A 111,535-nucleotide genomic window follows, 5' to 3' on the forward strand; every position below is an offset into this window, starting at 1 on the left:
GGCGTGGCAGGCGCTGAAGCCGGGCGGCCGCTCCGCGTTCCAGGTCCGGCAGTTGCCGCACGACAGCCGCGTCAGGCTCTTCGCGATGGGTTTCGTCACGAACCTCGCGAATCCGAAGATAGCGGTGATGTATCTGTCGCTGCTGCCGCAGTTCATTTCACCGGGGCACGGCAGCGTGCTCGCGCAATCGCTGGCGCTCGGCTGCGTGCAGATCGCGGTGAGTGTCAGCGTCAACGCGTTGATTGCCTGCATGGCCGGCTCCATCGCGGGTTTTCTGGCGGGACGGCCGGTATGGGCGTCGGTCCAGCGCTGGTTGATGGGCTCCGTGCTGGCCGGGTTGGCGGTGCGTATCGCGCTGGAATCGCGAAGCTAGAGCGGGCGGCGTGCGGTTCGCGGAGCCGCAGGCAGCAACCCCGCCGCCCGTCGGAAGCATCCCGCATCGTCACCCGGGGCAATTGCCCTCGGCATCCTTCCCGATCTGCACGGGCGCTGCCTTTTCGCTGCGTCGGCTGCGTGTCGCGAGCCAGCACAGGATCGACCCGCCGCATACCATCACCGCGCCTTGCCAGAATTCGACTGACAGAGGCGCATGCAGCAGCGTCGCGGCAAGCGCGGCGGCGAGCACCGGCGTCAGGTACGACGCGCCGACGATGATCGTCACGTTGCCGTGCATGATGCCGGTGTTCCATGCCGCATAGCCGAACCCCAGCGCCGACGCCGCCAGCACGAGATAGATGACCGCGTGAAGGCTGAACGTCATGCCGCCGCCGCCTTCGATTGCGAATTTGATCCAGAGCGCCGCTGCGACCAGCATGAAGAACGGCGTGACGCCGTTCTTGCCGTCGGCAATGCGTGCCGTCACCGTGCAATAGCCGGCCCAGATCAGCGCGCCGAAGAAGGCGAGGCCATAGCTCAGCGGATTGTCCGCGACGTTGCGCAGCATGCCCGCCGGATCGAGGCCCTGGTCGCCGCCGAGCACCCAGCAGATACCGAGCATCGACAGCAGGACGCCGGGCACGACCAGCAGGTTGGCGCGCTGCTTGTTGAACACGATGGCCGCGATCAGCGTCAGGCTCGGCCACAGGTAGTTGACCATCGCGACTTCGATCGCCTGCCGGCCGTTGCTCGCATACCCGATCGACAGCGCCAGGCACAGCTCGTACGAGACGAACAGCAGCCCGCCCCACAGCAGGTAGTTTTTCGGGAACTTGCTCAGGTCGGGGAAGCCGATCGAAAACAGCAGAAGCACGGACGCCACCGTGTAGATCATCGCGGCGCCCCCGGTCGCACCGAGGCTTTCGCTGACTCCGCGGACGAGGGCGACCACCGAGGCCCACAACAGCACCGCGCCGAGCCCGACGAGCGTTGCCTTGTTCTTGTTCTTGCGCTTCATGCTACCTGCCTGTTTCAACATTCAAATTCGATTTCGGATGATTCGGTTGCGCTTGCGTGTACCGTCGTCGCGAACGGAAAAATCCGGTTGCGGCCGCAACCGACGATGCAATACGGCTATTGCGCCGAACACGCGTAGTTTAAATGGGCCGAGCCTGGGAGACCGAGCGGCGGACGTTGGCGGGGGAGCGGCCGGGTGCGTGCGGCCGATTCAGGCGCGGGTGCGGAACGCGGTAGCCGGTCGTGCGTCGTCGATGTGCCATGCCGCACCGATTGCCGACAATGTGCGTCCGATCGAGTCGAGCATGGCGTCACGCGTTGGCCCGAGTGTCGTGACGAGGAAGAACCCGCGCTCGTCGGTCGACAGGCCGATCAGCGGCCAGTTGCCGGTGTCATCGCGAATTTCAAGCCGTCGTCGGTCTGGATCGACGTCGATGTCGCCATGCGCTTTCCGCAGTGCATCCGCGATCGCATCGAACGCGTCGGCCGACGGGGGCGTGTGGATGCGGTATTCGAAACTCATCTTCATGGGCCGGGGTGCGAAGCGGGCAGTCTAACCCGTGTCATGGCACGCCCAGTCGTCGATGGCGATGCAACCGGCGCCCGCCGCAGCGGGCGCCGGCCCGATCACCGCCCGCGCCGTTTCTTGCTCAGCTCGATCGTCTCGAACAGCTCGTACTGCGCGGTCGGGTGCTGATCGGCGCCCGGCGCATGGTAGTAGCGCATCGTGATCGTCGTGTGGCCGCCCGGCTTGCCCGGGTCGTGGTCGAACACCGCGATCCCGTAACCGGTGCCCGTATCGCGGCGCGCGGACCAGATCGCATCCTCGAGCGCATCGGCCGGCTGGCGCACGAACGTGTTCGGTGCGGTGCCCGGCACCGGCCGGTTCGGCTTCGTGAACACCTTCGCGCGCGCAAAGCCGGTCGACGGGTTCTCGCCGTATACGTCGAGCGGCGCGCTGGTGCCGCCGCCGCCGAGGATCAGGTGGATCGTGCCGTGGCTCGTGTCGAACTTCGTGCGGTCCGGGTCGTTCGAGCCGACCGGGCGCGGCTGCAGCGTCTCGACCACTTCGCCGGTCGCCGCGTCGACGCCCGCGCGGTGATTGCAGCCGCGCACCGGGTAGCTGCGCTCGTAGTCGTGATCGTGGCCGCACAGCACGAGGTCGACGCCGTAACGATCGAACAGCGGCAGCCATGCCTCGCGAATGCCCTTATCGGAACCGTTGCCCGTCTTCGACGAACTGAGCGCGTCCTGGTGCATCTGCACGACGATCCAGTCGATGTCGTCGTCGTGCGCCGCATGGCGCAGCGTGTGTTCGAGCCAGCGCGTCTGCTCGCCGTTGCTGTAGCCGCGCACGTAGAACGACGTACCGGGCTCGATCGGCGGGTGGCCCGTGCTCGCGGCCGGCACGAGCGGCGCGGGGCCGCCGACGAACGCGGCGGCGTCCTGGTACACGACGTCGTCGGCGTCGAGCGACACGAACAGCACCGAGCTCACGCGGAAGCTGTACCAACGGCCGGGGAAGCGCGTGCCGTTTTCCGGCAGCGTATAGCGCGCGAGATACGAGTCGAGCCCTTGCGGACCGTTGTTGAACTCGATCTCGTGATTGCCGGGGCACGGCATCCACGGGCGATTCGCGGCCGACGTCTGGTTGTTGTTGCCGAAGTCGCGCCACACCTCGGGCTGGTGCGCGGGGTTCAGGTTCGCGTAGCAGAGGTCGCCGTTCAGCAGGTGGAACAGCGGCTGGAACTGCTCGACGGCCTGCACCGCGAAGCGGCTTTGCGGCGACGACAGCACCCACGCGCCGTTCGGCGTCGCGAGATCGCCGTAGCTCGTGAAGCGGAACGGCGCGCGGCCGCGCGGCGCGGTCGAAAAATTCGCGGCGAACGGCTGCGCGGCGTTGCTGTCGTTGTCGGCCGTGATCTCGTAGCGGTAGCGCGTATCGGGCTTCAGCCCATGCACGCGCGCGTGGTACGCGAACACGGTTTCGCCGTTCAGGCCGTCGGTGTACAGGCGCTGGACGCCGTGCACCGTGCGCGGCGGCTCGCCGTCGGCGACGATGCGCGCGCGCGGATTGACGGCCGGTGCGAGCGACGCCCACGAGATCACGACTTCGGACGTCGGGTCGTTGCCCCACGTCAGGTGGACCTGTTCGGGCGTGCCGGCCGGATTCGACGCGGCGGCCCGGGCGGCCGCGAGCCCGCCGGCAGCAGTCGCAAGGCCGGATACGCCGGCGAGTTTCAGGAAGCCGCGACGCGACACCGACGCGGCCGGCTCGTTCGGCTGATCAGGGAGATTGTCCTGGTTCGACATGGTCGTAGTTTTCGTTGATGGGGACGCGAAAGGTGGAACCGCGCGGCCATGCGCGAGCGCGGCCGGGGCGTGGGCCGGAAACGAGCGGGATCCCGGTGACATGCATTGTCGAGGGGCAGTTTTGCCGGGTTGTGACAGCACGGCAACCCTGCGTGTGCGGCGGCCGATACGCAGACTCGCGCATCGCGCGACAGCCGGCCCGCTCCAAAGCGCGTTCGGTTCGCCGGAAATTTATTCGCCGATACCGCGACGGATTTCTGTCGCCCGCTCCGTTTAACGCATGAACGGCCGCTTCCGGTCGATGCCCGTTACGTCGGAGTCTTTCATGAAACTTTCTGGATCATTGCGGTTTGCCGCCGGATGCGTGGCCGCGCTGGCGGCGTCCGCTTCATTCGCGCAGGCCGTGATCGTCGCGCCTTACGCACCGCCGGCGCCGCGCGTCGAAGTGATGCCGGCGCCGCGTGCGGGCTACGTGTGGGACCAGGGCCACTGGCACTGGCGGCAGGGCCGCTACGTCTGGATTCCGGGCCACTGGCAAGTGGTGCGCGTCGGTTACCACTGGGTGCCCGGGCACTGGGCCGCGCGCGGCCCTGCCTGGCGCTGGGTGCCGGGCCACTGGGCCTGATGCGCGCGCCGCCGCGCAGGGAATCGTGCCGGCGCGGCAGTTCCTTCACGCACAGTCATGAGTCGAAGCCATGCCTTTTCGAACCATCGTGATACTGGCGGCCGTGGCCATTGTGCTGGTCGGCTGCGTCGTGGCGCCGGCGCGTCCGGTGTATTACCGGCCCGCGCCGGTCGTCGTATATTGAGTGCGCCGGCCGACGGTCGCGCGACCGGCCGACAGGATCGATATGCCGCGCGACACGGATGTCGATGAAACGGACATGGCCGACGCCGTGTGCGACGCCGCGCGCGATGCGCACGGCGCCGCCGAACCGTCGGCGTGGCGCCGCGCGGCGATGGCCCGACGCATGCAAGGAGAGCACGATGATGAGCTTCAGCCGGGCGGCGGGGCGGCGCATGCGCGCTGCGCGACGGAGCAGGCGGCGTTGAACGATCGCGGCGACCGCGATCCGGACGCGGAACTCGTCGCGCGCGTCGGCGCGCGCGATGCGTCGGCGGTGCGCGTGCTCGTCGCGCGCAAGCTGCCGCGGCTGCTCGCATTGGCGACGCGCATGCTCGGCGACCGGAACGAAGCCGAGGACGTCGCACAGGAGACGTTCTTGCGAATCTGGAACCAGGCGCCGCGCTGGCGCGAAGGCGAGGCGCGCTTCGACACGTGGCTGCATCGCGTCGTGTTGAACCTGTGCTACGACCGGTTGCGCGGCCGGCGCGAGGAGCCCGTCGATACGTTGCCCGACGTGCCGGACCCGCAGCCGGAGCCGGCCGCGCATGCGGAACTGCGCTCGCGCGATGCGCGCGTGCGGCAGGCGCTTGCCGCGCTGCCGCCGCGGCAGCGGGAAGCGCTCGTGCTCCAGTACTATCAGGAAATGTCGAATGTGGAAGCGGCCAACCTGATGGGCATCACCGTCGATGCGCTGGAAAGCCTGCTCGCCCGCGCGAGGCGCAACCTGCGCGCGCAACTGGCCGGCGACCCACCTAGCGAGGACAAGCGATGACACCCGAACGATTTCGTACCATCGTCGCCGCGTACGGCTCGGACGCGCGGCGCTGGCCGGACGGCGAACGCGCGGCCGCCGAGGCATGGGCGCGCGCGAACCCGCGCGAAGCGTTGCTGGCACTGGACGATGCCGCCGACCTCGATGCATGGCTCTCGTACGACACGGTCGCGCCGCCCGCGCCGGCGCTGGTCGAGCGCATCGTCGCGACGGCACCCGCGCTGCAACGCGCACGGCGGCGTGGCACCGTGTGGTGGTCGGGGGCGGCGTTCGCGGGCGTCGGCCTGGCCGGCGCGCTGGCGGGCGCGGTGGCCGTGTCGATGCTGATGCTCGGCAGCGTGCCGACGTCGCTGCACGAGCCGGACTATCTGACGACCACGTTCGGCGGCCCGAGCGTAGATTGGGGTGGTGAATGAGCGAACGCGGCTGGAAATTCATCCTCGTCGGCTCGGTCGTGCTGAACGTGTTCATGCTCGGCGCGATCGGCGGCGGCGTGTATCAGTGGTTCTCGACGCATCGCGATCTGCATGCGGCGGGCGAGCCCGCGCAGCGCACCGCGTTGCGATTCGCGGCGGACGAATTGCCCGATGCGCGGCAGCGCGAGTTTGCCGCCGCGCTGAAGGCTGCGCGCAAGAACGGCCGAGATTTCGCGCGGGAAGGGCGCGATGGCCGGATCACCGTGCTGGATCTGCTCGCCGCGCCTCAACTCGATCGCGCGGCGATCGACGCCGCACTCGACCGCACGCGCGCGGCCGATACCGCGATGCGTGCACAGGTCGAGCGCAGTGTCGTCGATTTCGCGGCGACGCTGACACCCGAAGAGCGCGTGAAGTTCGTCGACGGGTTGCAGCGCAGCGGCAACTGGCGTCTGCCGCCGAGACTGCAGAAGAAGCCGGACGCGCCGGCGAGCCAGTAAGCATCAGGCAGCGCGACAGGCGATACGCGTGTCGCTTGTCGCGTTCGGTCATGCGCAATGCGTGCACGAGATGAATCGCATCTCTGTTGCGTGTCGATGACTTGCGCCGTTGCCGTGCGTCACCTCCGCCGATTCTCCCGTTCCTCGTTTCTCCGATCCAGAAAATATTTGCGATCTCCGCGACGGATTTCCCTGCATGCCCGCGTTAAACGTGGGTACGCACCGCAAGAGAGCCCGTCATGGACCACCCGAACGACATCACGCCGGCCGCGATCGCGCTGAACCGCTTCGGTCTCGGCGCGCGGGCCGACGAAGCGCCGCCTGCCGACCCGAAGACGGCGCTCGTCGCGCAATTCGACCGTTACGACGCACGGCCCGCCGCGTGGGCCGGCGAACCGGACGCGGTCGCGCTCGCGACGCGCTTCGCGACCGCGCGCAACGCGATGACGGGCGACGACGCGGCTGCGAAACGCGCGACCGCGCAATCGATCCGGCGCGACGGCTACGACGCGTATCGCAGCGCCGTCGCTGCCCGCTTGAACAGCGCGCTGAACACGCCTGCGCCGTTCGTCGAGCGTCTCGTGCATTTCTGGGCGAACCATTTCGCGGTGTCGGTCGACAAGGGGCAGGTGGCCGCGTACGCGGGCGCGTTCGAACGCGACGCGATCCGGCCGCACGTGCTCGGCCGCTTCGAGGACATGCTCGTCGCCGTCGAACAGCATCCCGCAATGCAGGTCTTTCTCGACCAGGCGAGCTCGGTCGGCCCGGACAGCCCGGCCGCATTGCGCGCGGAAGCACGCAATCCGTCGGCGAAGCGCGGGCTCAACGAGAACCTCGCACGCGAAATCATGGAACTGCACACGCTCGGCGTGCGAACCGGCTACACGCAAGCCGACGTGACGGAGTTCGCGCGTGCGCTGACCGGCTGGAGCATCGCGGGCGGACGCGGGCGGCAGCCGGGCGATGCCGCGCCCGGCGCGTTCGTGTTTCGCCCGAATCTGCACGAGCCGGGCACGCGCACGGTGATGGGGCGCACCTACGACCAGCCGGGCGAAGCGCAGGCGCGCGCGATCCTGCACGACCTCGCGCGATCGGACGCGACGGGCCGGCACATCGCATTCCAGCTTGCCCGTCATTTCGTCGCCGACAATCCGCCGCACGCGCTGACCGACCGGCTGGCCCGTGCGTTCGACGCGAGCGGCGGCGATCTGCCGACCGTCTATCGCGCGCTCGTCGACGCGCCCGATGCATGGTCGCCGATCAACCGGAAGTTCAAGACGCCGTGGGAGTGGGCCGTGTCGTCGCTGCGCGGGCTCGGCTGGCGCGACACGGGCGACCTGAAGGCCGCGCCGCTGCTCGCGCAGCTCGGCCAGCCGGTGTGGCGGCCGGGCTCGCCGGCAGGCTTCGACGATGTCGCCGCCAGTTGGGCCGCGCCCGATGCGCTCGTGCGCCGCGTCGAGATCGCGCAGCGCCTGGCTGCGCGCGCCGGCGACCGGCTCGACCCGCGCACGCTCGGCAATACGCTGCTCGCCGGTTCGATGAGCGCGCCGACGGCGACCGCGCTGTCGCGTGCGGAAAGCGCGACCACGTCGCTCGCGCTGCTGCTCGTATCGCCCGATTTCCAACGGAGGTGAACATGGCCCTGTCCCGCCGACAATTCCTGAGCGTTGCCGCCGCCGGTGCAGGCGCGATCCTCGTCGCACCGCGGATCGTGTTCGCGAACGTCGAGACCGACCGGCGCTTCGTGTTCGTGATCCAGCGCGGCGCGGCCGACGGCCTGAACATCGTCGTCCCGTATGCCGAACCCGCATATGCATCGCTGCGCGGCGCGCTCGCGATCGATACGACGGCCGCGACGCGGCTCGACGGCACGTTCGCGCTGCATCCGTCGCTCGCGCAGACCGCGCAGTTGTACCGCGACGGACAGGCGCTGTTCGTCCACGCGATCGCGTCGCCGTATCGCGACCGCTCGCATTTCGACGGGCAGAACGTGCTCGAAACGGGCGGCCGCGCGCCCTATCAGATAAAGGATGGCTGGCTGAACCGGCTCGCCGCGCTGCTGCCGGCGACGCGCGAAAGCGCAATCGCATTCGCGCCGACCGTGCCGCTCGCGTTGCGCGGCACCGTGCAGGCCGCGTCGTATGCACCGTCCGGTTTGCCGGCCGCGCCGGACGACCTGCTCGCGCGCGTGTCGGCGCTTTACGAGGCCGACGCGCAGCTCGGTCCGTTGTGGCAGTCGGCGATGCAGGCGCGCGGCCTCGCCGGCGACGCGCATGCGCGGCAGGATCCCGCGGGCGTCGGCAAGCTTGCCGCGACGTTCCTCGCGCGCGACGACGGCCCACGAATCGCGATGATCGAAACGGGCGGCTGGGACACGCACAGCGCGCAGAACGCGCGACTCGCGAATCAGCTGAAAGCGCTCGACACGATGCTCGCCGCGCTGCGCGACGGCCTCGGGCCCGCATGGCGGCAGACCACGGTGCTGGTCGCGACCGAGTTCGGCCGCACGGCCGCGGCGAACGGCACGGGCGGCACCGATCACGGGCAGGCGTCGGTCGCGATGCTGGCGGGTGGCGCGGTCGCGGGCGGCCGCGTGATCGCCGACTGGCCGGGGCTGCGGCCGGGCGACCTGTACGAAGGCCGCGACCTGAAGCCGACCGCGTCGCTCGACGCGCTGATCTCGGGCGCGGCCGCCGAAAGCCTGCGGCTCGATCCCCGTCGCACGGCGTCCGCGCTGTTCGCGGAAAGCGGCGCGACGCGGCCGATGACCGGCCTGATTCGCGGGGCCGCGTGACGCGGCGTGTTTACGCGCTCGACCCCGCCAACCGATTACACAAAAAGGAGAATCGACGATGAAGATCCGATCCGTTTCGCTTGCCGTGCTGGTGTGCGCGAGTGCCGTGCTGATGTCCGCCTGCGTGGTGGAACCCGTGCGCCCGCCGCAGCCGGCGCCGCTTGTCGAAGTGGCGCCGCCGCCACCGGCACCCGGCTATCGCTGGGCGAAGGGGCATTACCGATGGGCCGGCAATCACTGGGCATGGGTGCCCGGGCATTGGGTGGCCGTGTACTGATCGGGTGAGACGTGCCGCTCGGTTTGCGGCACGGGTGCCGGGGAAGCGGCCCCGCGTATTGAACCGCGATGCGCATTGGCCTAAGCTTCCGGATCCCGACGGCGGGCATTCCCGCTCGTCCGTCACGGCGCGCCGATGCGCGGCCGCCGTTTTTTCCGTACGGCATCCATATGAAGGCATGGCTCGTTGCACTGGCCGTCGCGGCAGGCATGACCGGCGCGCAGGCCGCGTCGTTCGACTGCGCGAAGGCGTCCACGTTCGTGGAGCGCGAAATTTGCGGTAATCCGGCATTGTCGCGGCTCGACGATGCACTCAATGCGGATTACCAGGACGTCGTGTACGACTTCAGTAACTGGCCGGTCGAGGATCCACCTGAGTATCGCCAGTTCATCGCGAGCCAGAAGACATGGCTGAAAGCACGCAACCGCTGCACGACGACACAGTGTCTGATCGACAGCTACCGGAAACGTATCGACGTGCTGTGCGGCACGATCGACGCGCCGGAACGCGATCGCGCGAAGTGCCGCAGCAACGGCGGGCTGGGCGGCCTCGAACTGCAGCACTGAGCGCCGCTGGAAAGCACGACGCCCGGCCAATGGTTTGGCGAGAATCGCCTACCACCCGATCCGGTGCTTCTCCTCCGTCTCGCGATGCCGCCAGTCGTCATCCGCATGCAGGTACTGGCTCGTCGTCGTGAGCGACACGTGGCCGAGGTTGTCGCGCACGAGCCGCAGGTCGACGCGGCCGTCGGCCATGTGCGAGCCCGCGCTGTGGCGCAGCCAGTGCGCGGACGCCTGTTCGAGCACGCGCGCCTGTTCGTCGCCGGCTGCGCCGTTCGCGCGCAGCCGGTCGGCCGCGTGCCGGAACACCTGCTTCACGATCCGGTGCAGCGCCGCGCGCGTGAGCGGCTTGCGCGCCTGGCCGAGCGGCAGCACGAGCGGCGTGGGCTCGCCGTCAGACGGCAGCGCGGGCAGCCCGTGCGCTCGCCGGTAGCGCGACAGCTCGGCCATCATCTCGTCGGTGGCCGGCACGAGCCGCTGCCGGTCGCCTTTGCCCGTGACGTCGAGCCACCAGCGGTCGTGCCCGTTCGCGTCGCGCCGGCAGAAGAACCGGCCCATCGTCGTATCGGCCGCTTCGGTGATGCGCAGCCCGCCGAGATACAGCAGCGTGAACAGCCAGCGTGCGCGATCCGCATGGAAGCACGCGCGCGCATCGTCGCGCGGCATCGCGACGATCGCGTCCTTGACCGACTGCCACAACGGCTGCCCGAGATGGCGCGTGACGCGCGGCGCGGGACGACGCTGCCGCTGCCGCGACAACGCAAGCGGATTGCCGGCGAGGTAGCCGGCCTGCACGAGCCACGAGAACATCACGTTCAGGATCACCAGCGCCTGCCGCTGGCTGGCCGCCGACAGCGGCCCGTAGAACGGCCGCCAGCGCGGGTCGTCGCGCGGATGCTTGCGGCCGCCGTTCGCGCACCACACATCGGCCGGCGCGGGCGCGAGCAGGAACTGCCGGTAGATGACGAGATCCTCGTGCGTGAGCGACGACAGCGGCTTGCCGCACGCGATCACGGCCCACAGCAGCAGGCGCTCGGCTTCCTTGCGGTAGTTCTGGAACGTGGTCGGCGTATCGACGAAGCGCGCGAGCCATGCGCGCACGGCGTCGAGATCGTTGGTCGCGGCGATCTGCGGATGCGCGCTGCCCGAGCGGTTGGTGCCCGCGCGTCCGTCGAGCGCGGCCGGCACGGTCAGCGTATCGATCGGCAGCGGGCGCAGCGCGGCGCCGGACGGAACGGGTGAGGTCATGCGAAGCGGGGGGCGCTGTGTGGGCCGCGCGACAAAGCGTATCGGGAAGCGCCGATGGTACACGATCGTCATGCGGAGAACCGGAACACGGTAACGTGTCGCCGCGCGCAATATCGCACGAGCGAGGGTGGCGAATCGCCGTCTGTAAGCTGTCTGGAAACTTTCCCGCCGCGCTGTCCGTCTAACCGCCCCTCCAACGCTTCCAGAGGAACATCAGATGCTTCGCCACTCCAGAGCGCTGCTCGGCGCGGCCGTCATTGCCGGCAGCACGCTCCTCGCCGGATGCCAGACCGACACGGCCGTCACGGCCCCGAGCGCGGCCCGCCCGGCCGATGGCCGGCCGGTGACCAGGACCGTCCATGTCGCGCCGCAATCCGCGCGCTGCACGGGCGTCGCACCGATGGAATGCCTGCAGGTGCGCAGCAGCCCGAGTGAGCCGTGGAGCCTGTGGTACGCGGGCATCGAGGGCTTCGCGTACCAGCCCGGTTACCTGTACACGCTCGAAGTCGACGAATACCGCGTCGCGCAGCCGCCGGCCGACGGTTCATCGATTCGCTGGGTGCTCAAGCGCGTCGTCGAGCGCCGCCAGGCGAACTGACGGCCGCGCTCACGCGGACGATCGCGCTGCCGAACCGGCTGGCGGCGTTGCCGTATCGATCCGCCGGAACACGACGGACGACAGCAGCGTAACGGCGCCCATGCACGCGAACGACAGCATGAACCCGCGCCCCGTCGAGCCCCACCAGGCGGCGAACAGGTTCACGAGCCCGCCGCCGATCGATACGCCGAGCCCCATCGCCAGCATCTGCATCATCGTGAACAGGCTGTTGCCGCTGCCGGCGTCGGCATGCGACAGCCCCTTCAGCGTCACGCCGTTCATCGCCGCGAACTGCATCGAGTTCGCGGCGCCGAACACGATCAGCAGCACGATCTCCAGCACCGGCGCAGGCCGCACCGACACCAGCGCGAACCCCGCGATCGCACAGCCGACGATCCCCGTATTCACGACCAGAAACGTCGCGTAACCGAAGCGCTTCACGAGCGGCGCGATCCAGCGTTTCGCGATGACGCCCGCGATCGCGGCCGGCAGCATCATCAGCCCCGACTGCAGCGGCGTATAGCCGAGCCGCACCTGCATCAGCAGCGGCAGCATGAACGGCACCGCGCTCGTGCCGATCCGGCACAGCAGGTTGCCGAGCAGCCCCGAACCGAAGTTCGGCTCGCGGAACAGTCCGAGCCGGAACAGCGGCTGCGCGCGCCGCCGCGCATGCGGCACGTATGCGAGCGCGCTCGCCAGGCCGAGCACAGCGAGCCAGGCCGACCAGGCGGCGCGATGCGCGGGCATCGGCGGGTCGATTGCGAGCGACAGCGCGATCATCGCGACCGACAGCAGCGCACAGCCGATGAAGTCGAACGGCGGCGGCTGTTTCGCCTGGTCGTGCGGCAGGTAGCGCTGCACCGCGATGAAGCCGACCACGCCGACCGGTACGTTGACGATGAACACCCAGTGCCATGAAATCGCCTGCGTGAGCCAGCCGCCGAGCGTCGGCCCGACGATCGGGCCGAGCTGGCCGGCGATCGATACGAACGCGATCGCCGCGACGTACTGTTCGCCCGGCACGCGGCGCAGCACGGCGAGCCGCCCGATCGGCAGCAGCATCGAGCCGCCGATGCCCTGCACGGCGCGCGCGACGACGAGCTGGCCGAGCGTATGCGATGCCGCGCAGCCGATCGACGCGAGCACGAACACGAGAATGGCGACCGAGAACACGCGGCGCGTGCCGAACCGGTCGGCGAGCCAGCCGGACGCCGGCGTGAGCATCGCCATCATCAGCGTGTAGGCGACCACGACGGGCTGCATCGCGAGCGGCGACGCGTGCAGGCTTTGCGCGATCGATGGCAGCGCGGTGTTGACGATCGTCGTGTCGAGCGACTGCATGAAGAACGCAGCGGCGACGATCCAGAGCAGCGCGGAGTGTGTGGGTTCCCGGGACATGGCGAAATGGCGGTGCGAAGGCCGGGCGCGGGCGGCGCCGTTGCACGGTCGCGCGGCGCCAGCCGGTCTTCAAGCGCTCGATGGTACCGATTCCTGTGGCCATCGGGAAGCTGCCTGAAGACATTGAGCGTCATCGACGAAGCCGATGACGGTGCGCGATGCTCGATCCCGTCCGGCGCAGCGCACCTTGGCGCACCTGCCACGCGTGATGCGCCCGCATCCTGCACGCGCGCCGCGCATCGTCATGCTGCCCGTTTCTGCGAAATCACGAGCAGCGCGCCGTTCTTGTCCTCCAGCACCGCGCGGTATTCGTGCGGCCCGGCCTGCACGGGTACGCGCACTGACGCGCCGGCCTTCACGACCCGCGCCATTGCCGCATACAGGTCGTCGTCCTCGTCGACGCGCAGCGTGAGCGCCGCGCGCTCGACGATCTGCTCGTCGCCGGCGACCAGCGCGATCGTCAGCGGGCCGCCGTCGAGCGCGCAATAGCGGTCGCCGTCGCGGAACTTCACGGTCAGGCCCAGCCCGTCGACGAACAGCGGCAATGCCGTGTCGATGTCGTCGACCGGATACAGCAGCATCGATACCTTCATCCCGGTTCTCCCTTGTCTTGGGGGGGCGGCGTGCAACGCGCCGCCGGTCGATGCTAGCGCGCCGGTCGCGTGCTCACGCAGTCCGATCGGATGACCGTAAAACCCCTCTGTCCCCGCAGGCATGCCGTTACTCCAAACAGACGATGTCCGCGCCCGTCCGCGCGCCGACACTCCCATTCGTGGACCGTCGCTATTCGTCCGTATCGTGCGGGCAGGCCGCACGACCCCGACTCGTCCAACATACATGGAGACGCACGCAATGAAGTTTTCCCTCATCTACGAAGCCCAGACCACCGACGCGTCGCGCGAGGGCGACCACCGGGTGTTCAAGGAGACGGTCGAACAGGCGTTGCTCGCCGAGCAGGTCGGCTTCGACACGATCTGGTGCGTGGAGCACACGTCGCTGACCAACTATGCGCACATGAGCGCGCCGGAAACCTTCCTTGCATACCTGGCCGGCCGCACCACGCGAATCGGCCTGGGCCACGGCGTCGTGTGCCTGCCGCCGGCGATGAATCACCCGATCAAGGTCGCCGAGCGCGTCGCGCTGCTCGACATCCTGTCGGGCGGCCGCGTGCATTTCGGCGTCGGCAAGGGCGGCAGCCAGCAGGAAGCCGGCGCGTTCGGCTACGACCTCAACGAACTGCAGCCGATGATCGACGAATCGATGTACCTCGTGCCGAAGATGTTCGTGCAGGACGAGATCGAGCACGACGGCAAGTACATCAAGATCCCGAAGCGCCCGATTCACCCGAAGCCGTTCCAGGACCCGCACCCGCCGATGTACCTCGCGTGCACGAACACCGACGCGCTGCTGCGCGCCGGCCAGCGCGGGATGGGCGCGCTGGTGCTCGGTTTCGGCGGCCCGGACGAAGTCGCGAAGAAGAACGCGATCTACCGCGAAGCATGGGCGAACCGCAAGCCGGAAGACCAGGTCGGCTTCCGCCCGACCCAGCACCTCGCCGCGCTGTGCCCGACGGTCGTGATGGCCGACGGCCAGGCCGCCCGCAAGATCGGCATCCGCGGCCAGCGCTACTTCATGGAATCGCTCGCGTACTGGTACACGGGCGGCGAGCGTCCGGACCCGGCGAAGTGGGGCGACGACCTCGTGCAGGCCGACACCGGCGAGATGGTGATCCGCTCGCGCTTCGCGTCGGAGGAAGTCGTCGTGAACTTCGCCGACCCGGCGCTCGCGATGATGAACCCGAACCACGCGTACGGCACGGTGAACGACTGCATCGGCTATGTCGGCCGCCTGCAGGAAGCCGGCGTCGACGAAGTGCTGTTCCTGTGCCAGATGGGCACGGTGCCGCACGAAGCGCAGATGGAGACGATCCGCAACATCGGCGAGCATGTGATCCCGTTCTTCAACAACGAGAAGGAACGCGCCCGCGCGTAAGGCGGGCCGCGCCCGTCGTCCCTTCGGACGATGCGGCGCGGCCGCGCGACGCCGACCATCGACGGCGGCGAGCATCGCCCGCGGCCAGGCCGCGCCGGACAACCATGAACGAGAGCGGGGCAGGCGCCGCGGCGCACGCCCCGTTTCACAGGAGACATTCGTGCATCGCGACAACGATTCGAACGCACTGGCCGCCTCGCTGATCGCCCGGGCCGAGGCACTGGCGCCGACGCTGGCCGGCCGCGCCGCGCAGGCGGAAGCGCAGGGCCGCATCCCGGCCGACACGATTGCCGACATGCAGGCCGCCGGCTTCTTCAAGGTGCTGCAGCCGAAGCGCTACGGCGGCTACGAGCTCGATCCGCAGACCTTCTTCGACATCCAGATGGCGCTCGCGCGCGGTTGCATGTCGACCGCGTGGGTGTACGGCGTCGTCGGCGTGCACAACTGGCAGCTCGCGCTGTTCGACGAGCGCGCGCAGCAGGACGTGTGGGGCAACGACCCGGCGACGCTGATCGCGTCGACCTACATGCCGGTCGGCCGCGTGACGCCGGTCGACGGCGGCTTCCGCCTGTCGGGCCACTGGAAGTTCTCGAGCGGCAGTGAGCTGTGCGAATGGGTATTCCTCGGCGCGCTGGTGCCGGCAGCCGTTGCCGGCCAGCCGCCCGAATACCGGACCTTCCTGCTGCCGAAATCCGACTACCGGATCGAGCAGGACTGGGACGTGCTCGGCCTGCGCGCGACGGGCAGCCACGACATCGTCGTCGACGACGTGTTCGTGCCCGCGTACCGCACGCACAAGGCCATCGACGGGATGATGGGCACGAGCCCCGGCCTCGCCGTGAACGATGCGTCGCTGTTCAGGCTGCCGTTCGCGCAGATCTTCGTGCGCGCGGTGTGCACGTCGTGCATCGGCGCGCTGCAGGGCGCGCTCGACGATTTCACCGGCTATGCGGCGTCGCGGGTGTCCGCGAACAGCGGCGCGAAGACGGCCGACGATCCGGGCGCGCAGAACGCATGCGCGAATGCGGCCGTCGCGATCGACGAGATGAAGGTGCTGCTCGGGCGCAATTTCGCGGAACTGATGGCGTCGGTGACCGGCGGCCCGGCCGTGTCGATCGAGCGCCGCGTGCATTTCCGCTACCAGTCCGCGCAGGTCGCCGAGCGCTGCGCGCAGGCCGCGAACGCGCTGCTGCGCTACGCGGGCGGCAACGGCATCTATCACCGCAATCCGCTGGTGCGCCGCTTCCTCGACCTGCACGCGGCCCGCGCGCACTACGCGAACAACGTGGACCGCTTCGGCCAGAATCTCGGCGCCGTGATGCTCGGCCGCGAGAACACCGACTTCTTCATCTGACGGGGCCGCGATGAACGACACGCAAGCACAGCGATACGTGTTCGACGTGGTGGTCGTCGGTTCGGGCGCGGGCGCACTGCTCGCCGCATGCCGCGCGGCCGACCGCGGCCTGTCCGTCGTCGTGATCGAGAAGACGGCGCTATACGGCGGCACGTCGGCCGTGTCGGGCGGCGGTATCTGGGTGCCGTGCAACCACCATATCGCCGAACTCGGCGCGACCGATTCGCGCGAGGCCGCGCGCCGTTATCTGGACACGTGCACGGCCGGCTTGTCGACGCCCGACAAGCTCGACGCGTATCTCGACCAGGCGCCGGAGATGCTGCGCTACCTGGAATCGAAGACGCCCGTGCGTTACCAGTCGCTGCCCAAGTACGCGGACTATTTCCAGAAGCTGCCGGGCGCGATGCCGGGCTATCGCGCGCTCGATCCGCTGCCGTTCGACGGCGGGCTGCTCGGCGATGAATTAGACCGGCTGCGGCCGCCGTCGCCCGGCACGCTGATCGGCGGGCGCGTGGCGGTGACGTCGAAGGAGGCGCATACACTGTTCTCGCGCGGGCCCGGCTTCATGAAGCTTGCGATCGCGCAGTTCGGCCGCTACTGGCTCGATCTCGGCATGCGCCGCCGCACGCGGCGCGACCGGCGCCTGACGCTCGGCAACGCGCTGATCGGCGGGCTGCGCCGCGCGCTGCTCGAGCGCAACGTGCCCGTGTGGCTCGATACGCCGATGCTCGACCTGCTCGATGTGGACGGCCGCGTGACGGGCGTGCGCGCGCAGCGTTTCGGGCAGCCCGTGACGATCGCCGCGCGGCGCGGCGTGATCCTCGGCGCGGGCGGCTTCGAGCGCAACCAGCCGATGCGCGAACGCTACCTGCCGCAGCCGACGCAGGCGCTGTGGAGCGCGACGCCGCCGTCCAACACCGGCGATGCGATCGCCGAAGGCCACCGGCTCGGCGGCGCGCTGGCGCTGATGGAGCACGTGTGGGGCGCGCCGACGGTCGGCGTCGCGGGGGAGGAAAAGCAGCGCGCGCTGTTCGTCGAACGCAACCTGCCGGGCTGCGTGATCGTCAACCGTCTCGGCAAGCGCTTCGTCAACGAGGCCGCGCCGTATTCCGAATTCGTGCCGGCGATGTATCGCGACCATGCGCGCACCGGCGCGAGCGTGCCCGCGTGGATGGTGTTCGACGCGCGCTTTCGCCGCAAGTATCCGTGCGGGCCGATCATGCCGGCGTCGATGATGCCCGATGCGCGGATTCCGAAAGCGTTCCGCGACGTGCTCGCGAAGGCCGACACGATCGATGCGCTCGCCGCGCGGATCGGCGTCGACGCGGCCGGGCTGCGCGACACGCTGCGCGACATGGCGCGCTACGCGGTCACCGGCATCGACGAAGCGTTCGGCAAGGGCGACAACGCGTTCGACACTTACTACGGCGATCCGCAAAACACGCCGAACCCGTGCGTTGGGCCGGTCGACCAGGCGCCGTTCTACGCGGTGCGGATCGACGCGGGCGACATCGGCACGAAGGGCGGGCTCGTCACCGATGTGCTGGCCCGCGTGCTGCGCGCCGACGGCGAGCCGATCGCCGGCCTCTATGCCATCGGCAACACCAGCGCATCGATGATGGGCGCGAGCTACCCCGGCGCGGGCTCGACGCTCGGCCCGGCGATGACTTTCGGTTTCATCGCCGCCGACCACCTGGCCGCGCAGGCGGTCGACGACGGCGGCCGGCCGGTCCGGCCATCCACGAATGAACTTGACGGAGCACGACCATGAGCGATCTCACCACCCATCCGCTGCGCACCGACATGCTGCTCGCGATGCGCCGACTCGCGCGCTCCGTCACGGTCATCAGCAGCGCGTACGACGGCCGGCGCTACTCGATGTCCGCGACGGCGGTCGATTCGCTGTCGACCGATCCGCCTTCGCTGCTGATCTGCATCAACCGCAGCGCGTCGCTGTATCCGCCGCTCGATGCGGGCGCGCCGTTCTGCGTGAACGTGCTGTCGGCGCGCCACGAGGGTATCGCGATCGACTGCAGCGGCCGCCTGAAGGGCGAAGCGCGCTTCACGACCGGCGACTGGCACACGTCGCCGCACGGCGTGCCGTATCTGCGCGACTCGCAGGCGAGCCTCGTGTGCGAACAGGACGGCCGCTTCGAATACGGCACGCATACGGTGTTCATCGGGCGTATCCGCGAGGTGCTGATGAGCGGCGACGTCGATCCGCTCGTCTATCTCGACGGTGCCTATACGATGCCCGGCGCGCCCGTGAGCCGCGTGGCCGCGTGACGGCCGCACGGGTTTTCCAGCATCCGCAAGAGACGATCCATGACACGCAGACTGAACGGCAAGACCGCGAACGTTGACGAGGCCCGGCGCGATGCCGGCGCATCGGTCGCACACGAGATCGTGCGCGCGCTCGGCGGCGCGGCATCGCATGTGCTGAACACGTTCGCGTGCGTCGCGCGGGCGCTGGCGGAGAACGGAGCGCAGGCCGTCGCCGGGCGCGACGAACGCGCGCCGCATGAAGCCGGCACAGCATGAGGAGCCGGCGATGAGCGATTCACGCTTCCACCGGCTGACCGTTGCCGAAGTGATTTCCGAAAGCGACGACGCGTGCTCGTTCGTATTCGATGTACCGGCCGCGTTGCGCGACGCATTCGCGTACCGGCCCGGGCAGTTCCTGACGCTGAACGTGCCGTGCGCCGATGCGGCCGTCGCGCGCTGCTATTCGCTGTCGAGCGCGTCCGGCATCGACGCCGCGCCGAAGATCACCGTCAAGCGCGTGCGCGACGGCCGCGCGTCGAACTGGCTGTGCGACCACGTGCATGCGGGCGACACGCTCGACGTGCTGCCGCCGGCCGGCGTGTTCACGCCGCGCAGGCTCGACGGCGACCTGCTGCTGTTCGCGGGCGGCAGCGGCATTACGCCCGTGCTGTCGATCCTGAAATCGGCGCTCGTGCACGGGCGCGGAATGCTGACGCTGATCTATGCGAATCGCGATGAACGCTCGGTGATTTTCCGCGACGAGCTGCAGCAGCTCGCGCAGCGGCATCCGGGCCGCGTGCGCGTGATCCACTGGCTCGACAGCGTGCAGGGCATCCCGCAGCAGCGCCATCTCGAGGAGCTCGCGCGGCCGTTCAGCCGGCAGGAGACGTTCATCTGCGGGCCGGCAATGTTCATGGAGAACGCGCTGGCCGCGATGCTCGGCCTCGGGCTGCCGCGTGCACGCGTGCATGTCGAGCGGTTCGCGTCGCTGCCCGATGCGCCGGCGCAGGCCGATACCGCGGCGTCGGCAGCGGCTGCGGCCGTGCCCGGCGACGGCGCGGCGATCGAGACGGTGCTCGACGGCGACGCGTTCGCGTTCGACAGCGCGCCCGGCGAAACGCTGCTCGACGCGATGCTGCGCGCGGGCGTGCCGGCGCCGAATTCCTGCCGGATGGGGCAATGCGGCGCGTGCATGTGCCGGATCGAGCGCGGCGAGGTCGCGCTCGACAGCAACCACGTGCTCGACGACGACGAGATCGCAGCCGGCTGGACGCTCGCCTGTTGCGCGCGACCCGCGAGCGATGCGCTGCGCGTGGTGTTTCCCGACTGAGCCGTGCGGCGCGCACGGCAACCCTGATGCCTATGACGATGGACAATGAAATCCTGACCACGCCCGCGCTGATCGCGCGGGCTGCCGCGCGCCACGGCGCGCATCCGGCGATCGAGTCGGAGCATGGCCGGCTGACCTACGCGGAACTCGACGCGGCCCGCGTCGACGCGGCCCGCGCGCTGCTGGCAAGCGGCATCGACGCCGGCGACCGCATCGCGGTCTGGGCGCCGAACCTGCCGCTATGGATCGTCGCGGCGCTCGCGATCCACACTGTCGGCGCGATCCTCGTGCCGGTCAATACGCGGATGAAGGGGATGGAGGTCGGCGGCATCCTGCACGACGGCGGCGCGCGGCTGCTGTTCTGCTGCGACACCTTCCTCGGCGAATCCTATCCGGCGATGCTCGCGCCGCACCGGCCCGCGACGCTCGAGCGCGTCGTCGTGTTCGACGGCGAGCCGGCGTCCGGTGCGCGCGACGAGACCTGGAACGCCTTCCTCGCGCGCGGCGCAACGGTGCCGCTGGCAGCGGTGCGCGAGCGCGAGGCACAGGTCACGCCCGACACCGTGATGGACCTGATGTTCACGTCCGGCACGACGGGTCGCCCGAAAGGCGTGATGACTGCGCACGGCCAGAACCTGCGCGCCGCTCGGGCGTGGGCGGCGATCGCGGGTGTAAGCCACGACGACCGCTACCTGATCGTCAATCCGTTCTTCCACACGTTCGGCTACAAGGCCGGCTGGCTCGCCGCGCTGTCGAGCGGCGCGACCGTGCTGCCGCATCTCGTGTTCCAGCCGGCCGACGTGCTGCGGCGCGTCGCCGACGATCGCGTGTCGGTGCTGCCCGGCCCGCCGACGCTGTACTACGCGTTGCTCGACGCGCCCGATCGCGCGACGCGCGACCTGTCGTCGCTGCGGATCGCGGTGACGGGCGCGGCGGCGATCGCGCCGAGCCTGATCGAGCGGATGCGTGCCGAGCTCGGCTTCGAGACGGTACTGACCGGCTATGGGCTTACCGAATCGTGCGGCTTCGCGACGCTGTGCAGGCACGGCGACGATGCGGAGACCGTCGCCTGCACGTCGGGACGGCCGATGCCGGACGTCGAGCTGCGCATCGCGGGGCCGGGCGGCGAGCCGCTCGGGCCGGACGAAACCGGCGAGATCTGGGTGCGCGGCTACAACGTGATGCGCGGCTACTTCAACCAGCCGGACGCGACGCGCGAGATCGTCGATGCGGACGGTTGGCTGCATACGGGCGACCTCGGCTGCGTCGATGCGAACGGCAACCTGAAGATTACCGATCGCATCAAGGACATGTTCATCGTCGGCGGCTTCAATTGTTATCCGGCGGAGATCGAGCGGCTGCTCGCCGCGCATCCGGCGATCGCGCAGGTCGCGCTGGTCGGCGTGCCCGATACGCGGCTCGGCGAGGTCGGGCACGCGTATGTCGTGCTGCGGCCGGGCGCGCACGCCGACGCCGACGAGCTGAACGACTGGGCACGCCGCAATATGGCGAACTACAAGGTGCCGCGGTATTTCACGTTCGTCGAGCAACTGCCGACGAGCGCGGCGGGCAAGGTGCTGAAGTACCGGCTGCGCGCGGGGACCGAAGCGGCGGCATGAGCGCTGCCGCGACACATGAACGGGATGAGCACATGAACGACAACGGATTTCCGCCGGGCGCGGTGCTGGTGTTCGGCGGCAGCGGCGGAATCGGGCAGGGCGTTGCGCTCGAGTTTGCGCGCGCCGGCGTGCCGGTTGCGGTGGGCTACCCGTCGGACGAGGCCGCGCTCAAGCTGATCTGGCTGGCACTGCGCAACGTCGCTGCCAAGTGGACCGGCTCCCGGCACGATTGGAAAAGCGCGATGACGCAGTTTGCGCTGCTTTATCCAGATCGATTCAACATCGGAATCTGAGTCCTAACTCGCCTCACACACGAAATTCCGGATACCTCCCGTTCGGGCGATCGCGCTAGCGCTTGTTTGGCGGTTGCCCCGGACGCTGACATTCCCCACCTTGCTCCCTTCTTCGGAGCATCGACAACGCGGGCCGATATGCCGGTCGGCTCGCGTATCGCTTCCGTGCGGACACGAACAAAATGCATGCGCACGCATCGGTATTCACCCTGCCTCGTCACGCACGATTGCGCATCGGCATCGCTCGCGCCCGGCGCGAGGTCACACTTCTGCAACGTTTCTTCAATGTATTTCGCGTTACTCGATTGACCGTAACGGCGTCTTGCATGCGCTGACGGCCGTTCAGCCTCGTTCGGCATGCGTTTCGATCTCGATGCGAGATACGGCAAATCGCGTGTTCCGGCCTTGCCCGCCGAATACGGATACGTTCCTGAAACATTTCCCCACGATTACGACCCGCGTGACCACCCGGGCCTGGCGGTGACGCTTTTCGCGCTTCGGTTTGCACCGCATGGCATGCGCTTTGCGGTTGACCCGGTGCCGCTGGCGCAAACGAATTTCGCGAGAACGATGAGCGCGTCGGCGGCATGCAACGACATCGAAACAAACGGGGAATCGGATCGGGTCGCGGGCGCCGCGCATGTCGTATCGGTCATGCGCACGGGGCAACGCGTTCCCGGTCCGTCGAACAGCAAGCTTGCTTGCAAGGTGTCGTGCCGGGGTTCGTACCGCGCATTGCGACTCAGGCCGCATGCGTCGGGGCGGCGCGCCCGGCACATGTCGGGGGAGGCGCCCGTGAAAACGACGGTGAATCAATGGGCAGCGGTCGCGGTGATGTTTGCCGCGAGTGCGCACGCGCAGGAGATCTACCTGCAGGGCGGCACGCAGGGCGTCGGCATCGGTGCGGCCGTGAGCTTCAATTCGATGCTGGGCGCACATGCGGATTTCAATGCGATCGATCTTTCGCACGACTTCACGGTCGGCGGCAACCGCTATCAGGACGACCTGAAGCTGCGCCAGGGAGGTTTGTACGCGGATATCTTTCCGTGGCGGGGCAGCGGCTTCCGAGCGACGATCGGGCTGCGTTTCAACGACGACGAGCTGCGCGGCGTATCGGTGCCGACCAACGGTACTTACGTGTTCGGCGGCAAGCGCTTTCCGGCGTTGCCGGGGATGTATGCGGTCGCGGAAGCGCGCTATCCGACCGTGATGCCGTATGTCGGGATCGGCTACGGGCACCGGCCGGCGTCAAAAGGGCTGGGATTCGTCGCCGACGTCGGCGTCGCCTACGGGATCCCGAGATGTTCGTACACGCTGTCGCCGGAGTTGGCTGCTGCGGCCGGGCCGGCGAAGAGCCAGATCCTTGTCGCGAACGGGCTGGACGAACTGCGGCGGGTGATGTCGCGCTATCGGTGGTATCCGGTCTTGCAGATCGGGATTTCGTATCGGTTCTGAGCGGTCGAGTTGTCGTTGTACGTGCGGACCGAGGTATTGCCGATATTTGCCGACAAGAGTGTGGCAACAATTGCCTGCGATCCGGAACTCCCGGCCGGACGAGTGGGGGCTGCTGCGTTGCGCGATCGATCCGAAGGCGGCGAACGAAGCCGCTCCGTGCGGGCCTGCGCGTGCCTGCGCAGGCCGACCACCGGCGAATAGCCATTCGGCCGTCTTTGCCGTCGTTCCGATCTGCCTTACCTTGCGGACAGCAGTTCGACGTGTCGGGCGAGCGGCGGGAGCCAGCTGGATTCATGCCGGCCGTTGCTGTTCGCCGACGCCAACCACCGTCTTCCGTCCGGTCATGACGATGATAGCAATGCTTGCAATTCACCGTCACGGCGCTATCATTGATAGCAACCTGGATGGAGGGACCTATGGCAAATCTTCTGGTGCGTAACGTGGATGACAGTATCGTTCAGAGCCTGCGCGAGCAGGCTGCGGCAAATGGCAGGAGTGCCGAGGCCGAACATCGGGCCATTCTGGCCGATGCGCTCGGCCGGCCGAAGCGAAGGACATTTGCGCAAGTGCTGATGAGCATGCCCGACGTTGGCGAAGACGCGGATTTCCAACGTGTTCAGGATTCCGGCGAGGTCAGGCGTGTTTTTGATTGATACGAACGTCATCAGCGAAATCAGGAAGGGCAAGCGAACCAACCGCGGCGTGCGGGCGTTCTTCAGGCAGGCCGAGGCCGACGCGAGCCCGCTTTACCTGTCCGTCGTGACGGTGGCGGAACTTCGGCGCGGCGTCGACCTGATCCGTCATCGCGGCGATCACCCTCAGGCGTCGGCGCTCGAAGCATGGATGGCGACGGTCCTGTCCGGCTATGCGCCGAACATCCTGCCGGTCGATATCGAGATCAGCCAGATGTGGGGGCATTTGCGCGTGCCCGATCCGACGCACGAACTCGACAAACTGATCGCGGCCACCGCGCTGATCAACGATCTCACGGTCGTCACGCGTAATGTCGACGATTTCGCTCGCACCGGCGTCCGGCTGCTGAACCCGTTCGACTAGCGTCGCCGCGGCGGTCACCCGTCGCGCGAAAATGATTCGGCCGGCGGCCGGCTCATGCCCCGTGGCAGCTCCCGTGGGCGTGTTCAGCACGATGAGAACCGGGACGTGGAACCCCACCGAGCCACGCGACGCGCAACGGAAGCGATACGGCGTCGCCTCGTCTGAACGGTCGTCGTTACGCAGGACCGGCGGGTGTCGCGAACATGCCGTTGTTCCGGCCTGCGTCTGAACGATCCGGCACATTCCGCATTTCCTCACCGAATCTCCCTCCGGCACGCACCCCGCGCCGCACCCCCCGCCTTTTCCCGCCCGTCCTCTCGTCCCAACAGACGATGTAACGCCACCCCCGACCGGCCAGAATCCTTTCACGAACAACGGATTCTGAACCAGGAGGAGGCCGACATGATCGATGTCCGTGCGCTTGGCTATGTCGTCGTCGAGGCGACGCACGTCGATGCGTGGCGCCGCTACGCGGAAGACGTGCTGGGCATGCAGGCGCTCGACGCACCCGACGGCGCGCTGTACCTGAAGATGGACGAGCGCGATTTCCGCTACGTGATCGTTCCCGGCTCGACCGACCGCTATTTCGCGTCCGGCTGGGAACTGCCCGACGGCGCCGCGTTCGACGCCGCGCTTGCGGCGCTGCAGCGTGCAGGCGTCGAGCCGGTGCGCGCTACCCGCGACGAAGCCGCGCTGCGCCGCGTGCAGGCGATGGCGTGGTGCATGGACCCGTCCGGCAACCGCCACGAGCTGTACTGGGGTGCGCGCTGCGACTTCCGCCGCTTCGCGTCGCCGCTGGGCGTTGCGCGTTTCGTCACCGGCGACATGGGGCTCGGCCACGCGGTGCTGCCCGCGCCGCAGTTCGACGCGACCGACGCATTCGTGCGCGGCGTGCTCGGCTTCGAACTGTCCGACATCTATCGCGTGAAATTCACGCCCGATCCTGCCGAACCCGAAAAGCGCATCCATTTCATGCACTGCCGCAACGCGCGCCATCACAGCGTCGCGCTGTTCGAGATGGCCGTGCCGTCGGGCTGCGTGCACGTGATGGCCGAAGTCGACTCGATGGACGAAGTCGGTCGCGCGCTCGATCGCGTCGCCGCGCACGACGTGAAGATGTCCGCGACGCTCGGCCGGCATTGCAACGACCAGATGATCTCTTTCTACATGAAGACCCCCGGCGGCTTCGATCTCGAATACGGCTTCGGCGGCCTTACGGTCGACTGGTCGAAGCACGCGGTGTTCGAGGCCACCAAGGTGAGCCAGTGGGGCCACGATTTCAGCATCGGATACCGGTAAGCCAGCACGATGACGATGAAACCTCTCGACAAGACGATGTCCGCGCGCGACGTGGTCGCGCAACTCGCCGACGGCATGACGATCGGCATCGGCGGATGGGGGCCGCGGCGCAAGCCGATGGCGCTGGTGCGCGAACTCGCGCGCTCGAACCTGAAGGACCTGACGATCGTCGCGTACGGCGGCGCCGATGTCGGCCTGCTGTGTGCGGCGGGCAAGGTGCGCAAGGTGGTGTTCGGCTTCGTGTCGCTCGACGTGATTCCGCTCGAACCGCATTTTCGCCGTGCGCGTGAACAGGGCCGCATCGACGTGCTCGAGCTCGACGAAGGAATGCTGCAGCTCGGCCTGCGCGCGGCCGCCGCGCGCCTGCCGTTCCTGCCGACGCGTGCGGGCCTCGGCACCGCGCTGCTCGATCACGCACCCGAACTGCGCACGGTGAGCTCGCCGTACGACGACGGCGAGACGCTGCTGGCGATGCCGGCGATCGCGCTCGACGCCGCGCTGCTGCACGTGAACGCGGCCGACCGGATGGGCAACACGCGCATCGACGGCCCCGATCCGTTCTTCGACGGATGGATGGCGCGTGCCGCGCAGCGCTGCTACGTGTCGGCGGAAACAGTCGAAGCGGTCGGCGCGTCGATCGCGACAGAAGACCTCGACGCCGCGAAACGCAACCCGTTCGAGCGCTCGCTCGTTACGGGCGTCGTGCACGCGCCGGGCGGCGCGCACCCGACGTCGTGCGGGCCGGCCTACGGCTGGGACCTGCCGCACCTGCGCGCGTACTGCGCGAGCGCGGAAGACGACGCGAAAACGGCGGCGTACCTGCGCGACGTGGTCGGCCGGGACGAACGCCAGTACCTCGAAGGCGTCGGCGGCCTGCCGCATGTGACGACGCTGCCGTTGCCGATTCTGTAAAGGAGCGCCTGTGAGCGAATCTCTCGACCATTCCCTCGCGGAACTGATGATCGTCGCGTCCGCGCGACTCTGGCGCGACGACGGCGAAGTGCTGGCGACCGGCATCGGCACAGGTCCGCGGCTCGCGGCCGGCCTCGCGCGGCTCGCATACAACAACGGACTGATGCTGACCGACGGCGAAGCGTATCTCGTCGAGGAGCCGGTGTCGCTCGGCCCGCGCCCCGACGGCTATCGCGTGAAGGCGAGCGGCTGGATGACGTACGAACGCGTGTTCGACTGCCTGTGGCACGGCCGCCGCCATGCGCTCGTGATGCCGACGCAGATCGACCGCTTCGGCCAGGCCAACATCTCGTGGCTCGGCGACGACTACACGCATCCGAAGACCCAGCTGCTCGGCGCACGCGGCTTCCCCGGCAATTCGACGAACCACGCGAACTCGTTTTTCGTCAGCGGCCACGGCAAGCGCACGTTCGTCGCGGGCGAAGTCGACATGGTGTGCACGGTCGGCTACAACCCGGCGCGCCGGCTGCCCGGGATGAAGACCTTCGTCGACCTGCGCAGCATCGTCACCGACCTGTGCGTGATGGATTTTGGCGGCCCCGACCACGCGATCCGCGTGCGCTCGCTGCATCCGGGCGTGAGCTTCGACGAGGTGCAGGACGCAACCGGCTTCCCGCTGATCGCGCATCCGGAACTCGGCACGACGGCCGCGCCGAATGCGGACGACCTGCGCATCGTGCGCGCGCTCGATCCGCACAACCTGCGCGCGGCGATCGTGCGCAACAATCCGGCGCCGCGCCGGGAATGAGGTCCGATATGGAAGCGACCCACGCGACGTTCGGCGACGGTGTCGTCGGCTACGCGGTCGACGGCGGCATCGCGACGATCACGATGAACCGCCCCGAATATCACAACGCGCAGAACTCGAAGATGACGTATGCGCTCGACGCGGCGTTCCGGCGCGCGGCGCACGACGACGCGGTGAAGGCGATCGTGCTCGCGGGCGCCGGCAAGCATTTCTCGGCGGGCCACGACATCGGCACGCCGGGCCGCGACATCCACGAGTCGTTCGAGCGCGCGTCGCTGTGGTACGACCACGTCGACAAGGAAGGCGGCGAATTCCTCTATGCGCGCGAGCAGGAGGTGTACCTCGGGATGTGCCGGCGCTGGCGCGACCTGCCGAAGCCGACGATCGCGATGGTGCACGGCGCATGCATCGCGGGCGGGCTGATGCTCGCGTGGGTGTGCGACCTGATCGTCGCGTCGGAGGATGCGTTTTTCGCCGATCCGGTCGTGCGGATGGGGATTCCGGGCGTCGAGTATTTCGCGCATGCGTACGAGCTGAACCCGCGCATCGCGAAGGAGTTCCTGTTCCTCGGCGAGCGGATGCCGGCCGAGCGCGCTTACCAGATGGGGATGGTCAACCGCGTGGTGCCGCGCGAGCGGCTGCGCGACGCGACCTACGCGATCGCCGCGAAGATCGCGACGATGCCGCGCCTCGGGCTCACGCTGACCAAGCAGGCGCTGAACCACGTCGAGGAGCTGCAGGGCAAGCGCGCGGCGATGGATGCGGCGTTCGCATGGCATCACTTCGCGCATGCGCACAACGAGCTCGTCAGCGGCGATCGCCTCGGCGGCTACGACGCGCGCAGCATGGCCAGCTCGCAGCGCCAGCCGCACGGCGCAGATCGCGGCGACGCGCCGGCACCGGTCGCCGTCGACGGAGCCGCAGCATGAGCACGACGCTTCACAGCCAGCTTCATGGCCCGCTGCATACGCCGCTCTGCGATCTGCTCGGCTGCCGCTATCCGATCGTGCAGACCGCGATGGGCTGGGTGGCCGACGCGCGGCTCGTCGCGGCCACCTCCAATGCGGGCGGCTTCGGCTTCCTGGCCGGCGCGACGCTCGAGCCCGAGCAGGTCGAGGCCGAGATCCTGAAGGTGAAGTCGCTGACGGACCAGCCGTTCGGCATCAACTTCCACATGTTCCAGAAGAACGCCGCGCAGGTGGTCGATCTCGCGATCGAGCACCGGCTGCGCGCGGTCAGCTATGGCCGCGGGCCCGACGCGAAGACGATCCGCCGCTTCAAGGATGCCGGCATCGTCTGCATGCCGACCGTCGGCGCGCCGAAGCATGCGGCGAAGGCCGTCGAGCTCGGCGCGGACATCGTGACGGTGCAGGGCGCGGAAGGCGGCGGCCACACGGGCTCGGTGCCGACCACGCTGCTGCTGCCGAAGGTGCTCGATGCGGTGCGGGTGCCGGTCGTCGCGGCCGGCGGGTTCTTCGACGGGCGCGGGCTGGCCGCCGCGCTCGCGTACGGTGCGGCCGGCATCGCGATGGGCACGCGCTTCCTGATGAGCGCCGAATCGCCGGTGCCGCGCGAGACGCTCGAACGTTATGTCGCGGTCGGCGACCCGGCGCGCATCCGCGTGTCGGATGCGCTCGACGGGCTGCCGCAACGGATGATCGACAACCCGTATCTGCTGAAGCTCGAACGCTTCGGCCCGCTGCGCCGCACGCTGTTCGCGCTGAAGACGGCCGAAGCGTGGCGGCGCCAGAACGGGCTGCGCACGGGCGACATGCTCGGCCTCGCGATCAAGGCACTGCGCTCGAACGACTACACGGCCAGCCAGACGCTGATGGCCGCGAACGCGCCGTTCCTGATCCAGCGGGCGATCGTCGACGGCCGCCCGGACGAAGGCGTGCTGCCGAGCGGCCAGGCGGCGGCGATGATCGGCGCGATCGAATCGTGCGACGTGCTGATCGGGCGGATCGTCGCGGAAGCCGGCGAGCGGCTCGACGCACTGGCCGCGCTGCGCGGCGCGGCAGCGGCGCAGGCCGCGTGAAAAACATCACAGGGAGGCAACGGAGATGACAACATCCAATCAACCGGCCGGCGCGATGCCGTTCCGGATCGACCGCGCAGACGGCATCGCCGAACTGGTGATCGCCCATCCGCCCGTGAACGCGCTCGACGCGCAGGGCTGGCACGCGCTCTCCCGCGCGCTCGACGCGCTCGGCGAGGACGACGACGTGCGCGTGATCGTCGTGCGCGGCGAAGGCCGCGGCTTCTGCGCGGGCGTCGACATCAAGGAACTGGCCGCGCATCCGGAGCGGATCGTGTCGGTCAACGCAGGCAACTACGAGACATTCCGCGCAGTGCACCGCAACCCGAAACCGGTGATCGCGGCCGTGCACGGATTCGTGCTCGGCGGCGGGATCGGCATCTGCGGCGCGGCGGACATCGTCGTCGCGGCCGATTGCGCGCGCTTCGGCGTGCCCGAGATCGACCGCGGCGCGATGGGCGGCGGCGCGCACCTGCAGCGGCTGTTCGGCGTGCAGAAGGTGCGCACGATGTACTTCACCGGCGAGATGATCGACGCGGCCGAAGCGTACCGGCTCGGCGCGGTCGAGCAGATCGTCGCGCGCGACGCGCTGCGCGACGCGGCGCTCGCGATCGCCCGCAGGATCGCGGGCAAGAGCACGGCGATGGTACGGCTCGCGAAGGAGGCGCTGAACGGCGTCGAGGACGGCGATCTCGAGGACAAGTACCGCTGGGAGCAGGGCTTCACGCTGCAGGCGTACATGACGAACGATTCGACGGAAGCGCGCGCCGCATTCGTCGAGAAGCGCGGTGCGCGTTTCGACGCACACGCCGAGGAGGCACGCGCATGAAGCTGACCTATACGTCGCAACAGCAGGCGTTCCGCGCGGAAATCCGCGGATGGCTCGCCGCGCACGTGCCGCGCGAACGGCTGCCGAGCTTCGACACCGAGGAAGGTTTCGCCGCCCACCGAGAATGGGAGCGCACGCTGCACTCGGGCCGCTGGAGCATGGTCACGTGGCCGCGCGAGCTGGGCGGGCGCGGCTGCGACCTGATCGAGTGGCTGATCTTCGAGGAAGAGTACTGGCGCGCGGACGCGCCGATGCGCGTGAACCAGAACGGCATCTTCCTGCTCGGCCCGACGCTGATGGATTTCGGCACCGATGCGCAGAAGGCGCGCTTCCTGCCCGCGATGGCGGCCGGAGAGCACGTGTGGGCGCAGGGCTGGTCGGAGCCGAACGCGGGCTCGGACATGGCCGCGATCCGCACGACCGCGGCCCGCATCGGCGACGAATACGTGCTGAACGGCCAGAAGATCTGGTCGACCCGCGCGGTGTGGGCCGACTGGCTGTTCGGGCTGTTCCGCAGCGATCCGGAATCGTCGCGCCACCACGGGCTCACGTTCCTGATGGTGCCGCTGTCCGCGCCGGGCATCACGGTGCGGCCGATCCGGCAGCTCAATGGGCAGACGGGGTTCGCGGAAATCTTCTTCGACGACGTGCGCGTGCCGGTCGAGAACCGGCTCGCGGCCGAAGGCGCGGGCTGGCAGGTCGCGATGGCGACGGCCGGTTTCGAGCGCGGGCTGATGCTGCGTTCGCCCGCGCGTTTCCAGCGCACCGCGCAGGCATTGCGCGACCTGTATCTCGCGCATCGCGACAGCGCGGATCGCGACCCGACGCTGCGCGAGCGCGTGGTGTCGGCATGGATGGATGCGCAGGCCTATGCGCTGTCGACCTACGCGACCGCGAGCCGGCTGCTGAAGGGCGGCCACATCGGCGCTGAGTCGAGCACCAACAAGGTGTTCTGGTCGGAGCTCGACCTGCGCATGCACCAGACCGCGCTCGACATCCTCGGCGCGCACGGCGAGGTCGTCCCGCAGACGGCCGGGCAGCACGCGACGCTCGGCCACTGGCTCGACGGCTTCCTGTTCGCGCAGGCCGGCACGATCTACGCGGGCACCAACGAGATCCAGCGCAACATCGTCGCCGAACGGATGCTCGGCATGCCGCGCGCGTAATGGCGCCGGCACCCTCTCACTGAACGGACATCGTATGGATTTCGTATTCGATGAAGACCAGGAAGCGCTCGCGGACAGCGTGAAGCGCCTGCTGATGACCGAGATGACGCCCGAGCTGATCCGCGAGCTCTGGGCCACGCCGACCGGGCGCTCGGACGCACTCTGGGCGCTGTTCGCGTCGCAGGGGCTGACCGCCGTATCGGTGCCGGAGGCGCACGGCGGGCTCGGCCTGACCGAGGCGGAATGGGCGCTGCTCGCGCAGACCTACGGCTATTTCGGCAGCCCCGAGCCGCTGCTCGACACGGCGCTCGTGTCGGCCGGCGTGCTCGCACGGCTGCCCGCGAGCGACTGGCGCGACGCGCTGCTGCGCGATATCGCCGAAGGGCGCGCGCGCGTCGCGCTCGTGCATCCGGCGAACCCGTATGCGGCCGACGTGCACGTCGCGCAGGCGCTGCTGTGCGAACACCGCGGCGAGCTGCATCGCGTCGATCCCGCGCAGTGCGCGTGGCGTACGGTCGACAGCGTCGACCCGTCGCGGCGCCTGTTCACGCTCGATTGGGAGCCGTCGCCGGCCACGCGCATCGCGGGCGCAGCCGAGGCCGCGCCGCTGCTGGCGCGCGCGCTCGACCACGGCGCGTTCGCGGTCGCCGCGCAGTTGCTCGGCCTCACGCAGCGCGTGCTCGACGTCGCGATCGACTACAGCGCGCAGCGCAAGCAGTTCGGCAAGGCGATCGGCTCGTACCAGGCGCTCAAGCATTTGCTCGCGGACGTCGCGATCCGCTACGAGTTCGCGCGGCCGGTGGTCGCGCGCGCCGCGCAGGCGATCGCCGACGATCACCCGCAGCGCGCGGTGTTCGTGTCGCACGCGAAGCTCGCGGCGACGTCGGCCGCGCGACTGGCCGCGCGCCACTCGATGCAGGTGCACGGCGCGATCGGCTACACGTGGGAGCTCGACCTGCAGATCTTCATGAAGCGCATCTGGGCGCTCGCCGGCAACTGGGGCGACAGCGCGTTCCACAAGGCCCGCGTGGCCGACGCGATCCTCGGCGACGCGTTGCCGATCGGCCCCGCGCAGACCTTCGACCTCGAGGAATAGAACCGATGAAACAAGCCTATATCGTCGACGCGCTGCGCACGCCGACCGGCCGCCGCAAGGGCGGGCTCGCGCACGTGCATGCGGCGGACCTCGGCGGCTTCGTGCTGAAGACGCTCGTCGAGCGCAACGCGATTCCGGCCGACGAATACGACGACGTGGTGTTCGGCTGCGTCGATACGATCGGCCCGCTCGCGGGCAACATCGCGCGCACCTGCTGGCTCGCGGCCGGACTGCCGCTGCAGGTGCCGGGCGTGACGGTCGACCGCCAGTGCGGCTCGTCGCAGCAGGCCGTGCACTTCGCCGCGCAGGCCGTGATGAGCGGCGTGCAGGACGTCGTGGTCGCGGGCGGCGTGCAGACCATGACGCAGATCCCGATCTCGTCCGCGATGACCAGCGCGGCGCCGCTCGGCTTCACCGATCCGTTCTCGGGCAGCGCCGGCTGGCGCGCGCGCTTCGGCGATGCGCCGGTGTCGCAGTTCGTCGCTGCGCAGCGGATCGCCGATCACTGGAACCTGTCGCGCGACGCGATGGAGCGTTACGCGCTCGAAAGCCACCGCCGCGCGGTCGCGGCGATCGAGGCCGGCCGTTTCAAGCGGGAAATCGTGCCGTTCGATGGCGTGATGCACGACGAAACGCCGCGCGCCGACACGTCGCTGGAAAAGATGGCGACGCTCGAACCGCTCACGCCGGGCGGCTCGCTGACGGCCGCCGTCGCGAGCCAGACCTGCGATGCGGCAGCCGCGCTGCTGATCGTGTCTGAGGACGCGCTGAAACGCTACGGCCTCACGCCGCGCGCGCGGATTCACCACCTGAGCGTGCTCGGCGACGATCCGCTGTGGATGCTGACCGCACCGATCCCGGCGACGAAGGCAGCGCTCGCGAAGAGCGGGCTCGACTGGTCGCGGATCGACGTCGTCGAGATGAACGAGGCGTTCGCGTCGGTCGCGCAGGCCTGGCTCGCCGACACGCGCTTCCCGCACGAAAAGGCCAACCCGAACGGCGGCGGCATCGCGCTCGGCCATCCGCTCGGTGCGACCGGCGCGCGGCTGATGACGACACTGCTGCACGAGCTGGAGCGCACGGGCGGCCGCTATGGGCTGCAGACGATGTGCGAAGGCGGCGGTCTCGCGAACGTCACGATCATCGAGCGCCTGTGAGCGCGTCACTTTCACGATCTCTCGATCCAAGAGGCACCAGCATGGGAATCTGTAACGGACGCACCGTCATCATCACCGGCGCGGGCGGCGGGCTCGGGCGCGAATATGCGCTCGCGTTCGCGGCCGAAGGCGCGGCGGTCGTCGTCAACGACATCCGGCACGACGCCGCGCAGGCCGTGTGCGACGAGATCGCCAAACGAGACGGAAGCGGCGGCGGCCGCGTGCTCGCGAATTCGGACGACATCACGCAGGTCGACACCGCGCAGCGGATCGTCGACGCGGCACGCGAAGCGTTCGGCGACGTGCACGTGCTCGTCAACAACGCGGGCATCTGCCGCGACAAGATGTTCACGAGCATGACCGAGCAGGACTGGGACGACGTGATGCGCGTGCATCTGCGCGGCCATTTCTGCCTGTCGAGCGTGCTGGCGCGCGTGTGGCGCGATGCCGCGAAGGCCGGCCGCGCGGTCGACGCGCGGATCGTCAACACGAGTTCGGGCGCCGGGCTGCAAGGCTCGATCGGCCAGTCGAACTACGGCGCGGCGAAGGCCGGGATCGCCGCGCTCACGCTGATGCAGGCGGCCGAGCTGCAGCGCTACGGCGTGCGCGTGAACGCGCTCGCGCCGGCCGCGCGCACGTCGATGACCGAAGGCGTGTTCGCCGACATGATGAAGAAGCCCGAGGACGGCGGCTTCGACTATTTCGATCCGGCCAACGTCGCGCCGCTGGTCGCGTGGCTCGGCAGCACGCTGTCGGCCGACGTGACGGGCCGGGTGTTCGAGGTCGCGGGCGGGATGATCGCGGTCGCGGAAGGCTGGCGTACGGGCCCGCGCGTCGACCGCGGCGCGCGCTGGGCGGCGGCCGAGGTCGGCCCGGCGGTCGCGCAGCTGCTTGCCGATGCGCGTCCCGCGCAGCGCGTGTACGGGAGCTGACGATGGATCTGGCGCTCACCGACGAACAGGCGATGATCCGCGACGCGGCGGCGGACGTGCTCGCCGAGCGCAGCGCGTCCGCCGACGTGCGCCGCGCGATCGAGCAGTCGGCCGGCCGCGACGACGCGCTGTGGGCCGCGCTCGCGGGCGAACTCGGCTGGAACGCGCTCGCGCTGCCGGAGGCGGCGGGCGGGCTCGGGCTCGGCGCGGTCGAGCAGGCGGTGCTGATGGAACAGCTCGGGCGGCGTGTTGCCTGCGTGCCGTATTTTTCGACCGCGTGCTTCGCGGCGACCGCGCTGGCCGGCTGCGATACGCCGCCGGCGGCCGGCTGGCTCGCGAAGATCGCCGAAGGCGCGTGCAGCGCGACGCTCGCGCTGCCGTTCGACTGGCCGTTCGGCGAGCCGAGTGGCGCGCGGGTCGGCCCGCCATATGGCGGGCCGGGCGCCGATGCGTTCGGCGCATCTTTCGGCGACTCGCTCGACGAACCGGCCAGTGCGCGGCCGCTTCCGTTCATCGCGGAAGAAACCGCGGCTGGCTTCGCGTTGTCCGGCGTCGCAGCACAAGTGCTCGACGGCGCGCGCGCCGACCTGCTGCTGGTTCCGGCGCGGATCGCGAACGAAGGGCAGTCGGTCGGCCTGTTCGCGATCGACATGACCGTCGGCGCAGCCGGCGTTGCGGTGACGCCGCTCGACACGCTCGACGCGACGAGGCCGCTCGCACGGATTGCGCTCGACGACGTGCGCGTGAGCCGCGACGCGCTGATCACGCGCCGCGACGCCGCCCAGGTGCTCGAACGCGCAGCATGGTTCGCGGCGCTCGCGCTGGCCGCCGAACAGCTCGGCGGCGCCCAGCAATGCCTCGACCTGACGCTCGACTACACGAGCCAGCGCGTGCAGTTCGGCCGAGCGATCGCGTCGTTCCAGGCCGTCAAGCATCGTTGCGCGCAGATGATGGTGCTGATCGAATCGGCGCGCTCGGGCGTGCTCGGCGCCGCGCACGCATGGGACGCGGAAGCCGGCGCGACGCCGGGCGCGGCGCTGCGTGCCGACATCGCGGCCGCGAAGGCCGCCGCGAACGACGCGTATGCGTTCTGCGCGCAGGAAGCGATCCAGTTGCACGGCGGCGTCGGTTTCACGTGGGAATACGACCCGCATCTCTACTTCAGGCGCGCGCAGGCGTCGGGCGCGCAGTTCGGCAGCACGCCGCAACTGCTCGAATGGATCGCATGCCATGCGATCGACGGCGGCGCGGCGCACCGCAGCGAAGCGGCCACAGCCGCGGTTGCGCCGGTCGCGGCGGCCGCCCGCCCGTCGGCCGCTCGCGCAGGAGCACTTCAATGAACAGCGAAACGCGCGAACAGCAATTGCGGCACGAAGTGGCCGACTGGGTGCAGTCGCACCTGACCGGCGAATTCGCCTGCCTGAAATACCGCGGCGGCCCCGGCGACGAGGAAGCGTGGCCCGAGCTGCGCCGTGCGTGGGAGCGGCAACTGGCGCAGGGCGGCTGGACCGGGCTCGGCTGGCCGACCGGCGCCGGCGGGCGCGGCTTCTCGGTCGCGGAACAGGTGATCTTCCACGAGGAATACGCGCGTGCTGGCGGCCCCGGGCGGATGGGCCATATCGGCGAAGGGCTGCTCGGGCCGACGCTCGTCGCGTGCGGCACCGACGACCAGCGCGCGCGCTTCCTGCCCGGCATCCTGGCCGGCACGCAGTTCTGGTGCCAGGGCTATTCGGAGCCGGGCGCCGGTTCGGATCTGGCGAATGTCCGCACGCGCGCCGAACAGGATGCGGACGGCACGTGGCGCGTCTACGGCCAGAAGGTTTGGACGTCGCTCGCGCACGATTCCGACTGGATCTTCGTGCTTGCGCGCACCGATCCGGAGTCGAAGGGCAGCAAGGGGCTGTCGTTCCTGTTGATGCCGCTCGACCAGCCGGGCATCGAGATCCGCCCGATCAGGCAGCTCAACGGCGGCGCGGAATTCAACGAAGTGTTCTTCGACGGTGCGTGCGCAGAAGCACGCGACCTCGTCGGCGCACCGGGCGACGGCTGGCGGATCGCGATGACGCTGCTCGGCTTCGAGCGCGGGATGTCGACGCTCGGCCAGCAGATGCAGTTCGTCCGCGAGCTCGAATGGGTGATCGACGCCGCGCGTGAATCGGGCGCGAACCGCGACCCGGTGCTGCGCCAGCGGATCGGCCGCGCGTGGGCCGGGCTGCGCGTGATGCGCTACAACGCGCTGCGGATGCTGTCCGGCTCGGACGACGCGGATGGCGGCGCCGGCGCACCGCTGCGCCGTGAGGCGCTGATCTACAAGTACTACTGGTCGAACTGGCACCGCGATCTCGGCCAGCTCGCGATGGACGCGCTCGGGCCGCGCGCGAACGTGATCGATCCGGCCGACGAAAAGCTCACCCATCTGCAGCGCGTATTCCTGTTCTCCCGTGCGGACACGATCTACGCCGGCACCAACGAGATCCAGCTCAACATCATGGCCGAGCGCGGGCTCGGCATGCCCAGGGAACCCCGAGGTGACGCATGACCGAACCCCAGATTGCAAAAGCGCCGCCCTACGTGCCGGGCCACCAGCTGCTCGCGGGCAAATCGGTGCTGATCACGGCCGCCGCCGGCGCCGGCATCGGCTTCGCGGCCGCGCGCCGCTGCGCGGAGGAGGGCTGCCGCGCGCTGTTCATTTCCGACATCCACGAAAAACGCCTCGAACAGGCGGTCGAAACGCTGCGCGCCGAAACCGGGCTGCAACAGGTCTACGGCCGCCTGTGCAATGTCGCGGTCGAAGCCGACGTGCAGGCGCTCGTCGCCGAAGCGCAGGACCAGCTCGACGGCGTCGACGTGCTGATCAACAACGCCGGGCTCGGCGGGTCGACCCGCATCGTCGATATGGACGATGCCGAATGGTCGCGCGTGATCGACATTAGCCTTACCGGGACGTTCCGGATGACACGCGCGATGCTGCCGCACATGCAGGCGCGCGGTCGTGGCGCGATCGTCAACAACGCATCGGTGCTCGGCTGGCGCGCGCAGGCGGAACAGGCGCACTACGCGGCGGCGAAAGCGGGCGTGATGGCGTTTACGCGCTGCGCGGCGCTCGAGGCGTCGCCGTACGGCGTACGCATCAACGCGGTCGCGCCGAGCATCGCGATGCACGATTTTCTGAAGAAGTCGGCGCCGGCCGACTTGCTGAATCAACTGGCGTCGCGCGAAGCCTTCGGGCGCGCCGCCGAAGTCTGGGAGGTCGCGAACGTGATGGTGTTTCTTGCAAGCGATTACGCGTCGTACATGACGGGCGAAGTGCTGTCGGTCAGCAGCCAGCACGCATGATGAGCGCGGCCCTCGACCCCGTGCGCGCGACGCCTCGCGTGTTCGCGCATCCCGGCGAACTCGCGGCGGCCGTCGGCGACACGCTCGGCGCGAGCGCGTGGCTCGCGATCGACCAGCTCCGCATCGACGGTTTCGCCGACGCGACGGGCGATCGCCAGTGGGTGCACGTCGACCCGGTACGCGCGAAGGACGGCCCGTTCGGCGCGTGCATCGCGCACGGCTACCTGACGCTGTCGCTCGTCAATTATTTCCTGCCGCAGATCGTACGCATCGACGGCGCGCGGCTCGGCGTCAACTACGGCTGCGACAGGATCCGTTTCCCGGCGCCGGTAAAGGTCGGCGCGCGCGTGCGCGGCGTCGGCGAGCTGTTGCGCGTCGAGCCGCTCGAAGGCGGCTTACAGGCGTGGATACGCGTGACCGTCGAGATCGAAGGCGAAGGCAAGCCCGGCTGCGTCGCCGACACCATCAGCCGTTACACCTTCTAGTTCCAGAGAGCCAGCCCATGGAAGACGCAGTCATCGTTTCCGTCGCACGCACGCCGATCGGCAAGGCGTTTCGCGGCATGTTCAACGACACCGAGGCGCCCGCGCTGGGCGGCCACGTCGTGCGCGCGGCGCTCGAACGCGCGGGCGTCGCGCCGGCCGACGTCGACGACGTGCTGATCGGCTGCGCCGCGCAGCAGGGCACGCAGGGCTACAACATCGGCCGCCTGTCGGCCGCGGCGGCCGGGCTGCCGGCGTCGGTGCCCGGCATGGCGATCGACCGCATGTGCTCGTCGGGCCTGATGTCGATCGCGAGCGCCGCGCGCAGCATCGGCGCGGGCGACGCGCGGATCGTCGTCGCGGGCGGCGTCGAGTCGATCTCGCTCACGCAGAACAAGCACAAGAACGCGTATCGCGCGCGTTCGCAGGCCGTGCTCGACCACCAGCCGGCCGCGTACATCGCGATGATGGAAACGGCCGAGATCGTGTCGCGCCGCTACGGCATCTCGCGCGCCGCACAGGACGAATTCGCGCTGCAGAGCCACCAGCGCACCGCGCAAGCGCAGGCGACCGGCCGCTTCGACTCGGAAATCGCGTCGCTCGACGTGCGCCGCGCACTGTTCGACAAGGAGGGCAACCCGGCCGGCCACGAAGACCTGCGTGCAGCCCGTGACGAAGGCGTGCGCGCCGACACGACGGCCGAACGGCTCGCGGGTCTGAAGCCGTCGTGGAGCGGCGGCAAGGTCGTCGAGCAGGGCGAGTTCGTGACGGCCGGCAATGCATCGCAGTTGTCGGATGGCGCGGCGGCCGTGGTCGTTATGTCGCGCAGCGAGGCGAAGCGTCGCGGGCTGACGCCGCTCGGCGCGTTCCGCGGCCTTTCGGTGGCCGGCTGCGAGCCGGACGAAATGGGCATCGGCCCGGTGTTCGCGATTCCGAAGCTGCTGGAGCGCTTCGGGATGACCGTCGGCGACATCGGGCTGTGGGAGCTGAACGAGGCGTTCGCGTGCCAGGCGCTGTATTGCCGCGACACGCTCGGCATTCCCGACGACCGGCTGAACGTGGACGGCGGCGCGATCGCGCTCGGCCATCCGTTCGGGATGTCGGGCACGCGGATGACGATGCACGCGCTGCTCGAAGGCGCGCGGCGCGGCGTGCGGCACGCGGTCGTGACGATGTGCATCGGCGGCGGGATGGGTGCCGCCGCGCTGTTCGAAGTCGGCGCGTAGCGGGCGCCGGCAGCGATCCATTCACGACGATTCGAGGCCGCGGCAACGACCGGCGGCCCGGAGACTTGCAAGCGACGGATGCTGGCGCTTCGGCGCGAAGCGCCGTCGAACGCAGATTCAGGAGACAAGCGATGAAACGAACTTTGCCCGGACTCGCGATGTCGGCGCTGGTGCTCGGCGCCGCGCTGCTCGCGTTTTCGCCGCGCCCGCTGCCGGCGTTCCCGGTCACCGCGATCCATGCGGACCGGCTGCAGGTCAACGGGCTCGCGAGGGCCGGCACGCGCATCGTCGCGGTCGGCGAACGCGGCGCGATCCTGCTGAGCGACGACGCGGGCGCCCGCTGGCGGCCGGCGTCGGTCGCGCCCGACCAGGCGTCGACGCTCACGCAGGTGCGCTTCATCACGCCGACGCTCGGGATCGCGGTCGGCCACGACGGCCGGATCGTTCGCAGCGACGACGCGGGCGTGCACTGGCGCGAGGTGCACGTAGACCGCGAGCATTCCGATCCGCTGCTGTCCGTGTGGGGCACCGCGGACGGCCCGCTGTTCGCGGCGGGCAGCTTCGGCCAGCTGCTGCGCTCGGACGATGCCGGCCTCAACTGGCAGATCGTGAAGACGCCGGCCGGCGACCGTCACCTGAACGCGATCGTCGGCGATGGCCACGGCAATCTGCTGATCGCGGGCGAGAGCGGCACGCTGCTGCGTTCGACCGACAACGGCGCCACATGGGACAAGCTGCCGTCGCCATACGCGGGTTCGCTGTTCGGCGCGCTGATGCTCGCGAACGGCGACTGGGTCGCGTACGGGATGCGCGGCAACGTGGTGCGCAGCGCCGATCGCGGCACGACCTGGACGCATGTCGACAGCCATGTGCCGGTGTCGTACTTCGGCGCGACCCAGCTTGCCGACGGCGAACTCGTGCTGGTCGGCCAGGGCGGAGCGATCGTCGCGTCGCGCGACGGCGGGCTGACCTTCGACGTGCGCAAGCTCGGCGGCGTGCAGAGCCTCGCGGCCGTGCTCGACATGGGCCACGGCGCGCTGCTGCTCGGCGGCGAGGCCGGCGTCGCGCCGCTCGCCGCGTCGCCGTCCTGATGCGCGGCGGCGTTGCCGCCTGCTTCCGTTCGTTTCGCATCGTCCGCACCGACAAGAGAATCCCATGAACGACCTGTCACGCCCCCCTGAAGCCGTTCCCGCGTCGCGCCTCGCCGCGTTCGTCGAGCGCTGCGCCGATACGATCATTCGCCGGCGCCGGCTGCTGATGCTGTTCTGCGTCGCGGTGACGCTCGCGCTCGGGCTGTCCGCGACGCGCCTGAAGCTCGATCCGGGCTTCAACAAGATGATCCCGATGCAGCACCCGTACATGCAGGTGTTCGAGCGCTATGCGGGCGCGTTCCCCGGCGCGAACACGATCCTCGTGAGCCTGCGCTGGAAGGGCGACGGCGACATCTACAACCAGCCGTTCATGAACGCGCTGCGCCATGCGACCGACGACGTGTTCTTCATCCCCGGCGTGAACCGTTCGCGCGTGTTCTCGCTGTTCACGCCGAACGTCCACTACACCGAGGTGACCGAGGCCGGTTTTCGCGGCGACGTGGTCGTGCCCGGCCAGTTCTCGAGCACGAACCCGGACGATCTCGCGAAGGTGCGCCGCAACGTCGCGCGCTCCGGGCAGATCGGCCGCCTCGTCGGCAACGACCTGAAATCGGCGCTGATCCGCGCCGAGCTGCGCGAGGCCGATCCCGCGACCGGCAAGCGGCTCGACTACAGCGCGGTCGCGCGCCAGCTCGAGGAAATCCGCGCGAAGTACGCGAAGCAGGGCATCGACGTGAACATCATCGGCTTCGCGAAGCTGGTCGGCGACGTCGAGAGCGGCATCGCGGGCGTGGTGGCGTTCTTCGCGCTCGCGTTCCTCGTCACGGCCGCGCTGCTGTTCGCCTACACGCGCTCGCTGAAGACCACCGCGCTGGCGCTGGTCGTCGCGCTGCTGCCGGTCGTGTGGCTGCTCGGCGCACTGCCGCTGCTCGGGCTCGGCATCGACCCGATGTCGATCCTCGTGCCATTCCTGATCTTCTCGATCGGCGTGTCGCACGCGGTGCAGATGACCAACGCATGGAAGCAGGCGCTGGTGCGCGGCGCGTCGGCGGTCGACGCCGCGCGCGACGCGTTCCGCAAGCTGTTCGTGCCGGGCACCGTCGCGCTGCTGACCAACGCGCTCGGCTTCATGGTGATCATGCGGATCAGGATCGACATCGTGCGCGAACTCGGCATCACCGCGTGCCTCGGCGTGCTGCTGATGATCGTCACGAACAAGGTGTTCCTGCCGATCCTGCTGTCGTACACGCGGCTCGAACGCGGCACGCTGGCGCGTGCGCAGCGCACGGCGGCGGCCGGCGGCAGCCGGATGTGGTCGCGCTTCGCGGTGTTCGCGCGGCCGGCGCCCGCGCTCGGCGTGTTCGCGGTGGCGCTCGCGCTGCTCGTGTACGGCACGCTCGAATCGCGCAAGCTGGAGATCGGCGATATCGGCACCGGCGCGCCGGAGCTGCGCGCGAACTCGCGCTACAACATCGACAACGCGGCGATCACGCACCAGTACAACATCGGCGTGGACGTGCTGTCGGTGATCGTCGAGACGACCGGCTTCGACGACGCGTGCCTGCATTACCCGGTGATGAGCGCGATCGAGAAGTTCGAGATGAACATGCGCGGCGTGGCCGGCGTGCAGTCGGTGACGAGCGTGTCGTCGCAGGGCAAGGTGTTCATCGCCGCGTTCAACGAAGGCAACCCGCGCTGGGCCGCGCTGCCGCGCTCCAGCGACGGGCTCACGCAGGGCTCCAGCGCGTTCGACCCCGACAGCGGGATGAACACCGCGAACTGCAAGGCGATCCAGGTGCTGATCTACACGAAGAACCACGAAGGCACGACCATCGCGCACATCGTCGACGAGATCAAGCGCTTCGCGGCCGAGAACCCGAAGCCGAACGTCGCGTTCCGGCTCGCGGGCGGCAACGTCGGCGTGATGGCCGCGACCAACGAGGCCGTCGGCGACGCGGAAGTCGCGATGCTGCTGTCGATCTTCGGCGCGATCGCGCTGCTGTGCGCGCTCACGTTCCGTTCGTGGCGAGCGGTGCTGTGCATCGTCGTGCCGCTCACGCTCGTGTCGATCCTGTGCAATGCGGTGATGGCGCGCCTCGGCATCGGGCTGAAGGTCGCGACACTGCCGGTGATCACGCTTGGCGTCGGCGTGGGCGTCGACTACGGCATCTACCTGTACGAGCGCCTGCAGCACGACCTCCGCCACGGCGCGATGCTGCCGGACGCGTTCGCCGACGCGATGCGCCAGCGCGGCACGGCGGCGCTGTTCACGGCCGTCACGATGTTCATCGGCGTCGGCACGTGGGCGTTCTCCGCGCTGAAGTTCCAGGTCGACATGGGCGTGCTGCTCGCGTTCATGTTCCTCGTGAACCTGTTCGGCGCGGTGTTCCTGCTGCCGGCGCTCGCCGCGTGGCTCGGCGTCGAGCGTGCCGAGCGCCACATGCAGCAACCCCGGCCGCGGCCGTCGCCGGCGGCTGCGCCGCAACTGGAGCCGGCGCGGGCGCTCGAACCCGGCAATCCGGTGCGCTGATCGCCGCCCCTCATTACCCCCGAACGCGCGGCGGGCCGCCGCGCGCGTCAACAAGGAGACCCCCCATGTCCGCACGCCCCTACAAGATCGAAGCCCAGCCGCTCGCGCAGCGCTATGCACGCGGCTGGCACTGCCTCGGGCTCGCCCGCGACTACAAGGACGGCAAGCCGCACACGCTGAACGTGTTCGGCCGCAAGCTTGCCGCGTTTGCCGATTCGACCGGCAAGATCAACGTCGTCGACGCGTATTGCCCGCACATGGGTGCCGACCTGAGCCTCGGCACGGTCGACGGCGACAACCTCGTGTGCCCGTTTCACGGCTGGGCCTGGAGCGGCGCAGGGCAGTGCGCATCGATCCCGTACTGCAAGCGGATTCCGCCGAAGGCGCGCATCGGCGCATGGCCGACCTGCGAGGAAAACAACCTGCTGTTCGTGTGGAACGACCCGGAAGGCAATGCGCCGCCAGCCGATGTCGCGATTCCGCGCCTGGACGTGTGCTTCTCCGGTGAATGGTCGGACTGGGTCGTCGACAAGATGGTGATCCAGGCCAACTGCCGCGAACTGGTCGACAACATCTCGGACGTCGCGCACTTCGCGACCGTGCACCGCGCGCCGATCGACTATTTCGCGAACCTGTTCGAGGATCACAAGGCGACGCAGCTGATGGTCGGCCGCAGCGAGAAGCTCGGCGGCGACAGCCTGACCGCGCTGTCGACGTATTTCGGGCCGGCCGTGCACATCACGCAGATGACGGGGCAGAGCAACGGGCAGCCGATCCATTCGGTGCTGCTGAACTGCCACGTGCCGATCGACATGAACAGCTTCGAGCTGCGTTACGGCGTGATCGTGAAGAAGGTGGCCGGGCTTACCGACGAACAGAACCTGGAGGTCGCGAACGCGTACGTGAAGGAAGCGCAGCGCGCGTTCTACGAGGACGTCGACATCTGGCACAGCAAGACGCGGATCGACAACCCGCTGCTGTGCGAAGGCGACGGCCCGCTGTACCAGATGCGCGACTGGTATTCGCAGTTCTATCTGGACGTGGCCGACGTGCGGCCGACGAGCGTCGCGCGCAAGGTGTTCGAAATGCAGATTCGCGAAGGCGGCACGCCGCCGGCGCTGCATCACGTGTTCGAGCCGCGGTAAAAGCCGGCGGACCGGCCGAAAACAGGGGCGCATCGAAACAGGCCCCTTCGGCCGGCAACACCCGCCGCATAAGGCGCGCGCGGCGCCCGTGCGTGCGCGTCGCACCGAAATGGCTTGACGGAACGGCCGCTACAGCGTAGTGTCCGTGACCGAAGTCTTCAAGAAGTTCGATTGCTCATCATTGGCCGCACTCCGTGCGGCGGTCGTTGGTCTCTCCCTCTTTGATTCTTTCTGTGCCCGTCGCGGGCGCATGTTCAATTATTCGTATTAAGGAAGTATTTGTGGATACCGGTACCGTCAAGTGGTTCAACGAAACCAAGGGCTTTGGTTTCATCTCCCCGGACAACGGCGGCGACGATCTGTTCGCCCATTTCTCGGAAATTCGCGGCACGGGCTTCAAGACCCTGGCCGAAGGCCAGAAGGTCAGCTTCGAAGTGAAGCGCGGCCCGAAGGGTCTGCAAGCGTCGAACATCACGCCGCAGTAAGTCGCATCGGCATCGGCCGCCGATCGGCGGCGGGTGCCGGATGGAGTTTCGCGCGGGGCGCCGCTGTTCCGGCGGCCTGCGCGTTCCGATGCGCACGACCGATGCATCGCGACATTCACGATGCATCGGTCGTGACGCCTCCCCATCGCATGCGTGACCCGCGTGCGACACAACGCCCTCGCGAAGCGAGCGCCGCATCGCCAGCGCATCACCGCTTTAACGCATCAACCCGAGCAGACCGCCGCCATGCCGTAGCAGCCGGCGCGGTCCCGACTACTTGCGCGGCGCTCATCGCGCCGCCGCCACCGACCGCCCGAACGCCGCAACGCGCCGGGCTCCGATCGCAAGACAGGCCCGTGGCCCGTCTGAACGAACCGATACCCGGCAGCCTGCCGGCCGCCGTCCCGTTGCGGGAAACGGCGCCGGGCAGATCGCCGCGGCCGCGGTCAATCACCTTGTCTGGAGGAATTGGTTTGGCAAAAGAAGAACTGCTGGAACTGGACGGAATCGTCGACGAAGTGCTGCCGGACAGCAAATACCGTGTCACGCTGGAAAACGGCGTCGTGGTGGGCGCGTACGCGTCGGGCCGCATGCGCAAGAACCACATCCGCATTCTCGCGGGTGACCGCGTGACGCTGGAACTGTCGATGTACGACCTTACCAAGGGCCGCATCAACTTCCGTCACAAGGACGCGAATTCGCCGCGTCCGCAGCGCAACAGCGGGCCGCGCCGCTAAGCGGCCAGGATCGCGCGCAGCACCGCGCCGATCGACTCCCGTCCGGCCATGCGGCCGGATGAACCGGATGGACGGCACGGGTCGTGCCGTTCGCCGGTCGCCGGTCGTGTCGTCACGTCGTGACGACCCCAAGTTGCATCTCCGATCGAACCGCCCGGTTCGGATCGTCGTTTTCCCCCGTCCTCACCGATTCGGTGCGCATTGCGTCGGCCTGCCACGTCGGCCGCCGGTTGAACACGCATGCTGCGCACGCACTGTGCGTCGCTTTACGCGGATGCCGGCGCGGTCGTACACTCGTCGGCGATTCGCGGCCCGCGCACGCTGTATCGCCTTTCGTTTGCTTTCAATCGCTTTCAGCGCTCCCGCGACCGTGCCAGCCGGACATTCGTCGCGCGACGCCAGGAGGCGCCATGAGTGCAGACGCAGCCCCCGCATCCCCACCGGTTCAGGATCGCATCCAGCACGTGTTCGTGCTGATGCTCGAGAACCGCTCGTTCGATCACCTGTTCGCGCTGTCGGGCATCGCCGACATCGTCGCCGCGTCGCCGGGCGACAGCAACGCGTACGGCGGCGCGGTCTATCCGTTCGGCGGCGGTGCGCCCGACCGGATGCCGACCGACCCGTGCCACGAATTCACCGACGTGCTCGAACAGCTCTGCGGCGCGGGCGTGCCGTTCGTGAAAGGGCAGGCTTATCCGCCCGTCGTCAATTCGGGGTTCGTGTCGAACTACGCGACGTCGCATTCCGAAGGCACGCCGCCGCAGCCGGCCGACGCGGGCAGGATCATGCAGGGCGCCGACGTGCGGACGCAGGCGCCGTCGCTGTACGCGCTCGCGAATGCGTTCGTGCTGTGCGACGCGTGGCATGCGTCGATGCCGGGGCCGACCTGGCCGAACCGCTTCTTCCTGCACGGCGCGTCGTCGGCCGGGCTCGACCATTCGCCGACCAGGGAAGAAATGGGCGGGTGGGAGGCGTTCGACGGCTTCCGCTATCCGAAGGGTTCGATCTTCGGCGCGCTCGGCGACGACAACTGGCGCATCTACCAGGATCAGTCGGGCGATCCGCTCGGCCACGTGCCGCAGGTCGCGTCGCTGAAGGGCATCAGCTTCGTCGACGTCGACGATCTCGCGCACTTCGAGGCCGATCTCGCGGCCGGCTACACGGCACGCTACACGTTCATCGAGCCCGGCTACGGCGACATCGTGCACGGCACCTACCGGAACGGCAGCTCGCAACACCCGATGGACGGGCTGGCCGGCGGCGACCAGCTCGCCGCGCGCGTGTACAACGCGATCCGCAATTCGCCGGTATGGAACAGCAGCCTGTTCGTGATCGTCTACGACGAGCATGGCGGCTTCTACGATTCGGTCAGGCCGGGCGCCGCGCCGCCGCCGAACGACGGCGCGGCCGCGACGCTGAATGCGAGCGGCTTCGGCTTCGACGTGTATGGCGTGCGCGTGCCGGCGATCGTGATTTCGCCGTGGGTCGCGGCCGGGCAGGTCGACCACACGCCGTACGATCATGCGTCGGTCGCCGCGACGCTCGAGCGGCTGTTCGGCCTCGCGCCGCTGACCGACCGCGACCGCCTCGCCAACGACCTGCTGGCGCTCGTGACGACCACCTGCCGCACCGACTGCCCGCAAAGGATTGGATCATGAGCACGACCCCGGACCCGGACCCGCGCGACGCGCTGCCCGTGCACGACGGCACGAGCCTGATTGCCTATCTGCACATCCTGAAGAAAGCGCATGCGGCGCTGGTCGGCCACGACAACGCCCATCTGCGCTTCAGCGAGATCGTGACGCGCGGGCAGGCGCGGCAATACATCGAGGAACTGATGCCGGTGCTGCAGCAGGCGCGCGCGGAGCATCGGCGGCGCAGGCACGGCGGGAAGCATCGCTGACGGGGGGGCGGCGAGCGGTTGGGGCGGGTGAAGCCGGTGCCGGGGTGAGCGAGGCCGCGACGCGTCACACGGGCTGCCGCGCTGCACGCGTCCACCCGTCAAAAGAATGCGGGGCTTGCGCCCCGTTCACACCGCTTCCGGACGGATGCCGGCGGCATTCGGTTACGCCGCAATCTCCCGCGCCCGCACCATCGTCAGCGCCGCATCCTCGATCATGTCCTCCTGGCCGCCGACGAGCCGCTGCCGGCCCAGTTCGACGAGGATGTCGCGCGCGGGAATCCCGTACTTCGCCTCCGCGCGCTTCGCGAACAGCAGGAACGACGAGTAGACGCCCGCATAGCCGAGCGTCAGCGCATCGCGGTCGAGGCGGATCGGTGCGTCCATGATCGGCACGACGAGATCCTCGGCGACGTCCGAGATCGCGAACACGTCGACGCCCGTCTCGATCCCCATCCGGTCGCATACCGCGACGAACACTTCCATCGGCGTGTTGCCCGCGCCGGCGCCGAGGCCGGCCGCTGCCGCGTCGATCCGGTTCGCGCCGGCAGCGACCGCCGCGACCGAGTTCGCGACGCCCATCGCGAGGTTGTGGTGGCCGTGGAAGCCGAGTTCCGTCTCCAGCTTCAGCGCGTCGCGCACCTGGCCGATCCGCGCGGTCACGTCGTCGGGCAGCATGTGGCCGGCTGAATCGGTGATGTAGATGCAGTTCGCGCCGTACGATTCCATCAGCTTCGCCTGCACGACCAGCTGCTCGGGCGACGACATGTGCGCCATCATCAGGAAGCCGACCGCATCGAGCCCGAGCGTGCGCGCGAGGCCGATGTGCTGTTCCGACACGTCGGCCTCGGTGCAGTGCGTCGCGACGCGGATCGTGCCGACGCCGAGCGCGTGCGCCATGCGCAGGTGCTCGACGGTGCCGATGCCGGGCAGCAGCAGCGCCGACACCTTGGCCTGCTTCAGCTCCGGAATCACGGCACTCAGGTACGCCTCGTCGGTATGTGCGGGGAAACCGTAGTTGACCGACGCGCCGCCGAGCCCGTCGCCGTGCGTGACCTCGATCAGCGGCACACCGGCTGCGTCGAGCCCGCGCGCGATGTTGCGCATCTGGTCGAGCGTGATCTGGTGGCGCTTCGGGTGCATCCCGTCGCGCAGCGACATGTCGTGGACGGTGATCTTCTTGCCTGCAAGTAACATCGCGTGGCTCCTCGTCTCAAGCGGTGGCGGCCGTCGCGGCCAGCATCTGTTCGGCGAAACGCTCGGCCGTGGCGGCCGCGGCGGCGGTCATGATGTCGAGGTTGCCCGCGTATTTCGGCAGGTAGTCGCCGAGCCCCTCGACTTCCATGAACACCGACACGCGATTGCCGTCGAACACCGGGCCGTTCTTCAGCGTGTAGCCGGGCACGTAGCGCTGCACTTCCTTGACCATCGCGTGTACGGACGCGGTGATCGCGTCGACGTCGGGCGGCCCGTCGGTCAGGCAGTGGATCGTGTCGCGCATGATCAGCGGCGGCTCGGCCGGGTTGATCACGATGATCGCCTTGCCCTTGCGCGCGCCGCCGACCTGTTCGATCGCGCCGGACGTCGTGCGCGTGAATTCGTCGATGTTCTTGCGCGTGCCGGGGCCGACCGAACGCGACGACACGGTCGCGATGATCTCGCCGTACGCGACCGGCTGCACGCGCGACACCGCATACACCATCGGGATCGTTGCCTGGCCGCCGCAGGTCACCATGTTCACGTTCGTCTGCGCGCTGTCGAGATGCGCGTCGAGGTTCACCGGCGGCACGCAGTACGGCCCGATCGCGGCGGGTGTCAGGTCGATCATCTTCACGCCGAGCGCGGTGAGCTTGTCGGAGTTGTCGCGGTGCACGTAGGCGGACGTCGCGTCGAACGCGATGCGAATGTCGTCGGCGGCCACGTGCGGCAGCAGCCCGTCGACACCGTTGTCGGTGGTCTTCAGGCCGAACTCGCGCGCCCGCGCGAGGCCGTCCGACGCCGGATCGACGCCGACCATCCACACGGGTTCGAGCACCGGCGAGCGGCGCAGCTTGTACAACAGGTCGGTGCCGATGTTGCCGGGACCGATCAGTGCGCATTTGATTTTCTTCATCTGGGTTCCTTTAGATAAAGCGGACGTCGCAACCGCCGATGCCGGAGATATGCATCGACAGCGCGTCGCCGGCCGTGACCGGAATCAGTTTCGCGAGCGAGCCGGACAGCACGATCTCGCCGGCAAGCAGCGGCACGTCGTACGCGGCGAGCGTGTTCGCGAGCCACGCGACCGCATCGGCGGGGTGGCCGAGCGCCGCGTCGCCGCTTCCTTGCGCGACGGGCTTGCCGTTTTTCTCGATCGTCATCTCGCACGCGGCGAGATCGAGCGTGCGCGTGTCGACGCGTGCATCGCCGAGCACGTACACGCCGCACGACGCGTTGTCGGCGACGGTGTCCTCGATGCGGATCGCCCAGTCGCGGATGCGCGAATCGACGATCTCGAAGCAGGGCGCGACGGCGGCCGTCGCGGCGATCACGTCGGTGCGGTCGATGCCGGGGCCGCGCAGGTCGCGCGCGAGGATGAACGCGATCTCGCCCTCGGCACGCGGCGCGATCAGCGAGTCGGCGGCAATCGCGTCGCCGGCCGCGTAGTGCATGCCGGACAGCAGGATGCCGAAATCGGGCTGGCGCACGTTCAGCATGTCCTGCACGGCCTGGCTCGTCACGCCGATCTTTTTGCCGACGACCGCTTCGCCCTGTTCGACGCGGCGTTCGACGAAGCGCTGCTGGATGCGGTACGCGTCGTCGAGCGACAGCCGGCGCGGGCGGCTCGACAGCGGCGCGACCGGCGCACGCGCGTGCCATGCGGCGTACAGCTCGTCGCCGAGCGTCGTATGCAGGCGGGAAGACATGAAAGGGCCCTCGAATGGAAAAGGCCGCCGTCGCGGGCGGCGTCGTGCGCCGGAGCGGGGCTCCGGCGCGTGGAGCGCGGGCATGCCGCGTCGGTCAGTTAGTTGCCCGAACTGCGGATCGCATCCGGCGAGAAGTACGCCTCGTTGAACTGCGGGCTGTTGTCGAGCTTCGGCATCGGGCCTTCGTTTGTCAGGCGGTCGGCCATGTACGCGCCCGAGATCAGGTCGTGGAAGAACACGACGCTCGGGTAGAAGACCTTCGCGTCATACGCGTACAGCGACGTCGCGACGTTGGTGCGCCAGAGCTGGCCGCGCGCGTCGTAGTTGTCCGCGAGCAGCGATTGCCACGAATCCTCGTCGATGTACAGCACGCGCTTCGCGTACTGGTGGCGATAACCGCTCTTCAGCGTCGCCTGCAGCACCCACACGCGATGCAGCTCGTAGCGGATATATGCCGGGTTCTCGTGGCCCTTGGTCAGCAGGTCGCCGTACTTCAGCGAGCTGTCCATCACCTTGTAGTTGTCGTAGGGCACGTAGATCTCGCGCTTGCCGACGATCTTCCAGTCGTAGCGGTCGCCGGGGCCGTTGTACAGGCGGTCGTCGTCGACCGTGCGGAAGCCGCCCGGGCCCTGCGGCTGGTCATAGCCGTATTCGGGCGCCTGGCGCACGCGCCGCGTGCCGGGGTTGTACATCCACGTGCGCGACGAGTTGTCCGCGCCGGCCTTGTCCCAGTTCGTGAAGCCGACGATCAGCGAGCCGCGGTCGGACAGCGGCAGCTCCGTCGCGTTGCGGTAGTACGTGCGGTTGTTCAGGTCGCTCTTTACGTCGTACTTGCCGACGTTGCGCGGCGAGTAGATGTCGTAGCGCACCTTGCCCCACGCGATGTTGCCGTCGGAGTACACGACCGCCTGGTCGTAGGTGGCCTGCTCGGTGCCGATCGACGACGAGAAGCGCTGGTTCCACAGCAGTTCGGCGGCGGTCTTGGGGATCGGGTAGGGCACCGTCGGCGGCGCGTTCGTGAGGCCGTTCGCGTCGGACGTCATCATCGATTCGGGCGCGTATGCGCGGATGTCCTTGTAGACGGCATCCGGGTAGCGGAAGTCGCGGTGGCTCGGGTAGACGATGATCTTGAATGTGGCCGGATAGCGCTTGAACATCGCCTTCTGGCCGTCGGTCAGGTGCTCGGCGTACTGCGCCATGTTTTCCGCGGTGATCGTCGCGACCGGCTTTTCGTTCGCGAACGGATCGGGGTAGCGGCCGCCGCGCTTGTACTGCACGTCGGGCGGCGTGCCGAGCCACTTGCCCGACCACTCGGGCACGCTGCTGTCCTTGCTCGCGGCGCGCATCGCGCCCATCGGCGTCAGCGGGCCGTCGAGCGCCTTCAGGTCGTCCGGCGTGACCTTCGGGAACGATGCCGTCGCGACGAGTGCGCAAGCGGCCATCACCGACGCGCGCAGGAGGGGGAGACGAATTCGTTTCATGACTAATCCTCTTCTTGCTGAGTGACGAGCGGCCGGGCCGCTCAGAAGTGGTAGGTCGCCGTCGCCAGCACGTAGTCGCGATCGGCGAGCGGCCGCGTGGCGGGGTTCGGTGAACCGAGGAACTTCGCGTAGACGAGCGACAGCTGCAGGTTGCTCAGGCGCGTGAAGGTCACGCCGGCGGTCACGCGATGGTCGCCCTGGCCCGTCAGCGAGCCGAGCGCGCCGGCGAGCGGCGACGTGCCCGTCAGGTCGTGCGTGTAGGTCAGCGGCACGTCGAGATCCCAGCCGTTGAACACGTTCTTGTAGCTGAGCGTCCACGCGATCTCCATCGCGAGCGCATTGCGCGAATTCGCGAGCGTAGTCGACCCGCCTTGCTCCGAGATGCTGCCCGCGTGCACGTACGTGAGTTCGCCGATCAGCGACTGCGAGTTCGCGAGGAAGCTCGGCCCGATCGAGTAGATACCGGACAGGTTGGTCTGCAGCACGTTCGCGCGCGTCGACTGCGGGCCCGTCGCCGTATTGACGAGCACGGCCGCGCCCTGGCGGTACGACACTTCGCCCGCGACGTTCACGGGGCCGACCTGCGTCGAGAAGCTCGCGCCGGTCAGCTTGATGTTGTTGAAGTAGGTCTGCTGGTACTGGAGCGTCGGGAAGTACGTCGTGACGACGCTCGGGTTCATGTCGTTGTAGTGCAGGTGGTACAGGCCGATCTCGGTGTCGCCGAGCACGCGGAAGCGCGCGCCGATCCCCCACTGGTTGCGCGCGCTCGGCTTCTCGTCGGCGCCGCGCGGAATGATCATCCCGCCCGGGCCGATGATGAACTGTGCGCCCGGGCCCACCACGTCCGAATAGCTCCAGTAGGTGCCCGGCGCGGTGAGGCGGTTCTCCTTGAACGCGAACTGGTAGTACGCGAGCAGGCTGAAGTTCGGCGTGATCTGCCACTGCGTCGAGATCTGCGGCACGGGCAGCAGGATGTCCTTCACCTCGGCGCCGGCCATATACGACTTGGTCGCGTCGGCGGGGCCCTGCGCGCCCGCGATGTTCGGGAAGAACAGGCTTTCGCCCCACGCGACAACCTGGTCGCCGACCTTCACGTTCAGGCTCGTCGAGCCGATGTGGAAGGTGTTGTACGCATACGCGGCGAGCAGCGTCGTGTGGCCGCCCGACCAGTAGCGCGCGTCGCTCGTGAAGTTGTTGTACCGGCCCGACTGGTTCACGGTGCCCGGTGCATCGTTGTAGTTCGGGCGGTGGTACGCCTGGTCGTAGAACGTGTCCGCGCGGACGAACACGCCCCAGTCGTCGTGCTTCAGGTTCACTTCGCCGAGCAGGCTGACCTGGTTCTCGATCAGCTTGTTCTTCGCGAAGTTGCGGTCGCCGTCGTCGCCGTTGATGTTCGCCGGTGTCAGCAGATTGCCGCTCGGCGCGCGCGTGCGCATGCCGAGGCCGTAACTGAGCGTGAACGTATAGTCCAGCGTCGTGTCGGCGCCAAGCTCGATCGTGCTGCCGGCGTGCGCGGCCGGAACGGCGCACGTCAGCAGCGCGGCGGCCAGCGTCGACAGCGTGGCGGTTGCTCGCTTGCCGGTACGACGCGAAATCCGTTGATGCATGGTGTCTCCTCTTGGGGGTATCGACGACGGTCGACTATGTGTTGTCTTGAGAGGCAGAGTAGGGAGATCGCGGTAGCACGGAATCGTCGAAATGAACTAGATGACTTCCCTAGGACTGGAAACGATTGGTTTCGCAACGCTTGCAGTGCATGTATCAACGCGTGGCCGCCTGCGCGGCGGACAGGAACGCCGGCCGCTCGCCGCCGCCGTCGAGCCGCAGGTTCGCGCCCGATGCGTACGACGCGTCGGACGACGCGAGGAACAGGCATGCGGATGCGACGTCGTCGGGCGTCGCGAGCCGCCCGGCGGGAATCGTCGCGCGGATCGCGTCGAGCGCTGTGTCGTCGCCGTAGTGGCCTTCGGTGGCCGATTCCGTCTGCACGAGGCTCGGGCTGATCGCGCACACGCGCACGCGCGGCGCCCACTCGACCGCGAGCGACGCGACCGCGTTGACGAGGCCCGCTTTCGCGGCGCCGTACGCGGCCGTGCCGGGCGACGGCCGCGACGCGCTGACGCTCGCGATGAACAGCATCACGCCGCCTTCGGGCCGCGGCTGCATGATCGCGTTGACGCGCTGCGCAAGCTGCAGCGGCGCGATCAGGTTCAGCCGCACGATCGATTCGGTGAAGCGCGGCGACGCGTCGGCCGCGAGCGCGAACGGCGAGCCGCCCGCGTTGTTGACGAGCACGTCGACGCCGCCGGCCGTATCGCGGATCGCCGCGAGCATCGCGTCGACCTGCTCGATGTCGCGCAGGTCGGCCGCGACGAACGCGGCCGTGCGGCCACCGTCCGAAGGCGGCGTGTCGGGCGCGCTGCGTCCGCAGACGAACACGCGCGCCCCTGCCGCGAGAAATCGTTCGGCGATGCGCCGCCCGATGCCCTTGGTGCCGCCCGTCACGAGCACCGTCTTGCCGCTGTAGTCGAATCCGCTCATCGTCAGCCTCCGTTTCGGTGGGCCGATGATAGGAAGAAGCGCGCGCGGCTTCGTAGTCTGAAAGGATGATGCCGGCCGGCGCCGGCGGCGCAATCATCGTGGCAGGCATCCATCGAACGACGAAGGAGACAACCCGCGATGACGACCCTCACGCCGCCGCCGGCCGGCATCTTCACCGACGTACCGGGCGGCTTGCGCCTGCACCATTACGAAGCGGGCGAGGGCCGGCCGGTGGTGTTCATCCACGGTAGCGGGCCGGGCGCCAGCGGTTTCAGCAACTTCAAGCACAACGTTCCCGCGTTCGCGGCCGCGGGCTTCCGCGCGATCGTCGTCGACCTGCCCGGCTACGGGCAGTCGTCGAAGCCGTCGGACGTCGCCTATACGCTCGATTTCTTCGTCGGCGCGCTGCATGCGCAGCTTGCCGCGCTAGGGATCGGGCCGGCCGTGCTGCTCGGCAACTCGCTCGGCGGCGCGATCGCGCTCAAATACGCGCTCGACTATCCGGACGAGGTCGACGGGCTGATCATGATGGCGCCGGGCGGCGTCGAGGATCGCGACACCTATTTCCGGATGGAAGGCATCCAGCGGATGGTGAAGCTGTTCACCAATCGCCAGATGAATGACGACACGATGCGCGAGCTGCTGACGCTGCTCGTGCACGACCCGGCGATCGTCACCGATGCGCTCGTTGCCGAGCGGATGAAGGTGTGCGTCGAACAGCCGACCGAAGTGCTGTCGACGATGAGCGTGCCGAACCTGACCGACGCGCTCGGCGACCTGCGCAGCCCGGTGCTCGGCTTCTGGGGCACGGATGACCGCTTCAATCCGGTCTGCGGCGCGCTGAAGTTCCTCGAACGCTGCCGCGACGCGCGCTTCGTGCTGATGAACCGGTGCGGCCACTGGGTGATGGTGGAGCACGCCGATTACTTCAATCGGGAATGCCTTGATTTTCTTGCGGCGCGGAACACGCGATAACGCCGGATGCGATTGAAGGTCGTCCCGCAAGCGGGCGGGCCCGCCTGAATACCTGGAGACAAGATGAAACTCATCGAAGAACTGTTCGACCTGCGCGGCAAGGTGGCCGCGATCACCGGCGGCGCGCGCGGCATCGGCGCGGAGACGGCGCGCACGCTGGCGGCGGCCGGCGCGAGCGTCGCGATCCTCGACGTGCTGTCGCAGCCGGCGCAAGCGCTGGTCGGGGAGATTCGCGCGCAAGGCGGCCAGGCCGCGTTCTGGTCGCTCGACGTGACGCACGAGGCCGACGTGTCGCGCGTGTTCGGCGAGATCGTCGCGCGCTTCGGGCGCCTCGACGTGCTCGTGAACAACGCGGGCATCGAGGGGCACAACGTGCCGACGCACGAACTCACGCTCGCGCAATGGCAGCGCGTGCAGGACGTGAACGTCAACGGCGTGTTTCTGTGCACGCGCGCGGCGATTCCGCATATCGACGCGGCCGGCGGCGGGTCGATCGTGAACCTGTCGTCGATGTACGGGATCGTCGGCGGCCCCGACGTGCCCGCGTATCACGCGTCGAAGGCCGCGGTGCGGATGATGGCGAAGGTCGACGCGATGCTGTATGCGGCGAAGAACATCCGCGCGAACTCGGTACACCCCGGCTATATCCGCACGCCGATGCTCGAGGACGCGTTCCGCCAGATGGGGCAGGACCCCGATCGCGCATTCGAGTACATGCAGACGAACGTGCCGCTGGCGAAGATCGGCAGCCCGCGCGACATCGCGGCCGGCATCCTGTATCTCGTGTCGCCGGCCGGCCGTTACGTGACCGGCGCGGAGCTCGTGATCGACGGCGGGTTTACCGCACGCTGACGCAGCACGGTAAGCGCAACGGAACAGGAGACAGGCAGTTGAAAGTGCTCGTGGCAGTGAAGCGCGTGGTCGACGCGAACGTGAAGGTCGGCGTGAAATCCGACCGGACGGGCGTCGACATCGCGAACGTGAAGATGTCGATGAACCCGTTCGACGAGATCGCGGTGGAAGAAGCCGTGCGCTTGAAGGAGGCCGGTGTCGTGACCGAGGTGCTGGCCGTGTCGATAGGTGTTTCGCAGGTGCAGGAGACGTTGCGCACGGCGCTGGCGATCGGCGCGGATCGCGCGATCCTGGTCGAATCGAATGAAGGTGCCGAGCCGCTCGGCGTCGCGAAGGTGCTGAAGGCGCTGGTCGACCGGGAGCAGCCTTCGCTCGTGATCCTCGGCAAGCAGGCGATCGACGACGATTCGAACCAGACCGGGCAGATGCTGGCTGCGCTTGCGGGTATGCCGCAGGCGACGTTCGCGTCGAAGGTGGTGATCGCCGATGGTCGTGCGACGGTTGCGCGGGAAGTCGACGGTGGCGCGGAAACGCTTTTGCTGACGTTGCCGGCGGTGGTCACGACTGACCTGCGTTTGAACGAGCCGCGCTACGTGACGTTGCCGAACATCATGAAGGCGAAGAAGAAGCCGCTGGAAGTCGTGCAGCCCGATGACCTTGGCGTGGATGTGACGCCGCGTGTGAAGGTGCTCGAGGTGAACGAGCCGCCGAAGCGTGCGGCCGGCGTGAAGGTGCCGGACGTGCAGACACTGGTCGGGAAGCTGAAGACCGAAGCCAGGGTGCTGTAACAGGGAACGCGACGAAATGACGATTCTGGTAATTGCGGAACACGACAATGCGTCGATCAAGGCCGCGACGTTGAATGCCGTGGCGGCGGCTCAGGCGCTCGGTGCAGCGGGCGGCGGCGACATTCACGTGCTGGTTGCGGGACACAACGCACAGGCAGCGGCAGACGCCGCAGCGAAGATCGCAGGTGTTTCGAAGGTGCTGCTGGCCGACGCGCCGCACTTGGCCGAAGGTCTGGCCGAGAACGTCGAAGCGACGGTGATGAACGTCGCGAAGGCCCACTCGCACATCGTTGCGCCGGCCACGGCCTACGGCAAGAACATCGCACCGCGCATCGCCGCGAAGCTGGATGTCGCGCAGATCTCCGAGATCACGGCGGTTGTCTCGGCTGATACGTTCGAACGCCCGATCTACGCGGGCAACGCGATTGCAACGGTGCAGTCGAGCGACCCGATCAAGGTCATCACGGTGCGCGCAACAGGTTTCGATCCGGTTTCGGCGGAAGGTGGCAGCGCAGCGGTCGAGAAGATCGAAGCGGCGGCAGATGCAGGCGTATCGCGGTTCCTGAGCCGTGAAATGACTAAGCTGGACCGTCCGGAGCTCACCGGCGCGAACATTGTCGTTTCGGGTGGCCGCGGCCTCGGCAGCGGCGAGAACTTCGCGTTGGTGCTGGAGCCGCTGGCCGACAAGCTGCAGGCCGCACTCGGCGCATCACGCGCGGCGGTCGATGCGGGCTACGTGCCGAACGACTGCCAGGTCGGCCAGACCGGCAAGATCGTTGCGCCGCAGTTGTATATCGCGGTCGGTATCTCCGGCGCGATCCAGCATCTGGCCGGCATGAAGGATTCGAAAGTGATCGTCGCAATCAACAAGGACCCGGAAGCGCCGATCTTCAGCGTGGCCGACTACGGTGTCGTCGGCGACCTGTTCACGCTTGTGCCGGAAGCGGTCGCGGCGCTCTGACGATGCCGCTGTTCGAATTCAACGGGATGCGGCCGTGCGTCGATCCGTCCGCGTATGTCGACCCGAGCGCGGTCGTGATCGGCGACGTGACGATCGGCGCGCGCTGCTATATCGGCCCGCATGCTAGCCTGCGCGGCGACTTCGGCACGATCGTCGTCGACGACGGCAGCAACGTGCAGGACGGCTGCGTGCTGCATGTCGGGATCGGCGAGACGTGCCGGCTCGGAGTCAACAGTCACGTCGGCCATGGCGCGATCGTGCATGGCGCGACGCTCGAACCGGACACGATGATCGGGATGAACGCGGTCGTGATGGACGGCGCAACGATCGGCGCGACGACGATCGTCGCCGCGTGCGCGTTCGTGAAGGCCGGGGCCGACGTGCCGCGCGGCGTGCTGCTCGCGGGCGTGCCGGGGCGTGTCGTGCGGCGGCTGAGCGACGCGGAGATCGACGCGAAGGCGAACGGCACGCGGATTTATCAGCAGTTGGCGGCGGATTGTTTGAGGACGATCAGGCGGGTTGACGGGTGAGCGGGGCGACGGCCGACGGGGTTTCGTCGCGCGCGCAGGCCGGCCGTCGCTCATGTCGACTCGCGCTTGATCGCGCGGAACCCTTCCGCCGTCGACGTAAAGCCTGAAAATCCGAGTGCGGACAATGCTTGCTGGAGGCACTCCGAAAGCGGTGTGCCGTAGACGTCCAGAATCGCATAGCCATCTCGATGCATCTCCTTGTTGTGGTGATCGTCCACGGCATGCAGTATTCCGGCGCACCAGCTTTCGCGATCGCTGCCATATCGCAGGAACGTGGTCACGCCACCTTCGACGACTTGTCCGGGCAGGGCCGGTGACGCATTCCGGATCTGTGTGACCGCTGCATCGTTCGCGGGACTCGTCACGACCCACGTGTGCGATGCGATGGCGGCGATATCGCGAATCCGCTCGCCACTTCCGGGATCGACGATCAGTGCGATGGTGTCCTGCTTCGTCACGGGTGTTCTCCGTTGTTCTTGCGATGTTGCGTATCGTTTGTGCCCGCCAGGCAATCGGGACGATACCGGATCGATTGCGTGATACGCCGCCGTTGGCTTAAGATCGGCAGCAGTTCATCCCACGCCTTCAGCGCCAATGAAAACGAGCATACGCCTGCGGGTCGCCGTCATTGCCTCCGCCTTTGCGGTTTTCAACGTCTACATGCACATTCAGCAGTTCGTCAGCGGCTGCGTATGGGTCAGGGGCCATCACCGCTGCAGTTTCGAAAACAGCGCGAATTTCGAAGGCTGGATGGATCTCGACCTGCTGGTCACGTGTTGCTGGGTCGCCGGCGCCGTGATGGGCTGGGTGGCCGTCGCACAGGCGGCGAGAAAGCCGGGTTAACGAGCGACACCCGTGTCTGCAACGTGGCGCTCTATCGAATCGACTCTGTCAATCCGTGACTACGCGTATTCGCTGGCGGGCGGCGAAGCCGTTCCCGATCCGTGCGAGCCGGGAATGAACTCGCGAGCTGCTGTCGGCGGAAGAGATCGTGGCGATTCTCGGTGCGTGTTTCCGTGCGGCGCGAGTGCCGTGTGGTGTGCGATCGTCGCGTCGTTGTTCGTGTGAGATCCGGGTGCGACGACGATGGCCGGAACCGCCCTCGTCGAGCAATTCGGAACGTCGCGCGTGAGACCGGAACGCACGGGTTTCGCGCGTTGAAGCGGGCGACCATTCCGGCTTTGATTTCCCCTGTGCCGTGCACTAGATTCGAAGCGTTCACATGTCACCGAGCGCGAGGTGGAGTCATGACTCCGTGGGAGATTCAGGGCACCGAATTGATCAGTTGCAATTGCTCATACGGTTGTCCGTGCCAGTTCAGTGCGTTGCCGACCAACGGCAATTGCGAAGCGATGGGCGCGATTTCGATCGACAGCGGCCACTACGGCGACGTGGTGCTCGACGGCGTCAGGATCGCGGTCGTGTTTCAGTGGCCGGGGCCGATCCACGAAGGCAAGGGCAAGTGCCAGCCGATCGTCGACGAGCGCGCCAGCCCGGCACAGCGCGAAGCGGTGCTGAAGATCATGACCGGTCAGGATACCGATCCGTTTTCGACGATGTTCTCGGTATTCGCGTCGACGCTCGAGCAGGCGTTCGAGCCGATCTTCACGAAGATCGATTTCGACGTCGATGTCGACGCGCGGCGCGGCCGGATTCATGTCGACGGCGTGTTCGACGTCGCGGGCGATCCGATTCTTAACCCGGTGACGGGCGCCGAGCATCGCGTGCGGATCGACCTGCCGAACGGTTTCGAATACGAGCTTGCCGAGATCGGTTCGGGCACGGGGCGCTCGCAAGGCAACATCGCGTTGAATCTCGACGGAACCTACGCGCAGTTCGCGCGGCTGCACATGAACAATCACGGGCTGATCCGGCATCGCGCCGCGGCATGACTCCGTTCGGCACCTGGCTTGGGCGCGAGCGCGTCGTCACGCTGCTCGGCATGGCCGCGCTCGTCGGCGCGTGCTGGTTCTATCTGTGGACGGGCGCGGGAACCGGCATGTCGGCGCTGGAGATGACGACGGTCGCGCTCTTTCCGCATCGACTGGCGGCCGGCGTGGGCAGCATGGATCCGTCGCTGCCGACCGTGATCGCGATGTGGTGGGTGATGATGATCGCGATGATGACGCCCAGCGCGGCGCCGCTCGTGATGCTATACCGGCGCGTGCTGCGGCATCGCGGCGTGGACGGCTCGGGTGCCGCGTTCACGTCGGTGTCGCTGCTGGCCGGTTATCTGGCCGCGTGGCTCGCGTTCTCGATCGGCGCGGCGTTGCTTCAGGCGCTGCTGCAGCCGGCCGGGCTGATCTCCGCAATGATGCTGTGGTCGAAGAGCGCCGTGCTTTCCGCTGTCGTTCTCGCGCTGGCCGGGCTCTATCAATTCTCGCCGCTGAAACGCGCGTGCCTTCGGCAATGCCGCGCGCCGGCCGGTTTTCTGGTCGCGCACTGGCGTCCGGGCGTCGCCGGCAGTTTCCTGCTCGGCGCGCGCCACGGCACGTATTGCGTGGGCTGCTGCTGGTTGCTGATGGCGCTGCTGTTCGTCGGCGGCGTGATGAATGTCGTCTGGATTGCCGCGCTGTCGCTGTTCGTGTTCGCGGAAAAAATCCTGCCAGGTGGAGATCTTGTCGGGCGCGTGCTGGGCGTCGTGCTGATCGCCTGGGCCGGTGTGACGTTGATCGTTTGAACGGGGCATCCGGGTTCGCAAGTCGTTCGCGATGCGCGACTTCCACACGCAGCGGAAGCGTCTTCGAGGTAACGGGAGACTTTCGATGACGCGGCGGCATGCGCGAGGTGCCGGGGCCGGAGCAAGCGAGGCGCGGTAGCGGCCGGTTTTCATCGCTCATGCTACGTAACGCAAGGCAGGTGTTACGTCGGTGTCGCGGGGACGCGACGGCGGATCGAACGGCAGGGCCGGGCCCGCGTGCGATGCGTCGTGCCGGAAAGTGCCGCCGGCAAGGCCGCCGCGGCTCGGTTGCGGAATTGTTAACGAAGTCGATGAAGATGGCACGGTAGATGCTTGCTGGAAGGGTCGCGCTGAATAGCTGACGGGGACTTCCATGCAAAATAATTTCATCAAGGCGAACGTTGCGCTCGCCGCCATTGCCGCGGCGTGTGCGCTGGCAGCGTGCGGCGGCGGTGACGTCACGGCGCCGAAGCTTGCCGGTAACAACATCGGGACGAGTACGAGTGGCACGAGTGGAACCAGTGGTACTAGCGGCGCGAGCGGAACCAGTGGCACAAGCGGAACAAGCGGAACCAGTGGCACAAGCGGCACAAGCGGCACAAGCGGCACAAGCGGCACAAGCGGCACAAGCGGCACAAGCGGAACAAGCGGAACAAGCGGAACAAGCGGAACAAGCGGAACAAGCGGAACAAGCGGAACAAGCGGAACAAGCGGAACAAGCGGAACAAGCGGAACAAGCGGAACAAGCGGAACAAGCGGAACAAGCGGAACAAGCGGAACAAGCGGAACAAGCGGAACAAGCGGAACAAGCGGAACAAGCGGCACCACCAGCGGCACCAGCGGAATCGGCGGCACCAGCGGAACGAGCGGCACGCCCGGCACGAACGGCATCGTCAGCTCCGTCGGCGCGGTCGTCTTGGACGCGGGCGCCACGCTCGGGGGCGTGAGCCTGCCGGGCGGCGTCAGCAAGGGCGTGACCGCCGGGCCGGCCGACACGGTCACCGGCGTCGGCACGATCGTCCGCGATGCGTCGAACGCCGTGAGCAACGGCATCGGCCAGATCGGCTTCACGCCGAACCCGGTCGGCGGAACCGTCGCCGGCCTCGGCACCATCGTCGGCTCGACCAGCAATCCGGTTAGCGGTCTCGGCGAAACGGTTAAGGCGCTCGGTTCCGGCCCGTTGTCGCCGCTGGCGCCGATCACGACACCGGTCGGCGGCCTGCTCGACACGGTGGCCGGCGGTCTGAAGTCGGGCGGCACCATGCTCGGCTCGGCCTTTTCGTCGGGCCCGGTCCAGCAGGCGACGCAGGCGCTCGGCACGGCGATCACCCCGCTTGTGACGACAGCAGGCCAACTCACGCAACAGGTCGGCACGGCAACCGGCCTCGGCCAGCCGGTCGCCGGCCTGCTCGGGCAGGTCGGCAGCGCAATCACGTCCGCCGGATGGAAGGTGACGTCTACGTCGCCGCAGCCGGTCGTCGGCGGTGTCGGTGACCTCGTCCGTGCAGTCGGGAATACGGTGACCAACGTGGGCGGTCTCGTGAACCCGAGCGGCGCGAACGGCGCTGTGCCGATCGCCGGCCTGGTGACGAGCGTGGTCGGCGGCATGCCGGCGGCCGTGCACGACGGTTCCGCGACCGGCACGGGCGGCACCACGCCGTTAGGCGGTACGGGTAATCCGCTCGCGCCGGTGACGTCGCTGGTGGGCGGCCTGCTCGGCGGCGCGGTCGGCAAATAACCGATCGGCGCCGAACGTCGCACAGGCAAACGGTCGAATGACCGAATGACGGCCGGCATCGGCCGCCAAAGGTTCAGGCCGGGATCCGTCGGTCGGCCATGAAAACCCGGCCAGCTACTTGCGGCCGTCGTCGAACTTCGACGGCGGCCGTGCCAGCCCGCGCGCCGGCAGCGGCGTCGACATCACGATCGATGTGCGCGTTTCACCGTACAGGTTGATGCGTTCGATCAGCTGCTCGAGGTGGCTCATGCTGGTGGCGACGAACCGCATGACATACGAGTCGGCGCCCGTCACGTGATGGCATTCGACGACTTCGGGAATCGTCTCCAGCAACTTGAGGAATTTCGCTTTCGCCGGCTGGGGCACCGTGATGCCGATCAGCGCACTCACCGGATAGCCGGCCGCGGCCGGGTTGATCCGGGCCGTGTAGCCCTCGATGATGCCGGCCGTTTCAAGGCGCTTCACGCGTTCCGTCACCGCCGGCACCGACAGGTGAACCTGGCGGGCCAGCTCCGTATAGCTGATGCGGCCGTTGGCCTGCAACAGTGCGAGTATCTTCCAGTCCAGATCGTCCATCGCGGCGGGATTTTTTAAGGCGGAACGGCCATTTTTCCTTAAAAACAGCATTCAGCGGTGACCGGATTTTCCCTACGATGCCTGTTCAACCCGTTGCATGTCGCAAGGAGCAGGCGATGCTGTTCATCAAGTCCGTCGTGATGGGGCTGTCGATCGCGGTGCCGGTCGGCCCGATCGGCATGCTGTGCATTCAACGCAGCCTGAGCCGCGGCTTTCAGGCAGGGTTCGCGACGGGTGTCGGCGCCGCGTGCGCCGATGCGATCTACGGCCTGCTCGGCGCGCTGGGCATCGCGGGCATCGTCACCGCATTCCCGATGCTGACCGTCGGCCTGAAGATCGGCGGCGGCGCGTTCCTCGTGTGGCTGGCGTGGACCATCGCGCGCCAGGCGCCGGCCGCGTCGACGCTGCAACACGACCTGCCGCGCACGACCGTCCTGCGCGATTTCCTGACGACGTTCGGCCTCACGCTGTCGAACCCGATGACGATCCTGTCGTTCGTCGGGATTTTCGCGGCGCTCGGCCCGTTGTCGGGCGCGCGGGAAGGTACGATGTGGCCGGCCGTGTCGCTGATGGTCGCCGGCGTGTTCATCGGTTCCGCGACCTGGTGGCTGTGCCTGAGCGGCGCGACCGCCGCGCTGCGCACGAAGATGTCGTTCGCGTTCATGCACGGGCTGTCGCGCGTGTCGGCCGTCGTTGTCGCGGCATTCGGCGCGATCCAGGTGGTCGCGGGCGTGCGCGGGGTCATCTAGGCGAGCGGGGCAGTGCCGTTCGACCGGATGTTGTCGACAGCCGTCCGCAGATGCGCCAGCAGTTCGAGCATCACGGCTTTCCGACAATACTGGTTCATTCGCGTGCTGACGACGATATCGGCCGGCAGTGCTTCGATCGCATGTTGGACCGACAGCAGGTCGTCGGCGAGCCGCTCCAGCGCATCGTGATGCCACGTGCCCACCGCAACCGCGATCTCGTCCGGCCGGAAACCGAACGCGTCGATGCCGCAGCATGCGGCGACGCAATACGTCTCCAGTGCGTCGATCAACGGCATGACCGTCGCGAGATACGGATCGATCGCGACTGCCTGCCCCTGGCCGTCCGCCAGATTACCAAATTCGATCCGGCGATCCTGGCCGATGCTGATGTCGTCCTTGTGCGGCTTTCCGTTCATCGTTCGATCCTCAGCGGGTTCAATTCGACGCCCGCAAATGCGCATGCACGAAGCGTGCGATCTCCTGGCTCAGCTCCATATCCTTTGGCGCGCCCATGAAGCCGCCGTGCGGCATCCCGTCGAACACGTGAAGCTCGGTCGGCACCTGCGCGCGCCGCAATGCGCGATGCATGCGCACGGCGTTCGACAGGAACAGGTCGCGCGTGCCGCTCTGGAAGAACGTCGGTGGAAAGCCGGCGGAAAAATCGCCGAACAGCGGCGACAGATACGGGAGCGCGAGATCGGCGCCGTTCGCGTAGAGCAGGTTGTTCGACATCAGCGACGCGGGCAGCACGACATCGACGAGCCGGTTGGTCTCGAAGCTGTCGCCGGATTCCGTCAAGTCGGCTTCGGGCGACAGTAGAACCATCGCGGCGGCGAGATTGCCGCCGGCGGAGCGCCCGCCGACGACGATGTTTTCCGGCGCAAAGCGTTCGAGCACATACACATACGCCGCGATGCAATCGTCGAGCGCGGCCGGATACGGGTGCTCAGGCGGCAGGCGGTAGTCGACGCCGTAGCATCGCATGCCGAGCCGGTCTGCCTGCATCTGCGCACCGGCGCGGCACGCGTCGCCGCCCCCGAAGATCAGTGTGCCGCCATGTTGTGGGCGCTCCGCATCGCGTCACTCGTCGACGCCGGCCGTTCGCCTGAACCGGCTCGGTCGGCGCATTGCGCGTGCCGTGCTTCGACGGTTTCCCGCTCGAACAGGCGGCACGGGCGCTCGATCTCGTTCAAACGGGCGACGCGAAAACCCGGCCCGTGCTGCATGTTGCGGATATCGCGGGCTGAACGGCCCGTACTCAAATCAGGAGACGTGATGACCGACACCCGAACCGCGATCCTCGCGGGCAAGTGCGCACTCGTGACCGGCGCGAGCCGCGGCATCGGCCGCATGTCGCTGCCGCCGCCGGCGATTCCCGCGTACGCGCATCCCCACACCGACCCGACAGGACTCTGACATGACGAATTCGATTCGCTTCGACGGCGGCACCGCCGTGATCACCGGCGCGGCCAGCGGTATCGGCAGCGGGCTCGCGCACCACGCGGCCTCGCTCGGCATGCGCGTCGTGCTGGCCGATCTCGATCCGGCGAAGCTCGACGCGTTCGCCTCGACGCTCGACACCGACGTGCTGTGCGTGCCAACCGACGTCAGCCTGCCGGAAGCCGTCGACGCACTCGCGGAAGCCGCATGGCGGCGCTTCGGCGGCGTCGACCTGCTGTTCAACAACGCGGGCGTGATGGCAACCGGCTTCAGCTGGGAAATCACGGCGGAGCGATTCGAGCGCAGCTTCGCGATCAACGTGCACGGCGTGCTGAACGGGATCCGCAGCTTCGTGCCGCGGATGCTCGAACGCAACGTGCCGGCGCGGGTCGTGAATACCGCGTCGATCGGCGGCTTCCTGCCGAGCCCACTGATGTCGCCTTATTCGGCGACGAAATTCGCGGTGGTCGCGCTGACCGAATCGCTGTACGGAGAGCTGAAGATGCTCGGCGCGCCGGTCGGCGTGTCGCTGCTCGCGCCGGGCCCCGTGCAGTCCGGCATCTTCAACGATCCGTTCGGCGCCGCGCACGACCGGCCCGCGGTGCGCGGCTTCGTCGATACGATGCGCTCGATGCTGAACGCGCACGGGCTCACGCCCGACGCATTCGCCGAGCGGGCGTTCGACGGCATCTGCGAAGGGCGCTACTGGCTGATTCCGCAACCGGAGACGATCGACGGCGCGCTGCAGCGGCGCACCGACGACATCCTCGCCGCACGCGATCCGTCGCTGCCGTCGTTCTGACTATGACGACGGGCACGCGTCGTTACATACGGGTGCCGGCGTGCGTGCGGCCGCTCGGGTCGCCGCCGCGGTCGGGCGGCGTATTGTTCTGATCGATCTTCGCGAGCACGAAGCCCGCGGCCGGCAACGCGCCGGCCGAATGGTGGGGCGCCTGCGCGACTGCGTCGTGCGGCGATGCGGCGGGAAAACCGGCTGACGTAACGCCCGGTTGAGCGAACGCCGAAAGGGAAACGGCCGCCAGGGCGGTGGCGACGATCGCGTGCGTGTTCATGGTGGCTCCTTCACGACTGACTTCAGAACAACGTAATCAGTCTAGGGCGCGAAACTTAACGCGACGTGAAGGAGCGGCGGCGCGCGGATGACAGGATGTTCATGCGCGCCGCGACGTTCATGCCGATGCCGACACCAGCGCGCAGAAGTTCTCCAGATCGACGTTGCCGCCGCTGATCACCACGCCGACACGTTTGCCGTGCAGCTGATCCTTCATCCGTCGCACGGCGGCGAACGACAGGCAGCCGGTCGGCTCGACGACAATCTTCATACGCGTCGCGAAGAAGCGCATGCAGTCGATGAGTTCCGCATCCGTCGCGGTCAGGATGTCGTCGACGTCGCGGCGGATGATCGGGAACGTCAGGTTGCCGAGGTGCTGCGTCTGCGCGCCGTCGGCGATCGTGCGCGGCGTATCGATATGCACGATCGCGCCAGACCGGAACGATTGCTGGCCGTCGTTGCCGGCTTCCGGCTCGACGCCGTACAGCTTCGCGTGCGGCGACAGCGCACGCGTGGCCAGCGCGGTGCCCGACAGCAGCCCGCCGCCGCCGAGCGGCGTGAATACCGCGTCGAGGGGCCCGACTTCGTCGAACAGTTCCTTCGCCGCCGTGCCCTGACCGGCGATCACGTCCGGATGATCGTAGGGCGGGATCAGCGTGAGCCCGTGCTTCTCCGCGAGATCGCGCCCGATTTGCTCGCGATCCTCGGTGTAGCGGTCGTAGGTCACGACGTTGCCGCCGTAGCCGCGCGTCGCGGCCATCTTCGCGGCCGGCGCATCCTGTGGCATCACGATCGTCGCCGGGATGCCGAGGATGCGCGCCGACAGCGCGATCGCCTGCGCATGGTTGCCGGACGAGAACGCGACGACGCCGTTGCGGCGCTGCTCGGCGTCGAAGCGCGACAGCGCATTGAACGCGCCGCGGAACTTGAATGCGCCCATGCGCTGCAGGTTCTCGCACTTGAAGAACACCTGCGCGCCGAGTGCTTCGTCGATCGTCCGCGACGTCATCACCGGTGTGCGGTGCGCATGGCCTTCGAGCCGGGCCGCGGCGGCGGCAACGTCGTCGTACGTGGGGAGAGTCGGAGAGTTCATGGTCGATCGAGGGTCGGAAAATTTAGTCAACATGAAAGCAGCGCGCTTGTTTCATTTCGCATCGTTGTACACGGTCGCGCGCGATACGCCGAGATGCTGCGACACGATCTCCATCGCGCGGCGCACCTCGAGGAAGCCGTCGGCCTTCAGCGTCTGCATCAACTCGCGGCGCTGGTCGGTCTTCAGTTCGCGCGGCGTCGTCGCGAGGCGCGTGGCGAACGCGTCGATGCGTTGCCGGATCGAGTCCGCGCCGGCCGGGTCGAGCGTTTCGGCGACGGTTTCGCCATTCGTACTGCAGAACTGGTTCAGCATGCCCTGGAAGCCGCGGAACAACGTGACGTCGGCATTCAGGCACAGCGCGGCCACATAGCGCCCGGTCGAATCCTTGATGCCGATCGACGTGCTTTTCGCGGTGCGGCCATCGGCGAAGCGATTCGGGTAGTTCGCGAGCACTTGCGGGAAATCGTCGTCTTCGATGCGGGCGAGGCCGAGCTCGGTCGCGGGATCGCCGACCGCGCGTCCGGACAGGTTGTTGTGGATCGCGAGGATCGCGTGCTTCGGCGTGCGCAGGTCGTGGACCACGACCTCGGTGAACGGCGCGAACATCTCGCCGAGCCCTTCGGCGATGCGCTGTACCTGTTCGATCAGCGATGCCTGCTCCGATTGCGCTTTGTTCCGGGTGGTGGTCATGGTGGGTTCGCGCTCAGTGAGGCTTGCGGTTTCGGATCGATGCGGCGGCTTCGGGAAACGGTCAGCCGGCGTGTTCCTGGCCGTCCGCCGTTTCCGGCCGTGTGATGTCGGCCAGCAACGGGCGCGCGATCCGCACGTAGTCGGCCGCATCGAGCACGACCGAGCGGTCGAGGCGGCCCGCGTTGAATGCGATCTCGTCGTTGCGTTCGACCAGCGCGGGATCGACGACGAGCGTCACGTTGCCGTCGAACACGAACGGCGGCACGGCGCCCATCACGCAGCGGGTAACGGCGGCGGCGACGTCGGGTGAAGCGAGCGTCGCCTTGCGGCGGCCGACGGCATCGGCGACCTTGCGAAAATCGATCTTCAGGTGGCCGGGGATCACGGCGAGCGCGGTTGTGTCGCCGCCGTCCCTGAACGCGCACAGCATCGCTTTCGCGCCCTGTTCGGGGCGCGTGCCGCGGATCGCGGCGATTACGTCGGATTTACCTTCCGCCGGGTGCTCCAGCACGCGGAAACGGGCGCCGGACGTGGTCAGCAGGTCGCAAAGCGTGTCGAAAACGGGGTGGTCGTTCATGTCGCTCCGGGCAGGCTGGTCGATGGATTGTCCAATTATAGACGTTTTGTCACAAGGGCAGATGTCTATCGCTGAGCTGGCCCTTTGACGCACGCCGGATGTAACTGCGGTCACGGAGGATGACGAATCCTGACGGCGGATCAATTCGACTGCCGGGGTTGCATACGGAATCGTGGAAGCTAGACTGGAAGTTCCCCATGCAAACCATGGAGGGAGACATGACGACCATGACGACCATCTATGTCGTGAAGACCGGTGAGCAGTTCCTCTGCGCCGGTGAGGATGGCGATATCGGCATGGCACCGGTGATTGAAGACGCCATGTCCTTTCTGTCGTATGAGGAAGCAAAAAAAGCGGCGAACGAGAACGCCGACCCCGGATACGAAATCGTGGCCGTCGACATCACCGTTCGCTGACGCGGAGTTCGTTGCCGGGCGCTCGGTGATGGGGGGAACCAGCAATGTTGCTCGCTCCATGCGATATGGTGGCCGGTTGGCTGCGTCCAAAATCATCTGCGAACAGGCTACATTGCGCATCGAGATTCGCACGATGCGGCCAACCGAATACCGCGGCAGTGCGGGCGGCAGGGCCTCGCGAGCATGGTGCGGCGTTGTCCCGGTTCGGCCAAAACCCGTCCTTCGCACTGATCCGGGTGGGACATGTGAATGTCGGCTCGGCTACGAGGCTTTCGTCAATCAGTCAGTCTTCTCGCGCCAGACGTAGCAGGATGGCGGCGAGGGCACGAATTTTCGGTTGTGTCGCACGTTGGGGCGGATATACGAGGAAGTAAGAAAGGCCGTTTCGAACCACATCCCGAAACGGTGTCACCAGAGATCCCTCCCGAAGCCGGTCTCTTGCCATCCGCGGATCGCCTATTGCAATTCCGTGTCCTTCCGTCGACGCAGCGAGCGTCAATTCGAGGGTATCAAATACGAGTCCACGTCCCGTATCGATTTGGGGTGAGCCGACATGGTCAAGCCAGCATCGCCACTCTGCATGACTGGGGCCGGGATGGAGCAAATTGGCGTGCGCAAGGTCGGCTACGGATTGCAGTGATGTTGCCAATGCTGGCGCGCACATCGGTGTGAGTGTCTCATCGAATAACGGAATCGCTTCCATACCGGCCCACTGCCCGGTGCCCCGCACAACGATGGCATCGACGTCGGTCGCAGTGAAATCCGGAGTATCGTGCGCCGATGTCGAGATGCGGAGCTCCGTATCGTCCAGCGCGCCATGGATGTCCGGCAGCCGTGGGAGCAACCAGCGAATTGCAAACGTCGACGGTACCCTCAACGTGAGTACCGAGGTCGTCCCTGCATGGGTGTCGGCATGCCGAACCAGTTGAGTGAGAACGTTCACCGTGACCGTCAGCAGCGCGTTTCCTTCTGCCGTCAACGTCAGACCCGACGTGTGACGGACAAAGAGTGCGCACCGATAATGCGCTTCCAGCTGCTGGATCTGGCGGCTCACTGCGCCTTGCGTCCGGCATAGATGGTCTGCGGCCTTGCTGACGCTGCCAAGCTGCGCCGCTGCCACGAATGACTGAAATGCTGCCAACGGCGGCAGGGGGCGCGTAAGGTCAGCCAGCGGATATGCCTGCGCTGCATACCCGGATTGCGAATTTTTCGATTGTTCAGTCATCGGTGCGTCGCTATCGTGCGTCAACCGCACGCCCCATTCTTGCGAATGGACGGGTTGTCAACGAACGATCGGAGGAAAATTTTGAACTCAACGCCGGAATCACCATACCCGCAACGGGTTCGGGCCTACCTCCGGGAACTGGAGCGAGGCGATGTTGGCGCCATCTGTGCGTTGTTCGCGCCGGAGGCCCGGATTTTCTCGCCGTTTCTCGGCTGGATGCACGCTGAGCCCTTCTTTTCGAAGGTCGCTGCCGCATCGGGAGAGAGCAAGATTACACCAATCGATATCTGCGTTAGCGCGACCGGGGCTCGACGCGCGACGGGTTATTTCATCTACGACTGGGGCCTGAAAGACGGTTCCGCGGTGCGCTTCGAGTGCGTTGACGTGTTCGAGTTCGACGTCGCGGGGCTCATCGAGCGGATGATCATCGTCTACGACACCCATCCGATTCGCAGTACGGTCGGCGACAAGTACTCGTAGCCGAGCCGATGTGGGCCTGTAACGGGCGGCATTCTGCGGCGAATATCGCTCGATATGGACGGCCGGCGTCTGCGGGGGCTCCTCCGCGCGATGCTGGACATCCGCAGGTGGCGGATGTCCGGCTGGCGGGGCAAACGTTTTGGGATGAGACGGAATGACTGTGCGACCTCGGAACCTGCCGTCAACACAACTTGGTGTCGGCGGACCGGAACGGGTCGATCAGCGACATCCGCCCGAATTGTCGAAGAGCCCAAAAAATCGGGCCGACGACCCGCGATGGACGGCGCACCGCCGGCCCGCGACGGAACACAAGACGGAACCCGATGAGGGTAATCGAGCCGTGCGGCCCGCAGCCGCTACACCTTACCCCCGCACCGCCTTCACCACATACTGACTCGTCGGCACCACATCGATCTTGTCGAAATCGATAAAGCGCCCGCAGCTATCCATCATCTCGGCCACGTTGCGCTGAAACTTCTCGTCGTCGCCGACCGCATCGAAGAACGCATGCGGATCGGTCATCGCCGCAGCCGGGAAACATTCCTCGACGATCGCGTCGTAACCGGGCGCCGCATGCGTGAGCGCACGCACGATGACGTTCTGCACGTACAGGAAGTTATCCTGCGTATCGATCGCGACGCGCGTGTGATGGCCGTGCCACACATCGAGCCACGCCTCGTGCGTGAGGCGCGGCGGCCGCTTCAGGAACGCGAGCTGCGAGAAGCCGGCCGTGCGCTCGCCCGGCCGCGCCGGAAAGCGCGTGTTCGGAATCGGCTGCGATTCGGTGACGAGATACGCGGCCATGTGCGGGACGATCGCGCGCACCGCATCGTCGAACGGCTGGCGGAACATCGCGTTCGCGCTGTCGACCCACACCGCGACGATCCCGTCGATGCCCGGGTGCGTGTTGGTCTGCTTCAGGCCGGCGGCCGGCGCGACATCGGCATCGGCGACGTTCACCTGCACGCCGTGCGCGCCGAGCGACAGCAGCTTGTCGGCGAGCTGCGCGCGCACGGTGCGGCTCCACAGATCGGGCGCGGCCTGTGCGTCGCGCCACAACACGTAAATGACTTTCTCCATTGCTTCGGCTCCAGAGGGAAATGACGGGATCGGCGGCGCTGCCGCCGGGGTTCAGGAAGCGGTGACGGCCACACCATGTTCATCCGGCGCGAACCGGTTCGCGGTCAGCGTGAACGACGGCGGGATCGGCGACGTGACGGTTTCGAACAGCCGCTCGTGGCGCGTCGCATGAATGCGCCACACGCCGTCGCGTCTCACGTACTGGTCGTCGTAGAACGCGGTGCCGTGCAGCAGATAGTTGTCCTCGATATTGATCGCGTGATCCTCGAGAAACCACACGCCGCACGCGTGATCGGCGGACACCAGCGTGAGTTCGGGGTGATGGCCGTGATGCATCGTCAGGAAGGTCGGCTTGCCGATCAGCTCGCGCAGGCTCGACACGAACGCGTCGCGGCCGTCGTACGCATAGCGGCCGCCATACAGGCGCGCCTCGCAGTCTTCGGTCAGGCAATCGGCGAGCAATGACCAGTCGTGCGTATCGACCGCGCGGAAATACCGGTACTTCAGCTGCCGGATCTGCTCGTATTCATGGAGCGTGCGGGTCGTGTCGTCCATCGCCGTATCTCGTGGTGGTGTCGTTCGATGGTAGGAACGAAGCCGCCTGCATCACATCGTCTGTTCGGACGAAAGCCGTGCACGCATGCGCCTGCGATTCCGCGATGAACCGCGGGATTAATCCGAACGGGTGATGGCCGGTGCGTCGCGGGGCAGTAACGTGGCATCGACGCGGCGTTCGATCCGCGCCGGCACCGAACAAGGAGACGGGATGACCCTCATCGAATCGCTGGAAACGCGTGTGCGCAGGCTGGAGGATGCCGATGCGATCCGCCGGCTGAAGGCGCGCTATTTCACGTGCTGCGACCGCAAGGACCCGCAAGGAATGCGCGACTGCTTCGCGCCCGGCCGCGTGCACGTCGACTATGGCCGGATCGGCACGTTCGACACGCGCGACGCACTCGTCGACGTGTTCGAGCGGCTCGGCTGCCATCCGAACATCGTCGAGATGCACCACGGCGTGAATCCCGATATCGCCGTGCTCGACGACACGCATGCGCGCGGCACGTGGGGGCTGCACTACCAGATGATCGACACGAACGCGCGCACGCTCACGCAGCTCGGCGCGTACTACGACGACGAATACCGGAAGGTCGACGGCGAATGGAAGATCGCGGGCACGCGCTGCGTCGTCACGTCGATGCTGTCGGCGCGCTACGAAGGCGATGCGCCGGGCGTGCTGTTCGCCGGCGCACAGCCGCCGGCTGCATGACGCACGTAATCGCCACGCACGTGGCCGACATTCCACAGGAGACATCGAACATGACACAGAACCACGATGCGCCGATCGCCGTCGTGACGGGCGCATCGCGCGGCGCGGGCAAGGGCATCGCGCGCGCGCTCGGCGCGGCCGGCATGACCGTCTACGTGACGGGCCGTTCGCAGCACGAAGGCGATGCGCCGCTGCCCGGCACGATCCACGAGACCGCGCGCGAGATCGACGCGCTCGGCGGCCGCGGGATCGCGGTGGCCTGCGACCACGCGGACGACGCGCAGGTGAAGGCGCTGTTCGAGCGTGTCGAACGCGAAAGCGGGCGGCTCGACATCCTCGTCAACAACGCGACCTACCTGCACGACCAGTTGATCCTGCCGGGCCCGTTCTGGGAGAAGTCGCTCGACCTCGTGAACATCCTCGACGTCGGGCTGCGCTCGGCCTATGTCGCGAGCTGGCACGCGGCGCCGCTGATGGCGAAGCGCCGCAGCGGGCTGATCGCGTTCACGTCGTCGTTCGGCGCGAGCTGCTACATGCACGGCGCGGCCTACGGAGCGCAGAAATCCGGCGTCGACAAGTTCGCGAAGGACATGGCCGTCGACCTGAAACCGTTCGACGTGGCGGCCGTATCGATCTGGATGGGCCCGCTGCGTACCGAGCGCACGACGCGCGTGTGGGACGAGCATCCGGATCTCTACAAGGAATTCTCGCTCGTTGCGGAAAGCCCGGAATTCACGGGCCGCGTGATTCACGCGATCCATGGCGATCCGCAGCGCATGGCGCTGTCGGGGCAGGTGCTCGTCGGCGCGGAAGCCGCGTTGCAGTACGGCATCGCCGATCTCGACGGCAAGCAGCCGCCGTCGTATCGCGATTTGCTCGGCGGGCCCGTGCAGGCCCATCCGGCGATCGTCGCTTAAGGAGCGCACATGGGCATCCTGAAGGGCAAGGTCGCGCTCGTGACGGGCGCGGGGCAGGGCGTCGGCCAGGGCGTCGCGCATGCGCTCGCAGCCGAAGGCGCGCACGTCGCGGTGGTCGGCCGCACGCACGGCAAGTTGATTGCCACCTGCGATGCGATTCGCGCACGCGGCGGTGTCGCGGAGCCGTTCGTGTGCGACGTGATGGACGCCGCGCAGATCGTGCATTGCGTCGACGATGTCGTCGAGCGGTTCGGCGGCGTGCAGATCCTGGTCAACAACGCGCAGGTCGTGCCGCTCGGCCGCCTGCTCGACGTGACGGATGCGGATTTTCTTGCGGGGCTCGAATCGGGGCCGATCGCGACGCTGCGGATGATGCGCGCGTGTCATCCGCATCTGAAAGGCGACGGCGTGATCGTCAATTTCGCGTCGTCGGCCGCGGTGCGCTGGGACGCGTCGGGTTACGGCGCGTACGCGGCGACCAAGGAAGCGATTCGTGCGCTGACGCGCTCGGCAGCGTGCGAATGGGGCGCGGACGGCATCCGTGTGAACGCGGTCGCGCCGCACGCGTTGTCGCCGGGCCTGAAAGGCTGGGTCGATGCGAATCCGCAGGAGGCCGCCGCGTTTTTCCGCACGATTCCGCTCGGCCGCGTGGGCGACTGCGAGCAGGACATCGGGCGCGCGATCGTGTTTCTCGCGAGCCGCGATGCCGCGTACCTGACGGGCGCGACGCTGCCGCTCGATGGCGGGCAGGCTTACTGGGGCTGACGGCAAAGGACTAACGGCACAAGCCGCGCACCAATCATGAGCCCGGCGCGCACGCACACGCTCGCGCGTGGCCGCCGGCAAACCGGAATCGAAGAGAGGACGACATGGGTCGACTGGAAGGAAAGGTAACGATCGTCACGGGCGGCGCGCGCGGGATGGGCGCGGCGACGTGCAGGCTGTTCGTCGAAGAGGGCGCGCGCGTCGTGATCGGCGACGTGCTGGACGTGGAAGGCGAAGCGCTCGCGCGCGAACTCGGCGACGCGGCGCGCTTCATGCGCCTCGATGTCGCCGACGAAGGGCACTGGGCGCGCGTGGCCGAGGCGACGGTCGAGCAGTTCGGCCGCATCGACGTGCTCGTCAACAACGCGGCCGTGCTGACGTTCGGCGGTATCACCGAGTTGTCGAAGCGCGATTTCGAGCGCGCGGTATCGATCAACCTCGTCGGCACGTTCGTCGGTATCCGCACGGTCGCGCCGCGCATGATCGCGCAGAAGAGCGGGTCGATCGTCAATATCTCGTCGGTGGACGGGCTGCGCGGCGTGAACGCGCTGGCCGCGTACGTATCGAGCAAGTGGGGCGTGCGCGGGCTGACGAAGGTCGCTGCGCTCGAACTCGGCCACCAGGGCGTGCGCGTGAACTCGATCCATCCGGGCGGCGTGAACACCGCGATGTCGAACCCGACCGGCGCACCGCTCGAGGAGATCAACAAGCACTATGTGAACGTGCCGCTGCAGCGCGTCGGCCTGCCCGACGAGATCGCACGCGCGACGCTGTTCCTCGCGAGCGACGAAGCGTCGTACTGCAACGGTGCGGAACTGGCGGTCGACGGCGGGATGGCGGCGGGCGCGTATTACCCCGGATTGCCGGGCGCGCCGTTTTGAGCAGTGGCGTACATCACGCGTTGGGGCCGGATGTTTGTGTACGCAACCTAATTCAGGGTTTGCCTGAGTAGCGAAAACGAGAATTCGCCGGGCGCGCGTGTGCAATTTTCATGCGCGCAGCCGGCAGGTCGAACTTGCCGCTTTCGCCAAACGCTTGTCCGACGGACGTTCCCCGCGTTTCGTCCCCGACAGCGATCGCATCGACGCAGTCGAAATGACTTGCCGGCAACGCATGTGCCTGTACGTCGTGACAGTTGTTTCTTGTTGCAACGCAATGCCCGCTCGATAACGGCGATGGTATGCTGGCCGGCATGGAAGTTGTAAGGCAGGTTGCTGGCATGGCGAAACTCGCGTTCGCATCTTCTAACGAGACATCACATCCTCTCGCCCGCATCGCGGCATCGACACGCGCACAGCTCGCGTGCCCCGCGTTGCGCGTTGCTGCGTCCTGCATTCCGATCGCATTTCCCATCTGGCGGGTTCACCCCGCATCCCCCATCCCCGCCCAATAATCTGGAGACATCCCCATGTCACAAAACAATCTGGCCGAAGCAACGCACGGCCCGCTGATCGTTCCGCCGGCTTTCGTCAAGCATCGCAAGCTGATCGACTGGGTGTCGCGCATCGCGGCGCTCACGGAGCCCGATCGCGTCGTGTGGTGTGACGGTTCGCAGGAAGAATACGACGCGCTGTGCCAGGCAATGGTCGACCAGGGCACGCTCACGCGCCTGAACCCGGCGAAGCGCCCGAACTCGTATCTCGCGCAATCCGATCCGTCCGACGTTGCGCGTGTCGAAGATCGCACGTTCATCTGCGCGGCATCGCGCGACGACGTCGGCCCGACCAACAACTGGGTCGAGCCCGCGGAAATGCGCGAGACGCTCAACGGCCTGTTCCGCGGCTCGATGCGCGGCCGCACGCTGTACGTGGTGCCGTTTTCGATGGGCCCGCTCGGCTCGCCGATCGCGCACGTCGGCGTCGAACTGTCCGACAGCCCGTACGTTGTGGCGAACATGCGGATCATGACGCGCATGGGCCGCGACGTGTACGACGTGCTGGGCGAGGACGGCGCATTCGTGCCGTGCGTGCACAGCGTCGGCCATCCGCTCGAGGCGGGCGAGCAAGACGTGCGGTGGCCGTGCAACCCGGTCAAGTACATCGTGCATTTCCCCGAGACGCGCGAGATCTGGAGCTTCGGTTCGGGCTACGGCGGCAACGCGCTGCTCGGCAAGAAGTGCTTCGCGCTGCGCATCGCGTCGACGATGGGCCGCGACCAGGGCTGGCTCGCCGAGCACATGCTGATCCTCGGCGTGACGTCGCCGGCCGGCAGGAAGTATCACGTCGCGGCCGCGTTCCCGTCCGCGTGCGGCAAGACCAACTTCGCGATGCTGATTCCGCCGCAGGGCTTCGACGGCTGGAAGGTCACGACGATCGGCGACGACATCGCGTGGCTGAAACCGGGCCGCGACGGCCGCCTGTATGCGATCAACCCGGAAGCCGGCTTCTTCGGCGTCGCACCGGGCACCGGCGTGAAGACCAATCCGAACGCGATCTCGACGCTGAAGGAAAACGTGATCTTCACGAACGTCGCGCTGACGGAAGACGGCGACGTGTGGTGGGAAGGGCTGACCGACACGCCGCCCGCGAAGCTGACCGACTGGCAGGGCAACCCGTGGACGCCGGAAATCGGCAAGGAAACCGGCCGCAAGGCCGCTCATCCGAATTCGCGCTTCACGGCGCCGGCCGCGCAGTGCCCGTCGATCGACGCGGACTGGGAAAACCCGGCCGGCGTGCCGATCGACGCGTTCATCTTCGGCGGCCGCCGCTCGACGACGGTACCGCTCGTGACCGAGGCGCGCGACTGGGTCGAAGGCGTGTACATGGCCGCGACGATGGGCTCGGAGACGACCGCCGCGGCGGTCGGCCAGCAGGGCATCGTGCGCCGCGACCCGTTCGCGATGCTGCCGTTTTGCGGCTACAACGTGAGCGATTATTTCGCGCACTGGCTGCAGCTCGGCAAGCAGCTCGAAGGCGCGGGCGCCACGTTGCCGAAGATCTACTGCGTGAACTGGTTCCGCAAGGACGCGAACGGCAAGTTCGTATGGCCTGGCTTCGGCGAGAACATGCGCGTGCTGAAGTGGATGCTCGACCGTCTCGAAGGCACCGGCGGCGGCGGCGAGCATGCGTTCGGCGTGTCGCCCGCTTATGAAGACCTGCACTGGGACGGGCTCGACTTCACGCGCGAGCAGTTCGATGCGGTGACGTCGATGAACGCCGACGAATGGCGCGAGGAACTGAAACTGCACGCGGCGCTGTTCGACATGCTGAAGCTGCGGTTGCCGGCTGAAATGACCGACACGATGAAGAAGATCGAACAGCGCCTCGGCGCCTGACGACCCGCATCGGCGCATCGACACATTGATGCCTCGACCCTGACGTCCCGCTGCCGGCATCCAGCGCCTGCGGCGGGACGTTTTTGCATCGATGCCGCTTACTGCGCGCTGCAATGCGCGACGACTTCGTCGACCGCGCGCTGCACATCGCCGCGCCGGTAGCGCAGCAGTGCGATATCGGCCGGATCGGGCTCGTACGACACGACATTGCCGCGCCCCGTGTAGATCGCGATGTCGGGCAGTAGCGGATGCTCCTGATCGAGCGACGGCACATCCCGCGGGTTGCCGGCCGCGCGGAAGAACGCCGCGAAGTAGTCGGCGAAGCTGAGATTCTCGTCGCCGACGAGGTACGCCTTGCCCGCTTCGCCGCGCTGCAGTGCGCCCCAGATCGCTTCCGACAGCGATTGCGTCGAGATGAAGTTGCTGCCGCCGGCCGGTCCGTATACGGGCAGCCCCGCGAGCCGGCCCTGCGCATAACCCGTGTACGCGGCGAACATCTCGTTGCGCAGCCCCGGCACCGATCCGACCACGAACGGCGCATTGACGCTGCACACCGCGAACGACGGCGTCGCGAGCGCGCGCACGCGTTCGTCGGCGAGATGGCGCGAGCGCACGTACGGCGCGGTATCGACGAGTGCGGGCGCGACCTGCGGATAGAAACTGCCGACCAGCACCGCGCGCTTCGCGCCCGCGTCGCGCGCGAGCGCGAAGAAGCGCGGCACCGCGTCTACGTTCGCGCGTTCCCAGTGCGCGGCTTCGTCGGTGCCGGGCGGCAGGTGGCGGATGTCGTTGCCGGCCGCGAACACGACCGCGTCGAACGGCGCGAGATCGTCGCGCGTGAAGTTGCCGGCCACGTAGTCGCGCAGCAGCACGTCGAACTGCGCGAGCGCGCTGCCGGCCGCGGGCGGCTTGCGCGCGGCGAGCGTGACATGGTTGCCCTGCGCGCGCAGGTGCAGCGCGGCGTGGCCGCCGATGAGGCCGGTACCGCCGACGATCAGGATTTTCATGGTGTCTCCGGTGGCGGCGCAGGTGCGCCGCGAGAAATAAACGGGGAAGCCGCAAGCGCGTGCGCTGCGTCGCTCAGAAATTGAAGCCGTTGCCCGTGACGACGGGCATGTTGGTCCAGAAGCCGTTCGGGTCGCGATACCAGCCGGCCGCCGCGAGCGCGCCGCCGTCGACGTGCAGCGTCGTGCCGGTGACCCATGCGGCGAGCGGGCTCGCGAGGAACAGCGCGGCGCCCGCGATGTCGCCGGCCGCACCGAAGCGTCCGAGCGGAATCCAGCGCGGGATGTGGTCATGGTGTTCGGCCGCGACCATCGCGCTGACGGGCACCTGCGGCGTCTCGGTGGTTTCGGGCGCGATCTGGTTCACGCGGATGCCGGCCGGCCCGAGCTCGAGCGCGAGGCTTTTCGTGAAGCCGGTCAGCGCAGCCTTGAACGACGCGTACACGGTGCAGTTCGGAATCGCGCGAAAGCCCTCGATCGACGACACACCGACGATGCTGCTGCCCGCGCCGCGCTTGCGCAGCAACGGCAGCATCGCACGCGTGACGATGAACACCTGGCGCAGGTTCACGTCGAACAGCCGCGCGATGTCGTCGTCGGTGCAGTCGTCGAACGGCTTCGCGATCTGCAGGAAATCGCCGACGTTGTTGACGAGCACGTCGAGGCCGCCGAAGCGCGCGTCGATTGTCCGCGCGAATGCGTCGAGCTCGTCGCGGCGCGTGACGTCCACGGTGCCGACGAGCGCGTCGACGCCCGCCGCTTCGAGCGCCTGCCTCACGTCCTGCGCGCGCACCGCGTCGATCTCGGCCACGGCCACGCGTGCGCCGGCCGCGCCGAACGCTTCCGCACAGGCGCGGCCGATGCCCGCGCCACCGCCGGTGACCAGCACGGTCTTGCCGGTAAATGAAATCATCGAAGGATTCCTCTGAATGGGAAAGCGCCGTGCCGCGTCACAGCGACGACACCAGTTGTGCGTTGTCGATCCGCAGCTCCGCGCCGTTCACGAAACGCGATTCGTCGGACGCAAGGAACAGCACGAGATTAGCGACGTCCAGCGGGTCGCACATGCGCGCCATCGGATCGCTGCCGATGCCGAGCGCGGCCGGATCGAGATCGGGCAGCAGCGCCTGCGTCATCGGCGTCCAGATCCCGTCCGGATGGATCGAGTTGCAGCGGATCCGGTAGCCGCTGCGCTTGCAGTGCACGGCGACGCTGCGCGCGAGCGCCGTCACCGCGCCTTTCGATCCGGTATATGCGCACATCATCGGCAGCCCGCCGAGCGCGGCGACCGACGACATCATCACGATCGAGCCCGGCGTGTCGTTGCCCTTCATCGCGCCGATCGCGTATTTGCAGCCGAGGAAATAGCCGTCCGCGTTGGTGCGCATCACGCGCCGCCACGTGTCGAGGCTCGTGTCCTCGATCGAGCCGACCGGGCAGATCGCAGCGTTGTTGACGAGCACGTCGAGACGGCCGAAGCGCTCGAGCGTCGACGCGATCGCGTGCCGCCAGCCGTCTTCGTCGGCGATGTCGTGACGCACGAACAGCGCCGCGTCGCCGATCTCGCGTGCGAGCGCACGGCCCGCGTCCTCGTCGATGTCGGTCAGCACGACGCGTGCACCTTCGGCGGCGAGCAGCAGCGCATCCGCGCGGCCGACGCCGCTTGCCGCGCCGGTGACCAGCGCGACCTTGTTTGCGACTCGATTCATGGTCGGTCGAATTCCTTTGACGTTGAAAGAAGGCGGGCGCTCATGCGGCGCCCGGCGCGCGGCCGGCCTTGACCGCATCGAGCGCGGCCGCGCCGTAGATCTGCGCGATCGTGTCGTCGACGCGCGGGTTCGTGCGCAATTCGTGGCCGCCGTCGACCGCGAAGCTCTGGCCGGTCACCCAGCCCGACTCGGGGCCCGCGAGATAGCGCACCGCATGCGCGATTGCTTCCGGTTCGCCGAGCGTGGCGAGCGGGATCTGTTCGAGAAAGCTGTCGACGAGCGCGCGATCGTCGAACATCGGTGCGGTCGCTTCGGAGCGCGTGAGGCCCGGACGCACCGCGTTCACGCGGATCTTCGCGCCGGCCAGTTCCTCGGCCGCGCCGCGCACGAGCGCTTCGAGGGCGGCTTTCGCGGCGCAGTACGCGGACAGCCAGCGGAAATTGATCCGCGCGGCGGTCGACGAAATGCAGACGATCGCGCCGCCGCCGCTGTCGGCCAGCCGTGGTGCCGCATGACGGATCGCGGCGAACGCGCTGTGCAGGTTCAGGTCGATTTCCGCGTGGAAAGTGTCGGCGTCGTGCAGCAGCAGCGGCCGGAACCCGGCGCCGCCGACGGTCGGCACGACGATGTCGAGGCGGTCGTCGAGCGCCCACGCGCAGTCGAGCGCGGCCTGAAGGTCGGCTTCGTCTCATGCGTCGCCCGCGTGGATCGCGACGCGGCTGCCGGGCACCACGTCGGTCAGTTGCCGCTGCGCGCGTTCGAGTGCGTCGCGGCGGCGGCCCATCAGCACGACGGCCGCGCCGTCGGCGACGAGTGCGTGCGCGCAGGCCGCGCCGATGCCGCCGGCGCCGCCCGTCACGAGCGCGGTGCGGCCTTCGAGGGGAACAGAGGTGCGCATCGTTCAGCCCTCCAGCGGCAGGTCTTGCGACCAGTCGACGTGCAGCGTGCGCGCGGCGTAGCGCCACGTGGCGCCGTCGAACACGCAGCGGTCGCGATAGCGCAGCCCCCAGTCGAGCTTGCGCTTCACGCCGTCGCGCACGTAGACGTGACACGCGACGCCGTAGGTCTCGACGTCGGCCTCGCCGCCGTCGAGCGTGACGAGCTGGTTGTGTACGTGATGCTGGGTCGTCTCGTAGCGCTCGATCACGCGCATGCCCGCGACGATCGCATCGCGGCTGTCGAAGCGGAAGCCGGGGCCGGCGAGGGTCGCATCGGCGGTGAAGAGGGACGTGAGGCGCGGCCAGTCGCGCCGGTCGACGCCTTGCGCGTAGCGGCACGCCAGTTCGTACAGCGCATGGCGGGGATTCGAATCGGTCATGCAGTACTCCCGTTGAAGGACGGAAAGAGTCGGCCGCGCCGCGAGTGCAGACGCGGCGGCATTGCGACGTCGATGCGCAGGTTCGCATCGGACCGATCGAGACTCATCACCCATACGGAGCAGGGCGAGGGTCGGGGAAAACACCGGGGTGGGCCGCCGCGCGCCATGCGATGGCATGTCGATGGTGCGATGCGGCGGACGATGTGCGGCATGCATCCGACGATTGACGCGGCCGGTCGCGAAAGGTGCGCGACGTGCCGCGTTTGGGCGACGCATGCGAATCCGTCGCCTGCGATGGTGCGATGCGGCATGCCGCGCGGCGTCCGCTCGGCGTTTGCCCCTAGTCGGAATGGACGATGGCCGGCGGCCGGGCGCTGGCTACCGTGCAGTCATCCGGCGCGGCATGCGATGCGCGCCGGACACGAACCGCACGAGCGGCCAACCGGAGGGGACGACGATCATGAGACTGACGACTCGCAAGCTGTGCGTATTGGCGATGGGCACGTTCGCGGCCATGGCAATGGCGCGATACGGAGCGGACCAGGTCCCGTCGCCGCCGTATGCGGCCGGCATCCTGCAATGCCGTTCGGTCGACCCGAATGGCCTGCCGACCGGTTGCGTGCCGATCGATCCGTCGCACTTCGGTTTCGCCGCGTTGCGCGGTATGTGACGCCACCGCGGCCATGCGCCGCGCAGTCCGGACCCGCCGCGCAGTCGTTGCGTATTGGGCAGGCTGCGCGGCCGGTCCCGCTTCGTGCCGTACGACTTCCACCGCGCCCGACACGGCGCACGGCTTGTATCAGCGCCGCCGCGTGCTTGCATCAGCGACGCGAAAACGCGACTCGGTGACAACGTACCAACCTCGGCGTCAGTGGGGCCAACCCGGCAGACCGGCACCACGCCCGTCGCTTTCCGCAGATTTCCTTCACGCTGACCCATTCCCCATGTCATCAGACTATTCCCTGACCCGCCCCGTGAACGTCCGCGACGTGCATCGCTGGGACGCCGAACACGACGTCGTGATCGTCGGCTTCGGCGCGGCCGGCGCCTGCGCGGCGATCGAAGCCGCGAGCGCCGGCGCCGACACGCTGATCGTCGAACGCGCATCGAGCTACGGCGGCACGAGCGCGCTGTCGGGCGGCGAGATCTACCTCGGCGGCAGCGGCGGCACGCCCGCGCAGCGGCAGGCCGGCTTTACCGACGATACCGAGGACCTGTACCGCTACCTGATGCTCGCCGGCGGCCGCGACGCCGACGACGCGAAGGTGCGCCTCTACGCGAACGAGAGTCTTGCACACCACGACTGGCTCGTCGCGCAGGGTCTCCGTTACAAGAACACGTTCATCGCCGAGCGGATCGTCGAACCGGAAACCGACGACTGCCTGATCTGGTCGGGCAGCGAGGAAGCCTGGCCGTTCAGCGAGGCCGCGAAACCGTGCCCGCGCGGTCACACGCCGCAATGGCCGGGCTGGGGCGGCGGGCAGGTGCTGATGCGTGTGCTGGCCGAACGGGTGGCGGTGCTCGGCGTCGCCACGCGCTACGACACGCGCGCGCTCGCGCTGATCGTCGACGACGGCGGCACGGTGCGCGGCGTCGTGCTGCGCGCGTATGGCGAGACTGTGTTCGTGCATGCGCGTGGCGCGGTGATCCTGTGCGCGGGCGGCTTCGCGATGAACCGCGACATGGTGCGCCGGCATGCGCCGCAGTTCCTGCGTTCGGACGAGCCGATCGGCAGCCCCGGCGACGACGGTTCGGGCATCCTGCTCGGCCAGAGCGCGGGCGGTGCGGCGATCCACATGGACCAGGGTTTCGTCAGCCTGCCGTTCTACGCGCCCGAATCGCTGATCAAGGGCATTTTCGTGAACGCGCGCGGGCAGCGCTTCATCAACGAGGACGGTTATCACGGCCGCACGGGCCATCATGCGTTCCACCAGGCCGACGACCGGATCTACCTGCTCGTCGACCACGCGATGTACAGGGAACCGCCCGCGATCGCGCGGATCGGCATCGCGGCGGCCGGCGAAACGTGGGAGGAAGTCGAACGCGATCTGCTGATGCCGGCCGGCACGCTGACGGCGACCGTCGACGTGTACAACCGCCATGCGGCCGACGGCGCCGATCCGCTGTTCCACAAGGCGAGGAAGTGGCTGCAGCCGCTGATCGAGCCGCCGTTCGTCGCGCTGGATTGCCGGATCGACTACGCGTTTTATCCGCATTTCACGCTCGGCGGGCTCGACACGCTGCCGACCGGCCAGGTGCTCGATGCGGCGCGCGCGCCGGTGCCGGGCCTCTATGCGGCCGGGCGCACTACGTGCGGGCTGCCGCGCTGGGGCGCAGGCTACAGCTCGGGGCTGTCGCTGGCCGATGCGACGTTCTTCGGCCGCCAGGCCGGCCGTCATGCAGCGCACGCGGTGCGCGACGCATTGCGCAGCGTCGCGTAGCGCAGCCGCAAATGCACGACGCCCCGGGCAATCGATCGCTTTGCCCGGAGCGTCGTCGTTTCAAGCGGTGAAACGGCCAAGCGTCCAACCCGCCGTCAGCCGAGATCGAGCGCGTTCGTGAGATCGCCCGGCGGCGTCTCGCCGCGCGCGGCGAACGCGTTGTCGCGCGCGGCCACGCCGTCGAGCGGCGCGAGCCCGTGCACGCGGCTGATGAAGCGCAGGATCGAGTTCGTGTCGTACAGCGTGTGATCGACGAAGCCCTTCTTCGCGAACGGCGAGATCACCAGCGCCGGAATCCGCGAGCCCGGCCCCCAGCGGTCGCCGACCGGCGGCGCGACGTGATCCCACCAGCCGCCGTTCTCGTCGTGCGTCATCACGATCACGGTGTTGTCCCATTGCGGCCCGCGCCGGATATGGTCGATCACGGTCGCGATGTGGCGGTCGCCCGATTCGATGTCCGCGTAGCCCGCATGCATGTTCAGGTTGCCCTGCGGCTTGTAGAACGTGACAGCCGGCAGGCGGCCCGCGTCGATGTCGGCGATGAAGCGGTTCGTCGACGGTTCGTCGCCGAGCCCTGCATCACGAAGGTGCCGCTGGCGCGCGGCGGTGCCCGGCGCGTAGTTGCGGAAGTAGTTGAACGGCTGGTGGTGGTACTGGAAATCGGGCACGGTGCCCGTGTCGCGATGCTCGAGCGCGTATTGCCACGCGCCGCTGTACCACGCCCAGTCGATGTTCTTCTCCGACAGGCGATCGCCGATCGTCGCGTAGCCCTGCGGCGGCAGCACGCGATGGTCGTCCGGATCCGCATACGCGGCGTTGCCCGGGTCGGGCGGCGGCACGTAGCTCGGCTGGTACGGCGGCGCCATCGTGTTCACGCCGTAGCCGTCGGGCGTCAGCGGGCCGTCGCCCGCGAACTTCGGCGGGCCGTCGAGCGCGGATGCCGGTGAATCGGCGGCGAGCGCGAGGCGCGTGCCGGCCGGATCGTCGCCTTCGACCTTCGACAGCAGCTTCGCCGCATGCGGATGCTTGTGCGGGTCCGGATACAGCGGCGCCTGCGCGGAGATCAGGAACATGTGGTTCAGCCAGGAACCGCCGAAAGCCGCCATGAAGAAGTTGTCGCACAGCGTGTACTGGCGCGCGAGATTCCACAGCCGCAGCGTGTCGGCCGAATTGCGGTAATGGCCCATCACGAGGCCGCCCGAATCGGCCCACGCGGCGAACTGGTTGTTGCGGCCGGCCGCGATCTGCATCTGGTTCTGGTAGAAGCGATGCCACAGGTCGCGCGTGATCACGCCGTTCGGCAGCGGCTTGCCCTGCGCGTCGGCGATCCGGAACGGTGCGTTCGGCAGCTTGTCGATGTCGCGCTCGGCGATCGCGTAGCGCTTGCCGTCCACTTCCTGCGCCTGCGGCACGAGCCCGCCCCAGATCTTCGGCAGCACGGGCAGCGGGGTCTTGCCGTCGCGGTCGAGCTGCTGCGCGTGCTCGGGCCGCACCTCGCTCAGCGGATGGCGCACGCCCGGGAAATCGCCGTACAGGTTCGCGAAGCTGCGGTTTTCCGCATAGATCACGACGATGTGGCGCACGCGCTGGCGCAACGCTTCATCGATGCGCAGGTCGGCGGCGGTGCGCGGCGTGCTGCCCGGCGTGGTTTCGCAGCCGCCGAGCGCGACACCGGCACCGAGCGCGGCGAGGCCGCCGAGTACGCGGCGGCGGTCGGGATCGGCGGGAAGGTCGTCGGGGCGATCGGGGGTGTCGGTCACGTCGGGGGCTCCTCGAATGGGCAGGTTGGCGGTGTCGTTCGATACGCGGCCGCGTCGCTCGGGCTGCCGCGATGCGAAACGGACAGCAACGGCCGGCGTCGCGCAAAAGCAGGTGCGGCGCAACTGTCACACAAATGTCATGAACGCGACTATAACGCGGCGAGTGCCGCCGATGAAAGGTGTTTGTCGGACGATTCGACTCGCGCGGCGGCCGATGCGCGACGCCCGCGCGCGAGCTAGACTGAATTCAGGGGCGGCGCGTCGCGGCGTGCCGCCCGGGCGAGGATCGCCCGACGGTGCCGGCCGACGGCGCCGCCGCGGCGTCATCGATGCGACGAAACGAGGCGACACAGCGAGACGACGATGACGCGGATGGATGCCGCTTCCGCATGGCTGCCGATGCCGCGTACCGGTCGTGCGCGGTTGTCCGAGTGAGTGCGCGCCGCACCGCGCGTGCGGCAGGCCCGATGCCATGGACAAGAAATTCGACTACCCGGGATTGCTGATCGCGGCGGGCTTCTTCGTCCTGTTCGCCGCGCAGTTGCTGATGCTGCACCCGGCGTCGGCGTCGATCGCGTACAGCGATTTCCACCGTCTCGTCGCCGCGCGGCTCGTCGACGATCTCGAGGTCGGCCCCGTGTCGATCACGGGCACGCTGAAGATGCCGCAGGCCGGCACGATGCTGCCGGCGTCCGAAGCCGCGGCCGTGCAGCAGGCCGGCGCGCCGTGGCGCTTCACGACCAACCGCGTGACCGACGAGCACCTGACCGACACGCTGACCGCCGCCGGCATCCGCTATCACGGCACGCCCGACACGGGCTGGATCGCGTCGCTTGCTTCGTGGCTGCTGCCGCTCGTGCTGTTCGTGTTCGTGTGGAACATGATGCTGCGCAGGCGCGGCGGGCTGCAGGACTTCACCGGGATGGGCAAGAGCCGCGCGCGCGTGTACGTGCAGCAGGAAACCGGCATCACGTTCGACGACATCGCGGGCATCGACGAGGCGAAGGCCGAACTGCAGCAGCTCGTCTCGTTCCTGCGTAACCCCGACCGCTACCAGCGGCTCGGCGGCAAGATTCCGAAGGGCGTGCTCGTGGTCGGCGCGCCGGGCACCGGCAAGACGCTGCTCGCGCGTGCGGTGGCCGGCGAGGCGGCCGTGCCGTTTTTCTCGATCAGCGGCTCGGCGTTCGTCGAGATGTTCGTCGGCGTCGGCGCCGCGCGTGTGCGCGACCTGTTCGAGCAGGCGCAGCAGAAGGCGCCGTGCATCGTGTTCGTCGACGAGCTCGATGCGCTCGGCAAGGTGCGCGGCGTGGGCCCGATGTCGGGCAACGACGAACGCGAGCAGACGCTCAACCAGCTGCTCGTCGAGATGGACGGCTTCCAGGCCGGCTCCGGCGTGATCATCATGGCCGCGACGAACCGGCCGGAGATTCTCGATCCCGCGCTGCTGCGGCCGGGCCGCTTCGATCGTCACATCGCGATCGACCGGCCCGACGTGAACGGCCGCCGGCAGATCCTCGGCGTGCACGTGAAGCGCGTGAAGCTTGCGCCCGAGGTGGATCTCGGCGAACTCGCGTCACGCACGCCGGGCTTCGTCGGCGCCGATCTCGCAAACGTCGTCAACGAGGCCGCGCTGCATGCGGCCGAGCTCGGCAAGCAGGCGATCGGCATGGCCGACTTCGACGAGGCGATCGACCGCGCATTGACGGGCCTCGAGCGCAAGAGCCGCGTGATGAACGCACAGGAGAAGCTGACCATCGCGTATCACGAGGCCGGTCATGCGCTCGTCGCGGAAAGCCGCGCGCATTGCGATCCGGTGAAGAAAGTGTCGATCATTCCGCGCGGCGTCGCCGCGCTCGGCTATACGCAGCAGGTGCCGACCGAGGATCGCTACGTGCTGCGCAGGAGCGAGCTGCTCGACCGGATCGACGCGCTGCTCGGCGGGCGCGTCGCCGAAGAGCTCGTGTTCGGCGACGTGTCGACTGGCGCGCAGAACGATCTCGAACGTGCGACCGCGATGGCGCGCCACATGGTCATGCAGTACGGGATGAGCGAGAAGATCGGGCTCGCGACGTTCGACGACGGCGATGCGCGCCAGGGCATGCCCGGCGCGTGGCATGCGGGCGCCGGGCGCTGCAGCGAGCATACGGCACGGATGATCGACGACGAGGTGCACGCGCTGCTGGCCGACGCGCATGCGCGGGTCGCGGCGACGCTCGGCGAACGTCGCGATGCGCTCGAACGCATCGCGCGACGGCTGCTGCAATGCGAAGTGCTCGAACGCGATGTGCTGCAGGCGCTGATCGACGGGCGCATCGAACCGTCGTCCGCGGCAGCGGCAGCCGACAGAGATGCCGGCCCGCGCGGCGATGCGCTCGCGCCGGAGCAGGCGTCGGCGGTCGAGCGCGATTTCGTCGCGTACGGGCCGCCGCGCGAGCCCGAGCGCTGAACGCGCCGCAATCCTGCGGCCGGCGCGTGTCGATGCGGCGATGCGCCGGAATTCCTTTCCCTCTTTCCAGCTACGGAGTCGCCATGAGCGAGGCGCACGTATCGGTCGAAGTCGCGCAGCAGGCGCGATTCGGCTTCGAAGTCACGTTTGCCGGCACGACGCTGTCGCCGGTGCTCATCGATGAACCGCCGCCGCTCGGCGATGGGCGCGGGCCGAACCCGATCCGGCTGCTTGCCGCTTCGGTCGCGAGCTGTCTCGCGGCGAGCCTGCTGTTCGCGCTGAACAGGCAGCATGTCGATCCGCAGCCGGTCACCGCGCGGATCGACGTCGACATGGCGCAGAACGAAGCGGGCAGGGTGCGCGTGGGCGCGATGGCCGTGCGGCTGTCGATCGGCAAGACGTGGGCCGATCTCGCGGCGGCGACGCGCGTGCTCGATCAGTTCGATGCGTATTGCGTGGTGACCGAGAGCATACGTGCGGGTATCCCGATCTCGGTCGATGTGTGCGACGTGAACGGCGCGGCGCTCGAATACGCGGCGACGGATATGTGAGTGCGGTCAGTGCTCGGTGGCCGCCGCGACTTCGGCTGCTTCGGCGAGCGCTTCGAGAAAACGCGTGCGCCACCAGTGCACGTCGGTCTTGCGCACGATCGCCATCAGCGCGGAGTGACGCTGGCGGCGTTCTTCGAGCGGCATCGCGAGCGCGCGCTGGATCGCCTGCGCGGTGCCTTGCGTGTCGTACGGATTGACGAGCAGCGCCGGCTTCAACTGCTCGGCCGCGCCGGCGAAGCGCGACAGCACGAGCACGCCCGGGTCGGACGCGTCCTGCGCGGCGAGGAATTCCTTCGCGACGAGGTTCATCCCGTCGCGCAGCGGCGTGACGAGCGCAACGCGGCTCGCGCGATACAGGCCCGGCAGGCGCTTGCGTGCGACGGTGCGGTGAATGTAGCGCATCGGCATCCATTCGAGTTCGCCGTAGTCGCCGTTGATCGCGCCGCACAGGCTGTCCATCTCGCGCCGCAGGTCGTCGTATGCGCCGAGATCCTCGCGGCTCGGTGCGGCGATCTGGATCAGCGTCGCGCGGTTGCGGTTCTCCGGATACTGCTCGAGCAACTGGCGGAACGCATGCACGCGCTGCGGCAGCCCCTTCGTGTAGTCGAGCCGGTCGACGCCGACCAGCAACTGGCGGCGCGAATATTCATCGCGCATCCGGTCGAACATGTCGATGCCGTCGCGATCGCGGGCGAGCGACTCGAACTCGTCGACGTTGATGCCGATCGGAAACGCGCCGGCCGACAGCGTGCGGCCGAACGCGCGCAGGCGGCCGTCCGGCAGCCGCGCGGCACCGGCTTCCGCTTCGACGTAATGCTCGAAGTGGAGCAGATCCGATTCGGTCTGGAAGCCAACGAGGTCGTACGCGAACAGCGAGCGCATCAGCCATTCGTGTTCGGGGATCGCGGCCATGATCGGCGGCGGCGGCATCGGGATGTGCAGGAAGAAGCCGATCGGGTTCGTGCAGCCCATCGCGCGCAGCTCGGCGGCGAGCGGAATCAGCTGGTAGTCGTGCACCCAGACGACGTCGTCGGGCCGCAGCAGCGTGCGCAGCTTGCGCGCGAACAGCTGGTTCACGCGCCGGTAGCCGTCGGCGAAGCGCCGGTCGAACTGCGCGAGATCGAGCCGGTAGTGGAACACCGGCCACAGCACGTTGTTCGAATAGCCGAGGTAGTAAGCGTCGTAATCCTGCGGGTCGAGGTCGATCGTCGCGAGCTGGATCCCGCCGACGTTCTGGATCTGCACCTCTTCGCCCTGCGAGGGCTGATCGTCGGCGCCGCGCAGCCTGCCGCTCCAGCCGAACCAGACGCCGCCGGTTTCCTGCAGGCTGTCCTTCACGGCGACGGCGAGGCCGCCGGCCGCGGCTTTACGGGGATCTGCGATGCGATTGGATACGACGACGAGACGGCTCACCAGCTCTCCTGACGATTGTTGGGGGAAGGTTCGTGCGGCCGGGGCGCGAAGCGGACGCCGCCATCGGCGCGCTGCGCGCGATGGGGCCGCAATGCGATCGGACGGGAATCAGGGCACGCGATTCGCCATCCGAACGGGGAGTGCTCTTTTTAGGATACTCGTCATTCGCCAGTTTTAAAAGTCTGCATCGGCGCAGCGGAAACGGCGAGATGCGGCACGATGTGCGCCGCATCTCGCGACGGGCGGGGCCGCACCTTGCGCGGACGAACGCCGTGTGCGCAACGGGCGGCGGGCCGCACGGTACTCAGAAGGTAGTGCGCAACCCGGCCATCACGCTGCGGCCGCCTTCGGGCGCGAAGCCGCGCACGACCGAAGTCGAATAGCGGATTTCCTGGTTCGTCAGGTTGTCGCCGCGCAGGTACGCGAGCCAGTGCGTCGCGCCGACGCGGAACCTGTAGGTCAGCATCACGCCCAGCGACGTATAGCCGTCCGTCGAGAAGTCGTTGTCGGGCACGCGATGCTGCGACCACGCGTGCGTGACCTGCGCACGCGCACCGAACGGGCCGTAGCCGTAGTCGGCCGCGAGCGTCGCGCGCAGCGGCGCGATGCGCGGCAGCGGCTGGCCCGTGTCGACGTTGCGCGCGTGCGTGTAGTCGGCCGTCAGTTCCAGGTCGACCGTATGGCCGCGCCGCGAGAACGCGCGCCATTTGCCGTCCAGCTCGATGCCGTAGAACTCGGCGCGCACGCCGCGATAGATCGCCTCGTTCAGCGAACCGTCGGCGCCGGGCGCGACGGGCTCGCCGTCGTCGTTCACGACGCGGCCGGTGTTGTATTCGGTCAGGTAGTTCGAGAAGCGGTTGTAGAACACGCCGACGCTGCCGCGGTTCGGGCCGCCCGCATAGCGCAGCGACAGGTCGGTCGACACGGCCTTTTCCTTCGATGCGTTCGGGTTGCCGATCAGGAACTGGCCGGTCGCATCGTGCGGGCCGTTCGAATACAACTCGTAGAAGGTCGGCGCGCGTTCGGTGTACGCGACGTTCGCCGCAACCGACCACACGGGAGTCAGCGAGAACAACGCGCCGGCCGACAGGCTGCCCGCGTTGAAATCGCGCGGCTGCGCACCCGCGAATTTCTCGACGCCGGCCGGATCGGGATCGACCTTCACATGCTCGAAGCGGCCGCCGAGGCTCAGCTTCAGCGCGGGGACGACCTGCCATTCCTCGAGGCCGAACAGCGCGACGCTGTTCGTGCGGGTGGACGGCACGAGCGTCTCGTCGCCGAGCGCGGAGAACGTGTTCTGGCCGAACTGCACGCCGATCGCGCCTTCGAACGGGCCGATCCTGCGATGCCGCGCCTCGATGCGCGCTTCGTAGCCGCGGTTGCGGAAGGTGGTCGCCGTCTCGCCGTTGTCGACTTCCTTGTGGCGGTAGTCGGTGTACGCGAAATCGAATTTCAGCTTCGTGAACGGCCCGCTCAGGTTGCGCACCTCGGACGCGAGCGCGAGGCGTTCCTGGCGCATCCGCAGCCGCACGTCGCTCTCCGCGACGGAGCCGTAGTTCGATTCGTAGCCGCTGTACGACAGGCCCGCGAAGCCGTCAGCCCACGTATACGACGCGCCGACCGCGCCGCCGTGCACGCGGCCGTCGCTGTTCGGCACGCTGCCTTCCGGCTGCGGCGTGTCGGGGCCGTCGATCGCGCGTTGCGCGCTGCTGCGTGCGTAGCCGGGAATCCGCAGCTTGCTCGTTTCGCGGTCGAACGCGTCGACGTGGAACGCGAAGCGGCCGTTGCCGCCTTCGACCTGCGCGGCGCCCGCGCGCACTGAATTCGCGCCGCCGTAGCGCGCGTCGAGCGCACCCGTCACGCCTTCGATCGCTTCGCGCGGAATCCGGTTGTCGATCGTGTTGACGACGCCGCCCACTGCGTTGCCGCCATACAGCAGCGCGGCCGGGCCGCGCACGATCTCGACGCGTTCGATCGACAGCGGATCCTGCGGCACCGCATGGTCGTACGACAGCGACGACGCGTCGTAGGATGCGACGCCGTTCTGCAGCAGCCGAATCCGGTCGCCGTCCATCCCGCGGATGATCGGGCGGCCGACCATCGGCCCGTAGGTGGTGGTCGACACGCCGGGCAGCCCGTTCAGCGTTTCGCCGAGCGAATCGGCCTGGCGACGCGTCAGCGCGTCGCCGGAAAGCTGGACGGTCGGCGAGATCAGTTCGGTATCGCCGAGCGGGTTCGCGGTGACGAAGATCGGCGCGAGTGCGGTGCCCGAAGGCGTGCCTGACGCGGCGCGTGCATCGGTCTGCGCGTGCGCGGCGGCGGCGAGCAGCATCAGCGAAAGGGGCGAAAGCGGGCGAAGCGGTAGACGAGGGAGGTCGCGCATGGTCGGTGAATCGGTTGGAATCGGATCGGATAACGAGCGATGCGGATCACGGCTGGATACGATATATTGTTGCGTCAATGACGCGCGGTGACCCGTTGGAACATGGCTCGGCGACGCTCGGCCGCCCGGGAGGAAAGGCGTCAGGCGGACGAGCACTCGAAATGATATGTTATATCATTTCGAATTCCAAGCCGGATGTCGGCGGTGCGTACGGCTTCCGTCGGGTCGTCGAAATATCGGCTTAAGCGGAAGGCGTTCCGGCCGATGAGCGCCTGCGAGTGCGACCGGGTGCGGCGTGGAGCCAAGCGTGGCGCGCCCGACCGTGCTGCGCCGCCGCGCCGCCGCGCCGCCGCGCGACGCGATGAAGCAGCCGCGATCGCCGGATGGCGCGCATCGCGTTGATACGTATCAACGTCCTCCGATTCCGAAACCGGATACTGGGTCGCTCATCGACCAGACAGGAGCAACGCATGATGCAAACCATGAAAGCGGCCGTGGTGCACGCATTCGGCGAACCGTTGCGCATCGAGGAAGTGCCCGTGCCGACGCCGGGCCCCGGCCAGATTCTCGTCAACATCAAGGCGACGGGCGTCTGCCACACCGACCTGCACGCGGCCGACGGCGACTGGCCCGTGAAGCCGTCGCTGCCGTTCATTCCGGGGCATGAAGGCGTGGGCATCGTCGCGGCGGTCGGCGCGGGCGTCACGCACGTGCGCGAGGGCGACCGCGTCGGCGTGCCGTGGCTCTATACGGCCTGCGGGCATTGCGAGTATTGCCATACCGGCTGGGAAACGCTGTGCCACGATCAGCAGAACACCGGCTATTCGGTGAACGGCAGCTACGCGGAATACGTGCTCGCCGACCCCGACTACGTCGGCCATCTGCCGGCACAGGTCGCGTTCGACGAGATCGCGCCGATCCTGTGCGCGGGCGTGACCGTCTACAAGGGCATTCGCGTCACCGATACGCGCCCCGGCCAGTGGCTCGCGATCTCCGGCATCGGCGGGCTCGGGCACGTGGCGGTGCAGTATGCGCGCGCGATGGGCCTGCACGTCGCGGCGATCGACATTTCGCCCGACAAGCTCGCGCTCGCGCGGCAGCTCGGCGCGCAACTGACGATCGACGCATCGGTCGACGATCCGGCGAAGGTGATCCAGAAGGAGATCGGCGGCGCGCACGGCGTGCTCGTCACCGCAGTGTCGCGCAGCGCGTTCGCGCAGGCGCTCGGGATGGTGCGGCGCGGCGGCACGGTCGCGCTCAACGGGCTGCCGCCCGGCGATTTCCCGTTGCCGATCTTCTCGACGGTGCTGAACGGCATCACCGTGCGCGGGTCGATCGTCGGCACGCGGCGCGACCTGCAGGAATCGCTCGACTTCGCGGCCGACGGCCTGGTGCGCGCGCATATCCATCGCGACCGGCTCGGCAACATCAACGACGTGTTCGCAAAGCTGCGCGAAGGCAAGGTCGACGGGCGCATCGTGCTGACCGAGATGCAGTGACGCGGGCGGCCGCCGCGCGACGGATCACGTCGCGACGGCGGCCGTGCAGCCTGGTTCACATCATTGGGCGAAGAACACGTCCGTGCGGTTCGTCAGGTTGCCCGCGCTGGTCTGGACGAAGAACGGATGGAACGACGACGACGGGCCGACGTCGAGGCCCTGGTAGTCGCCGATGAAGAAGCCTTCCGCGTTCGGCGCGAGCTTCATGTCGAACGGTCCGCCGACGCGCCGCTCGTCGCCGAACGTGGCGCCGCCGTCGTGCGAGATCTTGCGCCAGAAGCCCGTCGGCAGCGTCGTCGTGTTCCCGGCCAGCAGGTCGCGGAAGTCATAGTGGGTGACCATCACGGCGCCCGCGTTGTCGACGCGCACCGACGGATTGAAGGCAGGCCGGCCGGTCGGCGTGTTGATCTGCAGTGGCGCGCTCCATGATGCGCCGCCGTCCTTCGACGTCGATAGCGCGACCTCGTCGTACTTGCCGCCGTTGAAGCGGCTGTCCTGCCACACGACATAAAGCTGGCCCGACTCGGGATCGATCGCGGGCTCGGGAATGATGTCGCCGGTGCGCACGGGTTCGCCGGTGTTCGGGTCGGTCACGCCGACCGTCTGCAGCCCCGCGATCACCTGCGGCTGCGTCCAGGTCGCGCCGTCGTCGGTCGACTTGATGAACGCGACCTTGCCCGCGGCCTTGCTGAACGGCGGCTGGATCAGGTTGAAGAAATCGTACAGCGTGCCGCTCTTCGGATCGACGACGATCTGGTTGCCGATCGTCTGCTGGCGCGACGGCACGTGGACGATGACCTTCGCTTTGCTCCAGGTCCTGCCGCCGTCGGTCGTCTTCGAGAACAGCGTCGGCCCGCGGAACGCCTGCGTATGCAGGTTCGCGTACGGGTTGCCGTTCGGCAGTTCGAGGCGGTCCCACACTGCGTACGCGGTGCCGGCCTTCACCGGGTTCGCGGTCACCGATTCCTTGTCGTTGAAGAACTGCGTGGTCGGTTCGTTGTCCGCGATCAGCAATGCGGGGCTGCTCCAGGTCTGCCCGCCGTCGGCCGATACCGATGCCGCGACCGCGTTGCTGTTGTTCGACTGGTTGAACGAGATCGATACCGAATACGCGGTCCCGTCCGGGCCGAAGGACACCCACGGGTCGGACGCGCGCTCGTACTTGAGCCCTCCCGGCGCGCATGCGCTGAACGGCTGCGGCGTGCTCGCCCAGGTCGCGCCGCCGTCGAACGTATAACCGGCGACGAGCCCGTGCGAGCCGCCGTTCGACCAGCGGTCCTGCTGCCATACGCCGATCATGTTCGTCGGGTTTGCCGGATTGACCGAAAGCCAGGGTTCGACCTCGGCATTCACATAGACGGTGCCGGGCCCGCCTATGGTGCAGGCGGCGTATGGACTGGGGCCGGACACGAGCACGGGATCGGCGTGCGCGGCGGCACAGGCCAGCGCCATCGCGGCGGGCAGGCAGGTGAAAAGCGGGTGGGACACGATAGTGCGTCGCATTGACTGCTCCTCGTTGACGTGCGGCCGCGATGGTGCGGCGGAACGAGGCAGCGCGAGCCGATGCGCGGCGGCACAGGCCGCCGGGTCGGGGCGCCGCGGCGACGCGCACGATGCGTGCCGCCGGGACGTGTCGTTCAGGATACCGCTTCAGCCATCGCGATCCGCGTGCGCTGGATACCGCCAGCACTTCGGTCAAGACTCCTATTCGTTTTTATTGCTTGTGACGGATGTGTCGTTGATGCTGCCCGGCTGGGAGGCCGGTTCGGGCAGGCGAAGAATGCGTAGAAGTGGATTGCAATGTAGATGATCCGGATGCGGCGCGGCAGGCAATTTTTTGTAACAGAGCGTAGCCGGAAAGCGTTGCCGGAGCGGCGCGGCGCGAACGCAAAATTTGCCGTCGCGAGTGCGCGGAAATCGAATCGAGAAGGCGAATCGCAATCGCTATCGATTGCGGCTGGCGCGAGCCGGATTTGTCGAATCGATTCGCTGCCGGCAGGCGATGCGGCGTCCGCGTTGCCGCCGCTCAGCGCTCCGCCGGAAACCGGTCCTGCAGCGCGTGCAGCCAGCGCGCGACGATATCGAGTTCCGCGTCGGAAAACCCGTCGCACAGCTTGCCGTTCAGCTCGCGCAGCAGCACGCGCGCGCGCTTGAGCGCCGCGTGGCCTTCGTCGGTCAGGTACAGCCGCGTCGCGCGGCCGTCGTCCGAATCGGCGTGGCGCGCGAGCAGGCCGGCTTTCGCCATCCTGTCGGCGAGGCCGGTCATCGCGGACGGCGCGAGCTGCAGAGCGGCGCCGACTTCGCCGATCAGCGCGCCGTCCTGCTTCGCGAGACAGAACAGCACGCCGGCCTGCGCGGCGCTCGCGCGCGTATCGGTCTCGGCCTCGGCCTTGCGGTCGACCCAGCGCTGCACGCGCCGCTGGCCGATGTTCAACAGGAAAAACAGTCGTCGGTCTTCGCTCAAGCTGGGTTCCCGGCTGTAATGGAAAGGGATGGACGGCCCGCGGCGCGCGGCGTGTCGAGTGCCTGCGCGAGCCAGTCGGCCAGGTCGGGCCACAGCACGGTGCCGGGCCGGCTGCGGAAGAAGCCCATGTGCCCGACCGGGCCGCTGCCCGCCGCGTGCGGATCGATCTGGCGGCGCTCGACCGCCGCGCCGGTCAGATAGCTTACCAGCAGGTCGATCGCGGCCGGGTTCGCCCACGGATCGTCGTCGAAGCCGAGCGCGAGGATCGGCAGCCGCTGTTTCGAGAAACGATCGGCCGCGCCGAGTGTCGGATCGTCGAAGAAATAGTGCGGCAGCGTCGTCCAGCGGCTCCATTCGCGGAACACGCCGGCCGGCAGGTCCTCGCCGAGCCCGAGCCGCTTGCCGGGCACGTAGCCGAGCAGCGCGGACATCAGCGGGCCCAGCACGCGCAGGATCAGCCGCACCTTCAGGCGCTCGGCCGCCAGCGCGATCAGTCGCGTACTGCCCGCATGCGCGGCGACGAGTACCGCCGCGCGCAGGTGCGTCGTGCTCGCGGACAGCCCGATCGCATGCCCGCCGACGCTATGCCCGACCGCCAGCAGCGGCAACCCTTCATATGCTTGCCGCGCCCATGCGGTCGCGGCGCCGACGTCGAGCTCCATCCAGTCGCGCATGCGGGCCTGCAGCGCGCCCAGGCGCGCGGGCCGCGACGCGCCGATGCCGCGGTAGTTGTAGGTCAATGCCGCGAAACCGCGTTCGGTCAGGAAGCGCGCGAAGCCCGCATACAGCCGCTCCGGCACGGCCGTCGCCGGATGGATCAGCACCAGCGCGCGCGGTTCGGCGTCGGGCGTCCACAGCGTGCCGCGCAGCGGATAGCCGTCGATGGCGGAAAACTCGATCGGTCGGGAGGTCATGGCCGTCCTCGTTCCAGGTGGTTATTTCGTATGCGAAATATAGTCCTGGATTTATTTCGTGCGCGAAATATCTGTCGAGGAATCATTCGAAGACTGTGTACCGGAGGGCGGCGTCCGGCGTTGCGTGGCGCTGCTCGTTCCATAAAATATTTGCATCTTTGCATAGCAGAATATTGCGTTTGTCTCATAACCAGGATCGCCGTATCTTCACCGGTTCCATGTTGTCTGCCGGCCGTCGCGCCCGGCGGACACCGGACGCCGCCATCGCGCGGCCGCCGCCAACCATCCGGGAGATCACGTTGCTGAGCCGAATCGTCACGGCGCTCTTGCTGGCGCTTGCCGCGCAGCCGGGCATCGCGAAAGACACCGTCACGCTGCGCGTCGGTGAACAGAACTACTTCAACATCCAGGCGTCGATGGAGGCGTCCGGCGCGCTGAAGGACCTGCCTTACACGATCGAGTGGAAGCACTTCCAGGCCGCCGCGCCGGTCGCCGAGAGCCTGAACGGCAACGCGATCGACATCGGCTTCCTCGGCGATTCCGCGCTGCTCACGCTGGCCGCGCGCGGCGCGCCGGTGAAGGTCGTCGCGGTGTCGCGGCAGAGCCTCGACGGCGTCGCGATCCTCGTGCCGAAGCATTCGCCGGTGCGTACCGTGGCCGACCTGCAGGGCAAGACCGTCGCCGTGTGGCGCGGCGCTTGGAGCCAGCAGCTCGTGCTGCGCGCGCTCGAACACGCGGGCCTGCGCGCGGATTCGGTCAAGTACGCGTACCTGATGCCGATCGACGCGACCAACGCGCTCGCGAACGGCTCGGTCGATGCGGTGTCGCTGTGGGAGCCGTTCGTCAGCACGCTGGCGCTGCGGCAGGGCGCGCGGCCCATCACCACCGCGCAGGGGCTGATGCCCGCGCTGAGCTTCGTCGCCGCGAACGAGCAGGCCGCGTCGGGCAAGCGCGCGGAGATCACCGATTTCCTGAAGCGCGTCGTGGCCGCGCGCCAGTGGGTCGACAGCCATCCGCGCGAGTACGCGGACCTATGGTCGAAGCGCGCGAAGCTCGAGCCCGACGTCGCGTACCGCTGGCTCAACAATGCGAAGCAGCGCGTGGGCCCGGTCGACGACACGGCCGCAAAGGACGCGCAGAACACGGCCGATTTCCTGCACAAGGCTGGCGTGATTCCGGCCGCGTACGACACATCGAAGCTGCTCGACCGCTCGTATGCGGGCGCATTCGCGGCGCCCGCGCAAAAGACGGCCGCCGCGCAGTGACCGCGCCGTCGCATCCCCGATTCCTGATCGAGAACCAGAAGGACATCCCGACATGCCAGTCGACATCATCGGCATGATCACCGCGACGCCCGGCGCGGAGGTCGACGTACCGGGCGGCGCGGCCGTCCAGCCCGACTACGTGCGCCGCTTCGCGCAGGCGCACGAGGCCGCGGGCTTCGACCAGATTCTGGTCGGCCATTTCAGCAACGCGGCGGACGGTTTCATCGTCGCCTCGTTCGCGGCAGCCGCGACCGAACGTATTCGCATCCTGCTCGCGCACCGGCCGGGCGTGATCGTGCCGTCGGCCGCTGCGCGGCAGATCGCGACGCTCGACGTGTTCAGCGGCGGCCGGCTTGCGCTGAACGTCGTGTCGGGCGGCGACGATACGGACTTGCAACGCGACGGCGATTTCGTGCCGCACGATGCACGCTACCGCCGCACCGGCGAATATCTCGGCGTGCTGAAGCGGATCTGGCTGGCCGACGCGCCGGTCGACCACGACGGCGAGTTCTACCGGCTGCGCGGCGCATCGCCGCTCGTGAAGGGCGCGCAGCGGCCGCACGTGCCGATCTATTTCGGCGGCTCGTCGCCGGCCGCGCTCGCGGTCGCGGGCGAGCACGCGGATGTCTACATGACGTGGGGCGAGCCGCTCGCATCGGTGCGCGAGCAGATCGCGCGCGTGCATGCCGCCGCCGCGCCGTTCGGGCGCGCGCCGCGCATCAGCGTGTCGTTCCGGCCGATCGTCGCCGATACCGAGGCCGCCGCGTGGGAGAAGGCCGAGGCGATCCGCGAGCGCGTGCGCGCGGCGCGGGTCGCGAACGGCCAGCCGATCGCCGGCCACGCGCCGCAGAATGCGGGCTCGCAGCGGCTGATGGCGGCCGCCGCGCAGGGCGACGTGCTCGACGAGCGCTTGTGGATGGGTGTCGCGAACCTGACCGGCGCGCGCTGGAATTCGACTGCACTGGTCGGCACGCCCGAACAGGTTGCGCGGGCGCTCGGCGCGTACTACCGGCTCGGCGTGTCGACGTTCCTGATTCGCGGGTTCGATCCGCTCGACGATGCGCTGGGCTACGGGCGCGACCTGATTCCGGCGATTCATGCGCATGTCGCGGAACTCGACCGGTATCACGCTGCGGTGACGGCGTAGGCCGGGCTCGGCGACGAACGGTACTGTTTCGACTCGCCCCGGTATTTCCATCGTGGAATGCCGGGGCGATGTCATTTCAGGCATCGACGCATCGCCGCATCGACGCCTTCAGAACGACGGCAACCCCGGCGGATTGGTCTCCGCGCGCGCGATCGCCTCGCTCTGCAAACCCCATCGCGCGAGCGCCTGCCCATAGCGGCCGCTGCCGATCAGCGCATTCGTCGCGAGCGTCAGCGCGGGCGCGAGGCCGCTGCCGCGACGCGTCGCGATCGCGACATCGGCGTTGTTCGGCCAGCCCGCATTGACGACGCCGACGCGGCGGATCTTGCCGCTGCGCGCGGCCTCGTACGCGAGCGACGCGTTCGGGTTCAGCTCCGCATCGGCGCGGCCCGACAGCAGCGCGACGCGCGCGGTCGCATCGTCGTCGAAATAGAGCAGCTCGGTCGCCCTCAACCCCTGCGCGACGTTGCGCCGGCTCCATTCGAGCAGGATGCGCTCCTGGCTCGTGCCCGCGCCGGTGATGATCCGCAGGCCCGCGAGGTCCTTCGGCTCGGCGATCTTCGCGATCGGGCTGCCGGTGCGTACATAGAAGCCGTGCAGCCCTAGCCGGTAGGTCGTGAAATCGTATTTCTCCTTGCGCTTTTCGGTCACGCCGACGTTCGAGATCACCGCGTCGTACTTGCCGGACGTCAGCCCGAGCGGCCAGTCGGCCCATGCGATCGGCACCAGCACGAGCGTGCGGCCGAGCGCATCGGCGACGAGCTGCGCGTAATCGGGATCGGCGCCGACCACGGTGCGTGCATCGGTTGCGTAGGTCGACACAGGCGGCGCGTGCGGCGAAATCGCGACCGTGAATGCGCCGTCGTGCACCCAGCGGTAGCCGCCCGCCTCGCGGATGGCGGCGTCGTCACGCGACGCGCGAATCCTGCCGGCCTGGCGTGGGTCGAGGTCGGCGGTTGCAGCCGCCGCGTGTGCGATGCGCCACGGCAGGCTGCCGGATGCCGCAGCCAGCGCCGCGGTGATGAACTGGCGTCGGTCGATCATCGTGCGGTGCCTCGCTGGTCGAAAGCGGCGCGCATCACAGCACCCGCGACAGGAATGCGCGCGTGCGCGGATGCGACGGCGCGTCGAGCACGGCGGCCGGCGGCCCGGCTTCGACGATGCGCCCGCGCTCCATGAACAGCACGTTGTCCGCGACTTCGCGCGCGAAGCCGATCTCGTGCGTGACGATCACGAGCGTCGTGCCCGAGCGCGCGAGCTCCTTGATCACGTCGAGCACCTCGTTGACGAGCTCAGGGTCGAGCGCGGACGTCGGCTCGTCGAACAGCAACACCTTCGGACGCAACGCAAGCGCCCGTGCGATCGCGACGCGCTGCTGCTGGCCGCCGGACAATTGGCGCGGGTACGCATCGGCTTTATCCGCAAGACCGACGCGCGCGAGCAGCGTCCGTGCGGTGCGCTCGGCCGCATCGCGCGTGACGCCGGCGACGGCGACCGGCGCCTCGATCAGGTTCTCGAGCACCGTCAGGTGCGGGAACAGGTTGAAATTCTGGAACACCATCCCGACGGCCGTGCGCCGCTTCAGCACGTCGCGCTCCTTCAGCTCGTAGAGCACGTCGCCGTCGCGGCGATAGCCGATCAGTTCGCCGTCGATGTCGATGAAGCCGTCGTCGACGCGTTCGAGATGGTTGATCGTGCGCAGCAGCGTCGACTTGCCCGAGCCCGAAGGCCCGACGATCGCGGTCACGCTGCCGCGCGGCGCGACGAACGACACGTTGTCGAGCACGCGCTGCATGCCGAACTGCTTCGACACGCCATGCACGCCCACTTCGCCGCCGGCGCGCGGCACGGCGGCGGCCACGGCATCGGTATCGCCTTCGGCCTGCACGATCGACGCCGAATGGCGCGACGTGGCACGCCGCCACAGCACGCCGATGCGCGCGAGCGCGAACGTGAGCACCGACGGCGGCGGATTGCGCAGCGCGCCGCGTGCATAGTGCCGCTCGACCTGCACCTGGATCGCCGACAGTACCGTCAGGATGATCAGGTACCAGACGGTCGCGACCATCAGCAGCGGAATCACTTCGAGATTGCGGCGATAGATCACCTGCACCGTGTAGAACAGCTCCGGCATCGCGAGCACGTACACCATCGACGTGCCTTTCGCGAGCGTGATCAGGTCGTTGAACGCGGTCGGCAGGATCGCGCGCATCGCCTGCGGCAGCACAATCCGCGCGGTCTGGCGGCCGCGCGGCAGCCCGAGCGCGGCGGCCGCTTCGAGCTGGCCCTGGTCGACCGCGAGAATGCCGCCGCGGATCACCTCCGCGGAAAACGCCGCGTGGTTCAGCGTGAGGCCGAGCACGGCCGCGAGGAACGGGCTGATCAGGTCGGTCGTCGGCGCTTCGAACCACACGATGCCGGTGAACGGCACGCCGAGCCGCACATGCTCGTACAGGTAGCCGAGGTTGTTCAGGATCAGCAGCAGCACGATCAGCGGAATCGAGCGGAACAGCCACACGAAGGTCCATGCGCTCGCGGACAGCAGGCGCGAACGCGACAGCCGGGCCAGCGCGACGAATGCGCCGAGCACGAAGCCGAACACCGCGCCGAGCAGCGTCAGCACGAGCGTACGCGCAAGCCCCGACAGCACCGGCGGCGACAGGAACCATTCGGCGAACACCGGCCAGCCCCATTGCGGGTTGCCGAGGATCGAATGCAGCGCGATCGCGATCAGCACGACGGCGAGCACGGTGCCGGCCGTGCGCGACCGGTGGCGCGCGGGCACGATCCGGAACCGCGTGCCGGGCTCGCGCGCGCCGGGGAAGAGAACGGCGGCAGCGTGCCGCCGAGGTGGGTCGTGTCGCTCATGTCGTTGGAAGTCCTCAAGTCGGTCGGTCGGACGCGCCGTGCACGGTCAGCGCGGCGCGTCGGCCCGTGGCAGGGCCGCGGTGGCTCAGGCGTGCGCTTCGGCAGCCGTTTCCGGCGCAGCGTCGGGCGCCGCGTGGCGGCTCGCCTTGCGCGGCAGGCCGAGGTGGTCGCGCAGCGTCGCGCCGGGCAGGTCGCGGCTGTAGCGGCCGCGTGCCTCGAGCACCGGAATCACGAGTTCGACGAAATCGTCGACGCCTTGCGCCTGCACCGGAAAGCCGAGGATGAAGCCGTCGCCGGCGCCCGCGTCGTGCCAGCGGATCAGCTCGTCGGCGACATGCTCGGCCGTGCCGATGAAGTTCGGCCGCGGCGTCGCGACCGCGAGCGCCGTCTCGCGCAGCGACAGGCCTTTCTGCTTCGCGTCGGCCTTGATCCGGTCGGTGGTCGAGCGGAAGCTGTTGCGGCCTAGCTCGCCGAGTTCCGGGAATGGCGCGTCGAGTGCGTATTGCGTGAAATCGTGGTGATCGAAATAGCGGCCGAGATACGCAAGCGCCTCGTCGATCGTCAGCAGGTCGCGGATCGCCTGGTATTTGTCTTCGGCTTCGGCGGCCGTGCGGCCGACGATCGGCCCGACGCCGGGGAAGATTTTCACGTCGCCGGCTTGCCGCCCGTGCTCGACCGCGCTCTGCTTCACGCGTCGCGTGAACGCGGCCGTTTCGTCGAGCGACGGCGAATGCGTGAACACTGCGTCCGCGTACTTGCCCGCGAGCCCGATGCCGGTGTCGGACGAGCCGGCCTGGAAGATCACCGGCTGCCCTTGCGGCGAGCGCTGGATGTTCAGCGGGCCCGCGACCTGGAAGAAGCGGCCGTGATGATCGAGCGTATGGAGCTTGTCGCGATCGAAGAAGCGGCCGGTCGCGCGGTCGCGCACGAACGCGTCGTCGTCCCAGCTATCCCACAGGCCCTGCACGACGTCGAGGTATTCGTCGGCGATCTCGTAGCGCAGTTCGTGATCGGGATGCACCTTGCCGAAATTCTTCGCGGTGCCTTCGAGCGGCGTCGTCACGACGTTCCAGCCCGCGCGGCCGCCGCTGATCGCGTCGAGCGACGCGAGCTGGCGCGCGACCGTGAACGGCTCGCTGTACGACGTCGAGATCGTGCCGGCGAGCCCGATCTTCTTCGTCGCGACCGCGAGCGCCGACAGTACCGTCAGCGGCTCGAAGCGGTTCAGGAAATGCGGGATCGACTTCTCGTTGATGTAGAGGCCGTCGGCGACGAACGCGAACGCGATGCCGGCGGCTTCCGCCTTGCGCGCGATGCCGATCGCGAAGTCGAGGTTGATGCTCGCGTCCGGCGGGTTGCTCGGGTGCCGCCATGCGTTCATGTGGCTGCCTGCGCCTTGCAGCATCAGGCCGAAGGGAATCGATCGTCGGGTCGTCATGGGAGCGTCACGCGTTCTGGTCAGGGGAAAGGGAGCGGTCGGCCGCGAGGGCCGCTTGCCGTGGTGTTGCCGACAGCGCGCCGCCGAGCCATTCGACCGACGCGAGCCGCGCCGCGTAGTCGGTCACCGGCGAATCGATCACGAACGCATCGACGTCGAGCCGCCGGCTCAGCGCATCGAGCGCGCGGTGCACGCGCTCGGGCGTATCGGCCAGCACGGTCGGGCGCAGCTCGTCGATCCGGTAGTCGGACGCGCCGCTTTGCCGCGCGAATTCGGCGGCCGCCTGCGCGCTCGCGAGGTTGAAGCTCTGGCCGCCCGCGAACTGCAGCTTGAAGATCTTCAGCGGCCCGATCAGTTGCTCGGCCTCGTCGCGTGTCGGCGCGGCCACCGCGTACAGCGCGACGAGCGGCCGCGTGCCGCCTGCGCTGCGGTACGCGTCCAGCGAGCGCTCGAGATTCGCGTCGTCGCCGTTGAAATGCCCCGCGTAGCAGAAGCGCCAGCCGTGGCGTGCGGCGAGTGCGCCGCTGTCCGGCGAGCCGCCGAGCAGGATGCGTTCGGGCGGCTGCGGCGGCACCGGCATCGCGACCGCGCCGGCGAGCGGATGATCTTCGGCGACGCCCCAGCCGAGAAATGCGTCGAGCTCCGCGAGCTGGCCCGCGAAGTCGGGCTTGCGCGCCTTGTCGTGGAACCACTGCAGCGCGCGCGTGGTCAGCGGCAATCCGCCGGGCGCCTTGCCGATGCCGAGATCGACGCGGCCCGGCGCGAGCGCGGCCAGCAGCTTGAACGACTCGGCGACCTTGAACGGGCTGTAGTGCTGCAGCATCACGCCGCCCGAGCCGACGCGAATGCGCGACGTGTGCGCGAGCAGGTGCGCGACGACGATCTCCGGCGCCGAGCTCGCGAAGCCCGGCGTGCCGTGATGCTCGGCGACCCAGAAGCGTTCGTAGCCGAGCTGTTCGGCGCGCTGCGCGAGCGTCGTGGTGAAGCGCAGCGCGTCGATGGCGCTCGCGCCGTCGGCGATAGGACTCTTGTCCAGCAACGAAAGCGAATAAGACATGATGAGCGGCGTTCCTGCGTATGGCGTGAATGGACGGTGGGCGCGCGCGGCACTCAGCTCTTCGGCAGCCCCGGCGGATTCGTGCGCGACTGGTCGATCGCTTCGGACGTGAGGTTCCAGCGGTCGAGCACCTGCTGGTAGCGGCCGTTCTTGATCAGCGCGTTCAGCGCGACGGTCAGCGGATCGGCGAGCCCGCTGCCGCGGCGCGTCGCGATCGCGATGTCGGCGGTGCGCGGCCAGCCGCCGCTGATCGCGCCGACGAGCCGCGTCTTGCCCTGCTGCGCGCTCTGGTACGCGAGCACCGAGTTCACGCTGAACACGGCATCGGCGCGGCCCGACTGCACGGCGACGATGCGCATTGCCTGGTCGTCGTAGTACTGGATCTGCACGGGTTTCAGCCCGTGCGCGACGTTCTCGCGGTCCCACGCGAGCAGGATCTTTTCCTGGTTGGTGCCGGCGTCGGTCACGACGCGCAGCCCCGCGACGTCCTTCGGCTCGCGGATCGCCTGGATCTTGCTGTCGTTGCGCACGTAGAAGCCGACCAGATCGTGGCGGTACGACGAGAAATCGAACTTCTGCTTGCGTTCCTCGGTGACGGTCACGTTCGAGATCACCGCGTCGACTTTCCCGGATTCGAGTGCGAGCGGCCAGTCGGCCCATGCGAGCGCGACGATCTTCAGCTTGCGGCCGAGGCTGTCGGACACGAGCTGGCCGACATCGGCGTCGAAGCCGATCACCGTGCGCGCGTCGGTCGCATACGAGCTGATCGGCGGCAGGCTCGGCGCGATGCCGATCGTCAGCGTGCCGGGCTCGGCGAACTTGAACGACGCGGGCACCGCGCGCTCGACGGCCGCATCGGCCACGCCGCGCGGACGGCCGCGCTGCTCGGGGCTCAGGTCGAACGTCGCGGCGGCCGCGGCGAATGCGGTCAGGCCGATCAGCGCGGCGGCCAGCGTGCGGACGGCGCGGGAAGAAAGCGATACGGCTCGTTGCATGAAAACGTCCTGTTGTCGTGTCGTAGGGAGCGGAGTCGGGGGGAGCGGTGGGCTCAGCGCGGCAGCACCGGCTCGGGTAACGGCGCCCACAGGTCGGCGAGCGTCGACGTGCGCGACGGATCGGCGAGATCCTTGCCGAACGGCAGGTGAAAATACGCTTCAGGGTCGATCGACGAATCGAACAGCCGCGTATAGCCGGTGCGGTCGTACAGCGCCCACGCTTCGGGCTGGCGAAAACCGGTGGTCAGGTAGAGGCGGCGATAGCCCTGCTGCGCGGCGCGCAGCTCGAGCGCTTCGACGATGAGCCGCGCGAGGCCCTGGCGGCGCAGGTCCGTGCGCGTCCAGATGCGTTTGAGCTCAGCGGTCTGCGCGTCATAGCGCTTGAACGCGCCGCCGCCGATCGTTTCGCCGTCGCGCAGCAGCAGCACGAAGGCGCCTTCGGGCGGCGCGAACAGTTCGGCCGGGTAGCGCGCGAGTTCGTCGCGTGCGGACGCGCGGCTGTCGGGGCGGTACGCGTTGTAACGGGTCGAATACTCGTCGATCAGCGCGTCGATCAGAGGCTGCGCGCGGACGTCGAGCGGCGTCGTGTCGATGAGGCGGTCGGTCGTGGCCATGGGCATCGCGAAGGGCGCGCGATGCGGACGTTCCTTTCGGGGGGCGGGCACGCGGCCCGTCCCGTCTGTTCCGTTATCGCGGCGCGGTTGTCGTGATGACGGCGGCCTGAGCGCATCCTGCGATGCATGCGGCGGACCGCCGCCGTTTTGAACACGTTAGCGGCGCGGCCGGCAAAGGCGAACGAAGCAATTTCGATAAGGATTTCGCGGCAGGCGTCAGAAGGCTTGCAGCGGGAGTGGGGTGGGGGCGGAAAGCGCATGCGTTGAAGGTCGTGCTCCACATGCGCAATGCCGAATGGCGCGAGCCTATGCGGCCCGCACTTCGGCGAGCAGATCCGGATGGCGATCCAGTATCTTGAACAGTTTCACAAGGGCGAGCGGCGGGTTCGTCTTGCCGGTTTCGTAGCGGGAGAACGCGTTGACACCGCCACCGAATATCTCGGCCGCCTCGCGCTGATCCAGCATCAGCTTCTTGCGTACCTTCGCAATGTACTTCGGGTCGACGATGGTCGAGTTCACCTGTTTGTTGAACTCGGTGATCGCGTCGCCGAGACGGGTCGCCTCGTCGAGGTCGAGGACCGACTCTCCGCAGGCCGGGCAGAAATCGCCGGTGATATCGCGGACGACCGTCGATCGCCCCTTGTACGTATAGGGAATGTCTCGTGTATCGCGGACCAGCTTGGCAGCACCGCAGGCAGGGCACTTCATTTTCACCGCTCCTTGAAAGACACGATCAGCACGTCGTCGATCACTGTCAGTTTCAGGTACACGTTGCCATGGACTGTGCGACGTTGATAGACGTCTTGCCAGATCGTATGGTCGGCATGCCCTTATAGAAATCGGCGGTTGTCAGCGACATGACGACACCGACTGCCTCCCGTTCCGTAAAACCGAGTTGCCGGGCGCCGAATACCGCACTCGCGGTCAAACGCACTTTGCCGTTCTCGATGAGCGTTCCGACCCGGGACAGCCTGCAATGGGCTGAATTCTTTTCCATTTGCGATCATAACCAAAAGGGTTAATTTGTCAAGTTGGTTAATGACGCACGTGTGCCGTCCGCCATGAATGACAGACTGCACGGAAAGGAGATGAATCGGGAACTGGCCTATTGGCCAACGCTCGGCGCAGCCGACAACTCCGCCAGCTGAAACAGGCAATCGCCGCGCCGCACCTGCGCGGGCACGCGCTTGCACACCACTTCGCCGTCGCCGTTGAACCGGTGCAGCATCGGTTCGCGCAGCGGCGTATCGGGGAAATGCACCCACGCGGCCGGCTGTCCGGCCTTCACCTGGTCGCCGAGTTCGACGAGCGGCTCATACAGCCCGCGCTCGTATGCATAGACGAAGTGGCGGTCGCCGTCGACGCGCAAAAAGCGCGTGACGGCCGGCGGCGCGTCGGGCACGAGCGTGCCGCGCAGCAGGCCGATATACCCGAGGTAGTGCAGCAGCCCGTGGCGGCCGAGCCGGATCAGCGAAGGATCGGCCATGCCCGCGCCGCCCAGTTCGGTCACGATCGAGATCGCCCCCTGCCTGCGCGCGGCCGATGCCGAATGCACCGGGTTCGGCGCGTGCAGCAGCGCATTCGGCAAGCCGAACGCGACCAGCAGCCCGTTGAGCTTCGCGGCTTCATCGGCGTCGAGCGGATCGATCGCGAGCATGTTGCCGCCCTGGTACAGCAGCGAGCTGCCGCCCGAATGCAGGTCGACCAGGTACTGCGCACGCGACAGCAGCACATGCTCGATGTAGTGGGCGATCATCTGCGTCGGCGTGCCGGTCGGGTCGCCGGGAAAGCTGCGGTTCAGGTTGCCTTCGTCGAGCGGCGACACGCGCAGGCCCGCGTCCGCCGCGGGGAAGTTCGCCATCGGCAGCAGGATCAGCTGCCCGCTGACCATCTCGGGTTCGATCTCGCGCATCAGCTGCGACACGATGATCTGGCCTTCGTATTCGTCGCCGTGGTTGCCGGCCATCACGAGCGCGACCGGGCCGTCGCCGTTGCGGATCGACGCGATCGGGATCGGCAGCCAGCCGTACGCCGAGCGGTGCACGGAATGCGGCAGCCGCAGGTAGCCCGCGTGCTTGCCTTGCGCGTCGAGATCGATTTCGCAGTGGATGGGGTTTCGCTGTGAGGAAGGTGCGGTCATGGCGGCATCGTTCGATGAACGGAATCTGCCATCTTATCGGGAAACGACCGCCACGCGGCGCGCGGGGCGCGCGCAACGCCGACCGCCGTCAACCGGCATGCGCGTGGATGCGCATGGGCGAGCCGGCTTGCCGATACGCGAAATCGCGCGCGATGTTGCATCGGTGAACGAATGCAGCGCGTGACCCGGCCGCATTCGTGCGTCAAATTTCGCGCCGACCCCTTGCCGCAACAGGGCCGGCGCGCGCGGCCGGCTCAGCGACCCGATGTTTCAGCTTCGAGACGTCCTTCTTCCCACAATGCCCAGAACCGGCTGCCGGCGCGATACGGATTCGCGCGCCGCGCGCCGTAATCGGTGACGCCCTGGCGAAATGCGCCGTACAGCGTCAGCGGCGGTTTGTCGACGCACGCGGCTTCACGGGCGGGCGTGCGGCGCTCGAAAACGAGCCGCCGGATCAGGGACGCGCCGTCGATCACAGTTTGTTCGTCGATCGTTTCGGTTCGGGCGAGGACTTCGACGATGTTCATGTTGGGCTCCCTGAAATGTTCTTTCCCCATCAAGGAGCAATAAGAATGCCAACCATGAAATGTCGCCCGCTGCATCGATCGTGCGGGCTTCTGCGGCCAACGTAACGGGTAGCGAACGCCGATGTTACGGAACACGTCACGTGACACGCGAGCGAGCGACGCGCAACCACGCAACGCGTTTCGGGATTGAATCGTCGAAGGATGCGGACAGTAGCGGAAACGACGATGAACGGGCCGCGCGCGCTGTCGGATCAGCTGGCGGTGGCCGGCGCCACGCGGCGGCTGCCGTTCGAATAGAAGCGGTAGATGCCCTTGCCGGCCGACTTCGCGTCGTACAGCGCGCTGTCGGCCTGGCGGATCAGTTCGTCGGGGGAGCCGCCGTGCCCGTCGTCGAGCGCGATGCCGATGCTGATCCCGAGGCTGACGATCTTGCCGATCGACAGCGTATACGGTGCCGAGATCTGCCGGATGATGCGCGCGGCGAGGAGCGAGCACGCGTGCATCGTCGTATCGTCGACCGCGACGACGAATTCGTCGCCGCCGATGCGCGCCGCTAGCTCGCCGGGCGGCAGCGTCTTGCCGAGCCGCTCGGCGACCTGCGTCAGCACCTCGTCGCCGGCCTGGTGGCCGAAGCGGTCGTTGATCGCCTTGAAGCCGTCGAGGTCGAGATACATGACGGCGAGCGAGGGGCCCGGCACGCGCTGCCGGTGCGAGAGCATCCGCTTGAGCTGGGCATGCAGTTCGTGGCGGTTCGGCAAACCCGTCAGCGCGTCGTGCCGCGCGAGATGCCGGATGTGCTGCTCGGTCTGGCGGCGCGCGGTGACGTCCTCGACGATGACCACTGCATTGCCGTCCGGCACG

The 111,535-nt window shown here is 68.1% G+C and carries 111 protein-coding genes and 4 pseudogenes (2 of these 115 cut by a window edge); 69 read left to right on the forward strand and 46 right to left on the reverse strand.

Annotated elements, in window-relative coordinates; genetic code table 11:
- Nucleotides 1-373 carry the 3' portion of a LysE family translocator gene (locus DM992_RS32355; RefSeq protein ID WP_111020168.1) on the forward strand. It extends 260 nt beyond the left edge of the window, so the window shows 373 of its 633 coding nt (coding positions 261-633); the start codon falls outside the window, past its left edge; the stop codon is at nt 371-373.
- A gap of 69 nt (nt 374-442) precedes the next feature.
- On the opposite strand, the gene yddG is transcribed toward DM992_RS32355, so the two are convergent.
- From yddG to DM992_RS32370, 3 genes are all read right to left on the reverse strand, one after another.
- Nucleotides 443-1,393 carry an aromatic amino acid DMT transporter YddG gene (gene yddG, locus DM992_RS32360; protein WP_162631779.1) on the reverse strand — a complete coding sequence of 317 codons (951 nt, stop codon included), beginning with the start codon at nt 1,391-1,393 and terminating at the stop codon, nt 443-445.
- A 210-nt stretch (nt 1,394-1,603) separates the two neighbouring features.
- On the reverse strand, nt 1,604-1,921 hold the full coding sequence (locus DM992_RS32365; protein WP_111020170.1) for a hypothetical protein: 318 nt from the start codon (nt 1,919-1,921) through the stop codon (nt 1,604-1,606).
- 98 nt (nt 1,922-2,019) lie between these two features.
- Entirely contained in the window at nt 2,020-3,705 is a 1,686-nt protein-coding gene (locus DM992_RS32370; RefSeq protein WP_111020171.1) for a metallophosphoesterase family protein, read from the reverse strand.
- Nucleotides 3,706-4,030: 325 nt separating this feature from the next.
- On the opposite strand from DM992_RS32370, the gene DM992_RS32380 reads away from it, so the two are divergent.
- From DM992_RS32380 to DM992_RS32415, 8 genes are all read left to right on the forward strand, one after another.
- Nucleotides 4,031-4,330, forward strand: a complete 300-nt coding sequence (locus DM992_RS32380; protein WP_111020518.1) for a YXWGXW repeat-containing protein — start codon at nt 4,031-4,033, stop codon at nt 4,328-4,330.
- Between the two features lie 259 nt (nt 4,331-4,589).
- The gene (locus tag DM992_RS32385; RefSeq protein ID WP_239511392.1) at nt 4,590-5,324 is read left to right on the forward strand and encodes an RNA polymerase sigma factor; all 735 of its coding nucleotides are present in this window, start codon (nt 4,590-4,592) and stop codon (nt 5,322-5,324) included.
- Nucleotides 5,321-5,740, forward strand: a complete 420-nt coding sequence (locus DM992_RS32390) for a hypothetical protein (RefSeq protein WP_111020172.1) — start codon at nt 5,321-5,323, stop codon at nt 5,738-5,740. Before DM992_RS32385 ends, DM992_RS32390 begins: the two co-directional genes overlap by 4 nt.
- Nucleotides 5,737-6,240 carry a periplasmic heavy metal sensor gene (locus DM992_RS32395; RefSeq protein ID WP_111020173.1) on the forward strand — a complete coding sequence of 168 codons (504 nt, stop codon included), beginning with the start codon at nt 5,737-5,739 and terminating at the stop codon, nt 6,238-6,240. Before DM992_RS32390 ends, DM992_RS32395 begins: the two co-directional genes overlap by 4 nt.
- 239 nt (nt 6,241-6,479) lie before the next feature.
- Nucleotides 6,480-7,874 carry a DUF1800 domain-containing protein gene (locus tag DM992_RS32400; RefSeq protein ID WP_111020174.1) on the forward strand — a complete coding sequence of 465 codons (1,395 nt, stop codon included), beginning with the start codon at nt 6,480-6,482 and terminating at the stop codon, nt 7,872-7,874.
- 2 nt (nt 7,875-7,876) lie between these two features.
- On the forward strand, nt 7,877-9,034 hold the full coding sequence (locus tag DM992_RS32405) for a DUF1501 domain-containing protein (protein WP_111020175.1): 1,158 nt from the start codon (nt 7,877-7,879) through the stop codon (nt 9,032-9,034).
- 58 nt (nt 9,035-9,092) lie between these two features.
- Complete coding sequence (locus DM992_RS32410) at nt 9,093-9,311, forward strand: YXWGXW repeat-containing protein (RefSeq protein ID WP_047903131.1); 219 nt, start codon at nt 9,093-9,095, stop codon at nt 9,309-9,311.
- Between the two features lie 170 nt (nt 9,312-9,481).
- On the forward strand, nt 9,482-9,877 hold the full coding sequence (locus DM992_RS32415; RefSeq protein WP_162631780.1) for a lysozyme inhibitor LprI family protein: 396 nt from the start codon (nt 9,482-9,484) through the stop codon (nt 9,875-9,877).
- Between the two features lie 48 nt (nt 9,878-9,925).
- Here DM992_RS32415 and DM992_RS32420 read toward each other — a convergent pair whose 3' ends face one another.
- Nucleotides 9,926-11,119: a tyrosine-type recombinase/integrase gene (locus DM992_RS32420; protein ID WP_111020177.1), complete on the reverse strand. Its 1,194-nt coding sequence runs from the start codon at nt 11,117-11,119 to the stop codon at nt 9,926-9,928.
- A gap of 217 nt (nt 11,120-11,336) precedes the next feature.
- Here DM992_RS32420 and DM992_RS32425 point away from each other — a divergent pair, with 217 nt between their 5' ends.
- Nucleotides 11,337-11,717 carry a DUF4377 domain-containing protein gene (locus DM992_RS32425; protein ID WP_111020178.1) on the forward strand — a complete coding sequence of 127 codons (381 nt, stop codon included), beginning with the start codon at nt 11,337-11,339 and terminating at the stop codon, nt 11,715-11,717.
- A gap of 9 nt (nt 11,718-11,726) precedes the next feature.
- Here the strand turns inward: DM992_RS32425 and DM992_RS32430 are convergent, their stop codons facing one another.
- Both DM992_RS32430 and DM992_RS32435 read right to left on the reverse strand, forming a co-directional pair.
- Nucleotides 11,727-13,115, reverse strand: a complete 1,389-nt coding sequence (locus tag DM992_RS32430) for a DHA2 family efflux MFS transporter permease subunit (protein ID WP_111020179.1) — start codon at nt 13,113-13,115, stop codon at nt 11,727-11,729.
- A gap of 242 nt (nt 13,116-13,357) precedes the next feature.
- The gene (locus tag DM992_RS32435; protein WP_111020180.1) at nt 13,358-13,708 is read right to left on the reverse strand and encodes a VOC family protein; all 351 of its coding nucleotides are present in this window, start codon (nt 13,706-13,708) and stop codon (nt 13,358-13,360) included.
- 259 nt (nt 13,709-13,967) lie between these two features.
- Here DM992_RS32435 and DM992_RS32440 point away from each other — a divergent pair, with 259 nt between their 5' ends.
- The 33 genes and pseudogenes from DM992_RS32440 to DM992_RS32610 all read left to right on the forward strand — a co-directional run bounded on the left by DM992_RS32440 (nt 13,968) and on the right by DM992_RS32610 (nt 47,651).
- Nucleotides 13,968-15,107 carry an LLM class flavin-dependent oxidoreductase gene (locus tag DM992_RS32440; protein WP_111020181.1) on the forward strand — a complete coding sequence of 380 codons (1,140 nt, stop codon included), beginning with the start codon at nt 13,968-13,970 and terminating at the stop codon, nt 15,105-15,107.
- Between the two features lie 160 nt (nt 15,108-15,267).
- Nucleotides 15,268-16,461 carry an acyl-CoA dehydrogenase family protein gene (locus tag DM992_RS32450; protein WP_111020182.1) on the forward strand — a complete coding sequence of 398 codons (1,194 nt, stop codon included), beginning with the start codon at nt 15,268-15,270 and terminating at the stop codon, nt 16,459-16,461.
- Nucleotides 16,462-16,471: 10 nt separating this feature from the next.
- Nucleotides 16,472-18,232 (forward strand): FAD-dependent oxidoreductase, encoded by a 1,761-nt coding sequence (locus tag DM992_RS32455; protein WP_111020183.1) that lies wholly within the window; start codon nt 16,472-16,474, stop codon nt 18,230-18,232.
- The gene (locus tag DM992_RS32460; RefSeq protein WP_111020184.1) at nt 18,229-18,747 is read left to right on the forward strand and encodes a flavin reductase family protein; all 519 of its coding nucleotides are present in this window, start codon (nt 18,229-18,231) and stop codon (nt 18,745-18,747) included. The genes DM992_RS32455 and DM992_RS32460 overlap by 4 nt, the downstream gene beginning before the upstream one ends.
- 39 nt (nt 18,748-18,786) lie before the next feature.
- The gene (locus tag DM992_RS32465; RefSeq protein WP_111020185.1) at nt 18,787-19,002 is read left to right on the forward strand and encodes a hypothetical protein; all 216 of its coding nucleotides are present in this window, start codon (nt 18,787-18,789) and stop codon (nt 19,000-19,002) included.
- A gap of 10 nt (nt 19,003-19,012) precedes the next feature.
- The gene (locus tag DM992_RS32470) at nt 19,013-20,056 is read left to right on the forward strand and encodes a ferredoxin--NADP reductase (RefSeq protein ID WP_111020186.1); all 1,044 of its coding nucleotides are present in this window, start codon (nt 19,013-19,015) and stop codon (nt 20,054-20,056) included.
- Nucleotides 20,057-20,088: 32 nt separating this feature from the next.
- Nucleotides 20,089-21,675 carry a FadD3 family acyl-CoA ligase gene (locus DM992_RS32475; RefSeq protein WP_111020187.1) on the forward strand — a complete coding sequence of 529 codons (1,587 nt, stop codon included), beginning with the start codon at nt 20,089-20,091 and terminating at the stop codon, nt 21,673-21,675.
- A 146-nt stretch (nt 21,676-21,821) separates the two neighbouring features.
- Nucleotides 21,822-21,968 (forward strand): annotated as a pseudogene (locus DM992_RS42450) (IS256 family transposase); the annotation flags it as partial.
- A 777-nt stretch (nt 21,969-22,745) separates the two neighbouring features.
- Nucleotides 22,746-23,423, forward strand: coding sequence for a hypothetical protein (locus DM992_RS32490; RefSeq protein WP_111020520.1), 678 nt, complete (start codon nt 22,746-22,748; stop codon nt 23,421-23,423).
- 416 nt (nt 23,424-23,839) lie between these two features.
- On the forward strand, nt 23,840-24,076 hold the full coding sequence (locus DM992_RS32495; RefSeq protein ID WP_014899176.1) for a DNA-binding protein: 237 nt from the start codon (nt 23,840-23,842) through the stop codon (nt 24,074-24,076).
- A complete protein-coding gene (locus DM992_RS32500; RefSeq protein WP_204356150.1) occupies nt 24,063-24,479 on the forward strand; it encodes a type II toxin-antitoxin system VapC family toxin in 417 nt (138 codons plus the stop codon). The genes DM992_RS32495 and DM992_RS32500 overlap by 14 nt, the downstream gene beginning before the upstream one ends.
- 402 nt (nt 24,480-24,881) lie before the next feature.
- Nucleotides 24,882-25,778 (forward strand): VOC family protein, encoded by an 897-nt coding sequence (locus tag DM992_RS32505; protein ID WP_111020190.1) that lies wholly within the window; start codon nt 24,882-24,884, stop codon nt 25,776-25,778.
- Nucleotides 25,779-25,787: 9 nt separating this feature from the next.
- The gene (locus DM992_RS32510) at nt 25,788-26,690 is read left to right on the forward strand and encodes a CoA-transferase (protein ID WP_111020191.1); all 903 of its coding nucleotides are present in this window, start codon (nt 25,788-25,790) and stop codon (nt 26,688-26,690) included.
- Between the two features lie 10 nt (nt 26,691-26,700).
- A complete protein-coding gene (locus DM992_RS32515; RefSeq protein ID WP_111020192.1) occupies nt 26,701-27,498 on the forward strand; it encodes a ketoacid CoA transferase in 798 nt (265 codons plus the stop codon).
- An 8-nt stretch (nt 27,499-27,506) separates the two neighbouring features.
- Nucleotides 27,507-28,427, forward strand: coding sequence for an enoyl-CoA hydratase (locus tag DM992_RS32520; protein ID WP_111020193.1), 921 nt, complete (start codon nt 27,507-27,509; stop codon nt 28,425-28,427).
- Nucleotides 28,424-29,536, forward strand: coding sequence for a nitronate monooxygenase (locus DM992_RS32525; RefSeq protein WP_111020194.1), 1,113 nt, complete (start codon nt 28,424-28,426; stop codon nt 29,534-29,536). The genes DM992_RS32520 and DM992_RS32525 overlap by 4 nt, the downstream gene beginning before the upstream one ends.
- A 25-nt stretch (nt 29,537-29,561) precedes the next feature.
- Nucleotides 29,562-30,365, forward strand: coding sequence for an enoyl-CoA hydratase family protein (locus tag DM992_RS32530; protein ID WP_111020195.1), 804 nt, complete (start codon nt 29,562-29,564; stop codon nt 30,363-30,365).
- Nucleotides 30,362-31,531: an acyl-CoA dehydrogenase family protein gene (locus DM992_RS32535; protein ID WP_111020196.1), complete on the forward strand. Its 1,170-nt coding sequence runs from the start codon at nt 30,362-30,364 to the stop codon at nt 31,529-31,531. The genes DM992_RS32530 and DM992_RS32535 overlap by 4 nt, the downstream gene beginning before the upstream one ends.
- Before the next feature lie 34 nt (nt 31,532-31,565).
- Entirely contained in the window at nt 31,566-32,627 is a 1,062-nt protein-coding gene (locus DM992_RS32540) for an acyl-CoA dehydrogenase family protein (RefSeq protein WP_111020197.1), read from the forward strand.
- Nucleotides 32,628-32,632: 5 nt separating this feature from the next.
- Complete coding sequence (locus tag DM992_RS32545; protein ID WP_111020198.1) at nt 32,633-33,784, forward strand: acetyl-CoA C-acetyltransferase; 1,152 nt, start codon at nt 32,633-32,635, stop codon at nt 33,782-33,784.
- Between the two features lie 41 nt (nt 33,785-33,825).
- Nucleotides 33,826-34,716, forward strand: a complete 891-nt coding sequence (locus DM992_RS32550; protein ID WP_111020199.1) for an SDR family oxidoreductase — start codon at nt 33,826-33,828, stop codon at nt 34,714-34,716.
- A gap of 2 nt (nt 34,717-34,718) precedes the next feature.
- A complete protein-coding gene (locus DM992_RS32555) occupies nt 34,719-36,056 on the forward strand; it encodes an acyl-CoA dehydrogenase family protein (protein ID WP_111020200.1) in 1,338 nt (445 codons plus the stop codon).
- Entirely contained in the window at nt 36,053-37,255 is a 1,203-nt protein-coding gene (locus DM992_RS32560; protein WP_111020201.1) for an acyl-CoA dehydrogenase family protein, read from the forward strand. The genes DM992_RS32555 and DM992_RS32560 overlap by 4 nt, the downstream gene beginning before the upstream one ends.
- Entirely contained in the window at nt 37,252-38,052 is an 801-nt protein-coding gene (locus DM992_RS32565) for an SDR family oxidoreductase (protein ID WP_111020202.1), read from the forward strand. Before DM992_RS32560 ends, DM992_RS32565 begins: the two co-directional genes overlap by 4 nt.
- Entirely contained in the window at nt 38,052-38,537 is a 486-nt protein-coding gene (locus DM992_RS32570; RefSeq protein WP_111020521.1) for a MaoC family dehydratase, read from the forward strand. Before DM992_RS32565 ends, DM992_RS32570 begins: the two co-directional genes overlap by 1 nt.
- A gap of 17 nt (nt 38,538-38,554) precedes the next feature.
- The gene (locus tag DM992_RS32575; protein WP_111020203.1) at nt 38,555-39,760 is read left to right on the forward strand and encodes an acetyl-CoA C-acyltransferase; all 1,206 of its coding nucleotides are present in this window, start codon (nt 38,555-38,557) and stop codon (nt 39,758-39,760) included.
- Between the two features lie 131 nt (nt 39,761-39,891).
- Nucleotides 39,892-40,851: a YCF48-related protein gene (locus DM992_RS32580; protein ID WP_111020204.1), complete on the forward strand. Its 960-nt coding sequence runs from the start codon at nt 39,892-39,894 to the stop codon at nt 40,849-40,851.
- A gap of 64 nt (nt 40,852-40,915) precedes the next feature.
- Nucleotides 40,916-43,381, forward strand: coding sequence for an MMPL family transporter (locus DM992_RS32585; protein WP_111020205.1), 2,466 nt, complete (start codon nt 40,916-40,918; stop codon nt 43,379-43,381).
- Nucleotides 43,382-43,446: 65 nt separating this feature from the next.
- Nucleotides 43,447-44,526, forward strand: coding sequence for a Rieske 2Fe-2S domain-containing protein (locus DM992_RS32590; RefSeq protein ID WP_111020206.1), 1,080 nt, complete (start codon nt 43,447-43,449; stop codon nt 44,524-44,526).
- A 281-nt stretch (nt 44,527-44,807) separates the two neighbouring features.
- Nucleotides 44,808-45,011 (forward strand): cold-shock protein, encoded by a 204-nt coding sequence (locus tag DM992_RS32595; protein ID WP_006483056.1) that lies wholly within the window; start codon nt 44,808-44,810, stop codon nt 45,009-45,011.
- Nucleotides 45,012-45,484: 473 nt separating this feature from the next.
- Nucleotides 45,485-45,748 carry a translation initiation factor IF-1 gene (gene infA / locus DM992_RS32600; RefSeq protein WP_034180178.1) on the forward strand — a complete coding sequence of 88 codons (264 nt, stop codon included), beginning with the start codon at nt 45,485-45,487 and terminating at the stop codon, nt 45,746-45,748.
- A gap of 410 nt (nt 45,749-46,158) precedes the next feature.
- Nucleotides 46,159-47,406, forward strand: a complete 1,248-nt coding sequence (locus DM992_RS32605; RefSeq protein ID WP_111020207.1) for an alkaline phosphatase family protein — start codon at nt 46,159-46,161, stop codon at nt 47,404-47,406.
- Nucleotides 47,403-47,651 carry a hypothetical protein gene (locus tag DM992_RS32610; RefSeq protein WP_111020208.1) on the forward strand — a complete coding sequence of 83 codons (249 nt, stop codon included), beginning with the start codon at nt 47,403-47,405 and terminating at the stop codon, nt 47,649-47,651. Before DM992_RS32605 ends, DM992_RS32610 begins: the two co-directional genes overlap by 4 nt.
- A gap of 162 nt (nt 47,652-47,813) precedes the next feature.
- Here DM992_RS32610 and dmpG read toward each other — a convergent pair whose 3' ends face one another.
- From dmpG to DM992_RS32640, 6 genes are all read right to left on the reverse strand, one after another.
- Nucleotides 47,814-48,845 carry a 4-hydroxy-2-oxovalerate aldolase gene (gene dmpG / locus DM992_RS32615; RefSeq protein WP_111020209.1) on the reverse strand — a complete coding sequence of 344 codons (1,032 nt, stop codon included), beginning with the start codon at nt 48,843-48,845 and terminating at the stop codon, nt 47,814-47,816.
- Nucleotides 48,846-48,861: 16 nt separating this feature from the next.
- Entirely contained in the window at nt 48,862-49,761 is a 900-nt protein-coding gene (locus tag DM992_RS32620; protein WP_111020210.1) for an acetaldehyde dehydrogenase (acetylating), read from the reverse strand.
- 10 nt (nt 49,762-49,771) lie between these two features.
- Nucleotides 49,772-50,554, reverse strand: coding sequence for a 2-oxopent-4-enoate hydratase (gene dmpE / locus DM992_RS32625; protein ID WP_111020211.1), 783 nt, complete (start codon nt 50,552-50,554; stop codon nt 49,772-49,774).
- 98 nt (nt 50,555-50,652) lie between these two features.
- On the reverse strand, nt 50,653-52,035 hold the full coding sequence (locus DM992_RS32630) for a DUF1329 domain-containing protein (protein ID WP_111020212.1): 1,383 nt from the start codon (nt 52,033-52,035) through the stop codon (nt 50,653-50,655).
- Nucleotides 52,036-52,076: 41 nt separating this feature from the next.
- Entirely contained in the window at nt 52,077-53,642 is a 1,566-nt protein-coding gene (locus DM992_RS32635; RefSeq protein WP_111020213.1) for a DUF1302 family protein, read from the reverse strand.
- A gap of 154 nt (nt 53,643-53,796) precedes the next feature.
- Complete coding sequence (locus DM992_RS32640; RefSeq protein WP_111020214.1) at nt 53,797-54,576, reverse strand: SDR family oxidoreductase; 780 nt, start codon at nt 54,574-54,576, stop codon at nt 53,797-53,799.
- A gap of 138 nt (nt 54,577-54,714) precedes the next feature.
- On the opposite strand from DM992_RS32640, the gene DM992_RS32645 reads away from it, so the two are divergent.
- From DM992_RS32645 to DM992_RS32665, 5 genes are all read left to right on the forward strand, one after another.
- On the forward strand, nt 54,715-55,551 hold the full coding sequence (locus DM992_RS32645) for an alpha/beta hydrolase (RefSeq protein WP_111020215.1): 837 nt from the start codon (nt 54,715-54,717) through the stop codon (nt 55,549-55,551).
- Between the two features lie 63 nt (nt 55,552-55,614).
- The gene (locus DM992_RS32650; protein ID WP_111020216.1) at nt 55,615-56,403 is read left to right on the forward strand and encodes an SDR family NAD(P)-dependent oxidoreductase; all 789 of its coding nucleotides are present in this window, start codon (nt 55,615-55,617) and stop codon (nt 56,401-56,403) included.
- A 38-nt stretch (nt 56,404-56,441) separates the two neighbouring features.
- Complete coding sequence (locus tag DM992_RS32655) at nt 56,442-57,191, forward strand: electron transfer flavoprotein subunit beta/FixA family protein (protein WP_111020217.1); 750 nt, start codon at nt 56,442-56,444, stop codon at nt 57,189-57,191.
- A gap of 16 nt (nt 57,192-57,207) precedes the next feature.
- Complete coding sequence (locus tag DM992_RS32660; RefSeq protein WP_111020218.1) at nt 57,208-58,152, forward strand: FAD-binding protein; 945 nt, start codon at nt 57,208-57,210, stop codon at nt 58,150-58,152.
- A 2-nt stretch (nt 58,153-58,154) separates the two neighbouring features.
- Nucleotides 58,155-58,682 carry a transferase hexapeptide repeat family protein gene (locus tag DM992_RS32665; protein ID WP_111020219.1) on the forward strand — a complete coding sequence of 176 codons (528 nt, stop codon included), beginning with the start codon at nt 58,155-58,157 and terminating at the stop codon, nt 58,680-58,682.
- 50 nt (nt 58,683-58,732) lie between these two features.
- Here DM992_RS32665 and DM992_RS32670 read toward each other — a convergent pair whose 3' ends face one another.
- On the reverse strand, nt 58,733-59,140 hold the full coding sequence (locus DM992_RS32670) for a hypothetical protein (protein WP_111020220.1): 408 nt from the start codon (nt 59,138-59,140) through the stop codon (nt 58,733-58,735).
- Between the two features lie 136 nt (nt 59,141-59,276).
- Here DM992_RS32670 and DM992_RS32675 point away from each other — a divergent pair, with 136 nt between their 5' ends.
- The 4 genes from DM992_RS32675 (at nt 59,277) to DM992_RS32690 (ending at nt 63,100) form a co-directional block, all read left to right on the forward strand.
- Entirely contained in the window at nt 59,277-59,525 is a 249-nt protein-coding gene (locus DM992_RS32675; protein WP_111020221.1) for a hypothetical protein, read from the forward strand.
- Between the two features lie 404 nt (nt 59,526-59,929).
- On the forward strand, nt 59,930-60,574 hold the full coding sequence (locus tag DM992_RS32680; RefSeq protein WP_111020222.1) for a DUF1326 domain-containing protein: 645 nt from the start codon (nt 59,930-59,932) through the stop codon (nt 60,572-60,574).
- Nucleotides 60,571-61,362, forward strand: a complete 792-nt coding sequence (locus DM992_RS32685; protein ID WP_111020223.1) for a DUF2182 domain-containing protein — start codon at nt 60,571-60,573, stop codon at nt 61,360-61,362. Before DM992_RS32680 ends, DM992_RS32685 begins: the two co-directional genes overlap by 4 nt.
- 373 nt (nt 61,363-61,735) lie before the next feature.
- A complete protein-coding gene (locus DM992_RS32690; protein ID WP_111020224.1) occupies nt 61,736-63,100 on the forward strand; it encodes a collagen-like triple helix repeat-containing protein in 1,365 nt (454 codons plus the stop codon).
- 114 nt (nt 63,101-63,214) lie between these two features.
- Here the strand turns inward: DM992_RS32690 and DM992_RS32695 are convergent, their stop codons facing one another.
- Complete coding sequence (locus DM992_RS32695) at nt 63,215-63,676, reverse strand: Lrp/AsnC family transcriptional regulator (protein ID WP_111020225.1); 462 nt, start codon at nt 63,674-63,676, stop codon at nt 63,215-63,217.
- Between the two features lie 116 nt (nt 63,677-63,792).
- Here DM992_RS32695 and DM992_RS32700 point away from each other — a divergent pair, with 116 nt between their 5' ends.
- On the forward strand, nt 63,793-64,425 hold the full coding sequence (locus tag DM992_RS32700; RefSeq protein WP_111020226.1) for a LysE family transporter: 633 nt from the start codon (nt 63,793-63,795) through the stop codon (nt 64,423-64,425).
- Here DM992_RS32700 and DM992_RS32705 read toward each other — a convergent pair.
- From DM992_RS32705 to DM992_RS43005, 3 genes are read right to left on the reverse strand one after another with little or no spacing between them, the layout of a single operon-like run.
- Entirely contained in the window at nt 64,422-64,841 is a 420-nt protein-coding gene (locus DM992_RS32705; protein WP_111020227.1) for a DUF6331 family protein, read from the reverse strand. The two genes, DM992_RS32700 and DM992_RS32705, sit on opposite strands and share 4 nt — an antisense overlap.
- A 19-nt stretch (nt 64,842-64,860) precedes the next feature.
- Nucleotides 64,861-65,430, reverse strand: a complete 570-nt coding sequence (locus DM992_RS32710) for an alpha/beta hydrolase (protein ID WP_239511394.1) — start codon at nt 65,428-65,430, stop codon at nt 64,861-64,863.
- Nucleotides 65,431-65,468: 38 nt separating this feature from the next.
- Nucleotides 65,469-65,711 carry a hypothetical protein gene (locus DM992_RS43005; RefSeq protein ID WP_162631781.1) on the reverse strand — a complete coding sequence of 81 codons (243 nt, stop codon included), beginning with the start codon at nt 65,709-65,711 and terminating at the stop codon, nt 65,469-65,471.
- On the opposite strand from DM992_RS43005, the gene DM992_RS43010 reads away from it, so the two are divergent.
- Nucleotides 65,701-65,841, forward strand: coding sequence for a hypothetical protein (locus DM992_RS43010; RefSeq protein WP_162631684.1), 141 nt, complete (start codon nt 65,701-65,703; stop codon nt 65,839-65,841). The genes DM992_RS43005 and DM992_RS43010 overlap by 11 nt on opposite strands.
- A gap of 1 nt (nt 65,842) precedes the next feature.
- The gene (locus DM992_RS32720; RefSeq protein ID WP_111020228.1) at nt 65,843-66,667 is read left to right on the forward strand and encodes an SDR family NAD(P)-dependent oxidoreductase; all 825 of its coding nucleotides are present in this window, start codon (nt 65,843-65,845) and stop codon (nt 66,665-66,667) included.
- Between the two features lie 22 nt (nt 66,668-66,689).
- Here the strand turns inward: DM992_RS32720 and DM992_RS32725 are convergent, their stop codons facing one another.
- The 4 genes from DM992_RS32725 to DM992_RS32740 all read right to left on the reverse strand — a co-directional run bounded on the left by DM992_RS32725 (nt 66,690) and on the right by DM992_RS32740 (nt 69,297).
- A complete protein-coding gene (locus DM992_RS32725) occupies nt 66,690-66,938 on the reverse strand; it encodes a hypothetical protein (RefSeq protein ID WP_111020229.1) in 249 nt (82 codons plus the stop codon).
- 117 nt (nt 66,939-67,055) lie between these two features.
- Entirely contained in the window at nt 67,056-68,030 is a 975-nt protein-coding gene (locus DM992_RS32730; RefSeq protein ID WP_111020230.1) for a threo-3-hydroxy-L-aspartate ammonia-lyase, read from the reverse strand.
- Between the two features lie 51 nt (nt 68,031-68,081).
- Complete coding sequence (locus DM992_RS32735; protein ID WP_111020231.1) at nt 68,082-68,720, reverse strand: helix-turn-helix transcriptional regulator; 639 nt, start codon at nt 68,718-68,720, stop codon at nt 68,082-68,084.
- Nucleotides 68,721-68,781: 61 nt separating this feature from the next.
- Nucleotides 68,782-69,297: a YbaK/prolyl-tRNA synthetase associated domain-containing protein gene (locus DM992_RS32740; RefSeq protein WP_111020232.1), complete on the reverse strand. Its 516-nt coding sequence runs from the start codon at nt 69,295-69,297 to the stop codon at nt 68,782-68,784.
- 227 nt (nt 69,298-69,524) lie between these two features.
- Between DM992_RS32740 and DM992_RS32745 the strand changes: the two genes are divergently transcribed.
- On the forward strand, nt 69,525-69,713 hold the full coding sequence (locus tag DM992_RS32745) for a hypothetical protein (RefSeq protein ID WP_111020522.1): 189 nt from the start codon (nt 69,525-69,527) through the stop codon (nt 69,711-69,713).
- A 283-nt stretch (nt 69,714-69,996) separates the two neighbouring features.
- Here the strand turns inward: DM992_RS32745 and DM992_RS32750 are convergent, their stop codons facing one another.
- Nucleotides 69,997-70,938: a LysR substrate-binding domain-containing protein gene (locus DM992_RS32750; protein ID WP_111020523.1), complete on the reverse strand. Its 942-nt coding sequence runs from the start codon at nt 70,936-70,938 to the stop codon at nt 69,997-69,999.
- Nucleotides 70,939-71,019: 81 nt separating this feature from the next.
- Here DM992_RS32750 and DM992_RS32755 point away from each other — a divergent pair, with 81 nt between their 5' ends.
- Nucleotides 71,020-71,418, forward strand: a complete 399-nt coding sequence (locus DM992_RS32755; protein WP_204356151.1) for a nuclear transport factor 2 family protein — start codon at nt 71,020-71,022, stop codon at nt 71,416-71,418.
- A gap of 363 nt (nt 71,419-71,781) precedes the next feature.
- Here the strand turns inward: DM992_RS32755 and DM992_RS32760 are convergent, their stop codons facing one another.
- Together DM992_RS32760 and DM992_RS32765 are read right to left on the reverse strand one after the other, a co-directional pair.
- Entirely contained in the window at nt 71,782-72,498 is a 717-nt protein-coding gene (locus DM992_RS32760) for an EthD domain-containing protein (RefSeq protein ID WP_111020234.1), read from the reverse strand.
- Between the two features lie 51 nt (nt 72,499-72,549).
- Entirely contained in the window at nt 72,550-73,053 is a 504-nt protein-coding gene (locus DM992_RS32765) for a nuclear transport factor 2 family protein (protein WP_111020235.1), read from the reverse strand.
- Nucleotides 73,054-73,264: 211 nt separating this feature from the next.
- Between DM992_RS32765 and DM992_RS32770 the strand changes: the two genes are divergently transcribed.
- The 5 genes from DM992_RS32770 (at nt 73,265) to DM992_RS32795 (ending at nt 78,721) form a co-directional block, all read left to right on the forward strand.
- Nucleotides 73,265-73,765, forward strand: coding sequence for a nuclear transport factor 2 family protein (locus DM992_RS32770; protein ID WP_111020524.1), 501 nt, complete (start codon nt 73,265-73,267; stop codon nt 73,763-73,765).
- Nucleotides 73,766-73,815: 50 nt separating this feature from the next.
- Nucleotides 73,816-74,682, forward strand: a complete 867-nt coding sequence (locus tag DM992_RS32775) for an SDR family NAD(P)-dependent oxidoreductase (RefSeq protein ID WP_111020525.1) — start codon at nt 73,816-73,818, stop codon at nt 74,680-74,682.
- 9 nt (nt 74,683-74,691) lie between these two features.
- On the forward strand, nt 74,692-75,447 hold the full coding sequence (locus DM992_RS32780; protein ID WP_111020236.1) for an SDR family oxidoreductase: 756 nt from the start codon (nt 74,692-74,694) through the stop codon (nt 75,445-75,447).
- Nucleotides 75,448-75,551: 104 nt separating this feature from the next.
- On the forward strand, nt 75,552-76,328 hold the full coding sequence (locus DM992_RS32785; protein WP_111020237.1) for a glucose 1-dehydrogenase: 777 nt from the start codon (nt 75,552-75,554) through the stop codon (nt 76,326-76,328).
- A gap of 527 nt (nt 76,329-76,855) precedes the next feature.
- Nucleotides 76,856-78,721 (forward strand): phosphoenolpyruvate carboxykinase (GTP), encoded by a 1,866-nt coding sequence (locus tag DM992_RS32795; protein WP_111020238.1) that lies wholly within the window; start codon nt 76,856-76,858, stop codon nt 78,719-78,721.
- A gap of 98 nt (nt 78,722-78,819) precedes the next feature.
- Here the strand turns inward: DM992_RS32795 and DM992_RS32800 are convergent, their stop codons facing one another.
- From DM992_RS32800 to DM992_RS32820, 5 genes and pseudogenes are all read right to left on the reverse strand, one after another.
- Entirely contained in the window at nt 78,820-79,728 is a 909-nt protein-coding gene (locus DM992_RS32800) for an NAD-dependent epimerase/dehydratase family protein (protein WP_111020239.1), read from the reverse strand.
- A 73-nt stretch (nt 79,729-79,801) separates the two neighbouring features.
- On the reverse strand, nt 79,802-80,635 hold the full coding sequence (locus tag DM992_RS32805; RefSeq protein WP_204356189.1) for an SDR family NAD(P)-dependent oxidoreductase: 834 nt from the start codon (nt 80,633-80,635) through the stop codon (nt 79,802-79,804).
- A 40-nt stretch (nt 80,636-80,675) separates the two neighbouring features.
- Nucleotides 80,676-81,434: an SDR family oxidoreductase gene (locus DM992_RS32810; protein ID WP_111020241.1), complete on the reverse strand. Its 759-nt coding sequence runs from the start codon at nt 81,432-81,434 to the stop codon at nt 80,676-80,678.
- A gap of 40 nt (nt 81,435-81,474) precedes the next feature.
- Nucleotides 81,475-82,332, reverse strand: a pseudogene (locus tag DM992_RS32815) (SDR family oxidoreductase).
- A gap of 3 nt (nt 82,333-82,335) precedes the next feature.
- Nucleotides 82,336-82,752 carry a nuclear transport factor 2 family protein gene (locus DM992_RS32820; protein WP_111020242.1) on the reverse strand — a complete coding sequence of 139 codons (417 nt, stop codon included), beginning with the start codon at nt 82,750-82,752 and terminating at the stop codon, nt 82,336-82,338.
- 460 nt (nt 82,753-83,212) lie between these two features.
- Between DM992_RS32820 and DM992_RS32825 the strand changes: the two genes are divergently transcribed.
- Both DM992_RS32825 and DM992_RS32830 read left to right on the forward strand, forming a co-directional pair.
- On the forward strand, nt 83,213-83,422 hold the full coding sequence (locus tag DM992_RS32825) for a hypothetical protein (protein WP_047903855.1): 210 nt from the start codon (nt 83,213-83,215) through the stop codon (nt 83,420-83,422).
- A 274-nt stretch (nt 83,423-83,696) separates the two neighbouring features.
- On the forward strand, nt 83,697-85,193 hold the full coding sequence (locus DM992_RS32830) for an FAD-dependent oxidoreductase (protein WP_111020243.1): 1,497 nt from the start codon (nt 83,697-83,699) through the stop codon (nt 85,191-85,193).
- A gap of 95 nt (nt 85,194-85,288) precedes the next feature.
- Here the strand turns inward: DM992_RS32830 and DM992_RS32835 are convergent, their stop codons facing one another.
- Nucleotides 85,289-86,953, reverse strand: coding sequence for an acid phosphatase (locus tag DM992_RS32835; RefSeq protein ID WP_162631782.1), 1,665 nt, complete (start codon nt 86,951-86,953; stop codon nt 85,289-85,291).
- Between the two features lie 472 nt (nt 86,954-87,425).
- On the opposite strand from DM992_RS32835, the gene ftsH reads away from it, so the two are divergent.
- A complete protein-coding gene (gene ftsH, locus DM992_RS32845) occupies nt 87,426-89,399 on the forward strand; it encodes an ATP-dependent zinc metalloprotease FtsH (RefSeq protein ID WP_111020244.1) in 1,974 nt (657 codons plus the stop codon).
- Nucleotides 89,400-89,482: 83 nt separating this feature from the next.
- The gene (locus DM992_RS32850; RefSeq protein WP_111020245.1) at nt 89,483-89,950 is read left to right on the forward strand and encodes an OsmC family protein; all 468 of its coding nucleotides are present in this window, start codon (nt 89,483-89,485) and stop codon (nt 89,948-89,950) included.
- A 6-nt stretch (nt 89,951-89,956) separates the two neighbouring features.
- On the opposite strand, the gene otsA is transcribed toward DM992_RS32850, so the two are convergent.
- Together otsA and DM992_RS32860 are read right to left on the reverse strand one after the other, a co-directional pair.
- A complete protein-coding gene (gene otsA / locus DM992_RS32855) occupies nt 89,957-91,363 on the reverse strand; it encodes an alpha,alpha-trehalose-phosphate synthase (UDP-forming) (RefSeq protein ID WP_111020246.1) in 1,407 nt (468 codons plus the stop codon).
- A 304-nt stretch (nt 91,364-91,667) separates the two neighbouring features.
- Nucleotides 91,668-93,746, reverse strand: a complete 2,079-nt coding sequence (locus tag DM992_RS32860) for a TonB-dependent receptor (protein WP_239511395.1) — start codon at nt 93,744-93,746, stop codon at nt 91,668-91,670.
- A 470-nt stretch (nt 93,747-94,216) separates the two neighbouring features.
- Here DM992_RS32860 and adhP point away from each other — a divergent pair, with 470 nt between their 5' ends.
- A complete protein-coding gene (gene adhP / locus DM992_RS32870) occupies nt 94,217-95,245 on the forward strand; it encodes an alcohol dehydrogenase AdhP (RefSeq protein ID WP_111020249.1) in 1,029 nt (342 codons plus the stop codon).
- A 60-nt stretch (nt 95,246-95,305) separates the two neighbouring features.
- Here the strand turns inward: adhP and DM992_RS32875 are convergent, their stop codons facing one another.
- From DM992_RS32875 to DM992_RS32890, 3 genes are all read right to left on the reverse strand, one after another.
- Nucleotides 95,306-96,748 carry a sialidase family protein gene (locus DM992_RS32875; RefSeq protein ID WP_111020250.1) on the reverse strand — a complete coding sequence of 481 codons (1,443 nt, stop codon included), beginning with the start codon at nt 96,746-96,748 and terminating at the stop codon, nt 95,306-95,308.
- A 523-nt stretch (nt 96,749-97,271) separates the two neighbouring features.
- Nucleotides 97,272-97,709 carry a MarR family transcriptional regulator gene (locus tag DM992_RS32885; protein ID WP_111020252.1) on the reverse strand — a complete coding sequence of 146 codons (438 nt, stop codon included), beginning with the start codon at nt 97,707-97,709 and terminating at the stop codon, nt 97,272-97,274.
- Nucleotides 97,706-98,623, reverse strand: a complete 918-nt coding sequence (locus DM992_RS32890; RefSeq protein WP_111020253.1) for an alpha/beta hydrolase — start codon at nt 98,621-98,623, stop codon at nt 97,706-97,708. Before DM992_RS32890 ends, DM992_RS32885 begins: the two co-directional genes overlap by 4 nt.
- 299 nt (nt 98,624-98,922) lie before the next feature.
- On the opposite strand from DM992_RS32890, the gene DM992_RS32895 reads away from it, so the two are divergent.
- Complete coding sequence (locus tag DM992_RS32895; protein WP_111020254.1) at nt 98,923-99,888, forward strand: ABC transporter substrate-binding protein; 966 nt, start codon at nt 98,923-98,925, stop codon at nt 99,886-99,888.
- Nucleotides 99,889-99,940: 52 nt separating this feature from the next.
- Nucleotides 99,941-101,035, forward strand: a complete 1,095-nt coding sequence (locus DM992_RS32900) for an LLM class flavin-dependent oxidoreductase (RefSeq protein ID WP_111020255.1) — start codon at nt 99,941-99,943, stop codon at nt 101,033-101,035.
- Nucleotides 101,036-101,143: 108 nt separating this feature from the next.
- On the opposite strand, the gene DM992_RS32905 is transcribed toward DM992_RS32900, so the two are convergent.
- From DM992_RS32905 to DM992_RS32960, 11 genes and pseudogenes are all read right to left on the reverse strand, one after another.
- Nucleotides 101,144-102,079, reverse strand: coding sequence for an ABC transporter substrate-binding protein (locus DM992_RS32905; RefSeq protein WP_111020256.1), 936 nt, complete (start codon nt 102,077-102,079; stop codon nt 101,144-101,146).
- Between the two features lie 34 nt (nt 102,080-102,113).
- A pseudogene (locus DM992_RS43430) lies at nt 102,114-103,903 on the reverse strand (amino acid ABC transporter permease/ATP-binding protein).
- A gap of 85 nt (nt 103,904-103,988) precedes the next feature.
- The gene (locus DM992_RS32915; protein ID WP_111020257.1) at nt 103,989-105,341 is read right to left on the reverse strand and encodes an LLM class flavin-dependent oxidoreductase; all 1,353 of its coding nucleotides are present in this window, start codon (nt 105,339-105,341) and stop codon (nt 103,989-103,991) included.
- Nucleotides 105,342-105,348: 7 nt separating this feature from the next.
- Entirely contained in the window at nt 105,349-106,398 is a 1,050-nt protein-coding gene (locus tag DM992_RS32920; RefSeq protein WP_111020258.1) for an LLM class flavin-dependent oxidoreductase, read from the reverse strand.
- Between the two features lie 53 nt (nt 106,399-106,451).
- Nucleotides 106,452-107,393 carry an ABC transporter substrate-binding protein gene (locus DM992_RS32925; RefSeq protein WP_111020259.1) on the reverse strand — a complete coding sequence of 314 codons (942 nt, stop codon included), beginning with the start codon at nt 107,391-107,393 and terminating at the stop codon, nt 106,452-106,454.
- A gap of 53 nt (nt 107,394-107,446) precedes the next feature.
- Nucleotides 107,447-108,007, reverse strand: a complete 561-nt coding sequence (locus DM992_RS32930; protein ID WP_111020260.1) for a GNAT family N-acetyltransferase — start codon at nt 108,005-108,007, stop codon at nt 107,447-107,449.
- 306 nt (nt 108,008-108,313) lie between these two features.
- On the reverse strand, nt 108,314-108,715 hold the full coding sequence (locus DM992_RS32935; protein WP_034180145.1) for a type II toxin-antitoxin system MqsA family antitoxin: 402 nt from the start codon (nt 108,713-108,715) through the stop codon (nt 108,314-108,316).
- Nucleotides 108,716-108,717: 2 nt separating this feature from the next.
- Nucleotides 108,718-109,004, reverse strand: a pseudogene (locus DM992_RS32940) (type II toxin-antitoxin system MqsR family toxin).
- Nucleotides 109,005-109,112: 108 nt separating this feature from the next.
- Nucleotides 109,113-110,147, reverse strand: coding sequence for a succinylglutamate desuccinylase/aspartoacylase family protein (locus DM992_RS32945; protein WP_111020261.1), 1,035 nt, complete (start codon nt 110,145-110,147; stop codon nt 109,113-109,115).
- Between the two features lie 254 nt (nt 110,148-110,401).
- The gene (locus DM992_RS32955) at nt 110,402-110,674 is read right to left on the reverse strand and encodes a hypothetical protein (RefSeq protein WP_111020263.1); all 273 of its coding nucleotides are present in this window, start codon (nt 110,672-110,674) and stop codon (nt 110,402-110,404) included.
- A 251-nt stretch (nt 110,675-110,925) separates the two neighbouring features.
- Nucleotides 110,926-111,535 carry the final stretch of a sensor domain-containing diguanylate cyclase gene (locus tag DM992_RS32960; RefSeq protein ID WP_111020264.1) on the reverse strand. It continues 944 nt past the right edge of the window, so only the last 610 of its 1,554 coding nucleotides appear in the window; its start codon lies off the right edge, out of view; the stop codon is at nt 110,926-110,928.

Origin of the sequence: Burkholderia sp. JP2-270 (assembly GCF_003233675.1) — a bacterium.
In the GTDB taxonomy this organism is placed as follows: domain Bacteria; phylum Pseudomonadota; class Gammaproteobacteria; order Burkholderiales; family Burkholderiaceae; genus Burkholderia; species Burkholderia pyrrocinia_C.

What these genes read in the sequence shown, in the direction of transcription:
- yddG (WP_162631779.1), bottom strand. Translation starts at nt 1,393, where the DNA reads ATGAAGCGCAAGAACAAGAACAAGGCAACGCTCGTCGGGCTCGGCGCG.
- DM992_RS32365 (WP_111020170.1), bottom strand. Translation starts at nt 1,921, where the DNA reads ATGAAGATGAGTTTCGAATACCGCATCCACACGCCCCCGTCGGCCGAC.
- DM992_RS32370 (WP_111020171.1), bottom strand. Translation starts at nt 3,705, where the DNA reads ATGTCGAACCAGGACAATCTCCCTGATCAGCCGAACGAGCCGGCCGCG.
- DM992_RS32380 (WP_111020518.1), top strand. Translation starts at nt 4,031, where the DNA reads ATGAAACTTTCTGGATCATTGCGGTTTGCCGCCGGATGCGTGGCCGCG.
- DM992_RS32385 (WP_239511392.1), top strand. Translation starts at nt 4,590, where the DNA reads ATGGCCGACGCCGTGTGCGACGCCGCGCGCGATGCGCACGGCGCCGCC.
- DM992_RS32390 (WP_111020172.1), top strand. Translation starts at nt 5,321, where the DNA reads ATGACACCCGAACGATTTCGTACCATCGTCGCCGCGTACGGCTCGGAC.
- DM992_RS32395 (WP_111020173.1), top strand. Translation starts at nt 5,737, where the DNA reads ATGAGCGAACGCGGCTGGAAATTCATCCTCGTCGGCTCGGTCGTGCTG.
- DM992_RS32400 (WP_111020174.1), top strand. Translation starts at nt 6,480, where the DNA reads ATGGACCACCCGAACGACATCACGCCGGCCGCGATCGCGCTGAACCGC.
- DM992_RS32405 (WP_111020175.1), top strand. Translation starts at nt 7,877, where the DNA reads ATGGCCCTGTCCCGCCGACAATTCCTGAGCGTTGCCGCCGCCGGTGCA.
- DM992_RS32410 (WP_047903131.1), top strand. Translation starts at nt 9,093, where the DNA reads ATGAAGATCCGATCCGTTTCGCTTGCCGTGCTGGTGTGCGCGAGTGCC.
- DM992_RS32415 (WP_162631780.1), top strand. Translation starts at nt 9,482, where the DNA reads ATGAAGGCATGGCTCGTTGCACTGGCCGTCGCGGCAGGCATGACCGGC.
- DM992_RS32420 (WP_111020177.1), bottom strand. Translation starts at nt 11,119, where the DNA reads ATGACCTCACCCGTTCCGTCCGGCGCCGCGCTGCGCCCGCTGCCGATC.
- DM992_RS32425 (WP_111020178.1), top strand. Translation starts at nt 11,337, where the DNA reads ATGCTTCGCCACTCCAGAGCGCTGCTCGGCGCGGCCGTCATTGCCGGC.
- DM992_RS32430 (WP_111020179.1), bottom strand. Translation starts at nt 13,115, where the DNA reads ATGTCCCGGGAACCCACACACTCCGCGCTGCTCTGGATCGTCGCCGCT.
- DM992_RS32435 (WP_111020180.1), bottom strand. Translation starts at nt 13,708, where the DNA reads ATGAAGGTATCGATGCTGCTGTATCCGGTCGACGACATCGACACGGCA.
- DM992_RS32440 (WP_111020181.1), top strand. Translation starts at nt 13,968, where the DNA reads ATGAAGTTTTCCCTCATCTACGAAGCCCAGACCACCGACGCGTCGCGC.
- DM992_RS32455 (WP_111020183.1), top strand. Translation starts at nt 16,472, where the DNA reads ATGAACGACACGCAAGCACAGCGATACGTGTTCGACGTGGTGGTCGTC.
- DM992_RS32460 (WP_111020184.1), top strand. Translation starts at nt 18,229, where the DNA reads ATGAGCGATCTCACCACCCATCCGCTGCGCACCGACATGCTGCTCGCG.
- DM992_RS32465 (WP_111020185.1), top strand. Translation starts at nt 18,787, where the DNA reads ATGACACGCAGACTGAACGGCAAGACCGCGAACGTTGACGAGGCCCGG.
- DM992_RS32470 (WP_111020186.1), top strand. Translation starts at nt 19,013, where the DNA reads ATGAGCGATTCACGCTTCCACCGGCTGACCGTTGCCGAAGTGATTTCC.
- DM992_RS32475 (WP_111020187.1), top strand. Translation starts at nt 20,089, where the DNA reads ATGACGATGGACAATGAAATCCTGACCACGCCCGCGCTGATCGCGCGG.
- DM992_RS32490 (WP_111020520.1), top strand. Translation starts at nt 22,746, where the DNA reads ATGTCGGGGGAGGCGCCCGTGAAAACGACGGTGAATCAATGGGCAGCG.
- DM992_RS32495 (WP_014899176.1), top strand. Translation starts at nt 23,840, where the DNA reads ATGGCAAATCTTCTGGTGCGTAACGTGGATGACAGTATCGTTCAGAGC.
- DM992_RS32505 (WP_111020190.1), top strand. Translation starts at nt 24,882, where the DNA reads ATGATCGATGTCCGTGCGCTTGGCTATGTCGTCGTCGAGGCGACGCAC.
- DM992_RS32510 (WP_111020191.1), top strand. Translation starts at nt 25,788, where the DNA reads ATGACGATGAAACCTCTCGACAAGACGATGTCCGCGCGCGACGTGGTC.
- DM992_RS32520 (WP_111020193.1), top strand. Translation starts at nt 27,507, where the DNA reads ATGGAAGCGACCCACGCGACGTTCGGCGACGGTGTCGTCGGCTACGCG.
- DM992_RS32525 (WP_111020194.1), top strand. Translation starts at nt 28,424, where the DNA reads ATGAGCACGACGCTTCACAGCCAGCTTCATGGCCCGCTGCATACGCCG.
- DM992_RS32530 (WP_111020195.1), top strand. Translation starts at nt 29,562, where the DNA reads ATGACAACATCCAATCAACCGGCCGGCGCGATGCCGTTCCGGATCGAC.
- DM992_RS32535 (WP_111020196.1), top strand. Translation starts at nt 30,362, where the DNA reads ATGAAGCTGACCTATACGTCGCAACAGCAGGCGTTCCGCGCGGAAATC.
- DM992_RS32540 (WP_111020197.1), top strand. Translation starts at nt 31,566, where the DNA reads ATGGATTTCGTATTCGATGAAGACCAGGAAGCGCTCGCGGACAGCGTG.
- DM992_RS32545 (WP_111020198.1), top strand. Translation starts at nt 32,633, where the DNA reads ATGAAACAAGCCTATATCGTCGACGCGCTGCGCACGCCGACCGGCCGC.
- DM992_RS32550 (WP_111020199.1), top strand. Translation starts at nt 33,826, where the DNA reads ATGGGAATCTGTAACGGACGCACCGTCATCATCACCGGCGCGGGCGGC.
- DM992_RS32555 (WP_111020200.1), top strand. Translation starts at nt 34,719, where the DNA reads ATGGATCTGGCGCTCACCGACGAACAGGCGATGATCCGCGACGCGGCG.
- DM992_RS32560 (WP_111020201.1), top strand. Translation starts at nt 36,053, where the DNA reads ATGAACAGCGAAACGCGCGAACAGCAATTGCGGCACGAAGTGGCCGAC.
- DM992_RS32565 (WP_111020202.1), top strand. Translation starts at nt 37,252, where the DNA reads ATGACCGAACCCCAGATTGCAAAAGCGCCGCCCTACGTGCCGGGCCAC.
- DM992_RS32570 (WP_111020521.1), top strand. Translation starts at nt 38,052, where the DNA reads ATGAGCGCGGCCCTCGACCCCGTGCGCGCGACGCCTCGCGTGTTCGCG.
- DM992_RS32575 (WP_111020203.1), top strand. Translation starts at nt 38,555, where the DNA reads ATGGAAGACGCAGTCATCGTTTCCGTCGCACGCACGCCGATCGGCAAG.
- DM992_RS32580 (WP_111020204.1), top strand. Translation starts at nt 39,892, where the DNA reads ATGAAACGAACTTTGCCCGGACTCGCGATGTCGGCGCTGGTGCTCGGC.
- DM992_RS32585 (WP_111020205.1), top strand. Translation starts at nt 40,916, where the DNA reads ATGAACGACCTGTCACGCCCCCCTGAAGCCGTTCCCGCGTCGCGCCTC.
- DM992_RS32590 (WP_111020206.1), top strand. Translation starts at nt 43,447, where the DNA reads ATGTCCGCACGCCCCTACAAGATCGAAGCCCAGCCGCTCGCGCAGCGC.
- DM992_RS32605 (WP_111020207.1), top strand. Translation starts at nt 46,159, where the DNA reads ATGAGTGCAGACGCAGCCCCCGCATCCCCACCGGTTCAGGATCGCATC.
- DM992_RS32610 (WP_111020208.1), top strand. Translation starts at nt 47,403, where the DNA reads ATGAGCACGACCCCGGACCCGGACCCGCGCGACGCGCTGCCCGTGCAC.
- dmpG (WP_111020209.1), bottom strand. Translation starts at nt 48,845, where the DNA reads ATGTTACTTGCAGGCAAGAAGATCACCGTCCACGACATGTCGCTGCGC.
- DM992_RS32620 (WP_111020210.1), bottom strand. Translation starts at nt 49,761, where the DNA reads ATGAAGAAAATCAAATGCGCACTGATCGGTCCCGGCAACATCGGCACC.
- dmpE (WP_111020211.1), bottom strand. Translation starts at nt 50,554, where the DNA reads ATGTCTTCCCGCCTGCATACGACGCTCGGCGACGAGCTGTACGCCGCA.
- DM992_RS32630 (WP_111020212.1), bottom strand. Translation starts at nt 52,035, where the DNA reads ATGAAACGAATTCGTCTCCCCCTCCTGCGCGCGTCGGTGATGGCCGCT.
- DM992_RS32635 (WP_111020213.1), bottom strand. Translation starts at nt 53,642, where the DNA reads ATGCATCAACGGATTTCGCGTCGTACCGGCAAGCGAGCAACCGCCACG.
- DM992_RS32640 (WP_111020214.1), bottom strand. Translation starts at nt 54,576, where the DNA reads ATGAGCGGATTCGACTACAGCGGCAAGACGGTGCTCGTGACGGGCGGC.
- DM992_RS32645 (WP_111020215.1), top strand. Translation starts at nt 54,715, where the DNA reads ATGACGACCCTCACGCCGCCGCCGGCCGGCATCTTCACCGACGTACCG.
- DM992_RS32650 (WP_111020216.1), top strand. Translation starts at nt 55,615, where the DNA reads ATGAAACTCATCGAAGAACTGTTCGACCTGCGCGGCAAGGTGGCCGCG.
- DM992_RS32660 (WP_111020218.1), top strand. Translation starts at nt 57,208, where the DNA reads ATGACGATTCTGGTAATTGCGGAACACGACAATGCGTCGATCAAGGCC.
- DM992_RS32665 (WP_111020219.1), top strand. Translation starts at nt 58,155, where the DNA reads ATGCCGCTGTTCGAATTCAACGGGATGCGGCCGTGCGTCGATCCGTCC.
- DM992_RS32675 (WP_111020221.1), top strand. Translation starts at nt 59,277, where the DNA reads ATGAAAACGAGCATACGCCTGCGGGTCGCCGTCATTGCCTCCGCCTTT.
- DM992_RS32680 (WP_111020222.1), top strand. Translation starts at nt 59,930, where the DNA reads ATGACTCCGTGGGAGATTCAGGGCACCGAATTGATCAGTTGCAATTGC.
- DM992_RS32685 (WP_111020223.1), top strand. Translation starts at nt 60,571, where the DNA reads ATGACTCCGTTCGGCACCTGGCTTGGGCGCGAGCGCGTCGTCACGCTG.
- DM992_RS32690 (WP_111020224.1), top strand. Translation starts at nt 61,736, where the DNA reads ATGCAAAATAATTTCATCAAGGCGAACGTTGCGCTCGCCGCCATTGCC.
- DM992_RS32695 (WP_111020225.1), bottom strand. Translation starts at nt 63,676, where the DNA reads ATGGACGATCTGGACTGGAAGATACTCGCACTGTTGCAGGCCAACGGC.
- DM992_RS32700 (WP_111020226.1), top strand. Translation starts at nt 63,793, where the DNA reads ATGCTGTTCATCAAGTCCGTCGTGATGGGGCTGTCGATCGCGGTGCCG.
- DM992_RS32705 (WP_111020227.1), bottom strand. Translation starts at nt 64,841, where the DNA reads ATGAACGGAAAGCCGCACAAGGACGACATCAGCATCGGCCAGGATCGC.
- DM992_RS32710 (WP_239511394.1), bottom strand. Translation starts at nt 65,430, where the DNA reads ATGCAGGCAGACCGGCTCGGCATGCGATGCTACGGCGTCGACTACCGC.
- DM992_RS43010 (WP_162631684.1), top strand. Translation starts at nt 65,701, where the DNA reads ATGACCGACACCCGAACCGCGATCCTCGCGGGCAAGTGCGCACTCGTG.
- DM992_RS32720 (WP_111020228.1), top strand. Translation starts at nt 65,843, where the DNA reads ATGACGAATTCGATTCGCTTCGACGGCGGCACCGCCGTGATCACCGGC.
- DM992_RS32725 (WP_111020229.1), bottom strand. Translation starts at nt 66,938, where the DNA reads ATGAACACGCACGCGATCGTCGCCACCGCCCTGGCGGCCGTTTCCCTT.
- DM992_RS32730 (WP_111020230.1), bottom strand. Translation starts at nt 68,030, where the DNA reads ATGAACTCTCCGACTCTCCCCACGTACGACGACGTTGCCGCCGCCGCG.
- DM992_RS32735 (WP_111020231.1), bottom strand. Translation starts at nt 68,720, where the DNA reads ATGACCACCACCCGGAACAAAGCGCAATCGGAGCAGGCATCGCTGATC.
- DM992_RS32740 (WP_111020232.1), bottom strand. Translation starts at nt 69,297, where the DNA reads ATGAACGACCACCCCGTTTTCGACACGCTTTGCGACCTGCTGACCACG.
- DM992_RS32745 (WP_111020522.1), top strand. Translation starts at nt 69,525, where the DNA reads ATGACGACCATCTATGTCGTGAAGACCGGTGAGCAGTTCCTCTGCGCC.
- DM992_RS32750 (WP_111020523.1), bottom strand. Translation starts at nt 70,938, where the DNA reads ATGACTGAACAATCGAAAAATTCGCAATCCGGGTATGCAGCGCAGGCA.
- DM992_RS32760 (WP_111020234.1), bottom strand. Translation starts at nt 72,498, where the DNA reads ATGGAGAAAGTCATTTACGTGTTGTGGCGCGACGCACAGGCCGCGCCC.
- DM992_RS32765 (WP_111020235.1), bottom strand. Translation starts at nt 73,053, where the DNA reads ATGGACGACACGACCCGCACGCTCCATGAATACGAGCAGATCCGGCAG.
- DM992_RS32770 (WP_111020524.1), top strand. Translation starts at nt 73,265, where the DNA reads ATGACCCTCATCGAATCGCTGGAAACGCGTGTGCGCAGGCTGGAGGAT.
- DM992_RS32775 (WP_111020525.1), top strand. Translation starts at nt 73,816, where the DNA reads ATGACACAGAACCACGATGCGCCGATCGCCGTCGTGACGGGCGCATCG.
- DM992_RS32780 (WP_111020236.1), top strand. Translation starts at nt 74,692, where the DNA reads ATGGGCATCCTGAAGGGCAAGGTCGCGCTCGTGACGGGCGCGGGGCAG.
- DM992_RS32785 (WP_111020237.1), top strand. Translation starts at nt 75,552, where the DNA reads ATGGGTCGACTGGAAGGAAAGGTAACGATCGTCACGGGCGGCGCGCGC.
- DM992_RS32795 (WP_111020238.1), top strand. Translation starts at nt 76,856, where the DNA reads ATGTCACAAAACAATCTGGCCGAAGCAACGCACGGCCCGCTGATCGTT.
- DM992_RS32800 (WP_111020239.1), bottom strand. Translation starts at nt 79,728, where the DNA reads ATGAAAATCCTGATCGTCGGCGGTACCGGCCTCATCGGCGGCCACGCC.
- DM992_RS32810 (WP_111020241.1), bottom strand. Translation starts at nt 81,434, where the DNA reads ATGAATCGAGTCGCAAACAAGGTCGCGCTGGTCACCGGCGCGGCAAGC.
- DM992_RS32820 (WP_111020242.1), bottom strand. Translation starts at nt 82,752, where the DNA reads ATGACCGATTCGAATCCCCGCCATGCGCTGTACGAACTGGCGTGCCGC.
- DM992_RS32825 (WP_047903855.1), top strand. Translation starts at nt 83,213, where the DNA reads ATGAGACTGACGACTCGCAAGCTGTGCGTATTGGCGATGGGCACGTTC.
- DM992_RS32830 (WP_111020243.1), top strand. Translation starts at nt 83,697, where the DNA reads ATGTCATCAGACTATTCCCTGACCCGCCCCGTGAACGTCCGCGACGTG.
- ftsH (WP_111020244.1), top strand. Translation starts at nt 87,426, where the DNA reads ATGGACAAGAAATTCGACTACCCGGGATTGCTGATCGCGGCGGGCTTC.
- DM992_RS32850 (WP_111020245.1), top strand. Translation starts at nt 89,483, where the DNA reads ATGAGCGAGGCGCACGTATCGGTCGAAGTCGCGCAGCAGGCGCGATTC.
- DM992_RS32860 (WP_239511395.1), bottom strand. Translation starts at nt 93,746, where the DNA reads ATGCGCGACCTCCCTCGTCTACCGCTTCGCCCGCTTTCGCCCCTTTCG.
- adhP (WP_111020249.1), top strand. Translation starts at nt 94,217, where the DNA reads ATGATGCAAACCATGAAAGCGGCCGTGGTGCACGCATTCGGCGAACCG.
- DM992_RS32875 (WP_111020250.1), bottom strand. Translation starts at nt 96,748, where the DNA reads ATGCGACGCACTATCGTGTCCCACCCGCTTTTCACCTGCCTGCCCGCC.
- DM992_RS32890 (WP_111020253.1), bottom strand. Translation starts at nt 98,623, where the DNA reads ATGACCTCCCGACCGATCGAGTTTTCCGCCATCGACGGCTATCCGCTG.
- DM992_RS32900 (WP_111020255.1), top strand. Translation starts at nt 99,941, where the DNA reads ATGCCAGTCGACATCATCGGCATGATCACCGCGACGCCCGGCGCGGAG.
- DM992_RS32905 (WP_111020256.1), bottom strand. Translation starts at nt 102,079, where the DNA reads ATGATCGACCGACGCCAGTTCATCACCGCGGCGCTGGCTGCGGCATCC.
- DM992_RS32915 (WP_111020257.1), bottom strand. Translation starts at nt 105,341, where the DNA reads ATGACGACCCGACGATCGATTCCCTTCGGCCTGATGCTGCAAGGCGCA.
- DM992_RS32920 (WP_111020258.1), bottom strand. Translation starts at nt 106,398, where the DNA reads ATGTCTTATTCGCTTTCGTTGCTGGACAAGAGTCCTATCGCCGACGGC.
- DM992_RS32925 (WP_111020259.1), bottom strand. Translation starts at nt 107,393, where the DNA reads ATGCAACGAGCCGTATCGCTTTCTTCCCGCGCCGTCCGCACGCTGGCC.
- DM992_RS32930 (WP_111020260.1), bottom strand. Translation starts at nt 108,007, where the DNA reads ATGGCCACGACCGACCGCCTCATCGACACGACGCCGCTCGACGTCCGC.
- DM992_RS32935 (WP_034180145.1), bottom strand. Translation starts at nt 108,715, where the DNA reads ATGAAGTGCCCTGCCTGCGGTGCTGCCAAGCTGGTCCGCGATACACGA.
- DM992_RS32945 (WP_111020261.1), bottom strand. Translation starts at nt 110,147, where the DNA reads ATGACCGCACCTTCCTCACAGCGAAACCCCATCCACTGCGAAATCGAT.
- DM992_RS32955 (WP_111020263.1), bottom strand. Translation starts at nt 110,674, where the DNA reads ATGAACATCGTCGAAGTCCTCGCCCGAACCGAAACGATCGACGAACAA.